Origin of the sequence: Brucella sp. HL-2, assembly GCF_025846885.2 — a bacterium.
Classification (GTDB): Bacteria; Pseudomonadota; Alphaproteobacteria; order Rhizobiales; family Rhizobiaceae; genus Brucella; species Brucella quorumnocens.
In genome coordinates this window covers 1-114802 of record NZ_JAOYTK010000006.1, presented here as the reverse complement: position 1 = coordinate 114802, position 114802 = coordinate 1, and the positions used below count along the sequence as shown (strand labels likewise).

Genomic DNA, 114802 nt, shown 5'->3' with positions numbered 1-114802 from the left:
GTTTTGCCACATCGGACCAAAATGGTGACAATTTCGGCGTTTTTTCCGTAGATTTCGATACAATCGCGTACAGATATTGCTTGGCGGGAATGATATAGCTTCTCGCAAAGCAATAAGAGTAGCGATCATGAGCGTGTCCCCGGCCATCTACCAGCTTCTCCTCGTTTACACGACCTATGTCATTGCCGCCGGCAGTCCCGGCCCAAGCAATATGCGCATTATGGGCGTCGCCATGAATCAGGGTCGAAAGGCGGGACTTATGTTCGCCGCCGGTGTTGTGACCGGCTCGATCTTCTGGGGCTTGATGGCTGCGACTGGCGTTTCGGCGATCCTCACACGCTTCGCGGAAGCACTGATTATTCTTAAAATCTTTGGCGGTCTTTATCTGCTCTATCTGGCCTTCAAGGCCGGACGCGCCGCCATGACATCGGATGCGAAAATCGCGACCCGAGCGCCCAATGGTGAGGCATTTCTCTCAGGCGGCGAACTGTACCGGCGTGGATTGCTGCTGCATCTCTCCAATCCCAAATCCATTTTGTCCTGGATTGCCTTAGTGACACTCGGTCTCGGTACTAACTCGTCATGGTCACATTTGGTTGCTTTTCTTGGCGGTTGTATTGTGCTTAGCATCACAATTTTCTGCGGCTACGCCATTGTGTTTTCAACGGCACCCATGGTGCGTTTGTATCGCAGCGCTCGTCGCTGGATCGAAGGTATATTGGCAGCAGTCTTTGGTCTGGCCGGTATCCGTCTGCTTCTGTCACGCTGAAACTGTTTGAGAAACGAGACGCTATATGGAATTTTTCAAGGGCCTTTCCGCTTTCCCGCTCACACCCATTGATGCAGCAGGCAACCTCATGGAGGAGACGCTGTGGCGTTTCCTTGAGCGCATTCACGCGGCAGGCGCAGATTCAATCGGCCTTCTCGGAAGCACTGGCGGATATGCCTTTCTCACACGCGAACAGCGGCAACACGCGGTTCAGACAGCCGTTAAATGCATCGGTGGCAAAACCCCGATTATCGTTGGCGTGGGCGCACTGCGCACCGATGACGCACAGGCCTTGGCACGTGATGCCGAAAATGCTGGCGCAGACGGGCTTTTGCTTGCTCCGGTATCCTATACGCCACTGACCCCGGAGGAAGTCTTCCAACACTTCCAAGCGGTGGCTGAGACAACCGCGCTGCCGCTTTGCGTCTACAACAATCCCGGGACCACCAAATTCGTGTTCAGTGATGAACTGATCGTGCGACTGGCGCATGTCAAAAATATCAAAGCGATTAAAATGCCGTTGCCCGCCAATGATGATTACGCTGCAGAAATCGCGAAGTTGCGGGCAGTAACGCCCGATGACTTCGCCATCGGTTACAGCGGCGATTGGGGCGCAAAGGCTGCCCTGCTCGCAGGGGCCGACGCTTTCTACAGCGTCGCAGCCGGGCTATTGCCGGTTCAATCGTTGGCGCTGGCACGCGCTTCACAAAGCGGCAATCAAAAAGAAGCAGAGCGTCTCAATGCCGCTTTTGAGCCGCTATGGGAACTGTTCAAAACCTTCGGCAGCTTCCGCGTCATGTATGTGATTACTGACCTTCTTGGCCTTGCGAAGATCGAACCGCCGCGACCCATTCTGCCACTGGCAGCAGAGCCACGTGGGCAAGTGGAAGCTGCACTCAATAAAATCAACGCATTAAACTTTTGACTTTATAACGCCTTCTTCGATCAAAAATTTGATGGCCATAAGGGCTGCCCATCGACTGCTTGATTCAAAAGATATCGTCGCTCCATTCTCGCACAGGTAGCACGCAACTTATCAATCTCCGGCAGAGTACCCATCGAAATAACTTCCTGCTAAAAATATGCAGGATATCACAAAACAAAAGGCGCCCCGACGGGCGCCTTTATTTCTTCAGATCAGGCTATGCTCAACCGAACATCAATGTTGCCGCGGGTTGCGTGCGAATACGGGCAGACGATGTGTGCAGCATTGACCAGCTCTTCGGCCTTGGCCTTGTCAACACCCGGCAGGTCAACCTCAAGAGCAACATCAAGGCCAAAGCCCGTGCCATCTTCACGCGGGCCGATGCCAACAGTTGCGGTCACGGTGCTGTCAGCTGAAATCGAAACCTTCTCCTTGGAAGCCACAAATTTCAGTGCGCCAAGAAAGCAGGCCGCATAACCGGAAGCAAAAAGCTGTTCCGGATTGGTACCCTCACCGCCTGAACCGCCCAGTTCCTTTGGTGTATCAAGAACGACACTAAGACGTCCGTCAGCGGTCTTTGCACTGCCGGTCCGTCCGCCGGTTGCGGTCGACTGTGTGGTATAGAGAATGGACATATGACTTCTCCTGTTTGTGAACTTATCTCCGCCGACAGAGTTGCAAATAATTAAATTGTTCGCAATCTAATTTTGCAAAATTTATTTTCACGATTATGTGACGCGCAATTCAATTGTGCATAGCGTATAGTCGAGATAAGGAAGGTGGATCATGAACAGCGACCGCAAAGATTCCCACTTGCACCTATCAGATATGGTCTGCTTTGCGATCTATTCGACCGCGAACGCACTGACGCGCGCCTATCAGCCAATCCTGAGCAAGCTCGACCTCACCTATCCACAATTTCTGGTCATGCTGGTCCTCTGGGAAAAGGACGATCAGACGGTCTCGGAAATTGGCGGTAAGCTTAATCTTGATTCCGGCACATTGACGCCGCTCCTCAAGCGCCTTGAAACGGCGGGCCGCATCAAGCGCCGCCGCGATCCGCAGGATGAGCGTCAGGTGCGCATCACATTGACAGATGAAGGCCGAGCATTGCGTGAAGCTGCGGAAAGTATCCCTGAACAGATTTTCTGCGCGCTGGGCCAACCATTGGAAGAACTGAAAGATATGCGTGCGCGATTGCTCGATATTCGCGGCAATCTTACGGATAGTGTGCCGCGCTAACAAAAAAGCGCCGGTTTCCCGGCGCTTTTGTTTTCAAATCATAAATGACTGATTACAGCGGTTCCAGTTCATATTGAATCGTTGGAACCGCTGTAACTATTTCTTTTTACGCTTTTCCGAACGCAAAACCGGTTCCCACTTTTGCTGGAAATGCTTTAAGCAGCCAGCGCCTTTGGTGTGATCAAGCCGCGAGCGACCAGAAGTTCTGCAATCTGGATCGTATTGAGAGCAGCACCCTTACGCAGATTGTCAGAAACAATCCACATGGCGAGACCGTTTTCGACAGTGATATCTTCGCGGATACGGCTGATATAGGTGGCGTCTTCGCCTGCCGATTCATAAGGCGTGATGTAACCACCGTCCTCGTGCTTATCAATGACCTGACAACCCGGTGCATCACGCAGAATTTCGCGAGCTTCTTCAGCGCTGATTGGGTTCTCAAACTCGATATTGACCGCTTCAGAGTGCCCAATAAACACCGGAACGCGTACAGCTGTAGCGGTGAGCTTGATCTTCGGATCAAGCATCTTCTTGGTTTCGGCCACCATCTTCCATTCTTCTTTGGTGTAGCCGTCTTCCATGAAGACGTCGATATGCGGGATCACGTTAAACGCGATGCGCTTGGTGAACTTCTGTGCCGTCACAGGATCAGCAACGAACACAGCACGCGATTGCTGGAACAGCTCATCCATGCCTTCCTTGCCAGCACCCGAGACGGACTGGTAGGTCGAAACGACAACGCGCTTGATCGTGGCTGCATCGTGCAAAGGTTTGAGTGCCACAACGAGCTGCGCTGTGGAGCAGTTCGGATTGGCAATGATGTTCTTCTTGCGGAAGCCTTCAATAGCGTCAGGGTTCACTTCCGGAACAATGAGCGGCACATTGGAGTCATAACGCCATGCGGACGAGTTATCGATAACGACGCAACCCTGCGCACCAATCTTTGGCGACCATTCCTTGGAAATATTTCCACCAGCGGACATGAGGCAAATGTCAGTATCGGAGAAGTCGTACTGGTCGAGCGCCTTTACCTTCAGCGTCTTGTCGCCATAGGACACTTCCGTACCCTGGCTGCGACGCGAAGCGAGAGCTACGACTTCATCAGCCGGAAAGCCACGTTCTTCGAGGATATTGAGCATTTCGCGACCGACATTTCCGGTGGCGCCGACGACTGCAATCTTAAAACCCATTTACCTTCTCCTGTCCTCTCCGCTTCCATAAAAACCCGCGACCAGCGGGCCTTTTCCCTGGGCCGGACCCGGGGAGAGAGGGCGAGCAGGCCAAGGGGTCAGACCGTTTTGGTGGTCGTTTTAATGCAAGTGGCCGTGGTAGTTTTGGAAACGGACGCCATGAGGGCACCGATGGCGATGAGGCCATTCAGTCCACACAGGCTATGTGATGCGCAAGAAGCGTTCACGGGATTGTCTCCTTTTCCGATTGCGCTTTTAAGCCCTTTGAAGAAAGAGTCAATGATTTCTCGAAGTGAAGCGCAACAAAACTGCTCAAAAATACAGGAACAATCCCGCTTATTACGTTGCGATATTGAAACGCAAAGGCCCGCGCGGTGAATGCTGCGCGGGCCTTTGATTAAAGCTGATTAAAATCAATAAAGGAGACGCGTCCGCACGGTGCCCGGAATTTCACGCATCGCCTGAAGTACATCTTCGGCATGATCTTCCATCGCGTCGCCTTCGATCACGACGTAACCAACTTCGCCATCGGTTTGCAAAAACTGGCTGACGATATTGATGTTATGCGAGGAGAAAATATTCACGAGGCTGTTGAGAATCCCCGGGCGGTTTTCGTGCACATGCATGAAACGCGTGCCGCTTGGGCGTGCAGGCAGCTGCACCTGTGGGAAATTGACCGCACCAAGCGTCGAGCCCACATCGGAATATTCCACCAGCTTGCGGGTGACTTCAAGACCGATACGTTCCTGCGCTTCCTCGGTTGAGCCGCCAATATGCGGGGTGAGAATGACATTCTCCAGGCCCTGCAATGGTGAAACGAAAGGGTCCTTATTGGAAGCGGGCTCGACCGGAAACACGTCAATCGCGGCACCGGCGAGATGGCCTTCTTTCAGAACCTTCGCTAAGGCTTCCAGATCAACCACGGAACCGCGCGCGTTGTTGATAAGGAAGGCGCCCTTCTTCATCTTGCGCAGCTTCGCTTCGGTAATCATCTTGGCAGTCGACTTGGTCGATGGCACATGCAGGCTGATCACGTCCGAAATTTCGAGCAATTCGTCGAGTGTCTCGGTCGGAATTACGTTGCCGTATTGCAGCTTGTCGGTCATGTCGAAATAACGAACCGTCATGCCGAGGCTTTCGGCGAGGTTACCGACCTGCGAACCGATATTGCCGTAGCCAACGATGCCCAGCGTCTTGCCGCGCACTTCCCGGCTGCCGGTTGCACTCTTGTCCCAGCCACCTGTGTGAGCCGCATTGGAACGCGGCAAAATCCGGCGCATCAGCATGATGATTTCACCAATCACCAGCTCAGCCACAGAGCGCGTGTTGGAGAAAGGTGCATTGAAAACCGGAATGCCGCGCTTGCGTGCAGCCTTGAGATCAACCTGATTGGTGCCAACCGAGTAACAACCGACCGCGATCAGGCGCTGCGCTGCTTCAAACACTTCATCGGTGAGCTGTGTGCGCGAGCGAATGCCGACGATATGCGCCGATGAGATCGCTTCGATCAGATCGGCCTTGTCGAGCGCCTTCGGCATATGAACGACGTTGGTGTAGCCAGTCGATTTGAAATAATCGACAGCAGACTGGTTGATGCCTTCGAGAAGAAGAACATTGATACGCTCACGCGCGAATGAAAGACGTGCAGTCATAGTTGGGGCTTCCAGGCCTAGAACGCAGTGTGTGCTACCGGGCGCACAAAGGACGCTCTAATAATTTAAATTTGCCGCGTAATTCTACCTTAAACCGATCCGGATCTAAGGATTATGCGGCAGGGGCACAGTGCTCTCTCAGCGACATAGATCATTTCTGGATTAATTGGTCCGAAAACCGGCTCCCACTTTTCGGGATGTGCTCCAGATCAATCCACAAATGTCGTCGCCGCGAGATTTTGGGGCATGTTGATGATTTCGCCATATAAGTTTGTCGGCATTTGTCGCGAGAGCGACTTAGCACCCAAAGCCCAAGGAAAAAAGCCAATTCGACGAAAACAGGCTGATTTGCGTCGTATTTGGATAATCATTCCAATTCGTCCGCTAACGAGCAGTGCGGAGTGTCCAAAATGCACCTTACCCCCGGTTCAACAGCCTAGTCTTCGGAGCGACTCATTGTTGTACGGTCGCGATCATATCGGTTCTGGAGGGGAAACGGTGGCAACCAGGACTCACGGCGAATAGTCCAGAGCTCATAGGTCGGGGTAAACTGATCAATGTCATCCAGCGAGCCGAGGTTAATCTCAACCTCATCCCCTGAACGGGAAAAAACAGACGAGCCACAGCGCGGGCAGAAAAACCGCCCTTCATAATCGCGCGTCTCTCCATCCACGGTAACCCCAGCTTCAGGAAAAATCGCCGAGGCATGAAACAGTGCTCCATGTTGCTTGCGGCAATCGAGGCAGTGACAAATGCCTACGCGATAAGGTTCCCCGAAAGCGACGAACCGAACATCGCCACACAGACAACCACCTGTAAAACGGTCCATTTCTTTCTCTCCCAGAATAATGCCCAAGTGAAATGCTACTGCGAACAGCCGTGCCCGTCCAATTTGTCTTGGCGCCGCTGCACATGACCTTTCGGCTTTCAGTTAAGGCCGCGCCTTTCTCATACTAAAAGATAATAAACGGATTAAACGATTCAGTTCATCATGCTCTCGTGGAAAAAGTGCGCGGAAGTTGGAGGAGAACGTCCACGCACGTCAGCAAAAATGCTGTTGGGAGGAACCTTATGTCAGTTCAATCGAGCGCCAAGGTCGGCGCGCAAAAAATGACGCGTGAAGAAAAGAAGGTCATTTTCGCTTCTTCACTCGGCACAGTATTTGAATGGTACGACTTTTATCTCTACGGAACACTGGCTGCCTTTATTGGCGCGGCGTTCTTTAATGAATATCCTGAAACAACCCGTAATATCTTCGTCTTGCTCGCATTCGCAGCAGGCTTTCTCGTGCGCCCGTTCGGCGCGCTCGTCTTCGGACGCATCGGCGATCTCGTCGGTCGTAAATATACCTTCCTTGTGACCATCGTCATCATGGGCGCATCGACCTTTCTCGTCGGTATTTTGCCCGGATCGGCAACTCTTGGTATCGTCGCACCCGCAATCCTGATCATTCTGCGCATGTTGCAGGGTCTGGCGCTCGGCGGTGAATATGGTGGCGCTGCAACTTATGTTGCCGAACACGCACCAAATGGCCGTCGCGGCTTCTATACGTCTTGGATTCAGACAACAGCGACACTGGGCCTGTTCCTTTCGCTGATGGTCATCCTTAGCATTCAGAATGTCATGACCACTGAGTCCTTTGCGGCTTGGGGTTGGCGTATTCCTTTCCTGGTTTCGATTGTTCTTTTGGGTATTTCGGTCTGGATCCGCTTGCAGATGAGCGAATCCCCGGCATTCAAAAAAATGAAGGAAGAAGGAAAAACATCCAAGGCACCACTTACGGAAGCATTCGGTCAGTGGAAAAATGCTAAAATTGCCCTTATCGCTCTGTTCGGTCTTACAATGGGTCAGGCCGTTGTCTGGTATTGCGGTCAGTTTTATGCACTGTTTTTCCTCCAGAACGTGTTGAAAGTCGAAAACCAATCGGCAAACATCATGGTCGCGGCGGCGCTTATTCTCGGCACCGGCTTCTTCGTCGTCTTCGGCTGGCTCTCGGATAAGATTGGCCGCAAGCCTATCATCATGGCGGGCCTGCTTCTTGCAGCAGTCACCTACTTCCCGCTGTTCAAGGCACTGACACAGGCTGCCAATCCTGCACTTGCTCAAGCTGAACAGACGATCCGCGCCACGGTTACTGCGGCACCGGGCGACTGTAACTTCCAGTTCAACGCAACCGGCACATCGAAGTTTACCAGTTCCTGCGATATCGCAACGAGCTTCCTGTCGCGCAGTGCTGTTCCCTATGATGTCGTAACCGGCCCTGCAGGACAGCCCGCAACCATCAAAATCGGCGACTCAACAGTGACGTCCTTCGATGCGATCCAGGCTGGTGCAGAAGCAACTGCCAAGCAGGCTGGCTTGACCCACGACATCAATCTAGCTTTGCAGAAGGCAGGTTGGCCGTTGATTCGTAGCCCGGCAAAAGTTGCAGATTCCAAGCTCGATGCATTCATCGCAGCCAATCCGGAACTGGCACTGAATGCGGAAGCCATTCGTGCGGGCGAAAAAGCAAGCATGTCGAGTGCAGATCTCGTCAAGAACAAGATCATCACGCAGGCAGAAGCCGATGCGGCAGCTCAGCCTGAGCAGGCTGTCTACACCATCCCGAATGCCGGTGCTTTCAAGATGGTTGCGGACCCATCGCAGATCAATTGGGTCATGACGATCGCAATTCTTACTGTCCTCGTGATCTATGTCACGATGGTCTATGGTCCGATCGCAGCTATCCTTGTTGAGATGTTCCCGACCCGTATCCGCTATACAGGCATGTCTTTGCCATATCATATCGGCAACGGTTGGTTCGGTGGTCTTCTGCCAGCAACCGTCTTTGCGATGAGTGCCGCCAAGGGCGATATCTATTACGGTCTTTGGTATCCGATCATCATTGCAACGATCACACTGGTTATTGGCATCCTGTTCGTTAAGGAAACCAAAGATGTCGATCTCAATAAGATCGCTTAATCTGTAAGGTGTTCAAAACACGGAAACGCCGCCTCATGGGCGGCGTTTTCGTTTGTGAAGACGACTGTATAATTTAGCCCGATGGAGCGACCTTGTGTAGCGCCCAATAGAGCGCACGGCGCTCTATCAGCGATATTGCGCTTCGATCTCGATCAGCTTTTGCTTGCGCCAAAGCCCGCCACCATAGCCCGTCAATGATCCGTCTGCGCCAATCACGCGATGACAAGGAATGATGATCGCAATCTGATTGGCACCGTTCGCGCGGGCCACGGCGCGCACTGCAAGCGGTTTGTCTACCACCCTTGCGATCTCGCTATAGCTTCGGGTCTCGCCTGCTCCGATGTTCTGCAATTCGCGCCAGACATCGCGCGTAAACTCGCTACCGTGATAGACCAGCGGAATATCGAATTTAGCAGATCGACCTGCGAAAAATGCTTCAAGCTGCTGCTCAAGCTGATCATGAACGGGATAGCGCCCGATACCGATTGCGCCATGACAAGCCTTGTGCAGCTTTTTAAGCTCTTGCGGCAGAGCTTTGCGGTCGGCAAATTCCAGTAGATGTAGGGACGATTGATCACATACCGCGATCATCGTGCCGAGCGGCGTTCTGATCCAGTCGGCACGCAGCAACCCATCTTTTTGCAACTGCGCAGGCGGCAGTCCCAAAATCCGGGCGAAGGCATTGCGGAAAGCATCGGGCGATTCAAAACCGGCATCCACCTGCGCATCAATGACGCGATCACCTTGAGCCAAAGCCTGAAATCCTTGCCGCAATCGCTCCTGTCGCGCCATCTCCAGAAACGTAATACCGAAATGTCTTCTGAAACTGCGGCGCACCGTGGATGGGTCAAGCCCCATGCCCGCCACATCATCTTCACTCCAACGGCGTTGAGGCTGCGCCTCCAGTGCCTTCAACAAACGTTCCACAGATGCGTCTGCTTCCGCCGCTGGCTGCAACGGATGACATCTTTTGCACGGCCTGAAACCGTCGGCTATGCATTCGGGAATAGAAGCAAAGAACCTGCAATTTTCTTTGAGCGGCTTTCTTGCCGGACAGGTCAACCGGCAGAAAATGCCAGTTGAAAGGACACCAACATACGCTTTGCCCTCATAAGCCGCGTCACGGGCAAGCAATGCGTCATACAAGACGCTCGGATTTGGAAGCGTGTTTAACATACTTACCATTCTTAGTGTCTACGCTGGAAATTGCAGCCGGAAATCGGGCGTTTATTTTCCACTACACAATCAACTGTCATGTACTGACAACCGCTTTACCACAACAGAACAATTCGTTTCATTTTCAATAAACAACGCGCTATTCATCAAGAAACGGTAGTTATTGATCATCGTCGTGAAGCTATAGATACAGGTGGAAATTGCCTTCTGGAGTTGAAACCACCATCAGCGCCGCTGATGCTTTTTCTCATATGAGAATTATCAATGGCATGGGCATCAGCCTGTGCCTGTCACGACTGCTCATCTTCGCGTCCAAATTCGTCCAGCATCCCAACAAGCATAAGATATCCTATATGCATATTGGGTGGGTCGTCGTTGTATTTCTCTGGATCATCCAGTTCTGGTGGGAGTATTTATTCCAAAGCGGAACAAAGAGTTACAATGTCTACACCTATGTGCTTGACCTGCTCTATGTCTTCAGCCTCTTCTTCGTCTGCGTTACACTAACTCCCGACGACATTAAAGAATATGGCGACTACGAGAGCTATTTTCTATCGAGAAAGATATGGCTCTTTTCGCTTTTCATCTTTCTCAACCTGATACAATTCCTGAATGGCACAGGTCCGCAATTCTCAATTGACCACAAAGAGTCCTATCTGGGCGAATTCATCCTGTTTGCGGTTGAAACCGCAGCCATACTCTTCGCCATGCGCTTAAAACGCAAAGGATTTCAGTATTTCTTTATCGCGCTGCTGATCGCTGGCGTCTTTGCAGATTTTACGTTGCAGTTGGATTAGAGCGCAAAACAAAAAAGCCGCCGTGTGGTGTTCACACGACGGCTCGTCAATAATTATTCGACCAGCAATTAAGCCGAAAGCGCTTTGAACTTCGCAAGGATCGCATCGCCCATTTCGACGGTGCCGATCTTGGTCTTGCCTTCCGACCAGATGTCGGCCGTGCGCAGACCATCATCGAGAACACCAGCGATTGCTGCTTCCAGACGATCAGCTTCATCAATCAGATTGAACGAATAGCGCAAGCACATGGCGAGCGACGCAATCATTGCAATCGGATTGGCGCTGCCCTGACCTGCGATGTCGGGAGCGGAGCCATGTACTGGCTCATAAAGCGCCTTGCGCTTACCGGTCTTGGCATCGGCAGCACCGAGCGAAGCAGATGGCAACATACCGAGCGAACCGGTCAGCATTGCTGCAACGTCAGAAAGCATATCGCCGAACAGATTGTCGGTGACAATCACGTCGAACTGCTTAGGCCAGCGGACGAGTTGCATTCCGCCAGCATCAGCCAGCATATGCTCAAGTTCTACATCGGAATGCTTTTCCTTGTGACGCGCCGTAACGACCTGATTCCACAAGACGCCCGACTTCATCACATTGCGCTTTTCCATCGACGTGACTTTGTTGCGGCGGGTGCGCGCAAGTTCAAAAGCCACATCGGCAATGCGTTCGATTTCGTAAGTGTCGTAAACCTGTGTGTCGATACCGCGCTTCTGGCCATTGCCCAGATCGATGATTTCCTTCGGCTCACCGAAATAAACACCGCCGGTCAGTTCGCGCAGGATCAGAATGTCGAGACCTTCGATCACTTCCGGCTTCAGCGACGATGAGTGAGCAAGCGCTGGATAGCAGATTGCCGGGCGCAAATTGGCATAGAGTGCCAAATCCTTGCGCAGACGCAGGAGGCCTGCTTCCGGGCGCACTTCATAAGGCACGCTGTCCCACTTCGGACCACCAACGGCACCGAAAAGCACAGCATCCGCAGCAAGCGCCTTTTCCATATCGGCATCAGAAATAGCTTGTCCATGCGCATCATATGCCGATCCGCCAACCAGACCTTCATCGGTTTCAAAACCGAGATTAAGACCGGAGTTGAGGAAAGCGATAATTTTGCGGACCTCAGCCATTGCTTCAGGACCGATGCCATCACCGGGCAGGAGAAGGAGTTTTCTGGATGCCATAATGCCAAGCCTCTGTTTTTTCTCGCACAATAACGGCAGGGAAATCAGATTCCGAAATCGTGCTTTCAAGTTCCGCGAGGGTTATAGAGCCCCCTCGCGTGGCAAGCAACAACCAGCAACGTGAAATTTATGAAAAAGAACAGAGGATATGTAGAAATTATATAACAGCAGTTGTGAGTCGAGATCAGAGACCGACTAGACCCTATTCCAGCGTACGCGCTTCCGACGGCAACATGATCGGGATGCCACCCCGAACCGGATAGGCAAGCTTGGCTTTCTCGGAAATCAGCTCACTGTTTTCTGCATCATATTTCAGTGATCCTTTGGTCAAAGGGCACACAAGCAATTCAAGCAGCTTGACGTCGATATTGCCGGTGTTTTCATTTTCAGTCATTGGCTTTTCCTAGAGAATTTCCTGTTTAAGCAGAATCGTTAGAAATGCGTCTCACTGTTTGTTTTTACGCACGTCTTTATCCCATCGTAGCGGGGCCAGAAATCAGTCCGGTGGACTGATTTTCCCGCGAAGGCGGTTCCCACTTTTGGGAGACATGCTCTAAGCACTCATGCATTCATTGCAGGCGCGAACCGTAATCATCCTTGACCTTGGCAAGGACCATTTCTGTAATGGCGATTAGCGTCGCTGCGCGTGTTTTCAAATCAGGCGCTTCCAGCAATGCCTGCTTTTCGGCGGGTCCGAAAGGCGACATCATCGACAAAGCATTGACCAATGTGTCGTTGCCCGCACGCGAAATGCTGTCCCAATCAGCTTCCAGACTATGCACTTCAAGATAATCTCGGAAAGCTCGGAGCAGCGCATCACGGTCGATTTCACCCAGATCAGGTGCGTTTTCCAAGTCCGCCAAAAACGGTGCAATCCGGCATTGACGATAAGGCTTGCGGCAGTTGATTTCATCCAGCACCCTGAACCGGCATATGCCCTGTAGCGTAATGAGGACACGCCCATCTCCGGTTTCTGCGTATGTAGTGATACGCCCGAGGCATCCGACCTGGCTCAACTGCGGTCGCGCAGTCTCGTCAAATCTGTCACTGTCGTCCTCGTCATCCTGACCCTCTTCAATACGCGGTTGGATCATGGCGATAATCCGCTTTCCGGCCAGCGCATCTTCCACCATTTCCAGATAGCGAGGCTCGAAAATATTCAGCGGCAGCTGTCCACCGGGCAAAAGCAGCGCGCCTCTCAATGGGAAGATCGACACCAGCTCCGGTATATCAGCGCCCGTCCGGTAACGGGCATTGCCCACTTGCATTACACTCTCCCTTAGAGCGCATTCCGAAGAGGTAGAACTGTTTCGGAGCGCCTCGATAAATGATTGCACCGCGCCTGTTCAGGAGAACAGGAGCGACGAAAGCTTGCGCCGTGCGCCCAGAGTTGCCGGGTCAGTATTGCCCCAAGCCTCAAAGAACTGCAAAAGCTGCTTGCGCGCTCCATCGTCCTCCCAGGTGCGATCGGCTTTCATAATTGCCAGCAATTCATCAGCCGCATCTTCACGTCGCCCTTGCGCATTGCGCACCTGCGCAAGATCAAACCGTGCCTGATAGTCTTTTGGATCGGCCTGCACGCGGCGTTCCAGTTCAATTGGATCGCCGATGAGCTTCACCTGATCTGCAAGCGCAAGGCGGGCCTCGAGCGCGCGTACAGGCGCTGCATCATGTTTGTCTTCGGGCAAGCTTGTCAGAATTTCCCGCGCCTTGTCTGCATCACCTGATTCAAGCAAGCACGTCGCAAGGCCGACTACTGCATCCAAATTATCCGGTGCAACTTGCAGGATCGACGAGAATATCTGCGAAGCCTGAACAAAATCGCCTGCCTCAACCAATTCCTTGGCCGCATTCACCGCTTCGGCAATCGCTGCTTCCTGATCGCTTGGGCCGCCAATCTTGGCGATGAATTCCTTGACCTTGGATTCCGGCAGAGCGCCCATAAAGCCATCTGCTGGCTGGCCATTGACGAAGGCAATGACCGCTGGAATGGACTGAATGCCGAGCTGGCCAGCGATTGACGGATGATCGTCAATATTCATCTTCACCAGCTTGACCGCCCCGCCCGCTTCACGCACGGCTTTTTCGATAATCGGCGTCAACTGCTTGCAAGGGCCGCACCATGGCGCCCAAAAATCAACAAGCACAGGCTGATTGCGCGATTCCGCCAGAACATCCGCCTGAAAGCCCGCAGTCGTGGTGTCCTTGATAAGATCGCCACCACCAACGGCTGTCGTTGTGGTGCCGAACGACACATTGCCGGTCATTTGTCCGCTTGCACTCGAATAAGGATTGTTCTGGCTCGTCATCTGATATTCCTTATGTCTTCCAGCATGCATATAGGACAGCACCAAGCTGGTTTCGATATTTCAGTTCGTATTTACAGCGGCCAATTTCAAGTCGCTTTCACAATCGAGACGTCAAAGCGCAGTCTATACCGATGATGCCGCTTTCGCATCCTCTGATACAGCCAATATGCGCACCTCATGCCCCGTGGCGGCAAGAAATCGGATCAGATCATCGCGTTTGATTGATGTCGTCGCTTCATTGGTCAAAGGATGGCCATTGATGATGCCGTTTTCCATCAACCCAGCATCCAGAATGATCTGAACATTATGGTCGGTATCATTCACCGCACCAAACACCGTCACACCGCCGGGCACGACACCGAGATATTCCATCAGCTTTTCAGGCTTGCCGAACGAAACACGGCTGCTGGCACCAATGATTTGGTGGATCGACTTGAGATCGACAACCGCTTCCTCGTCTACCGTCACCAGAAAGAAATTGTCTTTCTTGTCTTTCAGAAACAGGTTCTTGGTGTGCCCACCGGCGATTTCCCCACGCAGATGCTGTGAATCAGCAACCGTGAACAATGGCGGATGCTCGACTGTTGTAACCTCGATATCGAGGCTTTTCAGATAGTCGTGAAGTTCATGCGATGTCAGAGGCATGCTTAACCCTACTCCCCAAGTAGTCAGACTGTCTCACGCTGTTTCGTGATTTTATACACTCATAATGCACCCAGCTGAACACGCAATATCGTAGACATTTTCAAAGGCCGAAAGGGCGGGTTTCGCTTCGCATGAGTGAATCACTCAGAATCTAGAATCTCTTGCGCTCCAGTGTGGATGTCGCCCAATAGAAAGCGCATAAGCTGCACTCCGTCTACCTGTCGGCACTTGATCAACAACTCCTCAAAGGAAAATAAATATAATAATTTCAATTAATTAGATCGAATTCGGTAGTTTCTTCGCAACAAACAGCATTTTCCGCTAATTTCCCTGTTGCAATCTCAAAGTCGTTAGTCCATATAGCGCCTGCCTGACGGAAATGACTGGCGCGAGCGGGTGTAGCTCAGGGGTAGAGCACAACCTTGCCAAGGTTGGGGTCGAGGGTTCGAATCCCTTCGCCCGCTCCAGTTTTCCGATCAGATCTTTCCAAAAATCATAAAGATAAGCATGATCGAGCAGTTCAGCCTGCACGTGAAGTGCATTTTTATTGATTCCTGATCAGTGGCAATTCAGCTGCAAGATATGTTCTCAGGAAATCCGGCGATTGCGCGCGAGCACCCAGAGAAGATACACGCCGCCCAACAAACCTGTTGTCAGTCCGATCGGCATTTTTACATTGAACGGAAAGTGCTGGCTGACGAGATCGGCTCCCACAAGCAGAACCGCGCCCATCAAAGCGCTGGCAAGCAAAGGCACTGCCGATGAGCGGGTCAAGCGTCGCACAAGTTGCGGAGCAGCAAGTGCGATAAAGGCAATTGGTCCGGCGGCGGCCGTCGCAACCGATGTCAGTCCAACCGCCGCCAGAACCATAATCAGACGGGTGGTTTCGACCCGAACGCCAAGCTGGCTCGCAGCGTCGTCACCCATTTCCAGCAGGTTAATGCGCTGCGCATGATAGATCGCAATCGGTACGACAACGACAAAGCCCAGAATAGCCGGGATCGCATGCGACCACGTTCTCGTATTCAGCGATCCGGCCAGCCAGAGCTGTGCGGAAGCCGCCTGATCCAAATCACCCACCACCAACAAAACCGTATTGATGCCCGAGAGCACCGCTCCGATTCCAATGCCCACCAGAATAAGCCTGTAGCCGCCCGTCGTGCGCCCCTTCATTGACAGCAGAAACACAATAAGCGCTGTGCCTATGCCCGACAAAACTGCGGCCAAGGCCGTCTCAAACGGGCCTGCATTGAACAGGATGATCTGAACGATTGCGCCTGTCGCAGCCCCAGTCGTGAAACCGATAATATCCGGTGATCCGAGGGCGTTGCGCGATATCGACTGAAAAATCGATCCGGCCATTCCCAAAGATGCACCTACAAAAAGTGCGGTCACAAGACGCGGAAGACGCACACGCATGATGATACGGTCGACTGTCGGACTGGCACCTTCACCCACAAGACTTTTGATGATCTCGGCTGGCGTGAAAGACATTGTGCCTGTGCCAATATGCAGGATGCCAAGTACCAGAGCGGTAAGCAGCAGCAGGCCACAGACAATAAGTGCCCTCTTCCGCCACTGAATAGAGAAGCTGCCAATGCGCAAAACAGATTTCTTCACGTCCCTCATAGCTTGGACAACCGGAATCTACGAACGACGAAAATAAAGAACGGTCCACCGATCAGCATTGAAACGATGCCCGCCGCCACTTCTGAAGGGGCTGCAATTACTCGTCCGATGATATCCGCACCAAGCAAAAGAATGGCTGCAAACAACGCCGCGTAAGGCAAAATCCAACGATAGTTCGGTCCAACGATTGCACGTGCGAGATGCGGCGCGACGAGACCGACAAAACCTATCGGCCCGGCTCCAGCAGTGGCAGCACCTGCCAGAAGCATCACAGTCAAGCAGGATAGCAGCCATGTTGAATAGACATTGACGCCAAGTGCGGCCCCCAGCTCCTTGCCCAAAGCGATCGCATTCAGTTTGCCTGCAATGGAAAAGGCAATGATCAATCCAAGCACAACGGAAATGGCCAGGACTGCAATCACATCATAGCCTCTGCCCTCGACCGAACCGGCAGACCAGTGGCGAAACTGATCAAAAACGGCCAATGGCGCATTGATAATGATGATCCCGGTAACGGATGCGAGGACTACGGATACGCCAGCACCCGCAAGAACCAGCCTCACCGGATTGGTGCCGGTTCCGTTGCTTCGCCCCAGAATAAACACGGCAACGCCTGCAAGACCTGCGCCAAGAAACGCAAACCAGACATATTGCACCATCGATGTCAGATTGAAGGCAACAATACCAAGGATGACGGCGACCGCCGCACCCGCATTAATGCCAAGCAGTCCCGGTTCTGCCAAAGGATTGCGCGTGACCGCCTGCATCACCACGCCAGCGACACCCAAGGCAAGGCCCGCGAGGATAGCAACAATTGTGCGCGGGATACGCAACTCGCGAATAATCAGGTGCTGGTCGTTTTGGATATCCGGCGACCACATAGCCTGCAATGTATCGCCAAGAGGTATTGACCTGGAGCCAAGCGCAAGGCTGGCGAGAACCGCTATGCCAAGCACAAGCAGACCGGCACAAAGACCCCACATTCGCCGCTGGCGTAACGAGACGCGCAAAGCCCGGCTTCGATCAGAAAGTGAAGTCGGATCAGACGTCATTTACGAAAATGCGCGGCGACAATATCAATCAGCTGAATCCCTGAATAATAGTCAATCCGAAAAGACGTGGCACCCAATGGGTAAACCTGTTTCTCCTTGACAGCAGGTAGATTTGCCAGAACCGGATCATTCAAAAAGGCTGTTACATCAGCATCGACGCCGCGCAGCAAAAACACGGTTTTGCCGGTGATAGCTGCGGACAAGTTCTCGTGAGAAATGAAATCAAAATCGGAACTGCGCGTCACCTGCTTTGCCAGCGCTTCAGGCAACCCATCGACCTTGAAACCAAGCGCTTCAAGCAATTGCCCCTGCGCACTTGTTGCCTTACCAATCGAATAGCTGTTGCCGATATTATAACCGACAATGCTGACGGGTGCATCGGAGCGAGTTATGGTGGCGGCCGCTTTGGCTGCATAATCATCAAAGCGCGCAACCGCTGCCACAACCTCGTCTTCCAGGCCGGTAGCCTTGCCAAACTCGGCTGCAATATCCTGCCAGCTTTGATTGGAATAATTCACGACCATCGTTGGAATACCCTGCGCTTTCAGCTCAGGATAATGCTGAAGAACACTGTCGGCGCCCGTCGCTGATGCCACGACAAGATCTGGCTCCAGTGCAATAATTGCTTCAATATCGAAATCGAGGTTGGAATAGAGCACCTCAACACCGCGTTCATCCGCGACCTTTGCCCATTGCGAGAAAAAGCCCTTGTCGTCAGTCAACATGCTGGGTGTGGTCGCTGTGCTCGCGATAACCGGCGCATTGATCGCAAGCAGAATTCCGGTGAGGCTTGGAGCGGTCGAGACAATCCGCACAGGCTTTGACTTTAGCATCAGCTCGCCAGAATAGTGCTTGATCGTGCGGGGCCATTGATCATCTTGTGCCAGCGCGGCTTTAAAAGGCAGCACAAAAGCTGCAAGCATAATCAGGAATGAAAAGAGGATTTTCCAGGATTTCACGGCCGACCCTTACCTGAGATCGTTAGTCTGCGGTTCTGGCAAAGTGAAAGCACTCTGCTAAAATATGATTATTACACTCCATATTGCAGAACGCATTCTGCAATGCAATACAGATCACTTGCCGCACACCGACGATTTCCACTGACTTGCCACTGGACCCAAAGCAAATGATGCATCGCCTTCACGCTGATACCGTGACGTTGAAATATGATGAGAGAACAGTCGCGACCGACTTGTCCGTGGCTATTCCTGATGCATCCTTCACGGTTATTGTCGGGCCGAATGCGTGTGGAAAATCAACACTACTCCGGGCTTTATCGCGGCTGTTAAAACCAACGTCCGGGAAGATCATTCTGGATGGTGGTGACATTTCAAGCCTACCCGCGAAGGAAACAGCGCGCCGGCTCGGTCTGCTGCCACAAAGCTCGATTGCACCGGAAGGGATTACGGTTGCCGATCTCGTTGCGCGTGGCCGTTACCCACATCAATCCTTCTTGCGGCAATGGTCCGAAGCGGATGAAGTGGCCGTGGCGCAGGCCATGGAAGCGACCAAGATCACCGAACTTGCAGACCGGCCTGTAGATGAACTTTCAGGCGGACAGCGCCAGCGCGTCTGGATCGCTTTGGTGCTGGCGCAAGACACGCCGATCCTGCTTCTCGATGAACCAACGACCTATCTCGATATCGCGCATCAGATCGAATTGCTTGATCTTCTAGCGCAGCTTAACAAGCAGGGACGAACAGTCGTCGCTGTTTTGCATGAACTCAATCATGCCTGCCGCTATGCCTCGCATCTGATCGCAATGCGCGATGGCGCCTTGATTGCCCAGGGCAGACCTGCCGATATCGTCACGGAAAAACTGGTCGAAGACGTATTTGGCCTTACCTCCATCATCATCCCAGACCCGGTTTCCGGTACGCCACTCATCGTTCCGAAGAGCAGCGCGGCCTAGTGGATTGAATTTGACGTTTGAATCCCAACTGACACATACGCTGCTTCAAACGTCAAATTCGAAAAATCCACTAGATTCATGAACTTGCTAGTGGTCTTCTTGATTCCGACATTTGTCCCATGCCTGTATCCGAGGGATGCAAATGTCGGAATCAGACCACTAGCTTTCCGGCATTTCAAGCTGCGTATCGACAATCAGGCCGCCTGTGGATTGATTGACTATGCAGGCTTCATGAAAAAGCGCTCTGCGTTCTTCATCAGTGCGAAGCTGGCCAAGATCAGCGACCGTCGTCATGACGCAGACGATTTCGCCCTGAGCATCCAGCACAGGCGATGCCTGCCCGGTAACATTCGACAAAAGATGGCTCGTCATCTCCGACCAGCGGTCGCCACGCACCTTATCGAGAAGCGCTTTGGTCGGCGGCGTGCCACGAAAATTGGCAGGCTGAACCTTGCGAACTGCATCAATGCTGCTTTTCGGCAGGAAAGACTGAAAAACCAGACCACAGGCCGTATTATCGACCGGCAGCGTATCGCCAAGCGCCAGTGGGTTTACCGAAAAATAGGCGCTGCGATACCATCGCACCAAAGTTGGACCTCTATCCGTCCAGATCGCCACGCCGCCGCTCATGGCATGACGCTGCGCCAGAGCTTTCATATGCTGCGCTGCGATTTCCACCGCATCGACACGCTTCAGCGCGCCTATGCCGATGCTAAGTGCGGTTGGTCCGAGATCGTAAAATCCGCTGACGGGGTCCTGCTTCGCAAGCCCTTCCTTCACGAGACTTTGCATATAGCGATGCGCTGTCGATCCGCCTGTTCCTGCCCGCTTCGCAACTTCACCCAATGGAAGCTCGTTTTCGGCATTGGCCAGAATTTTCAGAAACCGTGCTGCAATTGATACCGACTGAATCGTGCCGGAGCGTTTATCTCCCGCAGTCTCAGCCTCATCAGCCGGAAACCCATCCTGTTCTTTCAAATGCTCCGCCTCCCGTCAGAATGGTTCCAGATTATAAAAACCATTCGATCATTCTGTTCCGCTTTGAGCGATGTTTAGCGTCAAGCTCACACAAAGTCATGTCTGGCATGAAACCTATTTCCATGAACGGGCGTCACAACTCTGTGCTTCGCGCGCGCCATGCGACCCATGCGTTGCTAATGTGCAACATCGATAGTCAGCTTGCACTCATACTGTATTGCGGTATGCATTCCTTATTGCGGAATTCAAATCATAGCGATAACAGAACATGACTTACACACTCATGTTTGGGGCGACCTATGAATATCCGTTCTACCCGTGGCTTTTTCTATAGTGTTAGCGCGTTGACGCTTGCGGCACTTGCTGGATCTCCTGCCCTTGCGCAGGATGCGCAGCCTTCAGGCGAATCCAAAACATTGGTGCTCGATACGTTGGTCATTACCGGCGAAAAAGTCGCGCGTGATATCAAAAACACCGCATCATCTGTCACCGTGATTACCGCCAAGGAAATTGCTCGGGAAAAAACCGGCGATTCTTCGGTAGCGGAAGTGGTACGCGGAACCCCCAACGTCGTTTACTCCGATACAGTCGGCGCACCCGTTATTCGAGGTCAGGACAGCCAAGGCCCAAACAATGGTGCAACGGCCTTCTTTTCGGGCACCGTCCCCCGCGCGACGATCAATCTCGACGGCCATTATCTGAACTATAATGAGTTCATTTTTGGCTCTGCCCCCATCTGGGACGTCGACAGCATCGAAGTCTTCCGTGGCCCGCAAACCACATCGCAGGGTGCGAATGCAATCGCCGGTGCGATTGTCGTCAACACCAAGGACCCAACATTCGAGCAGGAAGGCGCTTATCAGGTCGAGATTGGCAATTACAATGCCAAGCGCACATCGATCATGCTCAATACCCCGCTTTATAAAGACGAGATTGCTGGCCGTCTCGCGATTGATTATTCCGGTCGCGATACTTTCATCGACTATATCAATCCAGGCTTCTACTCGTCGGGCACTGATCACGATTTCCAGTCGCTGAACATCCGTTCAAAGCTTCTGTGGCAACCTGCCGAAATCCCCGGCCTTGAAGCAAAGCTCACCTACTCTTTCAACAAGAGCAATCGCCCGACCTACGAGGCAGCCACGCCTCTTTATTATGAGCTGGATTATAACGGCCAGAGTATGCCGACATGGGATCAGCGTACCAATACCGGCATTCTGGACGTCAGCTATGATTTCGATAATGGATTTAAGTTTTTTAACCAGACGCAGTTTTCCGACTCCAGCGTCGAACGCTCGACAGGTATTGTAAACGGTGGCGATGCCAATATCGATCAGACCAATATTTCCAATGAAGCTCGCATTACCTATGGCGACCAGGAAGATGTCATCAGCGGCGTAGCAGGCATCTATTACGCTCACACCAAAACGGACGAAGCGCTTTATCTGCTGAATGCGAGCAATAAAACCGCCAATAATTATCTCTCGACATTCGACGACAAGAAGACAAATCTCGGCCTGTTCGGTGAGTTAAGCTGGCGCATGAATGATCAATGGACCCTGACCGGGGGTATGCGCTACCAGCAGGATAACATTCAGCGTGATGGTGTTTCCGTCTATTCGTATGTGCCAGTCAACTTCGACGAAACCTTCTCGGCGTTCCTACCAAAAGTCTCGCTGGCCTACGCTATCACGCCCGATCTGACAGTCGGCGGACTGGTGAGCCGCGGATATAATCCCGGCGGCGTGTCGCTCTATATGAACACGACCAACCCTGCATCGAGCAAGTGGAACAAATTCGACGAAGAAACTTTGTGGAACTATGAGTTGTTCACGCGTGCTGAAGTGCTGGATAACAAGCTCGTTCTGAACGCCAACGTGTTCTACATGGACATGAAAAATGCGCAGTATAACATTCCAGTTGTCCTGCCGAATAACATCGTCCAGTCCTACACCATCAATGCCGAAAAAGCGCACGCCTATGGCCTTGAAATTGGTGCAGACTATCGAGTGCTCGACAATCTGACGCTCAAATCGAGTGCGGGCATTTTGCGCACCAAGATCGATGAGATTTCCAGCAATGCTTCGTATGAAGACAATGAATTCGCAAAGTCTCCCGGCTATATGCTGAGCTTCGGCGCGAGCTGGGATGTGACCGAAAAATTCAATGTTTCTGGCAATGTCCGCCATACAGACGGCTATTATTCAGACGTTGCGAACACGAAGGCTTACTGGGTCGGGGCCTATACGATTGCCGATGCCCGCATGAGCTATGATTTCACTGAGAAGTTCCAGCTCTATGGCTTTGTGAAGAACATCTTCAACGAACGTGCGCCAACGTCTCTGCAAGCAACGCGCGGCATCAGCGGAGCAACGACGCAAGCCAGCATGACCATGCCACGCACTTTCGGCATAGGCATCAAGGGCAGCTTCTGAGTTCTTGCTTTAGAGCGGCTCCAGTGAAGATTGAATCGTTGGAACCGCTTCGCACGTTTGGCGCAAATACTTCAATCAATCAAACCGTGGGCTTTTTGCTCGCGGTTTTTGGCTTAAAAACTGACGGAAATTGATCATGGCTTCTCGCAAAATGCTCCATATCGGCATGTCACTCGCTCCCACCTGGCTAAGTGGTGACGGCTGGCGACATACAAACAGCGATATTGAAGGTGTCTTCGGATCAGACTTTTATCTCGATATTGCCAAACGTGCGGAAGCTGCCAAACTCGACTTCGTGTTTCGACCTGACAGTCTGTTTCTCAACAGTCCGATCATGGAGACAACGCCCGGCTTTGCCAGTCTGGACGCGACTTTGCTGATGGGAACACTTGCCCGCGAAACGTCAAAGATCGGGTTGCTTACGACCATTTCGACCACCTTCATGCCGCCATATGCGGTGGCACGGCAGGTTTCGTCGTTGCATCATCTGAGCAATGGGCGCGCAGGCTGGAACATCGTCACAGCACTTGATGGCAATGTAAATTTCGGCCTTGATGAGATGCCGACATCCGACGAGCGCTATGCGAAAGCGGCAGAATTTACCGAAGTCGTACGCGCCTTGTGGGAAAGCTTTCCCGGTTCGGCCCTCAAGCGCGACCGGGCTAGCGGAAACTATGCAGACACGGCGCGTATTCAGCCGATCAATCACGAGGGCGATTTCTTCAAAGTCAAAGGACCGCTCAACATTCCTTCTATTGAGAATGTGCCAATCCCGCTTGTTCAGGCTGGCGCCTCACCTGCCGGTCGCAGCTTCGCGGCCTCGGTGGCCGATGCAATCTTTTCCGCGACGCCTGACATCGACGTGGCCATCAATCTGCGCAAAGATTTGCGTTCCCTTGCACAATCCCATGGCCGCAATGCAGATGATGTGCGCCTGCTACCCGGCCTCAGCCTCTATCTCGCGCCTACACGCAAGGAAGCTGAAGAGCTGTTTTCCTATACCCATGCGCGTGGCGACCGCACCCGCAAGATTGCCTATATTCGAGATATGACTGGTCTTGATCTCACAGACTGGCCGGAAGATCGATTGATCCGCCCGTCCGACTTACCGCCGCCACCGGAAAAAGTGCGCAGCAAAACCCACGCCGGATTGCTCCAGCGCCTTCTGCAAAAAGAGACGCTCCGCCTTGATGACTTGCTCCGCCGACCGGAAGTTATCAGCGCGGCTCATTGGCAGATCATCGGAACGGTAGATGATGCGGTTGCGCAAATCCGCCAATGGTCTGAAGCTGGAGCGATTGACGGCTTCATCACCGCACCCGGCGGCTCGACATCGTCAATGCATATGGCACTTGACGAGTTGATGCCGAGGTTGAGCGAAGCGGGGCTTCTGCGGTCAGACTATACCGGCAACACGTTCGCTCACCACCTGAGCGAATAGCTATCAGGCAAAGCTGAAGTCGAGACCGATATCGAGGTTGGGCGTGCTGTGTGTCGTCCAGCCAACCGAAATAAGATCGACACCACTTGCGGCCACAGTTGCAACCGTATCCGGGGTGATACCACCTGAGGCTTCAGCAATCGCACGACCGCCGATGATTTTCACCGCTTCGCGCAATTGCGCGGGCGACATATTATCGAGCAGGACTGCATCGACGCCAATTGCCATTGCTTCATACAGTTGTTCGAGTGTATCGACCTCAACTTCAATTTTGACCATATGCCCGGCATTCGCTTTGGCGCGCTGGATGGCTTCACCAACGCCGCCTGCAACTGCGATATGATTGTCTTTGATAAGCACCGCATCATAAAGCGCGAAGCGATGGTTCATGCCACCGCCTGCCCGAACAGCATATTTCTGCAAGGCTCGCAGGCCCGGCATGGTTTTGCGCGTACATACGATTGCAGCTTTCGTGCCCTGAGTGGCTTTGACCAGATTGGCCGTTGCAGTGGCAACACCCGACATATGGCCGAGGAAATTCAGCGCGGTTCGTTCGGCTGCAAGAATGCTGCGCGACGAGCCAGACACGCGAGCGAGCGTCGTGCCTGCTGCCAGAAAATCGCCGTCATTGACCATTCGCTTAAAGGCAACCGAAGGATCAACAAGCCGAAACGCCATTTCGGCAACGTCCAGGCCGGCAATGGCACCGGGCTGACGCAGGCTGAACACCATGGTCGAGTGATGACCTGATGGCACAACCGCATTGCTGGTGATGTCGCCCGCAAGTCCGAGGTCTTCAAGAAGTGTGGCCCGCACCAGCGGTTCGATGAGCAAAGGCGAAAGGCGTGGCAGATCCATCATGCGGTCCTTGATAAAGGTTCAGGCAGAGCAATTTCGTGAGCAAGCGTAAAAGCCTGCTCGAATGTGTAAAAGCTGCGCTCGGATTGCGCGCTTTTCTCAGGATAATCTGTTCGGGCATGACTGCCGCGAGACTCGCGCCGCTCAAATGCTGCGACACTGATAATGAGTGCTACCGCAGCCGCGTCATCCGTCAGTGCGAGCGGCAGAAGTGCTGTAATTGCTGAACGTAAGCCGTCGTCATCGCGCAACAGCCCCAAATGCCGGGAGGCAATTGATCGCACATAAGGCAGACTGAATGTTGCCGGCAGAGCGATTGATGAGAGCGGCAGCGTAGCGGCGGGCGATGCGCTTGCAATGGCGTGGCCTGCTCGAAGGCCCATGACGGCAGCTTCTAAAAGCGAGTTGCTCGCCAGACGATTTGCCCCATGCAATCCAGTGCAGGCGGCTTCACCCACGACCCAAAGCCCTGCAAGGCTGGTGCAGCCATCGCTGTCGGTTGCCACGCCGCCCATATGGTAATGGGTTGCAGGCCGAACCGGCACCAGATCGCAAGAAGGATCGATGCCATATTGCTTGCAAAGCGCATCAATACCCGGAAACCGCTTCGCAAAACCCTTGCCCAATGACGCGCGTGCATCGAGAAACACTTTGCGACCTTGCGCAAGTTGCTGTCCGATTGCCCGCGCAACCACATCGCGCGCCGCCAGTTCCTGCCCCGGAATATCCTGCATGAAGCGTTCGCCGCGATCATTGACAAGTAGCGCCCCTTCACCACGCACAGCCTCACTGATCAAAGGCAAGCGCGATGCAGACACCGCCAAAGCAGTCGGATGAAACTGCACAAACTCCATATCGGCAAGCACGGCACCAGCACGCCCGGCTAGTGCTGCCCCTTGACCGAGATTGCCAAGCGGCGTGGTGGTCGCTTCATAAAGCCCACCGGCTCCGCCTGTTGCGAGCACTACAGCACAGCCCGCAACGGGCCCAAAGCCTTCGAGATCAACACCCGCGATGCGCCCATCTTGCTTGATAAGCCGCAGCGCGCGGGTATTTTCTTTAACTGTTATCGATGGGGTGGCGCCCACTTTAGCGCCAAGCACGCGCATAATGCCTGCGCCCGTCGCATCGCCATCAACATGGACGATGCGTTGTCGGCTGTGCGCTGCCTCAAGGCCAAGCGCATAAGATCCATCCGATTTTCGATCAAAGCGAACGCCATAATGTTCAAGCGCTGCAATCGCTTCGGGAGCAGCGTCAATTATGTCTTTTGCAACTGCGGCGTCGCAAAGACCAGCACCCGCTGCCAGCGTATCCGCCAGATGCAGAGCTGCGCTATCATCGTCACCAAGGCTTGCTGCGATACCGCCTTGCGCCAGAGGGCTTGAGCCATCGAACGCAAAGGTTCCCGCGGTCACCAGCATCACAGGTTGCGGCGCAAGGGTCAGCGCCGTCATCAATCCTGCGAGACCACTGCCGATAACAATCACAGGAGTGGCGCTCATACTGCAAGCATCCGTTCGACCGCGCGGCGTGCAGGCTCGGCAATAGCAGGATCAACTGTCACTTCATGGCGATTTTCTTCAAGCGCCTGCCGAATATTGGCAAGCGTGATCCGCTTCATGTGTGGGCAGAGATTGCAAGGCCGGATGAATTCGACCTCGGGATGATCGACGGCAACATTGTCGCTCATCGAACATTCAGTAAGCAGAACCACACGTTGCGGCTTCTTCTCACCGACAAAGTCAGACATGACAGCCGTTGACCCAGCAAAATCCGCAGCTTCTACCACTTCCGGCGGGCATTCAGGATGCGCCAAAACCATCACGCCGGGATGGTTTTCACGCAACTGTCGGATATCATCAGGGGTGAAGCGCTCATGCACCTCGCAATGGCCGTGCCAAGCGAGAATTTCAACATGGGTTTCACGCGCAATGTTCTGCGCGAGATATTCGTCGGGGATCATCAGCACACGCGGTACGCCAAGCGACTCGACCACTTTTTTCGCATTGCCCGATGTGCAGCAAATATCAGACGCTGCCTTAACCGCAGCCGAGGTATTGACATAGGTGATGATTGGCACGCCCGGATGCGCCTCGCGCAGAAGTGCTACATCTTGCGGTGTGATCGAATCCGCAAGCGAGCAACCCGCAGCCATATCGGGGATCAGCACAGTCTTTTTGGGGTTTAGCAGCTTGGCCGTCTCGGCCATAAAATGGACGCCGGCTAGCACAATCACATCAGCTTCAACATCAATCGCCTTGCGAGCGAGTGCGAGACTGTCTCCAACAATATCCGCGACGCAGTGAAAGATTTCCGGAGTCTGGTAATTGTGCGCGAGAATAACCGCGTTGCGCTTGCGCTTCAGCTCCAGGATCGCCGCGACATCGTCTTCGAAACCCATCCATTCGGCTTTGGGCAGCACCGACGCCACACGATCATAAAGCTTTGATACGGAAACGAATTCATTCATGGCGGCCTCCCGAGCAGCGCATAAAATTCCGCTGTTGCGGAATATCCGATTATACTCAGTATGAGTATTTCATAGATGCGCAGTTATACTCGATTCGAGTATATTGTCAATCACGAGAGATGGGGAGCTTTGTTCCTGCGAGATGGCGCTCAGAAAGCGCGCGTTCCTCAACAATCGAATAGCGGAAACGGAACAGTTTCGCCGGGCGACCGCCGGTTTCGCTGTCGCTTTCACCGGTTTCTTCAACGAGGTCCTGCTGTTCGATCAGACGGCGGAAATTCTGTTTATGCAGCCGCAATCCTGCCAATGCCTCAACGGTGCGCTGCAACTGCAGAAGCGTGAAACTGTCGGGCATCAATTCAAAAACAACGGGGCGATATTTGATCTTGGCCCGCAACCGCGCGATGGCTGTCGCAAGAATGCGGCGATGATCGGCAAACATATGACGACCGTTTTCTTCGTCGCCCTTTCCGGCTTCGCTCACCAGACCTGCTTCATAGAGCAGTTCATAGCGCTGAAGCACAAGATCTTCATTCCAGCGCTCGCCATTCAGTCCAAACGAAAACGCAATGCGCCGCAAGCGCTGCGCCGTCAGATCAGCAGATGCCGCCTGATGTGACCAGACCCGCAGACCATTGCTCAAATGGCCGACAACCTCCGGCACACCCTGTCGATGGTCTTCCCATGGCAGATAGTCATACCAGCCGCGCCAGCTGGCCTGCTGACCAGCCACATCGTCCTCGCGCACGAGGCCAAGATAACTGATCGAAATTGTGCGTTCTCCCTGCCTGTGACGGTCGCGATCGGCAAATGTATAAAGCTGCTCCAGATAACCGACGGGATGTGCGGTTTCCGTCTGCACCCAGGCTCGCAACCCAGCCTGCAATGAACGGTGTTCCGTCTCAAATGGACCGGACGGCAAAGCCTGCCCTTGACGCACAGTCATGACACGCGGCTGCTCACCTGTGACAGCGGTCAAAACAGCGATCAGCTCGGTATGGGCAATATCGTCAGTCAATGCGGCAGCTTCTTTCTTTGCTCAACGCCCAGAGGCATACAGAACCCTTTGAATGGTTGTGCGTTGGATAACAGATAAAATCAATTCAAAAGCTTGGCGTCGTTATAAGCTATCCGCCATAAAAAAACGCCGCCCAATGGGCGGCGTTTCAATCGGACTAAAACTGTCGCGATTACGGCGTTACGTCGAAGCCGAACCACTTTTCGGAAAGCTTCTTGATGGTACCATCAGCCTTGGCTGCTTCGATGGCTTCGTTGAACATTTTCTGAAGTTCAGGTTCGTTCTTACGGATGCCCACGGCAACACCACGTCCAAGAATGCCGCCCTTGAAGTAAGGACCGGTCATGACGATGTCTTCATTGCCTGGCTTCTTGGCTGCATCGCTAAGATAGGCCAACGAAGCAACGATCAGATCGACGCGACCAGACTTGAGGTCAAGGTCATGCTGGTCTGTGGTCTTATATTCGCGGATATCGATTGAATCCTTGAAATACTTGTCGAGAAGCGAAAGGCCGAGCGAAGCGGTCTGAACACCAACAGTGCGGCCCTTGATTTCGGCAGCGATCTCGCCGATTGCCTTCTGGCTCGCTTCTTCATCCTTGGCAAGATAAAGCGTCTCGCCGGTGTGTGGCAGCTTGGCGAACGGGCTATCCTTCAGCGTTGCGAAGGTCTGTGGCGTCAAGCCGTAGGAAACCGTGAAATCGATGGTTTCTTCACGCTTTGGCGTTGCGGTCAGGCCAGCCATAATCGCATCGAACTTGCCAGCGTTGAGTGCCGGAATGATGCCGTCGAATGGCTGTGCAACCATGGTGCACTCGACCTTCATGCGGGTGCAGAGATCCTTGTAGAGATCAACTTCATAACCATCCAGCGTGCCATCTGGCTTGGTGAAGTTATACGGACGGAAAGCACCTTCCGTTGCGATAGTGATCTTGGTCCACTTCTTTTCTTCTGCGTGGGCAGAAGCGGTCGTGAGAACCAGCGCAGAAACGAACAGGGCTTTGAACAATCCCAGGGTCTTCATTTGAATTACCTTACGCAGTTATTTGCTGACGCGCCTTGTGGCACAAATCAGCGGTGTTTGAAATAATCAGGCTGCATTTTCGTGGCTGATAAACTTGCGGAAACGCTCGGATTTCGAATTTCCGAACACTTCTTCAGGCGCGCCGTCTTCTTCGACCAATCCCTGATGCACAAACACCACACGATTGGACACATCACGTGCAAAACCCATTTCATGGGTTACGACCAACATGGTGCGACCTTCTTCAGCCAGACCGCGCATAACGCGCAACACTTCGCCGACCAGTTCCGGGTCGAGCGCCGATGTTGGTTCATCAAAAAGCATGACTTTCGGCTTCATGGCGAGCGCACGCGCAATTGCCGCGCGCTGCTGCTGACCGCCGGAAAGATGTGCAGGGTAGAAGTCACGCTTGTCTGCGATGCCGACCTTGGCCAAAAGCGCTTCCGCTTCTTCCACGCATTCAGCGCGCGAACGGCCCTGAACATAGATCGGCGCTTCGATGATGTTTTCGAGAATGGTCTTGTGGGACCAGAGATTGAAGCTCTGGAACACCATGCCAAGCTCGGATCGAATGCGCGAGACTTGCTTCTTGTCTGTCGGATAGGCTTCGCCCTTTGAATTCTTCGCCATGCGAATAGTCTCGCCGGAGACGGTAACCGTGCCCGATGTCGGGATTTCCAACAGATTGATGCAGCGCAGGAAGGTTGACTTGCCGGAACCGGAAGAGCCGAGGATCGAGATCACTTCGCCTTCACGTGCTTCAAGTGAAATACCCTTGAGCACCTCATTCGCGCCGAAGCTCTTGCGCAGGTTTTCGACCTTCAGAGCCACCGGGGCATTTGGAGATACGACTTTACTCACGATGTTTTTCCTTCGGTGGTGATCTTGACGACGGGCTGACGCAGATATGGCGTCAGCTTGTATTCCGCGAACATCAGTGCGCGCGTCAGAACGAAGTTGATGGCGAGATAGATGGCACCCGCAATGACGAATACCTCAATCGCACGATAGGTTTCCGCGATCAGTTTGGCGGCGATGCCGGTCACTTCCATCAGTGTAATGATGGAGGCCAGCGAGGTTGCCTTGACCATGGAAATCATTTCATTGCCATAACCGGGCAGTGCCTGACGGATCGCCAGTGGCATAACGATACGGCGGAAGCAGGTGAAACGCGACATGCCGCAGGCTTTAGCAGCTTCGATCTGACCGCTTGGTACCGATAGAAGGCCGCCACGAATGATTTCGCTGGCGTAAGCCGCGTTATTCAAAGTCAGCGCAATGATCGCACACCAGTAAGGTTCACGCAGGATCGGCCACAGGAACGAGTAGCGGATGACCGGGAACTGGCTCAGGCCGTAATAGATGATGAAGATTTGTACCAGAAGCGGCGTACCGCGAAACACGAACACGTAGAGACGGGCGATCCAGTCGAGGACAGTGATGCCCGACAGACGCATCATGGCAAAAAGCAGTGCCAGAATTGCGCCAAACACGATCGAACTTGCAGCGAGTTGTAACGTGAGTGGCACGCCACTCAACATCTGCATGAAGGCTTCAGAATAAAATTCGAGGTTCATTTTGCCCTCCTGACGCCACGCGAGAAGTGGCGTTCAGCTCTTTGCAGGATGGTGCCTGAGACCGATGAAATCAGCAGGTACAACGCACCGGCAATGAGATAGAAGTTGAACGGCAGGCCGGTCGAGCCGGCACCGATCTGTGACTGACGCAGAATATCAACCACGCCGACAACAGAGATCAGTGCAGATTCCTTGAGTGCCACCTGCCAGACATTGCCGAGGCCCGGCAAAGCGTGACGCAGTGCCAGGGGTGCAATGATACGGCGAAACTTGAGTGCTTGTCCCATGCCGCAAGCGGAAGCTGCTTCAAGCTCGCCTTTGGAAACCGCTCTGAATGCACCGCGAAACACTTCCGTATGATGCGCGCCACAGGAAATGCCGATTGCCAGCACACCCGCAAGAAATGCCGGAAAGCCGACAAAGCCTTGCGCGCCGAACATCCGGCCTATCGCGGTAACAGCAGCACTGCCACCGAAATAAAACAGATAGATCACCAGCAGATCAGGAATACCGCGGATGATTGTCGTGTAACCATCGGCAATACCGCGCAGCGCGAGACCACCCGAAATCTTCGCCCAGGCTGCAAACACGCCGATGATGGCGCCAAGAAGAAAGCCCAAAACAGCAAGCGACACGCTCACCATTGCGGCCATCATCAGCACATGGCCCCAGCCATCCGGCCCGAAGCTTAAGATATCGAGAAAGGCCTTCATGATACATCAGGCCTTGTGGGGCATAAGGAAATGAACGTCATATTGTTTTCCGGAAATCTCTTTTAGGCTGGTGCTTCACTTCGGGCGCATCTCTATATTTTGATCCAAATCACATCTTATCCGAGAGCCGATTCACTTTTCGGGATGCGCTTTAGCAGAAACAGGCAAGGCAGGCTGAACGCTATCGGGGATAGGATTCACAAAAACAGCACCGCCAAGCTTTTTCTCAAGGTCTTTTTTGGCCTCGATAATCTGCTCCGGGTTCAGGAACAGCTCGATAGCCGTACTTCCCATAATCTTTGCCGCATGTGCCATGCCTTTATGCGCCGCAGGCAGTTTACCCTGCGCCACCATCTGCCATGAATGAAGCGGCGTACCGATTGCACAAGTTGCGCCTCGCATCTGCACAGTCGGAACAACCCAGCTTACACTTCCCACATCCGTCGAACCGACGAGCGAGTTATCGCCCTTATAAAGCTCGTATACGCCTTCGCAAAGTGCAAGTTCTGCCTTGGGTTCAACACCGAACCGGCGGAATGCGTCGGAAATATCTTCTTTTGACAGTGTCGACTGAAACCGTTGCGCAGTTTCGCGGTCCTGCTCATCGAAAATTGGCGGTCCAAGGCGATCAAGCTCACGCTGCATCAGCTGCTCCAGCGGCGCATTTCCAACGAGATTGGCATCACCGCTGACGATCTCGCTCTTGACCGAAGTTTCCGTCATCAAGGCAGCGCCTTCGGCGATCTTTTTAACTCGCTCAAGCAGAACCTGCATCTCTGGCAGGTTTCGCGCGCGGATCAGATAACGCACACTGGCTTTGGCTTGCACTACATTGGGCGCAAAACCACCCGTATCAGTGACAGCATAATGAATGCGTGCCGAAGACGGCATATGCTCCCGCATATAATTGACGCCGACATTCATCAGCTCGACCGCATCAAGCGCACTGCGTCCAAGATGGGGTGCAGCGGCAGCATGGGCGGCCCGTCCGGTAAAGTGGAAATTGATTTCATTGCAGGCCAGTGAAACCGGATCGTTTACGCCTGCAAAAGGTGCCGGGTGCCAGCAGAAAGCAATATCGACATCGTCGAACAGGCCTTCGCGCACCATGAAACCCTTGGCCGATCCGCCTTCTTCGGCAGGACAACCATAATAGCGCACGCGGCCCTTGATGCCGTTGGCAGCAAGGTAATCCTTGACCGCTGCAGCGGCCAGCAAAGACCCCGAACCGAGCAGGTTATGACCACATCCGTGACCATTACCACCGGCTTCAATCGCCCGTTCTTCAGCAACACCGGCAATCTGGCTCAACCCTGGAAGCGCATCGAACTCACCCAGAATAGCGATGACCGGCCCCTCGTCGCCCGCCTCGCCCATTACAGCGGTTGGCAGGCCAGCAATGCCGCGCTCTACGCGAAAACCTTCCGACTGCAACATGGCTGCATGTGCGTCGCTGGATTTATATTCTTCGTAGTTCGTTTCCGGGTTGTCCCAAACCGTATCGCTCAGTTCGAAATAGGCGGCGCTTTTCGCGTCGACGATATCCCAGATGTCGTGGTGGTTTTTCAACTTGGGGTTCACGCTCTCGGCTCAGGTTTTAACATTTTGGACGGGAGAAGCAGATCAAGGACAATAGAGAAGACCTGCATTCTGGCTTCTGCTTTATCGGCTTTTATGGCTGAAACAATCCAATCTGACTGCTGCCACAGAAGAGAGCGCTCCTCCCGAGCTGTACCTAGAGGTACTCTAAACTTGTGGCAACAGATATAAGTGAAATTGCACAAAAGCCTCATTATAATCGACATTATGGCCAGCAAGAGTTGCCGGATTGATAAGCACTTGCGCAAACACGAGTTCTAAACCTCTTGTAAGGGAAGATCGATAAGTCCCCGACTGGAGGCCGCGCCGGTGAGAACCGGCACAGCCTCCGATGGGTAGGCGAGCGCTTTCGAGCTCAGCTTCATCCATGTCTCGCGCGCAAAAATTCAAACATTGAACTGAAAGCCATCAACCGTGAATGCTTGTCCCGTGATGAAACAAGGCTCGGAGGTCGCCAGAAAAGTTACCAGGCGGGCAACATCGTCAGCACAGCCGAGCCGTCCCAACGCAATACCCCTGATAACCTCATCTGCACGTTCAGTGACATTCGTATCAATCTCGGTACGAATGACGCCGGGGCAAATAGCATTTACAGCAATGTTTGGTCCCAGCTCTTTGGCAAGGGAACGAGTCATGCCAAGGATACCGGCCTTTGCCGCTGCATAAGCGAATTTGCTGACTGCAGCCGTCACGCCGCCCGAATAGGCATTCAGTGACGACATCGAAACAATCCGGCCACCGCCCTGCTTCAGCATATGTGGTGCGCTATGCTGAATGTAATTGAAACAGCTTTTCAGATTGATCGCGATGGCGCGGTCGAACTCGTCTTCCGAAATATCAAGAATGCCAACAGGCGCGGAACGCCCGGCATTGTTGAGAAGGAAATCGACGCGACCAAACGCAGCCACCGTTTCGGCGACAACTTCGCCAGCCCGCTTATGGCTTGAGACATCCGCAACACATTGCAGCGCACGCACGCCAAGGCTTTCGATTTCGGCGGCCGTATCCGCCAGTTCCGCCTCCAGCAAATCGACCAGTGTGACGTGATATCCGGCACGTGCCAGATCAAGAGCACAAGCCTTTCCGATGCCTCGTGCGCCTCCGGTGACGATGGCAACCTTGTTTTCAGTGTTCATTTCAAAACGTGCTCCTTTTGTGTTGCCATGTGATGGTATGTCTGTCACATTATTCCACAACAGGAATTTGGTTCACATATATGAACATTGAAAATAGTGGCGAAGTGAAATCCGCGGTCCGGGTTCTCGAAATCCTCGAGTTCCTTGCTCGCGCCCATAAACCGGTGACACTGAAGGCAATCGTTGCGGAGCTGGGTTATCCCAAGAGCAGCACCTTCAATCTGCTCGCAACTCTAGTGGCACGCGCCTATGTCGTTCGCGACGACACTGAATCCTATAGAATTCACGATACTTTCCGAAACGGCCCCGGCTGGTGCAGCGGCAGCGACGCCTATCTGATAGCCACCGCACAGCCGATCATGGACGCCATGCGCGACAGCGAAGGAGAAACGGTGTTTCTCGGTACGCGCCGCAAGGATGGCCGGGTCAAGCTTCTGGCAAAGAGTGCCAGCCATCAGGTTGTGCGTTTTGATTCCGATCTCACGGGCTCGGACCCGGCTTATTGTACGGCGATGGGGCGTATTCTCCTCGCACATTGGCAGCCGGAAAAGACTGCAAGCTATCTCGCAAAAGAGCGCATCATCCCGTTGACCGACAAGACGGTTATCGACCGCGTGCAGATCCGCCGCATCATCGATGCAGCGCGTGAAGCTGGTTACGCCATTTGCGATGAAGAGGCAGTCATTGGCGGCTCGGGCGTTGCTGCGCCGGTCTTTGATGCCAGCGGCGAAGTTATCGCCACACTCAATATGGCGACGATTTCATCGCGCTTCACCGCCTGCCGACAGCGCATGATCGACGCGGTGGTCAAACATGCCGCCGAATTGAGCGCGCGCCTCGGACACAAACCATCCACAACAGACAAGCAGTAAAATGGATATTCATTTCAAAGAAAAAAGAGTCCTGGTCACTGGGGCCGCAAGGGGAATTGGCCGTGCAATATGCGAGGCGTTTGCCGCCGATGGCGCATTTGTAACGGCAACCGATGTTCTTGACGACGAACTTGCAAGCCTTGTGAGCGAAGCGCTTCCTGCACGCGGCGGATCGATCCGGGCAGTTCATCTTGATGTCACCGATGAGGCCGCAATTGCCAAACTGGCAACTGACGCCGAAGCCGAAGGCGGTTTCGACGTTTTCGTGCATGTTGCAGGCGGCGTTCTGGGTCAGAAAAAACGCCCGCTGGAAGACGTTCCGGCAGCAGACTGGGATCGTATTTATGACATCAATGTGCGCGGAGCATTTCTCGTTGCGCGCGCCATTGTTCCAGCGATGAAAAGCCGTGGCGCAGGCAAAATGGTCTTCATTTCAAGTGGTGCCGGCCTGGGCGTAAGCCTGACCGGAATTCAGGCCTATGCCAGCGCCAAGGCGGCTCTCATCAGCCTCGCACGCCAGCTCGGCCATGAACTTGGCCCTTTCGGCATCAATGTGAATGCCGTCGCACCCGGCTTCCTGCGCACAAGCCCAGATTATGAGCGCCAATGGGCGTCTTATGGAGAAGATGGTCAGGCCGCCATGCTCAATGAAATTCCGCTGCGCCGGATCGGGTTGCCGGAAGATATCTCAAATGCCGTGCTGTTCCTCGCTTCCCCCTATGCGAGCTGGATCACCGGCCAGACTTTGTCGGTCAGTGGAGGACCAACATCATGACAACCGAAGCACTCGTTCCAACATGGACATGGCCAGAAGAACGGCTGCAAACCATCATGAATCGCGCCCGCGCTGGTCGCAGCCTGAAGCCATCCGCGTGGCCAGAAGGTGGCAAATGCGCGGTGGGCCTGTCGTTTGATTCTGATCATGATACGTTTGAATTACGCGATGGCGGCAAATCCATTTCAGCGCTTTCGCAAGGCCAGTTTGGACCAAGACAAGGCATTCCACGCATTCGCGAGCTTCTGCGCAACAACAGCATTCCCGCGACATTTTTTGTGCCGGCGGTTTCGGCGATACATTATCCCGAAGAACAGCGCGCGCTGATCGATGAAGGACATGAAGTTGCACTTCATGGTTGGATTCATGAGCGCAATGCTTTGCTTGATGGCGAGACCGAACGCGATCTTCAGCACCGTTCTGCGGACGCTCTGGAAAAGATTACCGGCGTTCGTCCTGTTGGCATCCGGACACCATCCTGGGATTTCAGCGATAACACGCTGCAAATCACAGCCGACATGGGCTTGATTTATGACTCGTCCCTGATGGCCGATGTCGATTGCTACGAGCTATTGCTAAACGGCGAGCCGTGTGGCGTGACCGAACTACCTGTCGAATGGATTCGCGACGATGCCGCTTATCTGGTTATGGATCGTTGGGGGGGCTTGCGTCCGCAAATTGCGCCGCATGATATTCTGCAGATATTCATTCGCGAGTTCGATGCAGCCTATGAAGAAGGCGGGATTTTCCAGCTGACCATGCATCCCGACATCATCGGTCATCGCTCTCGCATATGGATACTCAATGAGTTGATTGGCCACATTCGCCAGCACAAGAATATCTGGTTCGCAACCCATGCCGACATTGCGCGTTATGCGACGCTAAATAGCTGATAAGAATAGTATTTTCTCGTCACAGTTTTGCACCTGGTTCGGGATTCGGACCGGGTGTTTCTGTGTTGCCTTACAGCATGAATTCGCGAATAAAATCAGAATGTAATTCATATATGTGAACAAAATTCCGCTTTTCATCGCCAGATTGCAGGTCCACACTGATTGGTGAGAGGGGTGCGAAAATTAGTTCTCAGAAGAAGAGCGCATCCCAAAATGGGTAAGGCATTTCCAGCAAAAGTGCGGAGCGCTTTTGCGTCGGATGATGCGTAAAAACAAATATTGAGACGCGGTTTCCAAGGATTCAATCTCAACAAGAACCGCGCCCAGAACGAGGGAACTATGTTCAAAAAAATCACAGCTATCAGCCTGTGCACACTGTCCGTTCTTTACAGCGGCAGCGTACTTGCTAAGGAATGGAAATCCGTGACCGTTGGCGTCGAAGGTGCTTTTCCGCCCTTCAACCTCACCACACCCAGTGGCGAACTTCAGGGACTTGATCTTGATGTTGTCAAGGAAGTCTGCAAGCGCGCCGAACTCGATTGCACGATCGTGGCACAAGACTGGGACGGCCAAATCCCGTCGCTTCTTGCTGGCAAATTCGATGTGGTCCTGACAATGGGCCCTAATCCAGAGCGCCGTAAGGTTATCGACTTCTCCGACCCTTATGTGATCACGCCCAATACATTCCTCGTGCCCGCTGAAGGTCCACTTGCCAATCTCCCGCATTCCGGCGAGAGCCTTAACACCGATACCGAAGAAGGCAAAAAAGCCCTCGCGGACCTTAAGGAAGCGGTAAAAGGCACGACACTCGGCGCGTCGCTTTCAACCAGCCAGCTGCAATTTGTCGAGCAGAATTTCGGCGATGTCGCTCAGGTCCGCTCATACAAAGGCTCCGAACAGGTCAAGCTTGATCTGCAATCCGGTCGCCTCGACGGTCAATATGACAACGTCGTCTTTGCGCGGGATCGTGCGGAGAAAAGCAATGGCGCGCTCAAGATCACCGGTCCGCTGCTTGTCGGTGGCATTCAGGCGACAAATGTTTGCATTGGGCTGCGTAAGGATGAACCGGAACTTAAAGCCAAGCTCAATAAGGCACTTGGCGAGATGCAAGCCGACGGCACGCTCTCGAAAATGTCTGAAAAATGGTTCTCTATGGATCTAAGCCCAAAGGGCTGATCTCTTAATAAAATCGCAAATATTAAAGCGCGCTGTTTTACCAGCGCGCTTTTTTATAAATTAGAAATTCCAATCTTCGTCTTCGGTCGCGACAGCTTTGCCGATGACGTAAGACGAACCAGAGCCTGAGAAGAAGTCATGGTTTTCGTCAGCGTTTGGTGACAGTGCTGAGAGGATCGCCGGATTGACCTTGCAGGCCTCTGCCGGAAACAGCGCTTCGTAGCCCAGATTCATCAATGCCTTGTTCGCATTATAATGCAGGAACTTTTTCACGTCCTCGGTCAGGCCAACGCCATCATAAAGTGCCTCGGTGTAACGCACTTCATTGTCGTAGAGCTCCAGCAAAAGATCGAAGGAAAAATCCTTAATTTCCTGCTTCTTTTCTTCGCTGAGTGTCTCAATGGCGCGCTGGAACTTATAGCCGATATAATAACCATGCACGGCCTCATCACGGATGATGAGACGGATGAGATCGGCCGTATTGGTAAGCTTGGCACGGCTCGACCAATACATCGGCAGATAAAAGCCCGAATAAAACAGGAAGCTTTCCAGAAACACGCTGGCGATCTTCTTCTTCAGCGGATCGTCAGAGCGATAATTATCGAGAATGAGCTGCGACTTCTTCTGCAGGAACTCGTTTTCTTCCGACCAGCGATAAGCGTCATCAACGTCTGGCGTCAGACACAGTGTCGAGAAGATCGACGAATAGGAACGCGCATGAACCGCTTCCATGAAAGAGATGTTCGACAGAACGGCCTCTTCATGTGGCGTTGCGGCATCATCCATAAGCTTCACCGAGCCGACGGCATTCTGGATCGTGTCAAGAAGGGTCAGGCCGGTGAAAACGCGGATAGTGAGCTGCTGCTCTTCCGGCTTCAACGTTTCCCACGACTGGATGTCGTTCGACAGCGGCACTTTTTCCGGCAACCAGAAATTGCCGGTCAGACGGTTCCAGACCTCAAGGTCCTTATCGTCATCGATGCGGTTCCAGTTGATAGCGCGCACGAGACCAGGCTTTTTGGAAGGGTTGGATTTGAATTGCATATTCATTGGTTTCACCTTGGTCATAGGGCGCAGGATACGCAGCCTTCAACCTGCGTCCCTTCTAGCGCCATCTGGCGCAAGCGGATGTAATAAATGGTCTTGATGCCCTTCTTCCAGGCATAGATCTGTGCCTTGTTGATATCGCGCGTGGTGGCGGTATCACGGAAGAACAGCGTCAGCGACAAGCCCTGATCGACGTGCTGGGTAGCCGCAGCATAGGTATCGATGATCTTTTCCGGTCCGATCTCGTATGCGTCCTGATAATATTCCAGATTATCATTCGTCATGAAAGCAGCCGGGTAGTAAACGCGGCCAATCTTGCCTTCCTTACGAATTTCGATCTTGGAAACGATCGGATGGATCGAAGAGGTCGAATGATTGATGTAGGAGATCGAGCCTGTCGGCGGTACGGCTTGCAGGTTCTGGTTATAAAGTCCGCCTTCCATGACGGCCTTCTTCAGTTCCTGCCAATCTTCCTGCGTCGGGATGGCAATACCTGCATCTTCAAAGAGCTGGCGCACCTTGTCGGTCGCAGGCTCCCAAACCTGATCGGTATATTTGTCGAAATATTCGCCAGAGGCGTATTTTGACTTCTCAAAGCCCTTGAACGAGCTGCCCTGTTCGATGGCAAGGCGGTTAGAAGCGCGGATAGCGTGATAAGCCACCGTATAGAAGTAGATATTGGTGAAATCGACGCCTTCATCCGAACCGTAATAAATACGCTCCCGAGCGAGATAGCCGTGCAGGTTCATCTGACCAAGGCCAATGGCATGGCTCTCGTCATTGCCGCGTGCAATAGATGGAACTGAACCGATGTGGCTCATGTCGGCAACAGCCGTCAGCGCGCGGATTGAGGTTTCAATCGTCTTGCCAAAATCGGGGCTATCCATGGCTGCTGCGATATTGAGCGAGCCGAGATTGCAGGAAATATCCTTGCCCAGATATTCATAAGACAGATCGTCATTAAAGACGCTGGCTTCACTGACCTGAAGAATTTCCGAGCAGAGATTGCTCATGGTAATACGGCCATCGATCGGGTTGGCGCGGTTCACCGTGTCTTCGAACATGATGTAAGGATAGCCGGACTCGAACTGAATTTCCGCCAGAACTTGGAAGAAGTCACGTGCATTGATCTTCTTCTTGCGAATACGGCCATCATTGACCATTTCGCGATATTTTTCGGTGACGGAGATTTCCGTCATCGGCACGCCATAGACGCGTTCAACGTCATACGGCGAGAAGAGATACATATCCTCATCGTTCTTGGCGAGTTCAAAGGTGATATCCGGGATTACCACGCCAAGCGACAGCGTCTTGATGCGGATTTTCTCATCCGCATTTTCACGCTTGGTATCGAGGAAGCGCATGATGTCGGGGTGATGTGCGTTCAGATAAACGGCGCCTGCACCCTGACGTGCACCAAGCTGGTTTGCATAAGAGAAACTGTCTTCCAGCAGCTTCATCACAGGGATGATGCCCGACGACTGGTTCTGGATCTGCTTGATTGGCGCACCGGCTTCACGGATATTGGTCAGGCTCAGTGCCACGCCACCGCCGCGCTTGGAAAGCTGCAAGGCGGAGTTGATCGAGCGGCCAATCGATTCCATGTTATCTTCAACACGCAGAAGGAAGCACGAGACGAGTTCGCCACGCTGCTTTTTACCTGCATTGAGAAAGGTCGGCGTCGCTGGCTGATAACGGCCCGCAATGATTTCATCGACCATTTCACGCGCATGTTGTTCATTGCCGCGCGCAAGCGCAAGCGCAACCATGCAGACACGGTCTTCATAGCGCTCAAGATAGCGCTGACCATCAAAGGTCTTCAGCGTGTAGCTGGTGTAATATTTGAACGCGCCAAGGAAAGTCGGAAAGCGGAACTTCTTGTCATAGGCATGATCGAAGAGATCGCGCACGAAATTGAAGGAATACTGGTCCAGCACTTCGCGCTCGTAATAGCCTTCGGTGACCAGATAATCGAGTTTTTCACGCAGATTGTGAAAGAACACCGTGTTCTGGTTGACGTGCTGAAGGAAATACTGCTGCGCGGCCTGACGGTCGCGTTCAAGCTGGATTTTGCCTTCATCGTCATAAAGGTTCAGCATCGCATTGAGCGCGTGATAATCGAGCCCGGTTTCAGGCAGCTTTGCTGCCTTGCTTGCTGCCGACGCCGATGGCTCCTGCTTTTCCGATGAGGCGACCGTCTCGCGCTCACGGGTCAAGGTTGTGTCTGCCGTGTCCAAAATCGTTCCATCCCGTCTCTAACATTGCCAAGGTCTTCGTCAGTTCCCAAAAGCTCGAAACGATAGAGGTAGGGAACCTGACACTTGGTAGAAATGATCTTACCGGCGAGGCCGAAGGCTTCACCGAAATTGCTGTTTCCTGCGGCGATGACACCGCGAATGAGGGATCGGTTATCGGCATCATTGAGAAACCGAATGACCGGCTTGGGAACAGCGCCTTTCGCACCGCCGCCGCCATAGGTGGGGGTTACGAGCACAAACGGCTCATTGACCCGTAACAAGCCAGCATCGTCTTCATAGCTTTCCAGCGGAATGCGTTTTGAGCGCATTTCCAGACGCATCACAAAACGATGCGTGTTCTCTGAACGACTGGAAAAATAAACGATCTGGCCCATTGCGAAATCCCGACAGCGATTGGGCTTTATGCGAGCGAGCTGATCATATCCGGACGGAAACCAGCCCAATGGGTTTCACCCACAACAACAACCGGCACCTGACGGTAGCCGAGACCCTGAACGAGATCGTACGCATCGGCATTGGCGGAAATGTCGATGACATCATATTCAATGCCCTGACGGTCGAGTGCGCGAGTGGTGGCGGTGCACTGGACGCAGGCGGGCTTGCTATAGACGGTGACGTTCATTTTTTCCTCACTGGGGATCGGTTGTATCGGTTGCGACTTACTGGGATGAAGACGCAAAATAACGCTCACGCATTATGGAATGCGTGCAGAAAGACTCGGAAACTGGAGAAATGCGGCTCGCCCGAATGGCAAACCAAAAGCACTAGCCCGTAAAGGGCGGACCGGAACTGGTTGGTCTCAAATTACTCGACATGCTTGTCACCCCGAAGCTTTGGAGGGGATATTCGGGGGCAGCAACAGACATGGCAAAACGCTGCCACATTCCATTACGCACCAACCGGACACCCCGCCCGTGGACGTTCACGTTCAAGGCAGGTCTCCTGGCTCACGACTCACCGCTTTTGTCCGCCTTCCCGGTTTTAACCAGTGGCATATGGACTTAAAGCTCATCGCTTACAGTTGCGGGGGCAGCTACGGCATAACCACATCCATCATGGATGCAACGCACCGTATTCCCATCTTCGCTTTTTGATTCTCACGAATCGCAAGAACCTTGAACACAAGATATAGTATCCGAAGTTAAAAAGTCGTCAATGGATAGACAGTTCAAAAAAATTAAATATGGGCTTTAATGAAGGACGCCTGTGAATAGCAGGGATATCTATCAGCGTTCACTCCTTTGGTCCGATGGGCTTTGGCCGGAACTCAGCTTTTATGGCCTTCAATGCCATCCGATCCACCAGATGTGGTGCAATCAGCTTCAGCCAGCGACCGAATCGCATCTGCCGTGTCATCAACACCTCGCGCTTGCGACGACTGATTCCCTCAAGCATCATCTCAACCGCCTGCTGGACGGACATCATATCATCTTCGCGAACACCGCTGATACCCAGCGCATCGCCACTCGCGCCATATCCGACTTTACGAATGTCAGTTTTCACCACACCTGGATAGACAATTGTCACCGATATGCCGCTCGGCTCAAGCTCCGAGCGCAGCGCCTCACAAAACCCGGAGAGCGCAAACTTGGTGCCGCTATAGGCCGTTCGCCCTGGAACGCCGATGAGCCCTGCGACAGAAGAAACAGCAACAATGCGGCCTTTTGTTTTCGCTAAATATGGTAGCGCCGCATGGATAGGCCAGACACTGCCCCAATAATTCAGCTCCATCAAATCGTGCATCCATTGTAGATTTTCCGGCTTGATTTCGGCGAAGTTGGCGTGTGCCGACATGCCTGCATTGACGATCAGCGTATCAATTTGTCCGAATGCGGCAGCAGTCTTCTCGATAAGCTCAATACAAGCATCACGATCAGTTACATCGGTAGGCACAGCAAGGACTTTACTGCCCGCTTGCTGCAACTCTATGGCAAGCAATTGTAATTTATCCAAATTTCGTGCCGCCAGCACCATCGCCGCCTTGCTGCCGTCCCGCGAAGCGATCTGGCGCGCTGTCTCTGCACCTATGCCATCCGATGCACCCGTTATGATTGTTACTTCCACGACAACCCTCCCAAGCTGATACGCACGAACGTTATAAGCTAGTTTACAAGCCACAGCCTAAAACCGTCCACCTTCCATTTCTGGATCAAGACCAAGTGTCTTGGTCGAAGGGATAAATTGACAGCCAGGCTTCATATCCTGTATCGATCTATAAAATCCTGAACATTGTTCAATATAATGAACAATTAGGAAGAGATCCTCCCAAGCGTCTCTTCAAACGACCGGTGCATCGGCTGCACCGGGAAACTGTCGGACTGGCTTTCCCTCGTGCGAAAGCCAGTCCGCTCATAAACCCAGTGCCTGTGTGCCGGCGAGGAATGAGAGACCTCAGCTCTGGGGAACTTTGAATAAGGGTGGAAATTATGACTGTAGGGATCAAGCCATTTTCGTTCGACACGGTCGGCTCGATGCTTGTCGAGTGGGGAGCTGCAAAGCGCCTCGGCCAAGTTCTGGGCGAACGGTTCTCCGAACGCAAAATCCTCATTGTAACCGACAAGGGCCTGTACAAGGCTGGTGTTCTCAACGAAGCACTTACTTCGCTTGAAAAGGTAGGCTTCGGCATCAGCATTTTTGATGCCGTCGTTGCTGACCCACCGGAATCAGTTCTGTTTGACTGTGTCGATCAGGCCAAGGCGGTTGGCTGCGATATCGTGCTGGGCCTCGGCGGCGGCTCTTCCATGGATATCGCCAAACTTGCTGCCGTGCTGATTGTCTCCGAGCAGAAACTGTCGGAGCTTTATGGCATTGGCAAAGTGCAGGGCACGCGTCTGCCGCTGATCCAGATCCCAACCACAGCAGGTACCGGCTCGGAAGTGACCAACATCACGATCCTGACCACCGGCGAAACCACCAAGATGGGAGTCGTTTCCCGCCAACTATATGCAGATTTCGTCATTCTGGATGCAGAATTGACCTGCGGTCTGCCAGCGCTCCACACAGCGGCCACCGGCATCGACGCCATGGTTCACGCCATTGAAGCCTATACCAGCCGCCTCAAGAAAAACCCGCTATCCGACGCTTTTGCGCGTGAAGCGCTGAAGCTCTTGTCAGCCAATCTGGTTGCAGCCTGCGAGAACGGCAAAGACCGTCATGCCCGCGAAGCCATGCTGCTTGGGGCAAACTATGCAGGTCAGGCTTTCTCCAACTCGCCGGTTGGTGCCGTTCATGCGCTGGCTTACCCGCTTGGTGGCCACTATCACGTGCCGCACGGCCTCTCCAATGCCCTGATGCTTGGCCCCGTCCTTCGCTTCAACATGGCAGGTGCTGCAAATCTCTATGCAGAACTGGCAGACCTGTTGCTCGGCACGTCGGACGGCACGACAGAAGAGCGTTCGGCTGCTTTTGTGGATTACATGGAAGACCTGATGAACCGCTCTGGTGCACCGCGTCGTCTGCGCGATGTTGATGTGACAGAAGAAAGCCTCGAAATGTTAGCACGCGATGCGATGCTTCAGACACGTCTGCTGGGTAACAATCCAGTCGATGTTACCGAAGCGGATGCCCTCGCGCTTTATCGCGAAGCATTCTGAACCAACAACCATTTTTAAGAGCATATCCCGGAAGAGCAGGCTTGATTAACCGCTCTTCCAAAGCTCTGTTTCGTCCTTTCGGAGTAAAATCGTGAGCACTGAACGCATCGACGGTCAGGAGCAGCCATATTGGCCTGCCGGACCGTTCAAAATCCGTCTGCCTTTCGTTCATTATAAATTCGAGTGGCCTGATTATTGTCAGGGCCTTCTGATGTGCGCTGTCGATCTTTCAGCCATCCCGCTGATGGCTGAACTGCTGGGCATGCCTTTTGAAGTTGCTCTTGCTGTGGTCGTTCTCAACGGCCTGTTTTACCTCACGCATCACCTGCTCGGCGATCCGGTCGTTCCGGGCTGGATTACACCTGCCGTTCCGCTGATCATGGCTTATTGCGCCACCTTCCCTGAAGGTCCAGAGCGTGTGCATGCCCTTGTCTCCTTCCAGATGACCTTGGGGCTGCTATCGATATTGATAGGTGCGACGGGCATCGCCAATCGCGTCATCACGGCAATTCCACAGGCCATCAAATCCGGCATTATCATCGGTGCTGGCTTTGCAGCAGTCATTTCCGTGTTCAAGGTTGGCGGCAACTTTGACATTTTCCCGTTCACCATCGCTATCTCGATCGGCCTTTGCTTCTATCTGATGTTCTCGCCGCAGTTCGCTCGCCTTTCGCGCAATGGCGGCATTTTCGGCCTGATCGGGAAACTGGGCGTTTTGCCATGCATTCTGCTTGCCGTTATCGTTGCTCCGCTGTTTGGTGAAGCCAAATGGCCCGAATTCCAATGGACGATTTCGTCTCCTGATTTCAGCACGCTCTGGCGTGAATACACGATCTTCGGACTTGGCCTGCCGCCGCTTTCGATGTTCCTAACGGCCCTGCCAACAGTTCTCGCGACTTACATCGTTCTCTTCGGCGACGTGCTGAAAACCAAGTCGATCTTAGGTGAAGCCCAGCTTCAGCGTCCTGATGAAAAGATCGATTACAATGCCGACCGCGCACATCTTGTTTTCGGTATGCGCAACACCGGCATGTCGGTGCTTGGTCCCGATGTCACCATGTGTGGCCCGGTCTGGGCAGCTATGCAGGTCGTTATCTGCGAGCGCTTCTCCAAGGGCAAAAAATCCATGCACTCCATCTTCGGTGGTGCAGGATCTTTCCGCTGGGGCACCAATACCGGTCTGTTCCTGATGCCGATTGTTACATTGGTGCAGCCAATTCTCGGTGTTGCGCTGACCCTGACTTTGCTCATCCAAGGCTACGTCTCGGTACGCATCGGTGTGATGGAAGCTCGCTCACAACGCGATCTTGGCATTGCCGGTGTTACAGGTGCTGTTCTTGCAACGCGTGGTGCAGGCTGGGCCTTCGCTACCGGCGTTGTTCTCTGCCTCATCATTTATGGTCGTGACTTCTTCAAAGGTGAAACCGATAGTACCTTCGTCAAGGACCAACGGTCGCAGTAATTCTGTCGAAAGCCTCCCGGAAAATTGCCGGGAGGCCTTTGCTCGCAATAATTTAAACCGAGGCCGATTTGCCTCTACCTGAATATTCCTATAGATTTCGGCTGCAGCTCGGCAATCGCTTTTCTCCTCCTGACGTCTATTGCCGCACGCTGCGTGTCAATTCGGAGTAAAAATTGCGTAGTGAACAATCTATTCTTCAAATATCCATAGCAGTTACTATTTTTGTTGCAGGTTTTGGTGTCGTATTTGGCCTTTTGTCTGGCTCATTTTCTATTGTCTTTGACGGTGTTTACATGCTTGCCGACGCTGCAATGAGCGGCCTCGCACTTGTTGTTGCCCGACTAATTGCATTGTCAGCCTTAGCGGAACCGCCGCGCGGAAAGCTCCGTGATCGTTTCACCATGGGCTTCTGGCATCTTGAACCGATGGTGTTAGGCCTCAACGGTATCATGCTGACCGGTGTTGCAATCTATGCGCTTATCAATGCCATCGGCAGTCTGATGGATGGCGGGCGTGATCTCGAATTCAGCTATGCGATCTTCTATGCGGTCGTCGCTCTTATCGCCTGTCTCGGAATGGCTTGGCTTGAAACACGTGCCAACCGTAGGCTCAAATCCGATTTTATCGCACTTGATGCCAAAGCGTGGATCATGTCTGGTGGTATTACAGCAGCACTCCTCATCGCTTTTTCGGTGGGCTATGTGATTCAGGGAACCGAGCTTGATTGGTTAACGCCCTATATCGATCCTGCAGTGCTTGCGCTGGTCTGTATCGTCATCATTCCCATGCCGCTCGGGACCATCAAACAGGCACTTTCCGATATGTTGCTGGTGACGCCCATCGATCTCAAACAACATGTGGATCGGGTCGCAAAACAGGTCGTTGAACGCAACGGGTTCAAGTCTTATCGCGCCTATGTCGCCAAGGTTGGACGTGGCAAGCAGATTGAGCTTTATTTCATCGTACCGACTGATCAGCCTGCCAAGAAACTCGAAGAGTGGGATGCCTTGCGCGATGAGATCGGCGATGCGCTTGGGGGCGAAGGTCCCGATCGTTGGCTGACGATTGCTTTCACAACCGATGTGGAATGGGCCGTTTAACGGCCCATTCCACAAGTGCTATTCCGCACGTTGACGACGTTTGGTCATCAGCATGGGTGCATATTCGAGAACATACAGGCCGAAAGCCAGCATCCACAAAAGTGCCGATGCTGCTAGGAAGGTATGAAAGAAATTCGGCGTCATTTCCGCAAATGGGCGGATCAGAGCTGACAGGATCAGACAGAGATAGGCAATCTGGGTCGTGGGCGAAGCCACCAGTTCACGGCCCGTATGCCCACGGGTGGCACGGGTCATGACTGCCAGCATCATGCAGCCAATGACCCCAACTGTCATCACATGCAGAGCTGAAAAAGGGTTGAGCTGTTCAAGTGCTGCCAGCGCTATGGCGACAAAACCTGCAGGCACGAAAAGATAGGCAATGTGCAGGATGAGCACGAGCCTGTCTTTTGCCACACTCCATCCACGCCAACGATAAAGCCGCACAAGATGCAGGACCGCTGCAATGATTGCGATGATGGCCGTCAATGAATGTTCAGGTGCAGCAATCCAGCTCACGCATGCGATAGCACCGACAAGAATGGTAAGGCCATCATAACGATTGAAAGGAACAGGAAAGCGCGTTGCACCCATACGATTAAGCCAATTGCGTGTGAAGCTCGGTATAATCCGTCCACCGATCAGCATCACCAATAAAACATAAGCGCTGACCCCGGCGCGATTGGCAGCGGCAATATCGCCGTTCGTGATCGCCAGACAATGGAAACAAAAGTTGGCGAGCATGACGATGGAGACGCCGATCAGGACCTTGAGGTTCTTCCACTGGTGACCAGCAATTATTTCGCGTGAGGCAATAAACAGAAGCAAAGGTAGAAAGAGACTCTCGATGCCGATTGCGACATAGAGATTAATCAGATCAGGAACCAGAAAAAACAGTCGCCCGGCCAACCATACACCGAAAAGCATGGCAAGCGGCGTTCCTGAAACGGGCAGACGGCCAGTCCAGTTCGGGACGGCGGTCAGAAGAAATCCAGCAAGAATTGCTGATGAGAATCCAAACACCATCTCATGTGCATGCCAGTTGAGCGCGCCATAAGCGCCACCGACCGACAGGCCGAATGTGAGGGAGAGTATCCAGAGCAGCATGGCCAGAACAGCCCATATGGCACCGCCCAGAAAGAATGGGCGAAATCCATAACTGAAGATTGCCGGGCCAGTCGTTTTAAAACCGCGAGCTATCGCGCCACGGCGTTCGGAGGGCATTGCTGCGGGAGTGGCAAGCAGGCCTGCCTGTGTTGTCATGGCATCCTCATCATGGAACCACAGCCAAAGCGCAATTTATCTGCGCTCTGGGGATAAAGCGTTATGCAGTATGGCCACATATTTGAAACCTATCATTTCGCGCTGGCGATTGCCTTTTCCAAGCGCGCCTGAACGGGCTTTGGCTTCTTGGCAGCAACGATCTCTTCGAGATTGGCCGGATTGTCGCCAACAACGATCAGGGCAACCATGCCCATGGCGTAATGCGGCGTGCATTTCACGAAATATGCACCCGGTTCAGTGACGGACAGGACGTAGTTTTCGTTTATCTTGCTTTTAAACTTTTCCGCAGCTGCAGGGATCATATCCTTGATCGACTCGACATTGTGTCCCTTATCGACCGGAATGAAGGTAATCGTGTCACCGGGATTGGCCTTGATATAGGCCGGCTCAAAAACCATTGCACCTTCAGCGCCCTTGTTGAGCATGTGAACTTCAATATTCTCGGCCAAAGCGGGAGCAGCCATCGCAAAGCAAAGTCCGAATGCTGCGAACGGGATTGCAAACTTACGCATTTAATCTCATCTCCATGGGCCGGTTTCTGCAGCATCACGATGGTGCCCGAAAAACCGTGCTAATGGAGATTTAGCCTGACTTGCTTTCCAACTCTTTGATTGGGATCAAACATATTCAATATAGTTGATTATGACAGTCAGATATCGCGAGAGGCCGGACAAGCGCTCAACCTCCGTTCACGAAATCCAGCTGAGTTGCGCTGCTTCGTAAAATGCTGCTTCGGCAAATTCGCAAGATTGCACGCCAAAATTGGTGTGACCCGCCCGCCACACCAAGCGCAAGACCCGGATTTCACACAAATTCGTCGTTCTCATTAGCGCAATGATTTCAGCTCCTTGCAATGTGTTTCAAAACGCGCCCGCAAATGTGATCGCCATTTGTGTTGACTATTAACACTTCGTTAACCACAGTTTGTTGCAATCTGTTACAAAGCGTTACAATCGCTATGGCAGGTCCTATCGATACGAGGTGCATATTGGAAAAAACACGGCAGATAGATCAGCGGTCCTTGCAGCCAAGGAACAGCTCTGCCGTGTCTCAGATGACATCTTTCTGGGGCCTTATGCGCGCCTATTGGGTATCGGAGCGCTGGAAGGAAGCCTGGGGCCTTACGATTGCGATCTTCATCTTCACGGCCTTCATCAGCAAGACCACCGTTTGGGTGGCTGAAGCTTCCGGCCTGCTGATGAATTCGATCGTCAATGTTAAAAGCGCACCAGTTCAAAATCCGCTCATGGCAATCGCCATGAATGCTGGCCTTTTGATCCTGCTGATGCTGGCCAAGGATGTGATGCTGGTTGGATTTCGCCACCTCCTGTCCACGACATTGCATCGCAAGTGGCGCAAGTGGCTCAATGACAGCTTTTCCAACGCCCTGCTTGATAGCAATCACACCCATTTTCATCTGCAGCAAGGGAAAGGCGCAAACCTTCCCGACAATGTCGATCAGCGCCTGCAGGAATCCATTAAGGGCATGACGGGCGGGGCCATTGGCCTTGTCATGGGTGTTGTCGGCGTAGTGCTTTCCGCATTCTTCGTGGGCCAGAAGCTGCTCGAAATCTCGACCGAAGTAACCGGACTGGAATTCCTTGGCTCCTATGGAGGTGCCATTCTCGCCTTCGCGGCAATCATTATTTATGTGCCGATTGGTACACTGATCGCGATCAAGATCGGCCGCCAGCTGGAACGCCTCAACCTCGGCATGCAGAAAGCAGAAGGCTCCTATCGTGGCGAGTGGACGACACTTCTGCGTCGCAGCTTCCAGATTTCAGCGTCAGAAGGCGAAGCTGTGCAGCGTTCCGTCAACAAGCGTCTTTACAAGGATGTTGATGGCACCTGGAACAAGCTCAACCGTTTCGATGCTGCCTATCTGGCCTTCTCGCAGGCCTATGGCTTCATGTCGAACCGCATCATCGCCTATATTCCGGGTCTCGTCCCCTATATGAGCGGTGCAGTCAGTTTCCGCAATTATGTTACAGGCGCCGAACTTGTGGCAGCCATGATCAATGACTGCTCGTGGTTTATTCAGGTCATGCCAGCGATTGCCAATCTGCGGGCCAACGCCGGTCGTGTTACGGGCCTGGCGCAAGCTATCGACAATGTTCAGGAACCGAGCGAGTTTTATGCAAGCTCTGGCGTCAACCGCTTCACCTTCTCCAAGCAGCATCCTCGTTTTGGTCTTTCTGTTCGTAACCTCACGCTGATGCAGGGGCCTGAAAGTGAAGCACCTTTCCTGCGTTCCGGTGTGATCAATATCCGCAGCGGTGACTGGGTCTATATGCGTGGTGAATCGGGTTCTGGTAAAACCTCTTTCATCAAAGCGCTCAACGGGCTTTGGGCCTATGGCACAGGCGATATCATCTATCCGCAGAAGGCCAAGTCGGTTTATGCGCCGCAGGAAGCCAAGTTCCCGTCCGTGTCGCTCAAGCAGCTTGTCTGCCTCCCGGATGACGCGAGCGACTTCAACGATCTGTCTATCGCTGTAGTTCTTCATGAAGCAGGGCTTGGTGAATTTATCGAGCGCATGAACAATCCAGATGCCGACGGCTCTCCATGGGACATGGTGCTCTCTGGCGGACAGAAGCAGAAGCTGGTGCTGGCGCGTATCCTGCTCCACAAGCCTGCGATCATCTTCCTTGATGAAGCCACAGGCGCGCTCGACCCTGCATCCAAGCTGCGTTTCCACACAGCACTCAAGACACGTTGCCCTGACGCGATTGTTATCAGCATCATGCATGAAGAAAAGCTGCCGACACTGGAAAATGGCGAAAGCGTCTATTCGCATGTTCTTGAAATCCGCAATGGCTATGTCTCGCTACGTCCAACCCATTTCACGATCGACACGGGCGTTGCCATGGTGGCCGCAGAATAGCGGCCATCGGAAGTTTTGAGAAAACAAAGCTAAAAACGGTCTGCCTTTGAGAAGCGAATTTCTTGTTCAGCTAAATCAGCCGGGTCATCATGGTGGGATGGATTACACAAGCTATGTTTATATCGCGATAGCCTTGCTTCCCTTCATTGTCTGGGGATCGATCATTGTTGCCCTGTCCAATGAAAGCCAAGCGAGACAACAAAGCCGGTCCGGGACCTATAATGGCCCCGAACAAGAACCTGCGACGGAAATCTCCATCATCCCCTATGGGCTGATATTTCCGCTTCATTACAGCTACCCATCCGACAGGCGCAACTTCGGCTAGAACGTGTCGCGTTTAATCGCACCCATGGTGCTCGCTCTAGATACTTTTAATTGTCGCATGTTCGCGAACGTTAAATGAATCCATTTAACTGCGACATGCTTTAGCGCATCGGCACTAAAATCGTTTCGCACTTTCCGGGATACAGTCTAATGCTCTATTATCACAATAGGGCACCCGCAAAAGCGCGAAGCAATCAATGTCGAATTCAAGCCTTGATCTTGTCCGGCAATATCCAATCGTGCGCGCCAGCACGCTTGCCATTCTATTTTACGGTTTCGCGGGTGCTGCCACCACGCCTTACCAGCCGCTGGTCGGCATTCGCGTTATCGGCCTGAGCGATTTCACCTATTCACTTATCGCGTTCTGTGCGGTGATAGCCAATCTGGTGGCGAGCATCGGGATCGGCCTCATCTCGGATCGGGTCGGTCGGTATCGCGCACCGATGCTCGTCGTCACATCGCTCGGTATCTTGGGTTTTGGTGTTGTCTGGCTGTTTCCCTCTTCATGGATTTTCGCGCTGGTAACGATTGGACCCATTGCACTTTTCAATGTCATCAGCACGCTTCTCTTTGCCAATATCCGCAATCATTCAAACGGTATGACGCCATTGGAACTAGGTGACTCGATCACCATCGTTCGCATGGCAATGTCAATTGCCTGGATTCTTGTCCCTGGCCTTGTCGGATTGATCCTGTCCGGAACTGGGTCGCCGCTAACCGCATATGCCTTTGCGACATTGCTCTCGCTCTGCTGCTTCATCTCGATCGTCTATATGATGCCGCACGATCGCAAAGTGAGCATCGAGAGCAGCGGCACAAAACCATCAAGTCTCGCAGACCTGCGACGTCTGGCTTCGCATGATGTCATCGCCCGACTTATCGGTACGGCGCTCATCACATCCGTCCTCCACCTCAACGCCATAGCGCTACCGCTTATCGTTACCGGTCAAGGCGGCGGAACGATTAAAGACGTTGGTATGGTCATGGGCTTTGTCGCAGCGCTTGAAGCTGTGCTGATGCTGGTCTGGGCCCGCATTGGGCGCACAACCAGCCAGATCCGCATTTTCTTCGTGGCATCGTTGCTTTACGCAATCTATCTGGTCTGGCTCGCATTCCTGACCACCCGATGGGAAATTTACGCAGCATCGGCCATTGGCGGCATCGGAGCTGCGGCAATCGTAAGCCAGCCGATCAGCTATCTGCTTGGCATCATTCACGACCGGCCCGGTCTGTCGGCTTCCCTGATCGCGATCAACATGTTCATCGCCGGTGGCATTGGCACAGCACTTTTTGCAATCGGCACGAGCTTTGCCGGATATGGGACTGTAACCATCATGGGTGCGATTGTAGGCTTGGCTGGTGTAGCGGTTCTGGCTAAGGTCGAGCACAAAAGAAACTGACAAAGTGAGAATGCGCTTGAACAGAATATTGCTGGAAGTCTGTGTCGATGATGCAGAGGGCTTGGCCGCTGCAATCGAAGGCGGCGCCGATCGTATCGAGCTCTGCTCGGCGCTTGCCATTGGCGGACTGACACCATCCATTGGCCTCATGCAGCTCTCCGCAAAAGCTTCCATCCCAGTCATGGCGATGATACGCCCGCGCGCGGGAAGCTTCATCTGGAGTGAAGATGAATTGCAGATCATGGAAGCCGAAGTTGCAATAACACGCGCCCTTGGTCTCGCCGGTGTGGTGATCGGTGCCAATCTACCCGATGGCAGGCTCGACCAGCCCGCGCTCCAACGACTGGTGAAAGCGGCAGATGGCCTTGATATAGCCCTGCATCGCTCAATCGATCTGACGCCAGATGTCGTGGAAGCTGTTGAGATTGCCAAACAGCTTGGAATCAACCGCATTCTGTCTTCCGGCGGCGCTCAGAAGGCCGTATCTGGCCTGGAAAGATTAGCGATAATGCAGAAAGCAGCCGGGAACGAGATCGTCATCATGCCGGGTTCTGGCGTTAATATCGACACGCTATCCACAATCCTTGTGGCTCTGCCGGATATCACCGAAATTCACGCGTCATGCAGCGCGCCGCTGATTGCCGATCAGACACTCTTGCATTTCGGCTTTGCCGCTGCCGGTTCCACTCGAACAGCAGCAAACAAAGTCGCTGAATTGCGCGCGGCACTTGAGTGCAGCTAATATGAATTGTGTTCGAATAAACATTCAACACATAATATTTGTGTTGAAGTAACATTTTCTTTCGAATAGAAAATCCTGACGCTGAAGCATATCGCCCGAAAATGGGACCCAGTTTTGAAAAGGGATAAGTTGCAACAGACCGAAGATCTCTATCAGACTGTGCAGGCAGCGGCGGCGGAGCTTACTCCGAAGCTACGCGGCATATGTCAGTTGATCGAAAGCGATCCGGTTGGCTTTATACGCTCCACTGCGCGCGAATTGTGCGGCCAACTCGGCACTTCGGAGCCAACGCTTATCCGTTTCTGTCAGCGCTTTGGCTATGCCGGTCTTGCCGATTTTCGTATCGATCTTGCTTTATCACTGGCCCAAAAACCTGCCCTCACCCCGTTTGGTGTTGAATCCAATCCGGTTGATCGACGCGCCGTTAACTTCGACGCAAAGGATACAATCGGGCGCAAGGCAGCCCACCTCCTTGAAGGTGATACGGCTGTGCTCTTCGACAATGGTTCCAGCACTGAGCGTCTTGCAGCGCATCTTGGCAATCTTGCGCCGCTTGTCATCATGACCCGCAGCCTCGATGTGGCGCGGACCGTGCTCGGCCACAAACAGCATCAGGTGATGCTGACCGGCGGCAACATTCGTCGTGAAACCATGTCCGTGACCGGACGCCTGGTTGATTCAGCTCTATCCGAAATGCGCTTCGACACCTTCTTCATGGGGGCCGACAGCATCGACCCGGAAACCGGCGTCAGCACATTTCTCGAAGACGAGGCCCATCAGAACCGCGCGATGATTGAAGCTTCTGGCCGGGTTATCGTGCTGGCCGACAAAACGAAATTCAGCAAACCACGACTGCATCGTATTTGCGCAATGGATCGGATTTCAGCAATCGTGACCGATCTTGAGCCAACCCATGAAATAGCCAACCGCATCCGCGAACGTGGCGTGCGTTTCATCAGTACTCAAGAGGACATTAATGACTAAGCTGGAAACGAGCCACACCTGGCAGGAAATTCACGCACAGCCCGGCATCTGGCTAGCATGGGCCGAGCCGCTTGCCGCGCAATCGGCTGAAATCCGCGAATGGATTGCCGCCAAAGGTATCAAGCGTATCGTGTTCAGTGGTGCCGGCACCTCGGCCTTCATCGGTCAGGCCCTGGCCTCAACCAAGACTGGCGCGATTTCGCTGGCATCTATTGCAACCACCGACATCGTTTCCAATCCGTCTGAAACATTGATCAATGACGCAGAACTCCTCGTCGTGCAGTTTGGCCGCAGCGGCAACAGCTCGGAAACCATCGCAACGCTCGATCTGCTGGATGAGCATTTCCCCAAGGTCCATCGTCTCAACATCACCTGCAACGGTGAAAGCGCATTGGCAGTCCGCCCGGCAAAGGGGCCTGGCGAACAACGCGTGATTGTGTTGCCTGAAGCAACCCATGATCGCGCCTTTGCCATGACTTCGAGTTATACGACGATGCTTCTATCGGCGCTCGCCTGCATCGACCCTACGGCTGACGTGGCGGCAAAGCTTGGCAATCTTTCGGTTGCGGCTGCGAAGGCAATCGCCCAGCTTGACGCCACCCCTGCACCGCATCCTGAACGTGCCATTTTTCTTGGTGCTGGCGCATTGACCGGCGTCGCGCGCGAAAGCGCACTCAAGGTGCTGGAACTGACCGCAGGCCAGGTCATGACCAATTGGGACAGCACACTCGGTTTTCGTCATGGTCCGAAGGCTTCAGTCGTTGGCAATACCCGCGTCGTGGTCTTCATCCATCCAGACCAGCATACCGCGCGCTATGATCTCGATATCGCACGCGAAATCGCACAACAATTTCCGCTCGCAACCGTCACAACCGTTGGCGGCGAAGGCTGTGACCTTGCGCTTCAATTGACTGCTGCCAATCATCAAGGTGACAGCCGCTGGGATGCTGTGCTTTATGTGCTTCTGGCGCAAATCTGGTCTGCCCGCTGGTCTGCAGAACTCGATCTCAACATCGACAATCCATTTATCGATCACGGCAACCTGACACGCGTCGTTTCCGGGGTTAAGATTTACCCCTTTAAAGCATGAAGCATGAGGTCAGCATGATCTGCGGCGCCATTGATCTGGGCGGCACCAAAATTGAGGGCCGCCTGTTCGACGCAAATATGGAAACCGTTCTGACGCGGCGGATTCCAACTCCCGTGAACAGTTTCGAGGATTTCATCGAAGGGCTGGCGGCACAGATTGAATGGCTGAGCGAAACATCCGGCAGTCCGAAATTGCCCGTTGGCATCAGCCTTCCCGGCTGGATCGACCCGGCCAATGGCCACGGCTTTGCTTCCAACATTCCCATCACCGGACGTGATGTGGGTGCAGCACTTGTGGCGCGTTTCGGACGCAGTTTCCCATTGATGAACGATTGTATGGCTTTCGCTTATTCGGAAGTTCACGGCGGTGCAGGCGAAGGCGGCGACGTCGTGATCGGCCTCATTGTCGGCACTGGCATGGGTGCAGGTCTTGTGATCAATGGCGATATTCCCCCACGCTATAATGGTCTGGCGCTGGAAGTCGGCCATACGGGCATGCCAGCACGTATTTTAAGCCAGCAGAACCTGCCCTTGATCCCTTGCGGTTGCGGCAAGACCGGTTGCATGGAACGCTATGTTTCCGGCACAGGCCTTGCCGATATTTCAAAGATCAAGCTTGGTGAAACAATTTCCAATCAGGAGCTGACACTACGCGCATCCAATGGTGATGCGGCGGCAGAACAAGTTCTCAATGACTGGGCAGAACTGATGGCGGAATCGCTCCTGACGATGCAGCTCGTCGTCGATCCCGATTGCATTGTGCTGGGCGGAGGACTTTCCAACATGGACGGGGTTGCCGAACGTGTATCGAAAGCATTCGAAAAACAAAAGCTCGGGCCAACCCGCATACCAGCGATCAGAACAGCCCGTTTCGGCGACAGTTCCGGCGCGCGCGGCGTTGCACTTTACGCACTTAGAGCGCATTTGAACCAGCTTGAATCAGATTCAAATACACTCTAACTATTTGTTTTAACGCGCATCTTATCCGAAAGTCGTTTCACAGTTTTCGGGATGCGCTCTAATAAAGCAGGAGAAACCCGATGAGCCGTCTTGTCGCCCCAGACTTTGTATTCCTCAATGGGCGGCTTCAGACTGGTCTCGTGGCCGAGATCGGGGCTAGGGGCATTGATCGCCTGCGCCCGCGTAAATCAGATGAGACCCCGGACCTCACCCCGCATATCCTGATGCCTGCCTGTATTGATCTGCAGGTCAATGGCGCGGGCGGCGTCATGCTCAATTCTGACACCAGCGCCAAGGGTATCGCGCATATCATTTCGACACAGCGCAAACTCGGCACTGGCTGGGTTCTGCCAACGCTGATCACCTGCGAGCCGGAGCGTATCATTCAGGCGGCTCACGCCGCCGTCGAATGCAAGGGCATGGACGGCTTCTTCGGCCTGCATATCGAAGGCCCGCATTTGAACCCTGCACGCAAGGGCACGCATCGCGTCGAATTTATCCGCCCTATGGATGCCTCCACGCTCGAAGCGCTAAAAATTCTGCGCAAGGCGGATGTGCCGGTGATGCTTACACTCGCGCCAGAAATGGTGCCCGGCGACACCATTCGCCAGATCGTCGATATGGGCGTCGTGGTTTCCGCCGGTCATACCAATGGCACGACCGATGAGGCAAAAGCGGGGCTTGAAGCTGGGATCAGCTGCTTCACCCATCTTTACAATGCCATGCCGCCAATGACCTCACGTGAGCCGGGCGTGGTTGGCACAGCAATTGGCAGCGATGCATTCGTCGGCATCATCGTCGACGGACATCATGTGACGTGGGAAATGGTTGGCATTGCATGGCGCGCGCGCGCAAGGCGTGATCGCATGTTTCTTGTGTCTGACGCTATGTCCACCATTGGTGGGCCGGATCATTTCGAGCTTTACGGCGAACGGATCGAAGTGCGCGATGGTGCCCTCGTCAATGCCGCCGGTTCACTTGCTGGTGCCCATATCGATATGGTCGGCTGTCTCGCCAATCTGGTTCAACAAGTCGGCGTGCCGCTTGAAGAAGCCATCCGCGCCGCCTGTGTCGTGCCTGCCGATGTGATGGGATGTGCTGCACCAAACCTCGGCTCCGGAACGCCCCTGCCTGAGCTTCTCGCTCTCGACAAGGATTTGAAGCGAATTTCCCTCTGACATTCACTCTTGCGAGTCACGTCGTGAGCAGCACGAAAACCTTGAGCAACATTCCCGCGCACTCTAAAAAAGGGGCGCGGGGAATACCGCGCCTCTCATTGAATGCTAGACTTTGAGGCTGTCCTTAGCCAAATTATGGAAGAAGGACACGCCGCGCTCCAGAATTTCATCGTTGAAATTATACTTTGACGTATGCAAGCCTGAGCTTTCACCATTTCCGATCAGCAGATAAGCACCGGAAGCCTTTTCCAGCATGAAGGAAAAATCTTCGCTGCCCATCAGCGGCTTGTCCATCTCTTCAAATGCGTCTTCGCCGTAATGCTGAACCACTGTTGCCTTTGCCTGCTCAAAAGCTGTCGCATCATTGATGGTTGCGGGATAGCCGGTCATCCATTCAAAGCTCACATCTGCGCCATAGCTTGCGGCCTGCATCTTGGCCACTTGCTCGAGCTTATCGCGCAATGTCTTGCGGATAACCGGATCGGTTGCACGCATCGAGATTTCAAGCTTGGCGGTATCGGGAATAACGTTGCAAACCGCACCGGAATTAAACGCGCCGACCGTAATCACACTTGGCTGATGCGGCGAAACATTACGCGCGACGATCGTTTGCAACGCCATGACGATACTTGAAGCGACCACAATCGGATCAATCGTCTTCTCAGGCTCTGCACCGTGCCCGCCGCTGCCCCTTACCGTGAGCGTCAACGCATCGATGGACGCCGCAATTGGTCCAGCCTTCGAGGCAAACTTGCCGGCTTGAAGACCCGGCCAGTTATGCAGAGCAAAAACTTGATCGCAGGGGAAGCGCTCAAACAGGCCTTCTTCGATCATGATCTGCGCACCACCGAAGTTTTCTTCGGCGGGCTGAAAGATGAAATGAACGGTTCCAGAAAAGTCAGGATCCTGCGCAAGCGACCACGCAGCACCCAGCAGCATTGCCGTATGGCCATCATGGCCACAAGCATGCATCTTGCCAGCGTTCTTGCTCGCATAAGGCAGGCCAGTTTCTTCCAGAATTGGCAGTGCATCGAAATCAGCGCGGAAACCGATGGAACGGTTTGAATTGCCGCGACGCAGAGAGGCAACGATGCCAGTCTTCGCAAGACCACGGCTGAGTTCATAACCCCATTTTTCAAGCGTCGAGGCGATATAGTCGGAAGTCTCAACTTCCTCCAGGCCCAACTCAGGAATGCTGTGCAGATGCCTGCGGATAGCTCTCAGTTCATCGCCGAATGTACCCAGTTTATTGTCCGTCATGATCTCCCCCTCAACTCATATGCAGGAACTGGCGCAAACGCGGTGACTGCGGATTACGCATCACGATATCAGGCGAACCGCGCTCTTCAACCAGTCCCTGATGCAGAAAGATGACTTCGCTCGAAATTTCGCGAGCGAGTGCCATTTCATGCGTCACCATCACCATTGTCCGGCCTTCTCTAGCGAGCTTTTTGATAACCTGCAGCACTTCTGTCACAAGTTCCGGATCGAGTGCTGAGGTCGGCTCATCGAACAGCATAACCTCGGGCTTCATTGCGAGCGCGCGCGCAATCGCGGCACGTTGCTGCTGACCACCGGAAAGCTGGCTCGGATACTGATCGCGCTTGGGCGTAATACCCACCTTTTCCATCAGAACCTCAGCCTCGGCCAGCGCCTCCGCCTTCGACATGCCCAGAACGTGGATCGGTCCTTCGATGATGTTCTCGAGGATGGTGCGATGGGACCAGAGATTAAAGCTCTGGAAGACCATACCAAGACGGGTGCGGATATGCTCAAGCTGGCGCGGGTCGGCGGCATGCGATTTTCCATCGCGCCCAACTTTCGTGCGGATCACCTCGCCTGCAACGGAAATCTCTCCCTCGTCAGGCGTTTCCAGATAGTTGATGCAGCGAAGCAATGTGCTCTTACCGGAGCCACTGCTGCCTATCAGCGATATGACATCGCCTTTCTTCGCTTCAAAGGAGATGCCTTTGAGAACTTCGACGCCTGCGAAGCTCTTGTGAATATTTTTGACGGCCAGTGCCATGGAAGTCATTTTGAATTGCTCCTGAAACAGATCAGACCATCGAGGCGCGTGAGCCACTCATGCGCCGTTCGATCACATTCATGATCCGGGTGAGGATGAACACAACTGTGAAATAGAGGATGCCTGCCGCAATCAACGGCTCGAATATCGACAAGGAACTGCGTTGCAACGCGCGTGCGGTTCCCATCACTTCCATGATCGTAATTGTGGAAGCAAGCGAAGTGGATTTCAGCAGGATGATAAGATCACTGGTCAGGACCGGCATACAATGACGGAAGGCCAGCGGCAGGGTGATACGGCGCAAAATCTTGAACCGGCTCATACCGATAGAAAGTGCTGCTTCGATCTGTCCGCGTGGGATCGATTTGATAGCGCCGCGAATAACCTCGGCATTGTAAGCACCCTGATTGAGGCTCAGCGCAAACACCGCATACCACAGACCATCACGCATATATGGCCACAGGAAGCTGTGTCTGACCCATGTGCCTGGCAGGATCTGCCCGAGCCCGTAATAGATCAGATAAAGCTGCACCAGAAGCGGCGTGCCTCGGAAAATGAAGGTGTAGATAAAAGCCGGCCATTTCAGAATGCGGCTGTTTGAAAGCCGTGCCAGCGCGCTAAGCGTACCGAAAATCAGGCCAATAACACCCGCCGTAGCCGTCAATAGCAGTGTGAGCGGCATTGCCTTGATGAGAGGCGGTAGGAACTCAACGATTTTTGTGATCGATTCCATTATCCATGCCCCCGGCTCAGGCGCTTTTCAAGCTGCGCAATCACAATGACCGAGACCAGCGTGATGGCCAGAAACAGGAATGCCGTGAGGCCATAAAAGAAGATGTACTGCTTGGTGGAGGCAGCTGCACGATAGCCGGTGTAAAGCAGTTCATGGAACGAACCCAACACCGATATGATCGCGCTTTCCTTGGTGATCGATAACCACAGATTGCCGATGCCGGGCACTGCATGACGCATCATTTGCGGGAAGGTGACGCGGGTGAATATCTGACGTCTGCGCATTCCGATGGAAAGAGCAGCTTCGATCTGACCGCGTGGAATGGCAAGATAGGAAGCTCGCAGCACTTCCGTCATGAACGCACCATTGACGAAAGCCAGCGCGATGATCGCAGCCCAGAAGGCGCTAAACTGGAAATCGTTTCCGACAAGGCCTGTTGCTTTCAGAAGGCGTTCGGCACCCGTCGCAACGGAAAAATACAACAGCAGAATAACGAGCAGTTCAGGCAGCGCGCGAACCACCGTCGTATAAAAATCTGCGATCGCTTTTATGTAGCGATTACGCGAAAGCTTACCGGAGGCGCCAGTGAGCCCGAAAAGAAACGAGACTGCGAATGCTACGGCCGAGACCTGCAAGGTCATCATAAGCCCATGCGCGAACTCGTCTCCCCAGCCCTCACTTCCCCAGGCCAACAGTTGCCAATAAGAATCCATGCAGATTAATCCGATCATAAAAGCCCAGCGCTTTATAGAACGACTGCTCGGTACAACTCTTATGAGCTGCGGTCTGCTACCGTTCCACTTTATGAAAAGCGCAAAGCATTTTGTGAAATGTGGAGGTCACAGCACCTCGATGAGCGAACGCCGCTGGCGGCGTTCGCATTGGATCGAGTTACTTCTTCTCAAAAATCCACTTGTCGACCAGCGACTTGAGAGTGCCGTCCTTGTCGAGTTCAGCAAGTGCTGCATCGACTTTTTCAAGCGTTGCTGTGTCGCCCTTACGAACTGCATAGGCGACGCCTTCGCCCAGTACGACGCTCTTAGGCGTCACAAGCTTGACCTCGTAGTCTTCGCCCTGCGACGTCTTCAGGAAGTTCTGAACGAAAAGATCTGGTGCCAGAACATAATCGACGCGACCTGCTACAAGATCGGCAACCGAATTGTCAGCAGTGTCGTAGCTCTTGATCGAAACGTCAGGAAGATATTTCGTCATATAGGCCGACTGGACGCTCGATGTCTGGACACCGACGATCTTGCCCGAGAGGGCCGCCTGATCAACGACTTCACCGGAACCGTCGCTTGCTGCGACTGTGCCGATTTTGTCTTCATCAGACTTGGCGCCAGCGACGACCGTACCTTCAGTGTAGTACGGCGTGCTGAAATCGACGACCTTGCGGCGTTCATCCGTCACGGAGAATGCACCGATAATGAAATCGACCTTGTTTTCGGTGAGCGATGGAATGAGGCCATCCCACGCCATCGACTTGAACTCGCACTTGTCCGCAAGCTTCTCGCAAAGGGCGCGTGAAAGGTCTGCTTCCAGCCCTTCCCATTCACCCGCCGCGTTGACCTGCGTGAAAGGCATATATGGCTCTGGCGTCATGCCAAGACGAAGTTTTCCGTCAGCTTGAGCAGCACCACTGGCCAAGACAGCAAGCGCAATCGCACCAGCAATTTTCCCTTTAAAACCCACCATGTTCCCGTTCTCCTTATATTTTTGTTGGCTTGCCTGTGATGATAGCAAGCACGGGGAATGCGCATACAAAAACAGCTCAGGAGCGGATGCCCCTGAGCCGTCAGAATTACTTGCGATACCAGCGAAGCGACATGCAGGAAAGGCCAGCGTCGATCTTGCCGATCTCCGTGGTCTTGAGCGGAACCACGTTATAGCCGCTCTTCTCCAGCAACTCGATGGTGCGCGGGAAATCCGAGCCGACCATCACGACGTCATTGACGCGCAGCGCATTGGCAGCAGCTTCTTCGCCTTCTGGAACGATCAGCTGGCGAAGACCAGAGAATACGCCCGACTTTGCGAGACGGCTCGTCGAAAGAACGGTTTCTTCATCGACCAGCGAGCAATCGGTTTTGAAATGAAGGACGCCTTCAGGGGTCGAGACAACTTCACCCTTGCGACCGATCTTATCGAGGCTGGCGATCAGGGCCGCTGCACCCGCTTTGTCGGTACGGGCGGAAAGGCCGATCATCACGCTCTTCTGCGTGGTCAGAACGTCGCCGCCATCAGCAAAACCTGGTTCCGGCAGTTCAACAACCGTATCAAACATCTGACGCAGCGTCGGTTCGATGACAGCTGTTTCGCCAACGCGCGAAAGCGCGCCTGGACGCAGCAAAATTGCACCTTCGGTAAAGACGAGCGCTGGATCTTCGACGAAAATGGAATCTGGGAAATCTTCAAGTGCTGGAAGGATCGTAACCTCGACACCTGCAGCGCGCATGGCAGCGATATAAGCATCGTGCTCAGCCTTTACGCCTTCATAGGTCGGGTTGCCGGTATCCAGCGCGCGAAGACCATTTACCACCGAGCGCGAAGGCTCACGGACGATGATCGAATTGAACTCATAAACGGGTCTGTTAGAAGACATGGAAGGTTACCCTCAATTTAGCTGGAGCCTATCTACCCGGCTCTTGTTGTTGCGTAAAGCAAATGTGTACCGTTTGTTGTGCGGCGTGAGAGATGAATGCCTGCGAGCATGCAGCGTACCGATCCACCTGCCAGCTCAATCGTTGGCACGGCGAAAGGCAAAAGCTTTGCAGTCTGCTCGATTGTCTCGATCTGAGCTTTGCTTAAAGCAGCGAAAGCGCGGGCAGAAAGGGCCAGAACGCGACCGTCTCGGCCTTCAAGCTCAATGGCATTACCGGCAAATTCACCGATCTGTTCCGCGGTGAGATGAATGACTGTGCGGCCAGTTTCCTGCAGGCGGTCAACGATCTCCTGACGACGGGCCGGATCGGTAATCATCTCGGTGCCGACCAGCGCGTAATCGGTGCCAATGCACATCAGAACATTGGTGTGATAAATCGGCTTGCCTGACGAATCGAGCGCATCAAACACCATCGGTTCGAAATTGAAATGCGTGCAGAAGCGTTCAAGCGCTACCTCATTGGTGCGGTTGGAGCGAGCTGCATAAGCGACGCGTCCAATATGGTCGAGCACCATGGCCCCTGTGCCTTCGAGATAGAAGTGATCGCGCTCCAGACCTGAATAATCGATGACATCCTGAACGCGATAATCGCACTTCAGCATTTCGATAACGTCGGGACGGCGTTCCTTCTGACGGCTTTCCGAGAACATCGGATAAATGGCGACGTGTCCGCCCGAATGGGTGGAAAACCAGTTATTGGGAAAAACGGAATCGGGCAAGGCATGGGTTTCATCTTCAAAGAGATGAACCGTTACGCCCGCATCGGCCAGTCCCTCGGCCATTCTCGTCACTTCGTCGAAGGCTGCTTTTGCAACCATCTCAGCGGAACGGCGCTCATCGACCGATTGAAACGCATTGTCCTTTGCGGTCTGCGCATTGGGGGTGAAATGGTGTGGTCGGATCATAACGACCGATTTTGGGCTCTGGACAGACGGCCTGCTCATTCTCAGACTATTCTCACTGCTAAAACATGTCGCGAAAGACATGCGTAAAAACAAAGATTTAAAACGCTTATCGCGTTACCAAGGGAACCGAATTCAACGCGAACTGCGCCATGAACTGCGCAATGAACTTCGGTTGCGCGATCAGGTCGCTTTGACAGCTCTCAGACATTCTCACACGCTCCTCCAGCAGCACTCCGAGAAACAGAGTAGGAGGGCATAAAGTCAGTTAAAATTGTAAAACTGCTGGGTGAACTGTAAAAATTCTAGCAATTTGCACAATCCAACTGTAAAAACTGCTATGCATATTTTCGACGAACTGGATCATAAGCTGATTGCCATTTTGCGGGAGGACGGACGTGCGCCACTCTCGAAACTCGCAACAATCCTTGGCGTTTCACGCGGCACCGTTCAGGCGCGTCTCGACCGCCTGCTCGAAACAGGTGCAGCTCTTGGCTTCACGATCCGAGTTCGGCAAGATTACGATGATGGGGTTGTACACGCGATCATGCTGATCGAAGTGCAAGGCCGATCAACGACAAAAGTCATCAAGCTGTTGCGGGGATTGCCGCAGATACGCACTCTGCATACGACCAATGGGTCATGGGATCTCGTGGCCGAAATCCATGCGGAAAGCCTGCACGAATTCGACCGCGTTCTGCGCGAAGTGCGAACAATCGAAGGCGTGTTGAACAGCGAAACCAGCATCCTGCTCAGTAGTGTATAAAAAAAAGCCGGTGGCTCTCACCACCGGCCTTCCTATTTCCATTAGAGCGCGTTTCGATCTGATTGGATCAGATCGGCGCTCTAACTTATTATATCTAAAGCATAATCTTATCGATCCTCGTTTCACTCCGGTCGGATTATGCTCTATGCTGCTTTTTTGAGCGCTTTTTCGCAGCGGAGCAGCATTCCGTAAAGATCGCGCGGCTCATCGGGATCAGCCAGCATGTCCAGTTCGACATAAAGCCCCGTTTCTTTCAGCTTGCTGCGAACATAACGCAGCGCAGAGAAATCTTCGATTGCGAAACCGACGCTGTCAAACAAAGTGATCGCGCGATCTGACGAGCGGCCAGCAATAGCTCCGGTGATAACTTCCCAGAGTTCCTTGACCGGATAATCGGCGTCAAGCTGCTGGATTTCGCCTTCAATACGGGTCTGCGGCGGGTATTCGACAAAAATGTCAGAGCGCAGCAGGATATCCTTGTTAAGCTCGGTCTTGCCGGGGCAATCGCCGCCAACGGCGTTGATATGCACGCCAGGGCCAACCATGTTGTCGCTTAGAATGGTCGCGTATTGCTTATCAGCTGTGACCGTCGTGATGATGTCGGCACCTTCAACGGCTTCCTGCGAGGTGGCGTGGATCGTAATCGAAAGACCGTTATCGCTCAGATTGCGTGCGCAACGCTCGCTGGCAGAGCGATCAATGTCGAACAGACGCAAATTTTCGATGCCCAGAATGGCTTTGAAAGCCAAAGCCTGAAACTCGCTCTGCGCGCCATTACCGATGATAGTCATGGTCTTTGAATCTGGTCGGGCAAGATGTTTTGCGGCAACTGCCGACATGGCTGCCGTGCGCAATGCCGTCAGGATCGTCATTTCGGTCAGCAACATCGGGTAGCCATTGCCGACATCAGCCAGAACGCCAAAAGCAGTAACGGTCTGGCGACCTTCCTTGGTATTTTTCGGATGGCCGTTCACATATTTGAAGCCATAAAGCGTACCGTCACTCGTTGGCATCAACTCGATGACGCCTTCGTCAGAATGCGAGGCGACGCGTGGCGTCTTGTCGAACTGCTCCCAGCGGCGGAAATCTTCCTCGATCACGTCAGCCAGTTCCTTGAGGAAGGTTTCGACACCCACCGTAAGCACAAGCTTCATCATGTGATCGACGCTGACGAAGGGAACGATGTTCAGCTTTTCATTGGTCATGATTGTAATCCTTTATCGGATGGACTCGCGCTGAACTTCAGGCACGCTTCGACAAAAACTCTTCGGCAATCATCGAAACAATCTGCGGCAGCACTTCAAAGGCGTAAGGCGCGTGTACGCGCTCCAGCTTCTGATGAAACTCACGACCCCAAGGGCCGATATTGACGACCGGAAAACGCAACGCGTCACCGGCTGGATGATCAACAAGGCGCGCAACCGGCGTATTGTTCGAAACGATGTCCTGACCAAGCGTAGCCTGCCCCAAGAAGCTCATATCCGAGATGCCCTGGAAATGCGGCTTCCACACAAGCGATTGATCCGGGAAGGCCGCAAATGTCTGCATCGTTGTGTCGATGGCCTGTTTGAAAGCCCGATCATTGGCCTGAGCATCGTCGAGATGGCTTGCTGGATAATGCAGCCCTGCAAAACCAACCACAACGGCGGGACCCGACAGATGTGCAACGCCGACAAGCCACTCGGTCAACTGACGACTGACCGATAGCGGATTGTCGATATCGGCAAGGCGCTTTTCCTGCGCGCTGTAAAGCGCTTCGAATTTCTCACCGGCAACATCGGCAGCCATCGCCCGCAGCTGCTCGAATGTGATGAGCTTAGGAGCAGCCGGAATTGCGCCTGCACGTTTGCCAATCAACTGGCCAAAAGCTTCGGATTGTGCGGCAAAGCGCTCAACGGCCTCTGTCGCACCAGCCAGAACTTCGTCCTTAAAACGACTGAACAGCTCTTCCGCCGTCATGGCATGATAAAGCCAGTTAAGCGCGATCCAGAAACGCTCTGGTGTCGTCACTTCATATCCGTCACGCAGGTCTTTTGCTTCAAGGCAGATTGGTGGCGGCGAGATATCATTCTCATCGCGGTCAGCAAGCGCTGCATTGCCTTCAAAGCGTGCAAGAATGCTGGCGGCCATCGCCTGTGCGCTCACGCCTTCATATGGATAGCTCGCATGTGAGCTCAATCCGATAACCAGCGCAAAAGGCAGCAGCTTTCCAATCGTCCCAGCATAGACCGCACGGCCTTCTTTTCCGTCGCCCTGATCAGATGTCACATCGAGATTGATCGCAGCCGAGATTTCAATGTCAAAATCCCGGGCAATAGTCGGCATCGCATTGCGCATTGAGCGCATGCCACGACTTTCACGTTCTTCGTCCGGCGTAAAAACCAGCAGCAGATTTCCACTGCGATCCGGGTCAGCCGCAAATTTTTCAGCACACGCAATACCCACGGCAAGGCCGCTTTTCATATCAAGCAGGCCACGTCCCGGGAGAAAATCGCCGCTCAGCAAATCTTCAAGCGCGCGTTCTTCCTGAGCGGAACGGGCGCGCTTCGACAAATCCTTGATAAGCGCGTCTTTGAGGTTGCAGCTGTCGCAAGCAAGCGACTTCAGCTCGTGATAATTATCAGTTGCAACCGTATCGAAATGACCTGCAAGTGCGAGCGTGCGTTTGCCGTTACCGCGGACCAGCGCCACCACATTATGCGTCAGCGGATCGCCATGGCTTGCAACAGTACGAATATTGTCCGGATTTTGCTGGAAATAGGGGATTTCCTTCAACAATCCAACGAGACGTTCGGAAAATTCGGCTTCACCGGGGGTGCCGGTTTCGCTGCTCCAACCGACCATGCGCAGGGCCAGCTCTTCGACTTGCTGCGCATTAATATGGTTGTGCGCCGTCGTTACGGCGTTTTGCGCGCCGTTTGAAACATTCGCAGTCATGGACTCTAGTCTCCGTCGATTAGAGCGTATTCCGAGACGATAGAAATACGCTGCAGAATATAAGTTTTAAGACGCTGATCGCTGTAGACCGGCTGTAACTATTTGTTTTTACGCATGTCTTTACCCCAAAAATTGATTCCAATTTTTGGGCCGATGCACTAGTGCGAAAGATGCTTACGCAGGAATGCCCGCGTCCGCTCTTCCGTGGGATCAGACAGAACTTGCTGCGGCAGACCTTGTTCGACCACCACACCGCCGTCCATGAACATCACATGGTCAGAAACTTCCGCCGCAAAGCGCATTTCGTGTGTCACGATCAACATGGTCATGTGCTCATTTGCGAGCTGCTTCATGACCTGATTGACTTCTTCAACCAGCTCCGGATCGAGCGCGGAGGTTGCTTCATCGAAAAGCATGACTTTCGGCTGCATCGCCAGAGCACGGGCAATCGCAACACGCTGTTTCTGACCACCCGAAAGACGTGCCGGATAGGCATTGCCCTTGTCGACAAGACCGACCTTGGCCAGCAGGTTGTTCGCACGTTCCAGTGCATCGCTGCGCGAAAGCCCTTTGAGGCGCATAGGGCCAATCATGATGTTCTGTAGCACGGTCAGATGCGGAAACAGGTTAAACTGCTGGAAAACCATCCCCATTTCCTGACGGATATGGTTGATGTGCTTTTCAAAAGCGCGACCTTTGAGCGGGCGATTGACCTGATTGCCATCAAGCCAGATTTCACCGCTTGACGTTTCTTCCAGCATATTGATCGAGCGCAGCAGTGTGCTTTTTCCCGATCCGCTGGGGCCAATGATGGAAACGATCTTGCCTCGTGCGACAGTCAGGTCGATGCCTTTCAGCACCTCATGTTCGCCATAGGATTTCCTGATCTGACGCAATTCGATCATGGGAGTCTGTGTGTTCATCGGATAGCTTCCGCTTTCTTGGCCGCTTTGCTCAAACCCCATTCCATCAAGAGATTGACGAGGTAATAGAGCACGGCTGCAACGAAGTAGAACTCAAAGGGGCGATAGGTTTCGCTGATGGCGCGTTGCGCATTCAGTACCAGTTCTGTGATGCCGAGCACGGAGAGAACGGCTGTGTCCTTGAGCAGAATGATGCTGTTATTGCCAACCTGCGGCAGAGCCGTGAGGATCGCCTGTGGGATGATGAAATAGCGAAGCGACGATCCGTGGCTAAAACCAAGCGACCGGGCGGCTTCCATCTGTCCTTCATCGACGGTCTCAAGCGATGCGCGGAAAATATCGGCATTATAGGCCGCATAATGCATGCCAAGCCCAAACACGCCGGTCCAGAACGCTGGCACCATGATGCCGATCTGCGAAAGGCCATAATAGAGCAGATAGAGTTGCAACAGCAGAGGCGTTCCCATGAAAAGGAAAACAATACCGCGCACAGGCAGGCTGATTATTTTAGGCGCATGAAGCGTGATGATTGCGATCAGAATACCGAGCACAATGCTGATCACACCCGCAAGAACAGTGATCATAACGGTCCAGAGCAGACCGATCAGCATCAATTCCAGATAAGATGGAACAACGGTGAAATCCAGGCTCATGCTTCCGCCCTCCTGTCAGCATTGAAAAAGATCTCAAAGCCGCGGATGATCAGTGAAATGATAGCGATGATGACGATGTAAGCTGCACCGGCAATCGCAAAAACCTCAAATGGCTTGTATGTCGAAGTGACAAAGCGCTGGGCGGTATAGGTCAGCTCCACCACGCCAATTGTTGAAACGAGCGCGGTACTCTTGGTCAAGATGACCGTATTGACACCAAGCGAACGGATCATGAGTGGAGCCGCCTGAGGCAGGATGAAAAGCCGCATGGTTCCGGCCCTGCCAAAGCCCAGAGAACGCGCCGCTTCGTTCTGGCCTTTATCGACCGCCAGAATTGCTCCGCGCATCCCTTCAGACATATAGGCGCCGATGTTGAAGCCCATCGTGATGACACCCGCTACAAACGGCGTAAACTCAAAACCAAATTGCGGGCCACCAAAGAACACAAGGAACAGCTGCACCAGAAGCGGTGTACCGCGCATGATGCTGATATAGCCGATGGCGATCCAGCGAATAGGCGCATAGCGCGAAAAGCGCGCCATGACGAGAAGGCTGGCAACAACGAGACCAATCAGCAGCGATACGATAGTCAGTTGGACTGTGACCCAGGCCGACTCAACAATGAAGGGAAAAATCCGCCCGATAAGTGCGATATCCATCCTTCAACCTTTCTGCTCCATCAGGAAAATATCTCCTATGGTGCACATGTCTCTCAGCCACAGGGCTGGCGAGAAGCTGTAAAGCTGAGTTTAGGGACTATTAATCGGAAGTGGGGCAGCTCACTTTGCTGCCCACACCCGAAACAGTTCGAATTAGCGGATATCCGCACCAATCCATTTTTCGGAAATGGCCTTATAGGTGCCATCAGCCATCATATCGTCGAGCGCCTTCTGCATTGCAGCCTGAAGCTCCGGATTGTTCTTACGAACCGCAATACCGATATCGTAACGCGGCAGCTGATCGTCCTTCACCTGTTCAATCGGCGCATTGCTCTTGCCTATGGCGACAAGCACAGGAACGTCATCGGCGACAACTGCATCGATACGACCCGAGCCAAGGTCGAGAAGCATTTCAGGCAGGCCCTTATAGGTGCGGACTTCATATTTGCCCTGCTCACGAACCCATTTTTCGGAGGTTTCGCCTAGCGTCACACCGATTGTCTTGCCTTCCAGTTCGTTGAGCGACTTGACCGTATCACCCTTGCGAATGAACAGGGCCAGGCCCGAACGATAGTAAGGTCCGACGAAGTTGATTGCCTTCTTGCGTTCTTCAGTGATGCCCATCGAACCAACGATCGTGTCGTAACGACCGGTCACGAGACCTGCAATGATGCCGTCCCAGGCCGTGGTAACGATTTCAGGTTCTGCCTTCAGGCGACGTGCGATTTCCGAGCCGATATCGACGTCAAAGCCGACAACCTTGTTGCTCTCATCGACAAAGCTGAATGGTGGGAACACACCCGAAAGGGCAATCGTCATCTTGCCTTTGTTCTGAATCTTTTCCAGATCGTCGGCTTTTGCTGTGTTCAAGGAAACACAGATGCCTAGCGCCACAAGGGCGGTAGAAAAAAGTTTGGCAAATTTCATGTTGAAGGTTCCCCTACGAGAGCCCCGTTCTGGAGCTACATTTTAACGCTATCTTCGCGACCTTGTATCCGGCCTGAACAGGGATTTGCGCAACGCTCCTATCACTTCGTTCGTATTAGAAGCTGCTATTGCATTCCCCTTGGCAAAATCATTATCTGCAATCAGATTGACAAAAAAGAATATAAAGTGATTATTTTTATAAAATAGTGACGATATCGTCAGTCATACTTACTTTAAAGGAAGTCACTGCCATGGATGAGCTGGACAAGAGACTGGTCACTGAGCTTCGCATCAACGGTCGCGCGTCTGTTCCACAGCTTGCGGAACTCTTAGGCGTTGCACGAGCCACAGCGCAAAAGCGTCTCGACCGGCTGATTGCCAATGGCGACATTAAAGGCTTCACGGTCCGCGTTCGCGATGACATTGGCAAGGATCAGATACGTGCCTTCATGCTAATCGAAATGTCAGGCTCATCACTAAAAGCAACAATCAGCGCAATCAAGCGTGTCCCGGGCCTGACCGGTGTCTTCAACACCAATGGCATCTGGGATGTGATCGCAGAGCTGGAGGTTTCGACCATTTCCGAACTCAATGAGGTGATTTCGACAATCCGCTCGCTTCAGGGCGTCAGCAAAAGCGAAACTTTCATCATGCTCGGCCCGGCATAACATAATCTGCCGCCTTCTTTGCCGACTATTTATAAGCCTTATCGGAACCAAAACAGACGCCAACTCGTTACCCGCTCAAATCGACTGAACGAAGAAGCGGCCAATGCATGTTCTATGATGCAGGGCCGCTGTTCTGTTGCGTGAGATACGATAACAAAACGCATAAAGGCGGTGGCGAATGGCGCAAAGCGATGCTGCAAGCAGCTCATCTCAGGCTACACCATTACAAATTCACGACATTAAGGTCATCGACAACACCAAACTCAAAAAAGCTATTACCGCAGCTGCCCTCGGCAATGCGATGGAATGGTTCGATTTCGGCGTCTACGGCTTCGTAGCCTATGCTTTGGGGCAAGTATTCTTTCCCAATGCAGCACCCGGCATTCAAACCATTGCAGCTCTTGCGACATTCTCTGTGCCATTTCTGGTGCGCCCTCTCGGCGGTCTATTCTTTGGCGTCATGGGCGACCGCTTCGGGCGACAAAAGGTTTTGTCGCTCACAATCATCATCATGGCTGCCAGCACTTTCTGTATCGGCCTTATCCCCTCCTATGCCACCATCGGCATCTGGGCACCAATCCTTCTGCTGCTTTGCAAGCTGGCGCAGGGTTTTTCTGTAGGCGGCGAATATACAGGCGCTGCGATCTTTGTTGCAGAATATGCGCCAGACCGCCGTCGTGGCTTTCTCGGTAGCTGGCTGGATTTCGGCTCCATTGCCGGATTTGTGCTTGGTGCCGGTCTTGTCGTTTTCCTCAGCACCATGGTCGGAGAACAAGACTTTCTCGATTGGGGCTGGCGCATTCCGTTCTATCTTGCCGCCCCGCTCGGCTTGATCGGGCTTTATCTTCGCCATGCCGCAGAGGAAACACCCGCGTTCACACAGCAGCTTGAAGCGCTGGAAAAAGAAGACCGCGATGCCATCGAAGATCGTCCGATGGTGTCCTTTAAAGAGATCATCAACAAATATTGGCGTGCACTGAGTGTCTGTATCGGCATGGTTCTGGTGACCAACGTCACCTATTACATGCTGCTCACCTATATGCCGACCTATCTCTCCCAGAGCCTCGGCTATTCTGAGGATCACGGGGTTCTCATCATCATCGTGGTGATGATCGGGATGCTGTTCGTGCAGCCCGTTGTCGGATTTCTCAGTGACCGTTTTGGCCGCAGGCCATTTCTGATCATCGGCAGCCTCGGCTTGCTATTGTTTGCCCTGCCAGCTTTCCATCTTGTGGCCAGCGGCCACATTGCGACGATTTTTGCCGGCTTGCTGATATTGGCGATATTGCTCAACTGCCTGACCGGCATCATGGCATCAACACTGCCTGCATTGTTTCCGGCACGCATTCGCTACAGCGCGCTTGCGGCGGCCTTCAATATTTCGATCATTGTTGCGGGCCTGACACCAACAGTTGCCGCGTGGCTCGTCGAGTCAACGGATAATATCTATTTGCCTGCCTACTATCTCATGTGTGCAGCCGTCGTGGGTCTCATCACAGCGTTCTTCCTGCCCGAAACGGCCAACAAACCGTTGCGTGGCGACACACCAAGCGCCTCCAACAAGACGGAAGCCAAACTGCTGCTCAAAGAAGCTTATTCCCACATCGAGGAACGCGTCGATAAGCTTGATGACGAAATCCTCTCGCTGGAACAGCAGATCGAAGAGCTGCAGCAACGCCGCCAGGCGCTCGTTGACCGGCATCCGAAACTAAACTGAGCCGCTCCAGCTTTCGGCCTGTTGCTCACCAATCCCCATCAGATCAATGGCTCGCGCTGCGATCTGATGGGCAATATCATCCACCGTCTGCGGGTGCAGATAAAAGGCAGGTACTGGCGGCATCACGATTGCGCCCATCTCGGTGACCGTACACATATTGCGCAAATGGACCATATGCAGCGGTGCTTCGCGGGTGATCAGCAGCAGCTTGCGCCGCTCTTTGAGCTGCACATCGGCAGCACGCGTTAGCAGACTGTCGCCGAAACCGTGAGCGATCGACGCAAGTGTACGCATAGAACAAGGCGCAACAATCATACCGGCTGTCGGCACCGATCCACTCGCAATCGCGGCTCCAACATCCTCAATCGAATAGGTCTTTTCTGCCAGCCGGTTCAGCATTGAATAGCCATTCGGACCAAGCTCATAGCGCAACGTCCGCTCAGCGGCTTGCGATATGACAAGATGCGTTTCAACGGACTGCATCCTGTTCAAGCACTCAAGTATTTTCAGGGAAATCAGCGACCCGGACGCGCCTGAAACTCCCACGACAATCCGCTTCACTGTCTGCTCTCCCGGTCGATTCCCAATTCGCCCCACATTGCGTCCACCCGCGCAATGGTCTCTGCATTCATGGAAAGAACATTGCCCCATTCGCGATCAGTTTCCGCGCCGATCTTATTGGTCGCATCAAGCCCGAGCTTGCCGCCAAGCCCCGAACGCGGCGAAGCGAAATCGAGATAATCAACCGGCGTATGATCGAGCGTCACCAGATCACGGCTCGCATCAAAGCGTGTGGAAAGTGCCCAGAGCACATCATCCCAATTGCGCACATCGATGTCAGGATCGACGGCGATGATAAGCTTGGTGTAGCTGAATTGCGGCAACATCGACCAAAGCCCCATCATGACCCTGCGGGCTTGCCCCGGATATCGCTTGTCGATTGCCACCACCATTGCACGATAAGAACATGCGGCCGGTGGCAGCCAGAGATCGGTGATCTCGGGGAACTGCTTGCGCACGACCGGCACAAACAGCTGGTTCATCACCTCGCCGAGCTTTGAAGGTTCATCAGGCGGTCGCCCGGTATAAGTTGAAAGATAGAGCGGGTTCTTGCGCATGGTGATTGCGCTAATACGGATAACAGGAAATTCTTCGACGCTGTTATAATAGCCGGTGTGATCACCATAAGGCCCTTCCCGCGCGGTTTCGCTCACGGATACGAAGCCTTCAAGCACAATTTCTGCGTTGGCCGGGACAGTGAGAGGGACGGTGTGCGCCTCTACGATTGCAGGCCTTCGCCCCGACAAAAGGCCCGAAAAAGCTAGTTCACTCATGCCTTCCGGCAAAGGCATGACGGCTGCCAGAATTGTTGCGGGGTCTGCTCCGATTGCAACTGCAACCGGCATATCCATCCCTGCCTTCTGCCACATACGATGATGTCGCGCACCCCCGCGATGCGCCAGCCAACGCATGATCAGCCTGTCTGGTCCAAGCTTTTGCATTCGGTAAATGCCGACATTGATGTCATAAGGATCATCTGGCGCACAGGTGATCACCAAAGGCCAAGTCACGAGCGGCGCCGGCTCTCCCGGCCAGCACCATTGTATCGGCAACGCGCCCAGATCAATCGCCCCTCCCTCACGCACGATTTCATGCACCGGCGCACGGCTGACACGACGTGGTCGCATTGCCAGGGCTGCTTTTGCCAGAGGCAGCTTGCTCCATATTTCACCTGCTGAACGCGGCGGCGTTGGTGCTCGTAGCTCGGCCAAAAAATTGGCCAAAGCAGGGAACTCTTCAGGTGTGCGGCCAAGCCCCCAGGCAATCCGCCGCTCAGCGCCAAAAAGATTGGCAAGAAGCGGAATGGACTGCACTTTGCCCTCGGCATCAACCGGCTTTTCAAATAGCAAGGCCGGGCCGTCGGCTGCCAGAACACGCTTATGAATTTCGGTGATCTCATGCACGAGCGAAACCGGGCGCTGTATACGGACAAGATCGCCGCGTCTTTCAAGCTCCGACACGAAACTCTGTAGATCGTCAAAAGAGGAAGGCAGTGAGGAGGCATTTTTCATGTCTCACTTTGAATACGCAATTCTTCTGCCGTCTTTGATCCAGATCAAACTCTTACAGGCTTGAATCGCCTAGTCCTTGTGCAGACCTCGCAAAGCTGGTGTGCATAGAAATGCCTGGAGCAAAATCATGATGAAAATTCCGCCCGCCGTGGTTGCCCCAGTTCGGTTTGTTCCGCCATTTTTGCTCAACCCGTTCATTTCTCATGTGTTCTATCAGGTTATCCGCGCACATCCGGGACTGTTTGAAAGGCTGGGCGAGCACGTCAACAAGCGGTTTGGGTTCAGGCCGTCCGATTTGCCTTTCGCTTTTCTGGTTGAACCCGGCGCCCCACGCATTTCAGTGCTGCGCAGCAGCACTGAATTTGTGACCGATGCCGCTATCGAAGGCCCCCTCGTCATGCTGCTTGCCCTTCTCGAAGGAAAGCTCGATGGCGATGCCTTGTTCTTTTCACGCGACATCACAGTGACTGGCGATATGGAAGCCATGCTTGCCCTGCGCAATGCGCTGGATGATTGCAATGTTGATCTGCCGGCAGACCTTGGAAAAGGCGCAGGGCCATTCGCGCCGGTCGTGGAAGCCATCGCAGGTTTTGTGCGCGACAAAGCGCTCGCCGCCGACACAAAGGAGGACGCCCGTTCATGGAACTGATCTGTCCTGCCGGAACACCCTCCGCATTTCGCGAAGCCGTGCAAGCCGGAGCTGATGCGGTCTATTGCGGCTTCCGCGATGAAACCAACGCACGCAATTTTCCCGGTCTCAATTTCAGTCGCGAGGAGTTGCGGGAAGCGATCAATTTCGCCCATGCGCGGCGCACGCAGGTCTTCGTCGCCATCAACACCTTCATGCGCGCGGGCGATGAGCAACTCTGGTACAAGGCCGTTGATGACGCCTCGGCGCTTGGTGCCGATGCAGTGATCCTCGCCGATTTCGGCTTGATGGCCTACACTGCAGAGCGCCATCCGCAACAGCGGCTGCATGTTTCGGTGCAGGCGTCTGCCTCCAATGCCGATGCGATCAGCTTTCTGATCGATGCCTTCAAAGCCAAGCGCGTGGTGTTGCCGCGCGTGCTGACGATCCCCGATATCGCAAAGCTCGGACGCAAGATTGCTTGCGAAATGGAAGTCTTCGTCTTTGGCGGCTTGTGCGTCATGGCCGAAGGACGCTGCTCGCTCTCGTCCTACGCCACCGGCCGCTCACCGAATATGAACGGTGTCTGCTCGCCTGCAAGCCATGTGCGTTATCGGAACGAAGGTTCCGAGCTCGTTTCGGAACTCGGAGATTACACCATCAACCGTTTTCCGGCTGGCGAAGCCGCAGGCTATCCGACCCTTTGCAAAGGGCGTTTCAATATCGGCGATGAAGAAGGCTATGCCTTTGAAGATCCGGTTTCTCTTGATGTGATGAACCACATGGACGAACTCCGTGCAGCCGGTGTTTCGGCCTTGAAAATCGAAGGGCGACAGCGCGGCAAAGCCTATGTCGCGGAAGTGGTTTCGACACTTCGTCAAACGCTTGCCGCCGGACCCGAAAAGCGGGCCGCTCTGCTTTCACGACTGCGCACATTGAGTGAAGGTCAGCAGACCACATCGGGCGCCTATGAAAAACGCTGGAGATAGCCATGTCGGATTCACGCTTTAATCCCAGCCTTAGCCTCGGGCCTGTTCTCTTTCTCTGGGATGGCCCGAAATGGCGCGATTTCTATTTCCGCATTGCCGATGAAGCTCCGGTCGATCACGTCACACTCGGTGAAATAGTCTGCTCGAAGCGGTTCCATTTCATTGATCCCTACATGGCTGATGTAATCGAGCGGCTGGAACAGGCAGGCAAGACCATCAGCCTTGGTTCGCTTGCCCTCGTGATGCTTGAACGCGAAGCAAAGCATGTGCGGCAGACCGCCGAACAATCGCTTTTTCCGGTCGAAGCCAATGATCTCTCCGCACTGGGCCTGCTGGCTGGCAAGCCGCATATGGTTGGCCCACTGGTCAATGTTTACAACGCCGCCACCGCCAAGGTTTTGGCTCAGCGCGGCGCACAATCCATCTGCCTGCCGCCGGAACTTCCGTTGGCTTCAATTCGTGAAATCATCAGGGGAGCGCCAGATGTTGCCTTCGAAATCTTCACTTTTGGTAGGGTACCACTCGCCATTTCAGCCCGTTGCGCCCATGCACGCTCTAAAGGACACATCAAAGACAATTGTCAGTTTGTTTGTGCCGAGGAGCCGGACGGTCTGCCAGTCAAAACACTCGATAGCCAGTCGTTCCTTGCCCTGAATGGGGTGCAGACACTGTCGCACACGTGTCAGGCACTGATTGAAGACATGCCCGACCTGAAAGCCGCAGGCGTTGCCCGGTTCAGGCTGTCGCCGCAGGATTGCGACATGGTTGCTATCGCAAAAGTGCATGGCGAAGTGCTGCAGGAACGTATTGATACCGAAGAAGGCCTTGCCCGATTGCAGGCAATCTATCCAGCCGTCCCGCTTTCCAACGGCTTTTTGCACGGCGGCGTTGGCGCAGCCTGGGTGAGCCGACATAAAACCGCATCTGTCATGCATAGCTAAGGAAAGTTAGCTGGCAGCTGATAGCACTTTGAGCGAGACAACGCTTTCAAGCCATGCGGCAAGAGCCGCCTCGTCGGGCGACAGCAACATACCGCAATCGCTCGCAAAGTCGCGCCAGTCGCCCACATAAGCATCACGCACAACGGTCAGCACAGGAATCTGCTTTGAATAAGCTGATTCAATGATCGCGCGAAAGCCATGACCTTCGGCCTCACTTTTGCCGAAGCGATTGAGGATAAGTAAATCGACGCCTGCATCGATCTCGGCAAGCAAGGGACCAGCGACATCTGCAAGTGCTGCCGGATCAAGGCGGCAGCCGCGCGATCCTGAACCGAGCGGCTGAGAGATGAGATGCCTGACGCCGGTGCCGATCCGTTCAATGACAATTTCACGGCAGCAATCGTCTGCATCAGAACTGCGGTGCTGTAAGAAGCCCGCGACCTTCAATCCACACGCCTCACCCTGCGCAACAACTTCTGCCAAAAGCAAATCAACGGATACGTCTTTGTCGGCAAGAACTGCTGCGAGGATCGGCTGTATAGTCATTTTCTTATTTCTCATCGTCACAATGATCGATGCCGGAAGCTTCCGGCATAGTGATTTTGCTGAAAACTATCCCGCAAGCATTCGATAGATCGCGGGCAAAGCAACTGGCAATTTCGCAAGTTTTGCAACCATTGCAAAGCCACCATGTCCGAAAAGTGCAGGCAGATAAGCATTGGCCTCGCGGTCAACCGTCACTGCAAAGACGTTAACGCCCTTGGCGCGCGCTTCACTCACAGCCCGGCGTGTATCTTCCAGTGCAAAGCGCCCCTCATAATGATCGACATCATTCGGTTTGCCATCGGTTAAAAGCAGCAGAAGCTTTTTTCGGCTGTGCTGTTCGCTGAGTTTTGCCGTTGCATGGCGCATGGCAGCACCCATGCGGGTATAAAAGCCCGGCTTCAGCGCTGCAATGCGATGCTCAACCGTTGGGCTGAAAACCTCATCGAAATCCTTCACTGTTTCAACCCGCACCCAGGAGCGTCGCCGCGATGTGAAAGTCACGATCGAACAGCGATCGCCACAGGCAGCAATGCCATTGGCGAGAACCAGCAACGCCTCTTTCTCCACATCAAGCACCCGACGGTTATCCACCCATGCATCGGTTGAAAGCGAAACATCGACCAGAATCGTTACCGCCAGATCATTGGCCTGCGGACGGCTCATCAGATGCACCCGCTCACTACCTTGCCCGCCAGCCGCAAAATCGCAACGTGACCGTACCACAGCGTCGAGATCAAGATCATTACCATCAAGCTGTGCGCGCATCATTTCGCGACCGGGCCGCAGGATTTCAAACTGGCGTCGCACTCGCCGTACAAGACTTCGCGCTTCATCATCAAGTTGCAGCGCCTCTTCACGCTCCTGCACCGGCGCTGCCAGAACGCTACAATGATCTTGCAAATAGGTCGCTTTGCGATAATCCCATTCCGGATAGGCGAGCTTGGCAGTCAGCAGGCTGCGATCAACCGCTTCCGGCGGCAGATCAAGATCGAAGCGGAAGCGAGCAGCAGGCCTGCCCTTACGCTCGCCCAATGTCAGATCATCGAGTTCATCAGCGGATTTTGCATTCTGTTCGTCACTGTCATCCGACGGTCGGTCAACGCTGACCATCTCGGCCATGGCGAGGATTTTCTCGAAACGGTTGAGAATGAACGGGCTCCTGTCGGTAAGCCGCGGGTCCTGCTTCTCGCGCTGCGCTATCTGGCGGCAGGTTTCGGCAGCTTCAGCCTGAGAGTTGCGCACGGGCTCGTCTTCCGCCGCGCGGATTGCTGTTTCATCGCGCCGGATAAGCCCCGGCCAGAGCGGAACGGGAAGGATCGGCAGATAGCCCGCCGGAGCACGATGCGGGAAAATGGCTGGAAGACTGAAATCCGGCAGACCAGCGCCGTCCTTCAATAGCGAAAGAACACGTTCTTCAACAAGCTGCTCGAGTCGGTTGAGCCGCCGATTTGGTCGCGCCTCCAGCACGGCGTCGCAAAGCCGGGCATAGCGATCTTCCAGCCCGGGAAACAATTCACAGGCTTTGGCTACGATTTCTGCCGCCATATCGAGAGCCGCAAGATCGCGGCGTAACGGATCATCAGGCATGGCTTCCAGTTCAGTTGGCATGATCGCCATAAAGCCTGCAAGCCAGACATAGAGATCGTAATTCAGCACGCGATCCGGAAAGAGCGCAATCTCCGGCGGCAACATCAGCGTTGCTTCATCGCGCAGGGGCTGGGCGATTTTTTCCTCACCCAGAGCCATACGCTGCCGCAAGCCCAGCCGATGGCCGGAGGTTCGGGCACGAGCGGGTGCAATCTGCACAGTGACGTCACCACCAAAACCACGGAAGCAGATTGCAAGCCTCTGGCGAATATCGGCAAGCTTCACGGCCTGATCGGGATATTGCGGCCATGATCCGGTCTTGCCGATAAGCCGGTGCCAGGCGCGGCCAACTGTTTCTTCGAGCTCTAGAAAATCCAGCATGGTGTACCCGCCTATTTCAACATCGCATCGGCGACTTCAAGCAGCGCTGCCTTCACATCCGGCTCATCGGTCAACGGCTCAATCATCGCCGCACGCGCGGCCTCGCGCTGCGACATGCCAGCATCAATCAACGATGCGCAGTAAACCAGCAAACGCGTTGAAACGCCTTCTTCCAGATCGTGCCCTTTTAGCCCACGCAAACGATGAGCAAGCGCCACAAGCGGCGCGACCTTATGCGCGTCAAGGCCGCTTTCGGCACTCACAACTGCAATTTCCTGTTCTTTGGGCAGGAAATCGAATTCGATAGCCACAAAACGCTGACGTGTGCTCGGTTTCAATGACTTGAGCAGGTTCTGATAGCCGGGATTATATGACACAACGATCATGAAGCGATCCGGCGCTTCAAGCAATTCGCCGGTGCGTTCCAGCGGCAGAATGCGGCGGTCGTCAGTCAGCGGATGCAGCACCACGGCCACGTCCTTGCGTGCCTCAACAATCTCGTCGAGATAGCAGATGCCGCCCTCGCGCACCGCTCGGGTTAAAGGTCCGTCCACCCAATGAGTGTCTCCGCCTTTAAGCAGATAGCGTCCGGTCAGATCGGCAGCCGCAAGATCGTCATGACAGGAAACAGTCGAGAGAGACAGGCCGAGCCTTGCTGCCATGTGACTGACGAAACGTGTCTTTCCGCACCCCGTCGGACCTTTGAGAAGCAATGGCAGCTTGCGCTTCCATGCCAGTTCAAACAAGGCGCATTCGTTGCCGGATGGGCTGTAAGCAGGGATGGATGCATTGATTGTTTCAATATTCTTGAGAACGCTGTTCATGGCAGTTTTCCTATTTTTTTACGAAAAAAGCCCCACCTTCCGGCAGGGCTTTTGCGTCGATTATTCAGCAGGCTGCACGAAACCAGAGGTGTTTTCGCGGCGCTCCTTGCCCGGAACCAGAACGGCCCAGATGAACATGAAGGCCGAAATTACAACCACGATGCCAGAGCCAAGACGCATCCAGTAAAACAGCGCCAGCTGGTCCTGCACGACCATGAAGCTTTCACCCAGAACACGCTGCAGATGGGTCTGCACCACGCCTGCAAAAGTGAGCGCAAAGGTCATGACGGACATTGCCGTGCACATCGCCCAGAAGCTCACCATGGAGAGCATCTGATTATAAGGCGCACGTCCGCGCAGTTCAGGAATCGCGTAGGCCATAACCGCAAGGTTGAGCATGACATAGGCGCCAAAGAAGGCGAGATGGCCATGGGCCGCTGTCAGCTGCGTGCCGTGGGTGTAATAGTTGACCGAGGACAGCGTGTGCAGAAAGCCCCATACACCTGCGCCAAAGAAAGCCATCACCGAGCAACCGATTGACCAGAGAAGGGCAGCGCGGTTTGGATGTTTGCGACCGGCCTTCCATGTCATCACAAATGTAAAGATGACCATGGTAAAAAATGGAGCTACTTCCAGCGTCGAGAACAGCGAACCGATCCACTGCCAGTACCCCGGTGCGCCGATCCAGTAATAGTGGTGACCTGTTCCCAAAATACCCGAGAACAGGGCCAACCCGACAATGACGTAGAGCCACTTTTCAACGACTTCGCGGTCAATACCATTGAGCTTGATCATCAGGAAAGCGAGGATCGACGCCATGATCAGTTCCCACACACCTTCAACCCACAGATGGATCACATACCACCAGTAGAGCTTATCGATGGCGAGGTTGACCGGGTTATAGAAGGCAAAGAGGAAGAACAGCGCCAGCCCCCAGAGACCAAACAGCAAAATGTTGGTAACTGTCGTCTTGCGGCCCTTCAATGCTGTCAGCGTGATGTTGAATAGGAATATCAGGCAGACGACGAGTATACCGACCTTGATGATGAATGGCTGCTCGAGAAACTCGCGGCCTTCATGGATCTTGAAGAGATAGCCCACCACGGCAATGCCAGCCGCAACAAAGAATAGCCAGAACTGGATGACGGCAAGCTTGGTACTGTAGAGTTCGGTCTCTGTCTCTTCAGGCAGCAGATAATAGGTCGACCCCATGAAACCCATCAGCAGCCAGACGACCAGCGCATTGGTGTGGATCATGCGAACGATGTTGAAGGGCAGCAGCTCGGAGAGCGTGTTGGGCAAGACATAGATCGTCCCGGCAAGAACACCGAACGCAACCTGGGCTACGAACAGGACGAGCGCTCCATAGAAATAGAGCATCGCGACCTTTTGGCTTTCATATTTCATATCATAAAACTCCGTTCATCCCGCGCCTCAGCCAGCCTCATTGGGCGGCCAGTTCTGCGTCTTGATGCGGCTTGTCCATTCAAGGAAATCCGCCAGATCGTTGAGTTCCTTTTCGCTCAGGTTGAACTGTGGCATCTGACGACGCCCCTCAATTCCCGTGGGCTGCGCTTGCATCCAGGCCTTCATCGTCTCGCGTGCACCTTCGGGGTCATCCTCGCCGCCGTAACGCTTCCAGACATTGCCGAGCTCAGGTGCGAAATAGGCCCCCTCGCCCAAAAGCGTGTGGCAATTGATGCAGGAGTTTTTCTCCCAGATGTGCTTTCCACGTGCGACCGCTTCGGTCAGCGTCGATTCATCTGTGGACGTGGTTTTCATGTAGTAATGGCTGTGCGCCGTCAGCCCCACGAAGATCGCGAAAAAGAAAATAGAACCGCCGTAGAAGACGTTTCGGGCGCCGGTCTTGGTTAGGCGTTCTGCCATCCCCTTCGTCCTTTCACTGGCCGAAGGCGGAGCCCCGGCATCTCATCCCCCGTCGATGGTGCGGCTGGTCAATCCCCTCGCCAGCATCACGGGACTGCACCCTTCTATCGAGCGGTGAAAAGACATCTTTGCGTTTTGGCAAAGACTGGAGCGTTTACAGCGGTTCCAGCTAATATTGAATCGTTGGGCCACTGTAACTATTTGTTTTTACGCATTTCCGAACGCAAACCGGTTCCCACTTTTCTGGAAATGCTTTAGAGCGCATCCCGAAAAGTGTGAAACGGTTTTCGGACAAAGCTGCGCGTTAAAACAGATAATTAGAGTGCCGATCTGATCCAATCAGATCGAAACGCACTCTAAGCAAAAACTGCGCAAAACAATGAGATTGTATGGTTGTTCAAAGAAGGAAGCGGACTGCTACAGAGCGCATGAGGGCGAGTATAAGCAGCGCAGCCGGCCAAGCCAGCAAGGCAGGCTTCAACGCGCCTCTGGTGGCGCGCATTTCCATGAAATCGAGAACGACGAACCAGCCTTTTGCAAAGGCAAGAGTCAGAACAGCGATGATTGCGGCAAGCATGCTGGCGCTCAAACTGGCAATCAGCGCACCACTCATTGCAAGCGCCAGCAAAATGAGAAGTGTGCGGTTGAGGGCCCTGTACTCTCCGTTTTTCATTTCGTCACCTCACGCAAGATAAAGAACCGGGAACATAACCAGCCAGACAAGGTCAATCGCGTGCCAGAGCGTGCTGATAAGCAGAACATTGGAAGCGGACGGACGCCACGCCACCAGCGCCAAAATGATTGAGCCAAACAGTACATGCATGAGATGAAAGCCGGTGAGGAGAAAGTAGAGCTCGAAAAACGCCCCCACAGCTTCGTCGCCCACAAACTGGATTTCGTGCGAGTATTCGACGAATTTGAAGGCCACGAATACAAGACCAAAAAACGCTGCCCCCAACAGCGGGCGTCTTGCTTTCTTTGCATTATGTCGTTGCCGCACAGCGATTGCAGCCTGCCAGCCGCTTATCAGCAGCACGATCGTGTTGATTGCAGCAAGACCGGGGCTGAGATGCGCCCGCAATTGCGCCACACCGTCTGAATTGATGATCGACATCACCATGAAGGCGATCAGCAAAATTGCAAAAGTGACAAGTTCGCTCCAGACGAGAATCCAGAGCAGAAGATTGTCCTCCGGTTCATCGTCTGAAATCGTTGCCGCGAAGGCTGTGTCTTCCGTTTCAAGCATGGGGCATGCCTAGCCCGCTCATCCCCCATCTTCTTTGCGTTTTGACAAAGAAAAATCATGTGCGTGGAGGCATCGTTCCTTTTCAAAGCAAGGAATCTTTCAATGACGGATGCACAGATCGGACTCATGGTTGCCACGCCTGCAATCATCGCCTTTTCGCTGGTTCTCTATCGAATGGGGGCCTTGCAGGGCGCGGGCACACTTTCAGCGGTTGCAGCATCTATCGTGATTGCTGTCATCCTGTTCTTTGGTCAATAAAGCACTTCCAGTTTATGATGAATCATAGGAAATGCATCTCACTGTTTATTTCTACGTATGTCTTTATCCCAAAAATGCTTCGCACTTTTCGGGATGCGCTTTAGTAGCGGGGCCAAAATTGATCCAGAACAAGGCAGCTCTGTCAGAAAGCCATTACAGTGGCTCCAGTTACAGCGGTTCTAGTTAATATTGAATCGTTGGAACCGCTGTAACTGGAAATGCTGTAATTCTTTGTCTTGTTTGAGATGCATCAAAGCAGCATCGCATCGATCAGTTTACAAAAGCTGTCATGGTGACGCTGGCTGTCGTCATCATCTTTCGGCAGTGACGGCCTTGGAAAACTATAATGTCAATCGAACCTGTTTCGGTAAATCCTGTCATCGACGTGCGCACCATTCCGCCCATCACACGACATGCGACCATTTTTTCCATGATTGATGCGCTTGAACCGGGCGATGCGCTGGAGATCGTCAACGATCATGACCCAGTGCCATTGCGCCGCCAGCTCGAGGCCCGCAATCCTGGCGATTTTTCCTGGGTCTATAAGGAGACCGGTCCTGTCTGGCGTGTCGAAATTGCACGGCGCAAGCTTCATGGTTCAGACCATGAGTGCACTTGCGGCAATCACTAACCTATTCATGAAGGGTTGGAGATGATCGGTGCCGCGCTTTCCCGCTGGACTCTGTCCTATTTTGCAGCCTCTCTCGTCTTCCTCATAGCTGGGGTCGGATTGATGGCAGGCGGCTTTGGCTATCCGTTTCATGGAATTCGGGCACCGGAAACTCTCATCCTCGTCCATATCATCGCTATCGGCTGGCTGGCATTGCTGATGAGTGGCGCATTGTTGCAGTTCGTGCCGGTCCTGGTTGCAAAGCCCCTTTGGGGAAGTTCCGCACAGCTGCCAGCACTTTTGCTGTTGCTCACAGGAATGACCGGACTGCTTTTCAGTTTTGCAGGCATGTCTGGATTGCTCGACAATTCGGTTTGGCTGCTTCCCATGTCGGGTCTGCTTTTAATCGCAGGCTTTTCGCTGATCGTTCTGATGCTTGGGATGACAATCTGGAAAGCGCGCCCCATTACGTTGCCCACACGCTTCGTCGCCATTGGTATCGGCTGCCTACTGATAGTCGCCTGTCTTGGAGGGCTTTATACCTTCGTTCTTTCAGGGATGACCGAGCAGGTTATCGCTCTTGATATCGCCGGATCGACCATATCCATTCATGCGGCGCTGGCACTTGGCGGCTGGATGACTTTTACAGCCATGGGCGTGAGCTATCGATTGCTCACCATGTTCATGCTTTCGCCGGACAGCAACACGAAGCGCACCAGGCTTTCATGGTGGTTGGGTCTTGCTGCATTGATAATCCTTGGCCTCGGCATCGCACTTGTTGCTTTCGGTGCCAGTCAACCTGAAATCACACAATCGATCGCGCTCGTTCCGGGTATCGTCTGCATTTCTCTTTACATTCTCGACGTGCGCGCAATTTATCAGCGGCGCAAACGCAGGACGATTGAATTGAACAGTGCCGCCAGCATTTCTGCATTTGCAGCTTTGCTGATTTCGATGGTGCTTGCGCTGACAATGCTCTTTACCGGCATGACCGATAAGATGGTTGCCGCACTCGTTTATCTGTTTGTCTTCGGTTGGCTTTCAGGCCTGAGCCTCGCACAGCTTTACAAAATCGTTCCGTTTCTCACCTGGCTCGAATGCTATGGACCCGTCATGGGCCGCGTGCAGACGCCACGTGTGCAGGACATGGTGCGTGAGCGACATGCCCGCCACTGGTTCATCCTTTATTATGGGAGCGTTGGGTTCAGCACCTTGGCCCTGATCGCCGACTATCCAATCATCTTCAGGCTGTCATCTTCACTTACCCTTATTACCATTCTGGCTTTGAGCATTCACTTTTTCCGCGCCCGGCGGCTTCTGGACGTACCGACCAGTTTGCGCCTGCCCAATGGCGTGGCCCTACCCAACCTTATCCATGCCGGTACGCCCGTGCTTAAAGCGCGTCGCGTTTTATCGCAGCGTGACCACACGCTTTAAGTCTTTGTTTTTACGCATGTCGATATCGGAAATCCGGTTCCCACTTTTCCGCGACATGCTTTAGGAGGTCGAAATGACATTATCCATTCAGGAAATCGCTCATCGTGAGTTGGATGTGCGCCCCTTGCTCAAAAGGGGTGTGGAACCCTTTCAGGCAATCATGGATGCCACGGAAACTCTGCTGCCCGGCCAGAGTCTCCTGCTTGTAACACCCTTCAAACCGGTTCCGCTTTTTGCCGTGATGGAACGCAAAGGGTTTCGTGCAGAGCCGCAACCGATCGGTGACGGCGACTGGCAAACGCTGTTTTCTCCAACGCAAGACGCGGTGCCGGAAATCCAGCTGTCGAACAATGTAAGTTCGCCCGATATCTGGCCTGAACCTTCGCATTATCTCGATTGCTCAGACATGCAACCACCTGAGCCAATGGTTCATATACTGGCAGAACTCGAACGCATGACAGACGGCGAGGTCTTGTTCGCTCTGCTTCACCGCGAACCACTCTTCTTGTTTCCAGAGCTTGAAAGACGCGGCCATGAATGGGTCGGCAACTTCGATGAAACCGGCAGTGCCTACCGTATCATGATCCGCGTTGGCCAAGAGCGACAAGAGTGAGGACAAAGCCATGCAAAGCGAAAATGATGTCCAACTCGAATATGCTATCCTCAAGGCACTGCGGCTGATACTTGATCCGGAGCTGGGCGTTAATCTGGTTGATCTGGGCATGATCTACCACATTGAGGTCACAGGCGACGGAACGGTCAATGTGGAGATGACAACGACCACACCCGGTTGCCCCGCCGCAGGATTTCTCACGCAAGCCGTGCAAACATGCGTGGAAGCTGTCGACGGCGTTTCACGCGCCAATGTCGAACTGACATATGAACCGGCATGGATGCCGGAGATGGCACTGCCGGAAGTTCAATCCCGTTTCACAGGCCTCTCTTTATAACAGGCACCATAAGAGACATGACCCCCAACCGTCTCACGAAAACCCGCGATTGAAATTAAAGCATTTCCAGCAAAAGTGGGAACCGGTTTTGCGTTCGGAAATGCGTAAGAACAAATAGTTACAGCGGTTCCAACAGTTCAATATTAACTGGAACCGCTGTAATCAATCTTTGGTTTTACTTTTGACAACACGCGTCAGCTGCAATCGTCCTTTGTGCTATCGCAAATAAGCGCTTGGAAACTTAGCGGGCACGATCCAACTTATTGTAATTAAACGATAATTAATTCCACAATTTATGATCTATGTTGATTGCGGTCAAGGAAGCAACCCAGCCGATCTCCTATACATAAAACGACAGAGCAAAGAGCGCTCGGTCCTATCGTATAGGAGAGAACCGATGGTAGACCAGATGCAGATCAACCGCCGCACGATACTTGCAGGAGCAGCACTCGCTGGTGCGCTTGCGCCGGTGTTTGCGACAACATCCGCCTGGGGCAATGGCGCAATACGGAAGGCCAGTGCAGCGGAAATTGCAGCGCTTCCCCGGCAGAAAGTGGAGCTGGTGGACCCACCATTCGTCCACGCTCACAGCCAGGTCGCAGAAGGTGGGCCGAAGGTCATCGAATTTACGATGGTGATCGAGGAAAAGAAGATCGTTATCGACGATGCGGGGACCGAAGTTCACGCAATGGCTTTCAATGGCACCGTTCCCGGTCCGCTGATGGTGGTGCATCAGGACGACTATGTTGAGCTGACGCTCATCAATCCTGAAACCAACACGCTCATGCACAATATCGATTTCCATGCAGCAACCGGTGCATTGGGTGGCGGTGGGCTCACCGAGATCAACCCCGGTGAAAAGACGATCCTGCGCTTCAAGGCTACCAAGCCCGGCGTCTTCGTCTATCACTGCGCACCTCCCGGAATGGTTCCCTGGCACGTTGTCTCGGGCATGAATGGGGCGATCATGGTATTGCCACGCGATGGACTGCACGACGGCAAGGGCAACAAGCTCTCTTACGACAAAGTCTATTATGTCGGTGAGCAGGACTTCTATGTGCCGCGCGATGAGGCTGGTCAGTACAAGAAATACGATGCACCGGGCGATGCCTACGAAGACACCGTGAAGGTGATGCGTACCCTGACCCCGACACACGTTGTCTTTAACGGTGCTGTGGGTGCATTGACGGGCGACAAGGCAATGACCGCCAAAGTTGGTGAGAAGGTGCTGATCGTTCACTCGCAGGCCAATCGCGATACCAGGCCACATCTTATTGGCGGACATGGCGACTATGTGTGGTCAACAGGCAAGTTCAACACGCCGCCAGATCTTGATCAGGAAACCTGGTTCATTCCGGGCGGGGCCGCGGCAGCAGCCTTCTACACATTCCAGCAGCCGGGCATCTACGCCTATGTGAACCACAATCTGATCGAAGCCTTTGAACTGGGTGCGGCTGCGCACTTCAAAGTCACCGGCGAATGGAATGATGATCTGATGACGTCGATCCTGGCGCCGTCCGGCATGTAACGAAAAGACTGAAACTTCTTTGGTGATTGTCGAATGAAGAAAGGCTTGGGGCCGTATCTGCAAAAGGAAACGGCCTCTCGATACCAAATGACCAAAGGTTGCAAGAGAAAACCCCTGCGCGAATTGGCCGTGGCTGTGCCCGCTGTCTTGCTGGCGGTGGTTGCGGGTTTGTTTGTGGTCGATGCCGCAGGACGCGCAGAGCGCAGCTCTCGGGATACCCAATTTGAGCGCCCGCAGACCATTGTCGTTGCACCGCGCAGCATGACCTATCGCGCTGATGGCGACTTTCAAAAAAACAATTATCCGGTGGATGCGCCGCTGACGACACGCAAACTCGCGCGGTCTTTTGAGATCATGAAATATCAGGTCAGCGCATCCGATTATGAGCGTTGCATTGCCGATGGCGACTGCCAACCGGCAGAAGCGTTACCGCATAATCGAAACGGTTTAGACACAGACGCACCGATTGTCGGTGTGAGCTACGATGATGCCGAAAACTATGCGAAATGGCTCTCGCAAAAGACCGGCGAAGTCTGGCATCTGCCCACGGACGAGCAATGGGCTTTTGCTGCCGGCTCTCGCTTCACCGATACCGCACTCGGCATTGAGGAAAATGCAGCCAATCCGGCTTTACGCTGGCTCAAGGACTATGAGCAGCAAAGCGCACGCAAGCTTGAGCGCAGCCCCGAAGTCCGTTCTGCCGGTGCATTTGGCGAGAACGAACTGGGCATCGCGGACGTTGCGGGCAATGTGTGGGAATGGACACAGACCTGCCATCGTCGGGTGAATATCGATGCCTATGGCAAGGTCGTTGCGGAGACGCCCGTCTGCGGGGTCTATGTGGTCAATGGCAAGCATCGCGCCGCCATGAGTTCATTCATTCGAAACCCAAAGACGGGTGGCTGCAGTGTCGGTGTGCCACCCGACAATCTGGGCTTTCGTCTGGTTCGCGATGATCGTTGGTATGCGGTTGTACTGAAGCGGCTGAAGGAATTTTCCATATGACGGTTTTTGCTTGAATGCCCTATTTTATACCCCCGAGACTATCCCTTATTCCTCTAGCTGTGCTAAAGCGACGATGGGGATTTTTAGTAGGGGATGCGTGATGGCCACGATAGATCGCGGGCTTGTCAGAAAACTATCGTTGTTCGCAAAGATGAGCGATGACGAGCTGGACAAGCTTGTGTCTTACGCCTCAACGCGGCGTGTTGTTCCGGGTGAAACCATTTTTGAACAGGGCGACGAAGCCGTCCTGTTCTTTTTGCTGCTTCACGGTCGCCTCAAGGTCAATCAGGTGACGCCAGACGGACAGCAGATCATTGTTCGCATGGTGCATCCCGGTGATCTGTTTGGCTTCGCCAAAGCTCTCCAACGCAGCGACTATCCCGGCACCGCAATGGCTGTTGCTGAAAGCATCGTTCTGGCCTGGCCGACCGAGCTTTGGGACTATTTTGTCGAGCAGAACCCCGGTCTCGCCATGAATGCGATCCAGACGATCGGCAAGCGACTTGAAGAAGCGCACACCCGCATTCGCGAAATGTCGACCGAGGAAGTGGAGCGCCGCGTTGCACATGCTGTTCTCCGCCTTGCCCGTCAAGCGGGTAAGAAGGAAGAAGACGGCATCCGCATCGATTTTCCGATCACCCGTCAGGATATTGCCGAAATGACCGGAACAACCCTTCACACGGTCTCCCGCATTCTGAGCAGCTGGGAGACAAAAGGCTTCGTTCGCGGCGGACGTCAAAAGCTCACGGTCATCAATATGTCCGGCATCAAACGGCTTGCCGACGGCGATTCTTAGCCCGCTTCGCACTTTTGCGGAAATGCTTTAAGGCACGATATCCGTCTTGGCCGTCCGTATGCTTTGTTCTTCAGGCTTCATGAAAAACGCCCTGTCGCCGCCAACATCAAACATCAAGGTCCGTTCAATGGCCGCGATATAATCCGACGAAGATGAGGCCGTCGCGATAACGTTCCCACCTCTCCCGACAAAGTCATTTTGTACGGCAATGATGTTGGTGGTCGCTGCGGACGGTCGGATAATATCAACGATATCGCCAGCAGATATGTTCACTATTCTTCTGTTAGAACCCCAGGGAGCAGCTTTCAATTCGGCTAAAGCCGCATCTATCAAATGCGAAAACGATCTCCTCTCATGAGAGAGATCACTATCAGAACGACCATAATCATTCAGCGCAATTGCTCTGGCGGCTGCATCGGCATCCGTTTCGCTGCAAATTTGCGACCATGGCAGAACGACATCTTCCTTTTGCGTCCTGGACCATTCGCGATAGGTGACTGCAACACACTGGTTCGGACCGCTGGTCATGACATCGTGCAAAGACCGTAATGCTGCGACGTGTCCAGCACGGACCATCTGCACAGTGTCAGAATCCAGGAGGGATGACCGATCGACCGCAAAGACAATAGCAACATCGACACGATCCGAACGCTCCATCTTCTCTGCCGCAGCCCGTCCGCTCCCAAATGACAACGATCCAAGCAGCATTGCAGCAACTGAGATCAGAACTGACCGACTAAAATCACCAAAATTTGCGTGTTTGCGAAACATGGTTGCCGCCCCAATCACCATCGCCGACGACCCGTCAGCGGATTGAGCGAGACCATAATCCCCTGATGCAACTGCTAAAATACGACATGTGCCGTATTTCATCCTATCAGGCCACTTGATAGCTTTCGATCAGGAGCGAAAACACTTCCATTCGAGCGAGCTATCGTGCATCCCGAAAAGTGTGAAACGGTTTTCGGATAAGATGCGCGTCCAAACAAGGCGCTTGAATAGCGGCTCTGGCAGTTAGGGTGGCTACTGCCAGAGCCGCAGTTATCAATGATTATGCGGAGGGCAATCCGAGGCGCACTGCATAGGCTGTCAACTCGGCGCTGCTATGAAGATTGAGTTTGCGCATAAGGTTTTCGCGGTGCTTGCGCGCAGTAAAAACACTTATTCCGAGCCGCTCTGCGATTTCTCTTGTTTTAGCGCCTTGCGGAATCAGAGCCAGAAATTGCAGTTCTCGTCTGGTGAGAGGAACCGGAGACTGGATGCCGATATTGGGTTCCGGCTCGTGACCGTTTGGTCGACTGAGCGCGATAGCCTGGTGTGCGGCACCATTATCGTTTCCGTTTTGAAGATTGGTAACAGTCGTCAGCAATTCGCCCGGATCGCCGTCTTTGGTGAGATAAGCATCCGCACCCGAGGCAAGCGCTGCTCTGATGGATCGAGACTCGCTGTTAGCCGACAGAATGACGATCTTCAGTTTTGGATAGGTTGTCCGCAATTGCTCTATAAACTGGAAACTATGAAATCCCGGCATTCCAAGATCAAGCAAGACCATATCGCAAGGTGTTTGCGCCAGAACGGCCAGTAAAGAAGAACAATCTCCGACTTCTCCAACCACAACTGTTTCGCTTATAGTCGAAAGAAGCAGTTTAAGTCCTTCGCGGACGATACTGTGATCGTCGGCCAAGATAATCCGGTAATTTACCCTCATCGAAAAGATGCCCCTCAAAACCACAAGCGAATACAGGATAGCATTATGGTCGCATTAGCGCTCTCTGAAAAAGACGAAAAATCTACGAGCGTTAATCCTGTCGATGAAGCGCGCATCAGGCAAGCGCTGGTCAATATCCTTTACAATCATTCGGCCGGGGTGTTGCTGACCAATATCTTCGTACCAATACCCTCGCTTCTGCTCTTCTGGGGTAAAGTTCCCAATGCATGGCTCATTGCCTGGTGCCTTTCGGTTTACCTGCTTACAATCACCCGTGTCATCGTCACACGCAGCTTTTTTCGCCGATCCAAGACGCCGGACTCCTATTCAAAATGGGCGTGGACTGCTGCCGGATTTTCGTGGTTATCGGGCTTGAACTGGGGCCTACTCGGGTTGATCGGTTTCGTATCTAACGAGCCGCATCTGCTGACCTTTGCGATGATCGTCATGACAGGGTTGACATGCGGTTCCGTGCCCACCTCATCTGCATTTCTGCCGGTCCTTGTCGGTTCGCTGTTTACCACAGTGCTGCCGAGCACGATCTATTGCATTCTGGCACAGGGCGAAGTCTACAATGCCTATCTCTTCCTCGTTGCCTGCCTCGTCATCATCAACTTCCATCACGGTCGAGTAACCCACCGGGACCTGGCTGAAACAATACGGCTGCGGTTTGAAAACGAAACGCTTGTCGATCAGCTCAAGAGTGAACGAGACAGGGTGGCGGCAGCGGACCGTGCCAAAACACGCTTTCTCGCAGCCGCCAGCCATGATTTACGCCAGCCTGTCCATGCGCTTGGCCTTTTCAATTCGACACTGGCCGCACTGGCGAGCAGAGGAAATGTCAATGCGACAGACGCTGGCAACATCGCCGGAAAGATCAGAAAGGTCGTTGGTAATCTCAGCTATCTGCTGAATGCGCTGCTCGATGTTTCACGTCTCGACGCACAGATTGTAACGCCCAACCGGGAAATCGTTTCAATCAACGATCTGTTCGACAACCTCAAGAACGAGTTCGCAGGCCTTGCTGAAAGCAAAGGCTTGGAATGGCGGATGGTGAAATGCTCCTATCATACCGACAGCGATCCGATGATGCTGCGGCAAATATTGGCCAATCTGATCACGAACGCCATTCGCTATACCGAAAGCGGGCGGATCGTTTTTGGCTGCCGCCGCAGAGGCGATAACGTCGAGATACAGGTATTCGATACCGGCCTGGGAATTCCGGTAAGCCAACACGTCACAGTTTTCGAAGAGTTCGTGCAGCTTCATAATCCTGAACGTGATCGCGACAAGGGTTTGGGTCTTGGCTTGTCCATCGTGAAGCGAACAGCAGAACTGCTCGGTCATCCAGTTCGTCTGGTGTCTCAGCCGGACAAGGGGTCGATGTTTTCGATCATGGTTCCGCTCGTCACCGACCAGCGCCAATCTGAAAAGACAATACAGAACATCCCTCAAACTGGTGGAAACATATTCATCGTCGATGACGAAAGCACCGTATTGGATGCGCTGTCCGGTCTCGTGGATGTTTGGGGATATCGCGCCTATGCGGGGCGCAATGCGGACGAAACATTTGTCGCTTGGCAGACTGATGAAACCGCAGCACAGTCTGCTGCAGATCTCATCATCGTCGACTACCGCCTTGAAGGCGGGATGATCGGAACGGAAGCAGCCAGCAGATTGTTCAAACATCTTGGGCGCAAACTGCCGGTGATTATCCTCACCGGCGACACCTCGCCCGAACGGCTGCGCGAAGCTTCCGCAAGCGGTTATATGCTGCTTCACAAACCGATTGATCCGAGTGAGTTGCTCCAAGCTATTCAGCAGCCAACACAGACCACGGTCTTGACCCGCTAGAAGAAAATTTCCAAGCCCGGCTTGAAACTCAGATCTCGCTTACTAACTGTTGGAGAGTGGACCGGGCCCCTCTGGCGGTTTTTTCAAACCGTGATGTCGGACCACTTCGAGCGCGCTCGAGGTCAGCCCGGAAATCCCCAGCCGACCTTGTGATATTTTGAACAGAGGTCGGATATGGAACTTTTTACATCACTTTTTATGGGAACACCTGTCTGGATGTGGCTGGTGTTTATCGGCATTGTTCTGGCTTTGCTGGTGCTCGATCTTGGCGTCTTCAACAAGGAAGACCATGAGATCGAGATCGGTGAAAGCCTGAAAATGTCGGCTTTCTACATCACACTCGGACTGGCTTTCTCCGGCTTCGTCTGGTGGCAGATGAGCAGCGAGGCAACGGCGCAGTATCTTACCGCCTTCGTGGTCGAAAAGACGCTGGCGCTCGACAATATCTTTGTCATCGCGCTGATTTTCAGCTTCTTCGCTATTCCTCGAAAATACCAGCATCGGGTCCTTTTCTGGGGCATTCTCGGTGTTATCGTGCTGCGTGGCATCATGATCGGTCTTGGTGCCACAATCGTCGCGAACTATCACTGGGTTCTCTATCTCTTCGCGGTGTTCCTCATCATCACCGGCATCAAGATGCTGTTTTCGGGTGAAGATGATGAGCCGGATATGAGCCGCAATCCGCTGCTGCGCTTTGCCCGCAAACACATGCGCGTCACGGATGAGCTGCACGGCAATGCCTTCTTCGTTCGATTGAAAGACAGCAAGACCGGCAAGACGGTGCGCTTTGCAACACCATTGTTTCTGGCGCTCATCATGATCGAAGTTGCGGATCTGATCTTTGCTGTCGATTCTGTCCCGGCAGTGTTCACCATCACCACCGATCCCTTCATCGTTTACACGTCGAATATTTTCGCAATTCTTGGTCTCAGAGCTCTGTTCTTTGCGCTCTCTGCCATCCTGCACCGCTTCGCCTATCTTAAATATGCGCTGTCGATCCTGCTGATCTTCATCGGCTCGAAAATGTTCATTGCCGATCTCATGGGGTGGGAAAAATTCCCGCCTGCCTGGTCGCTGGGTATCACCTTCGTCATTCTTGGCACGGGCGTCATCGTCTCGCTTGTGAAGACCAAAGATGCAGGAAAGCCGGTGGGCCATCATTAAAGCCAATGCAGGAAAAGCGGGAACCGGATTTCCGTTCGTAATTGCTTAAAAATAAAGAGTTAGATCTGCCCGGACCTTCATGGGTCCGGGCAGTCCACCTCACCCAACATTTTGGGTAGAACTGTCAGGATGCCGATCCGCACAAATTTCTCTAAAGGTGCTTTTTAAGGGTGATGTTCGTCGCGAAATAGAGGCTCCTTAACGTGAAGGAATGGAGAGAGATGCTCTTCCCCGAAACGAAAAATTTCGAATGTCACTATGATTTTGTGCGCACTTTAATTTACATAAACTCTAAAAAACATACGTACTTTGTCCGCTTACATTATAAGTACACCAATAATATGCGGCAATCTTTGATATAAATTCCGTAAGACTTATATTTCATGGGTTTTTACTGTTTTAAAATGAATAACATTATTTGTTTTACAATTTCTATTTAGAAATTATGATTTGGAGTTATTGAAATGAGCGAACATATTGAAAAATTGAAAAATGATTTCATTGCAGCGGCTCGCACTAGTAACGCAGCAGCTGACAGCACCGCTTACGGAAACGGCAGCGTAGCAAATGGCTATTTCAGCGCTGCATATGGCTCCAGCAGCACGGCAGCAGATGGTGGTACCGCGATAGGTTCCAATAGCGTTGCAACAACAGACAGCTTGGCGACAGGCGTCTTTAGCAAAGCCATAGGCGCCTGGAGTATAGTGACAGGTGCCTACAGTGAGGCTTCAGGGGACTTCAGCACTGTTTGTGGTAATTTCACCAGAGCGAAAGCTTCCTCTAGTACGGCGATAGGCATATTCAGTGAAGCATTCGGTGAAGAGAGTATAGCTGGCGGCGCGAACAGCAAAGCACATGGTATTAAAAGCACATGGATCGGTTCTGGAAGCCATGCAATTGGTGATAAAAGCACTGCAATCGGCGCAGAAAGCAATGCTGTCTATGAGAGCACTATTGCGATCGGTTATGGCAGTATAGCATCTGCCCAACAAAGCATATCTATAGGCCTTTCGAGCGAAGCATCTGGACCGGACGGCAGTGTTTCGATAGGCGGCAACTCCAAATCTCAGGGAGAGTCAAGCATCGCGATAGGTTATCTCGCTCAAGCTTTGGGGGAAGCAGGGACCGCTATAGGTACCGAAAGCTACGCATTCGATCAATTTAGTGTCGCAATAGGTTCGCTCAGCGTAACTGATCCGGTCGTTTCCACACCGACTATAACAATTTCCGGTCATGCATATAGGGTTGCGGGGGAACGCCCTAGAGCAGCATTCAGTATTGGATCGAGCGGCACGGGAGGAGATATCAGCGGCACTTTCTATCGAACGCTTACTAATCTTGCCGCCGGCAGAGTAGATGGTAGTTCAACAGACGCGATCAATGGAAGTCAATTAAGCGCTGTCATCGAAGCCATCAATGCTATTAACGCACGCTTGACCAGCGCCGGACTGTAAATTCGAAACTCAAGCCCTCCGACGCATAACCTTTCAACTAAGCCCTTTCACGCACGAAAGGGCTTAGCTTGTTTTGAAATGTGGTGCGCCCTAAGATTCCGCTTCGCTTTGTAAGCAAACGGCAGGCAGTACTGCGTTTGATACCCATCGAATAAAATTAATGGATTATCTCTACGCCTGCCCGCTCTAACGCTGCATAAACTGCACTTGGCGGCGGCTGGTCTGTAATAACAAGATCAATGCTTGAGGTTGGCAGGATTGAAAACTTATCCGAGCGTTGCAGCGCTGTATGGCTGGCAAGCACGACGAATTTTCTCGTTTGACGCCGTACAACCTGCGCCAATTGCAAATGGCGATCTGACGGCCCCAACAAACCACGTTCCACATCGAAGCCGCTTGCGCCCATGAAGGCTATATCGAAAACGCGCCGTGAAATAATCTCCATCGCTTCAAAGCCGAACGAAGCACGGGAATGCTTGTCGAACTGACCGCCACAAAGTGTGAGGTCCGTCTGTCCGCCCATCGCAAGCACGATCATGATATCGACCATCAAAGAGGTCGCGATGATTGGCGGTTCATGACGCGCTTCCCAAGCGGTCGCCAATGCGGTGGAACCGCCGCTGAAGAACACTGACATTCCCGGTCTAAGCAGGCCATGAGCAAGACGCGCGATGCGCTCTTTGGCTTCCCGATCCGCCCCGATGCGCAAGTCGATATGTGGCAGCCCCTTCGCCGTTACCGCACGTGCTCCGCCATGGACGCGCATCGCCTGACCCTTCTCCTCCAGTGAGGCGAGATCGCGCCTTATCGTTTCTTCTGAAACTGAAAACATACCGGCCAGTTCTGCACATGTTGCATCACCAAGTCTGATGAGACGATCGCGAATGCGGTCCTGCCGGTCGGAGGGGCGGATCGGTCTTTGTGCCATTGTGCGGCCCTGTAATTATTAAGCTGCGACTGGCCTACAGGGCTTATCTCACAGGAATACGACAAAGTTTCACGCAAACAGTCATTAAACGGGCAATTATCGCAAAGACTGGTCGAAACCGACAATTCGCGTGTCATTCATGCCCGATAGTTTGTGCCCAAATCGGACACAGGAGTGACGGACATGGTCGAACTTTCAAGACGTAGTTTTCTGACAGCCTCAGCGGCACTGGCAGCCACAAGCACCTTCGGCATCTCTTCGGCTTTTTCTGCCGACGCCAAGATTGAAATCTCCAGCATCTGGGGACCAGACAAGCCGTTCCAGAAAGTCGTTGATGCTTTCAATGCGCTGAAGACCGGCGTTACAGTCACCAACCGTTTCGATGGCGATTACGAAACAGCGACCGCCAAGGCACTCGCCGGTATTGCTGCGGGCAAGCCACCAGCAATCATGGTGACGGGCTGGAAGTTCGGATATTTCGCACGCCGCACCCTTGGCGCACGCGATCTCACCGAAATCGATGCGACAAAAGCGAAGGCAATCATCGCGAACTTCGTTCCTTCGCTGATGCCGCTGGTCACAATCGATGATGCGGTGATCGGCCTGCCATGGGCCATGTCCACACCAATCACTTTCATCAATAGCGCACTTTGGGCTGAAGCCGAGCTGGATCCGAACCTGCCGGAATATCCGGATACCGACTGGCTTTATAATGCCGCGCGCACGCTCGATGAAAAGCTCAAGGGCAAACACGCGACCTATCGTTCAGCACTCGCTCTTTCCAACAATGAATGGACAAGCCAGTCCTTCATACAGAATGCTGGTGGATACATCATCGATCCTTCAGGCAAGCTCGCTCTGAACAGCGATGAGGCCGCAAAAGGCATGGAGCTATTCTGCCAACCAGCCCATCAGGGTCTCTGGACACCCGTCAGCGGCAAGGAACAGGATGCCGCTTTTGAAGCTGGCGCGCTTGCGATCTGCACCACAAGCTCGACACGCGCTGCCAGCTTCCCGTTTGGTAACGCCAAGGCGATCACCGCACGCTTCCCGGGCGTTCCGGGCCATGCCCGCAATATGAACAGTGGCGGAAATTTCCTCGCCGTCTATGCAAAGAACGACGAACAGGCCAAGGCTTCACTTGCGTTCCTCGAATTCTGCGCCTCGCCGGAAGGTCAGAAAATCTGGTCGGAAGTCGGCTATCTCAACACATCCGTTCACGATATTCCGCTGATCAACGACTTCATGAAACCAGCAGCAGGACAGTTGCAAGACGGTTTGACTGCCGAAACCATCTGGCCGGGCAAGCGTGGTCTCGAAGGCCAGAACATCTGGCGCAAGTGGGTTTCGCGCATGTTGACGAAAGAGACCGACATCAAAACCGGTCTCAAATCGGCTCACGACGAACTTGCAACTGTGCTGGTGGATGCCTGACGCGAAATGTCGAAACCTCTGTTTACAAAACTGGCCCCGTGGATATTCGCGGGGCCAGCCGTCCTTTCAGTCATCATTTTCCTGTATGGTCCGATCGTAGCCTCGGCGGTTCTGTCGGTTGTCGACTGGAACCTGCTTTCAACCGATGTCAGCTTCGTTGGGTTCGACAATTATAAAAGCATCTTTGCCGATGCCGATTTCCGGCTCGCGGCCTGGAACACCGTGCTTTATTGCGTCATTCTTGTTCCGGCCCAGATCATTCTGCCGCTCATCATCGCAGTGATGATCCATGCAGTGCAGGGCTCGAAGCTGGAGCGCGTCTATCGCGGGGCTTTCTTCCTGCCCACCATATTGGCCTATTCGGTCGCTGGCGTGACATGGTCGTGGCTGCTTAATCCGGTCAATGGTCTCTTCAACGAGGTGCTCGTCTGGTTCGGCCTACCCACGTCGATGTGGCACATGGACCCTAGTCTGGCGCTTTTATCTGTATCAGTCGTCACCTTCTGGAAGAGCTTTGGTCTCAACATGCTGCTGTGGATTGCAGCACTTGCCAACGTCCCCCAATCCTTGCGCGAGGCATCGCGACTGGATGGTGCTGGCGCATGGCGACGCTTCTTCACCATCGAGCTGCCGCTGATCACGCCGACTGCGTTCTTCATTTCCGTCACGACCGTATTTTCGGTGCTCGACGATATTGTCGGCGTCGTTGACGTGCTGACAAATGGCGGGCCAGCGGGCCGTAGCTCAAATCTTCTCTACTTCCTCTGGCAACAGGGTTTGCAGTTCTTCCAGTTTGGCAGAGCAAGTGCCGTCGCCATGGTCATCATTGTTGCGGTTCTTCTCATCACATGGGCGCAGTTCCGCTTCGGCGAAACGCGGGTGCATTACCAATGACCGCCAATTCTTTCAGCGCCACGCTGCAGCGTGGCACACTTCACATTCTACTCATTGTGCTGTCGCTCATCACGCTGTTTCCATTGCTATGGATGGTGACATCTGCGTTCACACCCAATGCACTGATTGCCCAGAAAGCTTTGCGGTTCTGGCCTGAGCAGATGACTTTGTCGAATTTCCAGCTTGCGGCGGATCGCTATCCGATCTGGTGGTGGCTGTTTAATTCGGTCATCACCTCGGGGGCTATCACGCTGGGCAAGCTCATCATCAGTCTGCCAGCAGGCTATGCCTTTGCCCGAATGGAGTTTCGCGGCAAACATTTCCTGTTTTGGGTGGTGATTGCCACCATGTCCTTTCCGACCGTTCTCGCAATCATTCCCACCTATATCGCAGTCGTTAAGATACAGGCCTTCGATACCTATTCGGCCATGATCATCCCTTCGATCCCCTATATCGGCTTCTATGTCTTCTATTTCCGGCAGTCGTTCCGTTCGCTACCCGACGAAATGTTCGAAGCAGCGCGCATCGACGGGTGCGGAATCTGGAAGCAATTCAAGGATGTGGCCATTCCCAACGTGTTACCGGCGATTGCCGCCCTTTCCGTAATTTCCTTTATGGGCGCCTGGAACATCTATCTTTGGGGCCAACTTGTTCTTGAAGATACGGGACGAAAGACCCTTACCACCGGTATTGCGATGTTTGCCGATGTCGATGGCGCGGAAACACCATGGGGACCGTTGATGGCGACCAGCCTTCTATCCGTACTACCGGTGCTCGGCATGTTTCTTCTGGCGCAACGCTACATCGTTGAAGCATTCTCTGCCGGAACAGGAGAGAAATAATGGCGCGTATTCTGGTTATCGCTCATCTCAACCATGACCGCATCTGGGAACTGACGGGGCCTCTTCAATCAGGTGCACGCATTTCGTGGCGCAACCGCGAGGTTACACTTGGTGGCGGCGGATACTTCACCGGCTTACCTTTTCTCAAATTGAAGCATGACGTGGCGCTGGTCAGCTCGCTTGGCAATGACGCACTGGGAAGCGAAGCGCGGCAGTTTCTTGCGACCATTGGTTTCGACATGCGGCATGTCATGTCGCGCGACGCCGCGACCCACCTCACCGAGATTTTTCTGGAGCCATCGGGCGAACGCACGATCCTAACGGCGCATGACGGTCCTATGCGACAGTTCATGCTCGACGGGGAAGCGGACGCGGACGCCGCTTATATCAACTGTTTCAACCCTGATGCGAAGATCATCAGCGCTTTGAATTCCATTGCATTGGTTGCGTCGCAATTTCCCCTTTCGGAAACATCCGCGCCTCGCCCCGCTGATCTCATGATTGGTTCGCGCGGCGACTTTCCCGGTCTCGACGACAATGCACTCTGGCAAAAAGCGTCCGTCTTATGCTGCGCAAGATTGAAACATCTCGTCATGACGGACGGTGCGCGCTCCATCACTATCTATGACGGCAAGGAAGCCCAAACCGTTCAACCCATGCGACATGCGCGGGTGAAAAGCACAATCGGCGCAGGCGATCATTTTTCAGCCAGTCTTATCTCCGCAATGTTGGAGGGAATGACGGTGGAAAATGCGGCCCGTGCAGCAAGTGAAGCGACCACCGAATGGCTTGAACAGCGTGACCAGCAATCGCTGGAAGCTATCTGATTAGCAATTGTGATTGAGCAGATATGGCAAGCGCGAACAATATCCCGCAGCTTGCCAGGAATGGAGAAAAATGGCCGGGATTATTCTGAAAGACATTAAGAAGGTCTATGCGGGTGGCGTGGAGGCCGTAAAAGGCGTTTCCATCGATATCCGTGCAGGCGAATTCATCGTTCTGGTCGGGCCGTCAGGCTGCGGAAAATCCACGCTTCTGCGGATGGTCGCTGGTCTTGAAACCATTTCAGGCGGAGAAGTCAGCATTGGCGGTCGCGTGGTCAATGAGGTTGAACCTGCAGATCGCGACATCGCGATGGTGTTCCAGAACTATGCGCTTTATCCGCATATGAGCGTCTATAACAATATGGCCTATGGCTTGCGTAACCGCAGAACGCCAAAAGCCGAAATCGAGACGCGGGTTGCAGAAGCAGCGCGTATGCTTGAAATTGAACCCTATCTTGATCGCAAGCCAAAGGCCTTGTCCGGTGGTCAGCGCCAGCGCGTTGCCATGGGGCGCGCAATCGTGCGCAAGCCTTCCGTCTTCCTTTTTGACGAACCACTATCCAATCTCGATGCCAAACTGCGCGTAACAATGCGCGGAGAAATCAAGCATCTGCAAAGACGGCTCGGCACAACCTCGCTTTACGTGACGCATGATCAGCTTGAAGCCATGACACTCGCGCATCGGCTGGTCGTGTTGAACAAAGGAAGCATCGAGCAGATTGGAACCCCGCTTGAGGTCTATCACAATCCGGCCTCCACATTTGTCGCAAGCTTTATCGGCTCGCCTGCCATGAACTTGCTCAATGCCCATCGTGAAGGCGACCGACTGATGATCGGTGAGGCGGTCTTGCAGCTTTCAGGAACTCTGCCGGCATCTGGTCCGGTGACGGTCGGTATCCGGGCGGAAGATCTTGTTCCTGCGCAGGACGGCGCGAATGCCATCAGCTTCAACCTTGATCATATCGAAGAACTTGGCGCCCAGCGGCTTGTGCATGGCATGGTTGGAGAGCAGCGCATAACTGCAGCCTTCCCGCCTCACCTCGCGATTAGCGATCATATGCAATTAACCGCGGCTGCCGATAAATTGCATTTCTTTTGCGCGAATACAGGCAAACGGCTGGTTGCAGGCGTCCGAAAGGCAATTGCGCAAACCACATCAAACCTGTCCCTTGTCTGAAGGTGAGATGCGCGATCTTTTCTGTTTTTACGCACATCTTGTTCCGAAAACCGGTGCCACTTTTCGGGATGTGCCCTAGCTGGATTTTTTCAAGAGCCACGATGTGGCGCTGTGGGAGCAATTCATTTATGTATCGCTAACGCCAACTAACATCCCTGGAGTTCGAAAGTGATCAACATTAAGAAATGGTCTTGCGGAATTGCGTTTGGTCTAAGCTTGGTATCCCTGCTTTTTTCTCAAGCTCTGGCCGCGTCATCGAACTCGGGAGATCTGTCTGCCAAAGAGCGTACTGAACTGCAGCAGTCCGCCGGTATCAGTTGCGATGCAAAAAATAATGATGATTGCACTGCCGGCAATATTGAAAGCGGCGATTATTACAACGTGCGGATCTATAGCGACTGCGCAATTGCAGCTTACTTTGGTCGGATAAACGAGAAGCCTGTGTCTCTGCGGAAAGATGTCGCGACAACAGGTACGGAAGGTAAAACAGAGGGGGCGTTGGCACCCGAACAATTGGTTTGCATCAAGGCGGCGGCACAAGTGAACGCCACAGATAAAGAGTATTACGTCATGGCGCTCCCAATGGACCATGGTCCAGAGTGTAAAGGCGAAGAGCTGTGCAAGAAGCCCCGGTCACTTCCTGAAAACTATCAAAAGACGATGGGTAACTGCCAGATGGATAGCCAGAATAACTATCGCGGTTGTCCACAGGGATGGGTTTTTGCAACTGAAATGGAAGCCTATTCGAATGGGCTACCGGGTGCACAATAACTAATTGCACCGCAGCGAACCTCGCCAACCGCTTTTCTAAATCACGAACGCAAAGCTGATGCCGCACTCATGCGGAGCGTCATCAGTGCGGGGACCAGCGAAACCAGCGCCGCAACTATGATAAAGCCCACCGCAAGCCAGACATCGCTCATCGCGAATTCCACTGGCATTTTAACCGCCGTGGTTGCCGTGAGCCATGATGTGATGGCATTTGCGACGGCATAGCCGAGTGCCAGTCCCAGGCCGATTCCAAGCAGTAGCAGTAAGAACAGCTCGCCCCAGACGATCGCCATGATAGAGCGAACCGGCGCGCCCAGTGCCCGCAACGCGCCAATCTGGCGTTTGCGCGCGCCGATATGCATGACCGCAACCAGCAACAAGGCGAATACCACAATGCCTTGCGTGCCGACCGCTATCCCCAGCAGCAGACTGCGGGCATCGCCCAGCGTTGAATAAAGCCTTGTGAGAACCTCTGCCGGAAAGATCGCCAATGTACGGTCAGAGCGATATTCCTGCCGCAGCCGATAAGCATCAGCAATTGTCTTCGGCTTGACAAGAATAGCTGGAACGCCGGGGCTATCGGCATCGAAAACCTCGTCAAGCGGTGCATTGATGTCGATCTCGTGATCATGATCGTGCGGCTTTTCATTGACCAGAACGCCAAATCCGTTGCCTGACTTTTCAGTATGATCAGCATGGTCGTGCTCTTCATGCGCTTCCATGCCATGCAGCTGCCAGACCGTGCGAATTGGCACAAGAATGGCACGATCCCACGCCGTTCCAGTCGGCGCCATTTTTCCAGCTACTTGATAGCTGACTTCACTATGCGCGTGTCCGCCGGTTTCGACAGTGCCGTGCATTGGGTTGACCCTGGCACCAACAGGCAAATCAACTGCGGAACCGATCACCGCCTCGCCCAAACGCGTGAACTGCGCACCTTCGGCGAGCTTTGGCGACAAGGCAGAAATGAGCGCGGTTGTTGTCCCCACAATCGGAAAGCCCATGGCGCTGTCGCCAAAGCCGATAGGTGCCGCGAAAGCCACGCGGTTGTCATTGGCGAGCTTGCCCAGCATCGCGCCAGACATCAGAGGCAAGGGCGACGGCTGCAGAAAGACCGACGAAAGTGTAAGCTGCGTGTCGCTTCCTGCCGCACCGATCACCAAATCGAATTTATCCGACGCACGCGCCGTGCCAAGCCGCACAGCCCGTTCCTGCAAGGTTACGACCGAACTTAAAGCAACCGACAAAGCCAGCAGAACGATGATGGCGACGGCACCACTCCAGAAGCGGCGCAGATCGGCAAGAATGAATGCGATCATGACAATTCCATCTCCGTGCTGTCACTTGCAATCTTTCCGCCTTCAAGGCGAATGCGGCGCTGCAAATATTGCATCAGCTGCGGATCATGCGTGACGACAACCAATGTCGCCTTTTCTTCGGTCGCAAGCCGCACCAGAAGCTCGGCAACATCGGCACCGGTTTTCTGATCCAGACTTGCAGTCGGCTCATCGGCCACGATAACACCGGGCTTTGAGAGAAGCGCGCGCGCAATGGCCACACGCTGCATCTCGCCACGCGACAGGGTTTCGATATGTTGTGCGGGACGCGCAATGCCAACTGTTTCAAGCAAGTTGAGCGCCCGCTCGCGATCAGCGGTTTTCACGCCACGGCTTAGTTTGAGCGGCAAAAGTACATTGGCGAGTGCTGACAGGCCGGGAAACAGATGAAAATCCTGCATCACCAGCCCGATGTTCCGCGCACGAAACGCATCGCGCTTGAAGGCAGACAAGCTGCTGATTTCCGTTTCGCCCCACACGACTTTCCCGGTCTTCACAGGCTCAAGGCCGGTTATGGCATTGACCAGCGTGCTTTTGCCCGAGCCGGATGCTCCAGTGATCGCCAGATGACCGCCAGTAATCAGGTTGAATTTTTCAATGGAAAGGACAGGCAAAGCCAGCCCCGGAAATCGCACTTCCAGATTGGCAATATCGAGCGAAAGCCCGGAAGGCTTGGCGAGCATCATCATCAGACCGTTTTGAAAGAAGCGTTACGCAGGCGAAGCTGACTGACAAAGCCGGTTTCAGGATCAGTCCACGAGCCATATTCAAGCGTACCGCGCGTCAGGATAGGCGCATTGAACTGCACAAATGTCTGTTTGGACGCCAGATAAACCACCATGATATTATCCGGCCAATCGGAATCCGACGAGCAGAACGGGCAGATCGACATCGGAATTTCGGTCAGAACGAAGAAATTCGCTTCGGCTTTGAGTGGCGGCGCCATAAATCCGCTGATCGCCACTTCCTTGCCGGAAGCGCTTTTGACCTGATCGGAAAACTCAAGACCCAGCACGCCAAAGCTCTTATAGAGATTATCGAAACCAAGCTGCTCTGCGGCATGTGCCCTGTTTGCGATGCACATCAAGGGCGCGGTTGCCAATGCACCAAGCATCAGTTGCCTGCGATTGAAATGCGGTCCTGTGCGCATCTTGTCCTCCTGAAGAGAAGTGGACAGGCGGATTGCCCGCCTGCCCTCGTTCAAACGATGATTACTCGGACTTTGCCTTGCCGAGCGCGAAGGTGTCGGCCAGCACACGGTAAACGTCGCTCTGTTCCATGTAGCCGCGCAGGCCTTCGGAACCCGGACCCGTTGCCTGCAAAACAACGTCATCGACAGCGTGAACGCCGGTGTCATCTTCTTTCGGGATATTGCCCTGAACGAAAACCGCACCCGGAACGTCCTTGTAGGCCTCGTTGGCTACATATTCGCCCTTTTCATTCTTCACGGCCGGTACGAAAGCGCCATCCATTTTCGGGCGGAAGGTTTCGTAATGATCCGGGCCGTTATTGGCCGAAAGGAACAGACGACGCGATACATCCACACGATCCGGATATCCGTCACCATTGGTGTCTTCGTAGTTCGGGAAACCGGCATTGTCATAAGTGCCGACTTTTTCGCGCATTTCATCGCCCGGCTTTTCATCATCGACCGTACCAATGATCGCAACACCATGGGTATGATCGCCGGTGACAATGATCAGCGTATCCGGGTTCTTTTCAGCGAATTCACGAGCAACCCCCACCGCCTTGTCGAACTCGATTGTTTCGACCAGCGCACGGTCCCAATCAAGCGGATGGCTCATCTTGTCGACCGATGCGCCTTCAACCATCAGGAAGAAGCCTTCTGGATTCTTAGAGAGCTTTTCCAAGGCCGTCTTGGTCATTTCGACCAGACCCGGCTGGTTCGGAAACTTGTCGACGGTGCCTTTTTTGAGGAACTCGCGATCAAGCGTCACGTCCATATTGCCGGTGTGGAAAAGACCAAGCAGCTTGTCCTGATTGGACGTAGCTGATGAAGCAAGCTCGTCCTTGCTTGTGACCAGCGCGTAACCTGCATCCTTGAACAGCTGAATGTAATCCTTGTCGTCCTTGCGCTTGGAACCCGGAACGTCCTTGGCAAGGAAGTAAGCCGAACCACCACCCAAAAGCACGTCTGGCTTCACGTCATACATCATGCTGACGATATCGGCCTTGTCGGAACGCTTGCGTGTGTGTGCGACCAGCGCAGCGGGAGTTGCGTCCTGAAGCTCCGAGGTCGAAACGATACCAATCGATTTGCCGGTTTCGCGACGCATTGCTTCTGCAATGGTTTCGACCTTTGGATCGTCCTGGCTATCCGGCGTGCGGTCGGCATAGACGCCAAGTGCATTCACGCGCGACTTATGCCCCGTCATGTAAGCCGACATGGTGTTGGCACTGTCGGTTGCTATCGAATGGGTCGACGAAGTGCCGATGAAAGCGACTGGCGGAATATCGTCCATGTTCAGACGGCCATTCGCCTTACCCTCAGTCATGCCCTTCGACATGATGCGGGCACCCGTGCGGTGAGCGACCGAAAGACCATCGGCAATCAGGAAGATGATATTCTTGGCCTTGGCTTCATTGCCGGTCGAATAAACATCCCAGTTGACGGACTTGGTTTCATCACCAGCAGAGACTTCAACCTTGTAATCGCCAGCCTTGCCGATTTTCAGGCCGCGCAAAATCAGAGCGGAGCCCAGAACCTTGTCTTCAGCGCCTTTTTCTTCAGCGGTAAACTCGGACTTGCTGCCAAATACAGCCTCATAGTCCTGACCATTGACCGTGACCTTCACGTCTTCCGGCTTGACGACCTTATCGAACTCAACCTTGAAATCGAATGGCGAATTGACAAGAATTGTCGCCCGGTCAATCGGATAGACGGTTGCAGCACCAGCCGCAGTCGTCAGCATGGTTGCCGAAGCGAGAGCAAGAAGCAGTTTGCGCATATCAGAAATCCCCACTGTTTAATGCGTGTGGGGGTTCAAATAAGAAAGCTAGATGACACTGGTATAACAGCCAGCCGATTTATTCATAAAACTTAGTTTGCCGGCTATTCCGAATGACGGGCGGTTTTGAATAGGCGCTTCATTCCTCTGTTTCATCCGTTTGTAAAAAACATGAACTAGTTGTCTGCGGATCAATCAGACAGGTGACAAATAATGCGCAAAACATTTTCGATCATTTCATTGGCAGCACTTTTGCTCAGCACGGCCATGCCCGGCTTTGCACAAGATAAGGCCCCTGCTCTGATTGGCGAATTTGTTCTGCCGACTGGTCTGAAACTCAATGGCCTGGAATTTGGCGGCATTTCCGGCCTCGATTACGATCCAGCACAAAATGTCTATTATGCGATCTCTGATGATCGGTCGGAAAAGGCCCCTGCCCGTTTCTATAAGCTCAAGCTCGATATTGATGCATCCGGCATTCACGCATTGGATATTCTGGAAACAACCACCCTGCTTGATGCCGAAAATAAGCCTTTCAGCATCAAGGATGTCGATGCGGAAAGCATTCGCTTTAATCCAGCAAGCCAGACGCTCTACTGGTCCAGCGAAGGCGACCGCAAAGGCAAGCCCTCTGTCCGTGAAATGAAACTCGACGGCACTTTTGTTCGCGAATTCACACTGCCGGACGTCTATCTGCCAGATGAAAACAAAACACGCGGCACGCGTAACAATCTGGCTTTTGAAAGTCTCGCCATTTCTGCCGACGGCAAGACGCTTCTGGCTGGCACAGAAAATGCGCTGGCTCAGGACGGCGACATCGCAACACTCGAACATGGCAGCAAATCGCGCATTATCTCGTTCGACATTGCATCGGGCGATGTGACCGCAGAACACGTCTATGAAACTGATCCGATTTTTGCAAAAGCGACACTGCCGCCTTTTTGGAACGACAATGGATTGAGCGAATTTGTAACCGACGGTGCGGATCTTCTCACGGTTGAAAGATCTTACGCCCACGGTGTCGGCAACCGCATCAGCATCTATCGCGCATCGTTCGATGGCGCCACCGATGTCACCGGCAAAGCATCCTTACAAGGTCTCACTGCGACACCGCTCAAGAAGGAACTGCTTCTGCGTCTGGATGAAGGAACATTCGGCCTCGACATCGACAATATCGAATCCATCACATGGGGGCCGGAAATCGATGGTGCCAGAACACTCGTCATTGCCTCCGATAATAACTTCAATGCCGGTCAGTTCACGCAGTTCGTGGCAATCAGACTGCCATAGGACCGACGCGGTGACATGAAATGGATTTCACAGTAAAGCACATTAAAACAAAGGCTTAGCGTGATAATGAAGGATAAAATTCAACAGGATATGTTTTAAGCTCTGTCATCAAACCTTTATCGTGATGATAACCACACGTCACAGGGTGCCTTTAAGGACCATTGCGTTTGTTTTCGCAATTTAGGGGGTTCCTATGCGCCTTGGTTATCTTCTCGCTTCCATTGCTACGATCGCTATGACGTCTTCAGCGATGGCTGAAGAGGCATTTACCGCTAAACTGGCAGGTCACGCTTACCTGCCAGCGCTGACGCTGATCACACCGCCTGCCGATGCCCCCCGTGATGCGTGGGTTTCCGGCAAGTTCACCGGCAAGACCCGCAACGACAAGCCAATGAGTGTCATGGGTGACGTTGGCAAAGCCTATGGCAGCCACACCACCGGCATCTCCCTTCCCTTCATCGGCCAGCCTGTGCAGGGCATGTCGGGCTTTGCAATGAATCGCGCGGCCGACGGCAGCATTTTCACGCTGACCGACAATGGTTTTGGCACCAAGGCAAACAGCCCCGACGCGCTTTTGTTTTTCCACCGCATGAAGCCAGATTTCGAAACCGGCAAGGTTGAGCGCGTGGAATCGGTGTTCCTCAGCGATCCCGATAAGAAAGTGCCATTCCGTATTGCTTATGAAGGCACAGACAGCCGTTATCTGACCGGTGCTGATTTTGATCCGGAAAGCATTCAGTATCTCAATGATGAAATCTGGATCGGTGACGAATTCGGTCCTTACATCATTCGCGCTGGTCTTGATGGCCGTGTGAAAGCCGTCTACCCCACCCTGCTCGATGGCAAGCAGCTGATGGGTTCGGATACTCCGGGCGTGGTTGTGCCTGCAGTTGCCGGCAAGGATTTCCGTGTTCAGCGTTCGGGTGGCTATGAAGGCATGGCGCTGCAGCCAAAGACCAACCAGCTCTGGGCCATGCTCGAAAAGCCGCTTTTTGACGAAAACGGCAAGCCGGAAGGCGATTTCCTGCGTGTGATGACTTTCGACACCGACAAGGGTGAATGGACCGGCAACAGCTATCGTTTCCGTCTGGCTGAAGGCGCAACCGCTATCGGCGATTTCAACTTTATCGACGACACCCGCGCGCTGGTCATCGAGCGTGACAATGGCGAAGGCGATCCAAGCCTTGAATGCAAGACCGACGATCTTTCGGCCTGCTACCCGCTGCCAGCCAAGGTCAAGAACATCGTTCTCGTCGATACATCGAAGATCGACGCAGACGGCTACATCCATCGTATCGGTCATATCAATCTGATGGACATTCAAGACCCTGACAACAAGGCAATCCTGAAGACCGCAGCAGCACGCGACCTCAAGAGCAAGTTCACCTTCCCGTTCTTCACTATTGAAGACGTGATGCGCGTTGACGATACGCATATCCTGATCGGCAATGACAACAACCTGCCATTCTCGGGCGGTCGTCAGATCGGCGAAGCCGCGAACAACGAGTTCATTCTGCTCGAAGTCGCAGACTTTCTGGCCGCTAAGTAAAATCCAGCCCCTACATTTCGCTGTATCACAAACTGAAACCACGGGCGGGCATTGCATATTGCAGTGCCCGCTTGCACATTCTGCGAATTAGAGCCTGCCTCCCAAAAGCTGGAACCGCCTTCGTAGGGAAATCAGTCCACCGGACTGATTTCTGATCCCGCTACGATGGGATAAAGACATGCGTTAAAACAAATAATGAGACGCATTTCTAACCATTCATATCCAATAAGAAATGCTCTAAAGACATTGCTCATTCAAATGGCCGACGGACCGCAAAGAGTAGAGAAGCAGAATGAGCGTGAGAGAGATCGTCAAATATCCGGATGCTGGTTTAAAAGCTATTGCCGCGCCCGTCACGGTCTTTGATAATGATCTACGCATGCTTGCACAGGACCTGCTCGATACGGTGCGTGCCGCTCCCGGTATTGGTATCACTGCCCCGCATATCGGTGTTCTGACACGCGTGGTGGTGCTCGAGCTTTCAGGCCCCGGCAGCGCCAAGACCTACATTAATCCTGAAATCATTTGGGCTTCCAATCAGAAGATCCGCCATCAGGAAGGCAGCGTTTCGATGCCAGGCGTGGTGGACGATGTGGAAAGACATGCCCGCATCCGTATTCGCTATCAGGATCTGGACGGCAATGAGCACACGGAAGAATCCGACGGTTTGCTTGCGGTCTGTCATCAACACGAGATTGATCAGCTCGACGGCATTTTCTGGATACAGCGTCTGTCAAAGCTCAAGCGCGACCGGCTCATCAAGCGTTATCAGAAGCTCAGTAAGTAAGCGTTCGGGAATCGCGCAAATAGCGCCTCGTTGAGCCGCTCTCTGATCGTTATGCGTACTCGGGGCATATTTGTTGGCGAGGATTTTTTTTGAGTCAAGAAAAGGCTCGGTCGACCTTAGCACGCATATGTGTCTTCATTTCAGGATTAAGAGTCAAGCGCATCCAGCGTGTCTCGGGCGGTTGTAACCAGTTTTGTACTTTTGTGTCCAATTGCCAGTCACGATCGTTAGAGTGAGCAAACATAAGCATGTTGATATTGACATCATTTGGTGCTATTTATGACGCCTAAGCAAGGAGTCAGATTATGCGCTCAACTATCAACCTTGATGACAATCTTTTAGAAAAAGCCAGATTGTTGACCGGAACGAAAGAGACAGCCGCTTTAGTCCGACAAGCGCTAGAAACACTTGTACGACTAGAGACTGGTAAACGCCTTATCGCCCTTGGAGGCACGATGCCGGACGTTGAAGCAGCTCCTCGCCGCCGGAGCTCAGTGACGAAGTGATATTGGCAGACACTTCAATTTGGATTGACCATTTCCGCGGCGGAGATAATGAGCTCATTAAGATTATCGGTGATGATCTTTTGCTTTGCCATCCAGCGATTATTGGCGAACTTGCGTTGGGCAGCCTCCGAGACAGGACAAGTGTCTTGGCTTTTTTGAATGAGCAGCGTGAAGCTCAAGTCGCAACACATGACGAAGTCATCACCATGATTGAAAAGCACTGCATTTTTAGCATGGGTATTGGCTATACTGATGCCCAACTGCTGGCGTCAGTTCTTCTCGACCGGCGAACATCACTATGGACCCGAGACAAGCGTTTAAAGGTTGCGGCTGAAAAAGCCGGCGCACGACTTTACGAGCCGCTTCACAATTAATAATGAAACGACGCTATCCATTTCACGGTTGGTATTGAGAATGAATATTGCGATCAACGATGAAAATGATCGATCCAATCATCTGATTGCCAGTCAAGAACATAGATCACACCGATCAATTTTAATCAGCAGCAATGGTAGCGTGCCGTTGCATTCATTATCGGGATGGTGATCTTCAAAATGACGGCTTGGTCAGCATCAGCCATATGATGGCCAAAACTGCTGCAAATGCAGGAAAGCCAAAAGCAAACCAGCAGCGATAGAGACGATGATAGGCCGCCGGCAGGGCTTTTCCCTCTGCAGCGGCCCGACGAGCCATATCCCGCAACCGGATTTGCATCCACACAACTGGTAACCAGAATACTCCAACAAAGATGTAGAGCGCCAACGACAGTCCAATCCAACCGGACAAGACGGGCCATCCAACTGCACGTGCAAGCAAATAGCCGGTGACTGGCTGGAAAATGGCAGCAGTTGCGGTGAAAACCGTATCAGCCAACACGACGATGCCACCGACATGAGCAATCAACCGCGGGTCTGCCGATCGATTTGAGATAACCATGAAAAACGCGATACCCGCGCCGGTGCCAAGTAGCACCGTTGCACCGATCACATGCAGAAAACGCAAAATATCATAGGTCATCGCGCCTCCAGCATCATCGCAACGATAGCCGCCAAAACAATAGCTGGAACCACTTTGACCATCGGTCCAAGAGGATCAAGCCACAGATCTGGCGCAACCACCAGACAGCCGAACAGATAGCAGGCCGAAAGCGCTATCATTCCAACCGCTGCCAGGCGCGTTGCGGAACGCCAAAGGATCCCCAGGCCCAATGCGATATCTGCAAATGCGCCACCATACACTGTAATACCCGCCAACCACGCCGGAACGTGATGTCCTTCGAGAATAGCCATAGCGCGCATCGGCGAGATTAATGCGAATAGCCCCGACACGCACCAAAACAGCGCAAGCGT

The 114802-nt window shown here is 53.4% G+C and carries 112 protein-coding genes, 1 tRNA gene and 1 riboswitch; of the genes, 51 read left to right on the top strand and 62 right to left on the bottom strand.

Annotation, left to right across the window (positions count from 1 at the left end; genetic code table 11):
- Positions 1 to 127 precede the first annotated feature (127 nt).
- Together OIV19_RS10565 and OIV19_RS10560 are read left to right on the top strand one after the other, a co-directional pair.
- Complete coding sequence (locus OIV19_RS10565) at positions 128 to 769, top strand: LysE family translocator (RefSeq protein WP_264231604.1); 642 nt, start codon at positions 128 to 130, stop codon at positions 767 to 769.
- A 25-nt stretch (positions 770 to 794) separates the two neighbouring features.
- A complete protein-coding gene (locus tag OIV19_RS10560; RefSeq protein ID WP_264231603.1) occupies positions 795 to 1694 on the top strand; it encodes a dihydrodipicolinate synthase family protein in 900 nt (299 codons plus the stop codon).
- 212 nt (positions 1695 to 1906) lie between these two features.
- On the opposite strand, the gene OIV19_RS10555 is transcribed toward OIV19_RS10560, so the two are convergent.
- Positions 1907 to 2329: an organic hydroperoxide resistance protein gene (locus OIV19_RS10555; RefSeq protein WP_264231602.1), complete on the bottom strand. Its 423-nt coding sequence runs from the start codon at positions 2327 to 2329 to the stop codon at positions 1907 to 1909.
- A gap of 151 nt (positions 2330 to 2480) precedes the next feature.
- Here OIV19_RS10555 and ohrR point away from each other — a divergent pair, with 151 nt between their 5' ends.
- The gene (gene ohrR / locus OIV19_RS10550) at positions 2481 to 2936 is read left to right on the top strand and encodes a transcriptional regulator OhrR (protein ID WP_151091114.1); all 456 of its coding nucleotides are present in this window, start codon (positions 2481 to 2483) and stop codon (positions 2934 to 2936) included.
- Positions 2937 to 3091: 155 nt separating this feature from the next.
- Here the strand turns inward: ohrR and OIV19_RS10545 are convergent, their stop codons facing one another.
- The 3 genes from OIV19_RS10545 to OIV19_RS10535 all read right to left on the bottom strand — a co-directional run bounded on the left by OIV19_RS10545 (position 3092) and on the right by OIV19_RS10535 (position 6607).
- Positions 3092 to 4126, bottom strand: a complete 1035-nt coding sequence (locus OIV19_RS10545; protein ID WP_151091115.1) for an aspartate-semialdehyde dehydrogenase — start codon at positions 4124 to 4126, stop codon at positions 3092 to 3094.
- Positions 4127 to 4539: 413 nt separating this feature from the next.
- Positions 4540 to 5778 (bottom strand): phosphoglycerate dehydrogenase, encoded by a 1239-nt coding sequence (gene serA / locus OIV19_RS10540; RefSeq protein WP_151091116.1) that lies wholly within the window; start codon positions 5776 to 5778, stop codon positions 4540 to 4542.
- A gap of 436 nt (positions 5779 to 6214) precedes the next feature.
- Positions 6215 to 6607: a GFA family protein gene (locus OIV19_RS10535; protein ID WP_191793357.1), complete on the bottom strand. Its 393-nt coding sequence runs from the start codon at positions 6605 to 6607 to the stop codon at positions 6215 to 6217.
- Positions 6608 to 6849: 242 nt separating this feature from the next.
- Here OIV19_RS10535 and OIV19_RS10530 point away from each other — a divergent pair, with 242 nt between their 5' ends.
- Positions 6850 to 8739 (top strand): MFS transporter, encoded by a 1890-nt coding sequence (locus tag OIV19_RS10530; RefSeq protein WP_264231601.1) that lies wholly within the window; start codon positions 6850 to 6852, stop codon positions 8737 to 8739.
- 126 nt (positions 8740 to 8865) lie between these two features.
- Here the strand turns inward: OIV19_RS10530 and OIV19_RS10525 are convergent, their stop codons facing one another.
- On the bottom strand, positions 8866 to 9915 hold the full coding sequence (locus tag OIV19_RS10525) for a trifunctional transcriptional activator/DNA repair protein Ada/methylated-DNA--[protein]-cysteine S-methyltransferase (protein WP_264231634.1): 1050 nt from the start codon (positions 9913 to 9915) through the stop codon (positions 8866 to 8868).
- A gap of 200 nt (positions 9916 to 10115) precedes the next feature.
- Between OIV19_RS10525 and OIV19_RS10520 the strand changes: the two genes are divergently transcribed.
- Positions 10116 to 10712 carry a hypothetical protein gene (locus OIV19_RS10520; protein ID WP_264231600.1) on the top strand — a complete coding sequence of 199 codons (597 nt, stop codon included), beginning with the start codon at positions 10116 to 10118 and terminating at the stop codon, positions 10710 to 10712.
- A gap of 68 nt (positions 10713 to 10780) precedes the next feature.
- Here OIV19_RS10520 and leuB read toward each other — a convergent pair whose 3' ends face one another.
- The 5 genes from leuB to OIV19_RS10495 all read right to left on the bottom strand — a co-directional run bounded on the left by leuB (position 10781) and on the right by OIV19_RS10495 (position 14847).
- Positions 10781 to 11893 carry a 3-isopropylmalate dehydrogenase gene (leuB, locus tag OIV19_RS10515; protein WP_024897614.1) on the bottom strand — a complete coding sequence of 371 codons (1113 nt, stop codon included), beginning with the start codon at positions 11891 to 11893 and terminating at the stop codon, positions 10781 to 10783.
- A gap of 202 nt (positions 11894 to 12095) precedes the next feature.
- Positions 12096 to 12287: a Trm112 family protein gene (locus OIV19_RS10510; RefSeq protein ID WP_264231599.1), complete on the bottom strand. Its 192-nt coding sequence runs from the start codon at positions 12285 to 12287 to the stop codon at positions 12096 to 12098.
- A gap of 175 nt (positions 12288 to 12462) precedes the next feature.
- Complete coding sequence (locus OIV19_RS10505; protein ID WP_264231598.1) at positions 12463 to 13161, bottom strand: LON peptidase substrate-binding domain-containing protein; 699 nt, start codon at positions 13159 to 13161, stop codon at positions 12463 to 12465.
- Positions 13162 to 13239: 78 nt separating this feature from the next.
- On the bottom strand, positions 13240 to 14202 hold the full coding sequence (trxA, locus tag OIV19_RS10500; RefSeq protein WP_264231597.1) for a thioredoxin: 963 nt from the start codon (positions 14200 to 14202) through the stop codon (positions 13240 to 13242).
- A 123-nt stretch (positions 14203 to 14325) separates the two neighbouring features.
- A complete protein-coding gene (locus OIV19_RS10495; protein ID WP_151091124.1) occupies positions 14326 to 14847 on the bottom strand; it encodes a prolyl-tRNA synthetase associated domain-containing protein in 522 nt (173 codons plus the stop codon).
- A 392-nt stretch (positions 14848 to 15239) separates the two neighbouring features.
- Here OIV19_RS10495 and OIV19_RS10490 point away from each other — a divergent pair.
- A tRNA-Gly gene (locus OIV19_RS10490) sits at positions 15240 to 15314 on the top strand.
- Between the two features lie 121 nt (positions 15315 to 15435).
- On the opposite strand, the gene OIV19_RS10485 is transcribed toward OIV19_RS10490, so the two are convergent.
- The 3 genes from OIV19_RS10485 to fepB form a co-directional block, all read right to left on the bottom strand.
- Entirely contained in the window at positions 15436 to 16476 is a 1041-nt protein-coding gene (locus OIV19_RS10485) for a FecCD family ABC transporter permease (RefSeq protein ID WP_151091125.1), read from the bottom strand.
- Positions 16473 to 17459 carry an iron ABC transporter permease gene (locus OIV19_RS10480; protein ID WP_264231633.1) on the bottom strand — a complete coding sequence of 329 codons (987 nt, stop codon included), beginning with the start codon at positions 17457 to 17459 and terminating at the stop codon, positions 16473 to 16475. The genes OIV19_RS10485 and OIV19_RS10480 overlap by 4 nt, the downstream gene beginning before the upstream one ends.
- Positions 17460 to 17524: 65 nt before the next feature.
- Positions 17525 to 18487: a Fe2+-enterobactin ABC transporter substrate-binding protein gene (gene fepB, locus OIV19_RS10475; protein ID WP_264231596.1), complete on the bottom strand. Its 963-nt coding sequence runs from the start codon at positions 18485 to 18487 to the stop codon at positions 17525 to 17527.
- A 167-nt stretch (positions 18488 to 18654) separates the two neighbouring features.
- Here fepB and OIV19_RS10470 point away from each other — a divergent pair, with 167 nt between their 5' ends.
- Positions 18655 to 19440 (top strand): ABC transporter ATP-binding protein, encoded by a 786-nt coding sequence (locus OIV19_RS10470; RefSeq protein WP_095445727.1) that lies wholly within the window; start codon positions 18655 to 18657, stop codon positions 19438 to 19440.
- 159 nt (positions 19441 to 19599) lie between these two features.
- Here OIV19_RS10470 and OIV19_RS10465 read toward each other — a convergent pair whose 3' ends face one another.
- Entirely contained in the window at positions 19600 to 20418 is an 819-nt protein-coding gene (locus OIV19_RS10465; protein WP_134156276.1) for an IclR family transcriptional regulator, read from the bottom strand.
- 299 nt (positions 20419 to 20717) lie between these two features.
- Between OIV19_RS10465 and OIV19_RS10460 the strand changes: the two genes are divergently transcribed.
- Entirely contained in the window at positions 20718 to 22853 is a 2136-nt protein-coding gene (locus tag OIV19_RS10460; protein WP_264231595.1) for a TonB-dependent receptor, read from the top strand.
- Positions 22854 to 22989: 136 nt separating this feature from the next.
- Complete coding sequence (locus OIV19_RS10455) at positions 22990 to 24294, top strand: NtaA/DmoA family FMN-dependent monooxygenase (protein ID WP_264231594.1); 1305 nt, start codon at positions 22990 to 22992, stop codon at positions 24292 to 24294.
- Between the two features lie 3 nt (positions 24295 to 24297).
- Here the strand turns inward: OIV19_RS10455 and nadC are convergent, their stop codons facing one another.
- The 10 genes from nadC to OIV19_RS10405 form a co-directional block, all read right to left on the bottom strand.
- Positions 24298 to 25152: a carboxylating nicotinate-nucleotide diphosphorylase gene (gene nadC / locus OIV19_RS10450; RefSeq protein ID WP_264231632.1), complete on the bottom strand. Its 855-nt coding sequence runs from the start codon at positions 25150 to 25152 to the stop codon at positions 24298 to 24300.
- Positions 25152 to 26657, bottom strand: coding sequence for an L-aspartate oxidase (locus tag OIV19_RS10445; RefSeq protein WP_264231593.1), 1506 nt, complete (start codon positions 26655 to 26657; stop codon positions 25152 to 25154). Before OIV19_RS10445 ends, nadC begins: the two co-directional genes overlap by 1 nt.
- Positions 26654 to 27625 (bottom strand): quinolinate synthase NadA, encoded by a 972-nt coding sequence (nadA, locus tag OIV19_RS10440; protein WP_095445058.1) that lies wholly within the window; start codon positions 27623 to 27625, stop codon positions 26654 to 26656. The genes OIV19_RS10445 and nadA overlap by 4 nt, the downstream gene beginning before the upstream one ends.
- A gap of 106 nt (positions 27626 to 27731) precedes the next feature.
- Positions 27732 to 28643 carry an NUDIX hydrolase gene (locus tag OIV19_RS10435; protein ID WP_264231592.1) on the bottom strand — a complete coding sequence of 304 codons (912 nt, stop codon included), beginning with the start codon at positions 28641 to 28643 and terminating at the stop codon, positions 27732 to 27734.
- A gap of 172 nt (positions 28644 to 28815) precedes the next feature.
- On the bottom strand, positions 28816 to 29667 hold the full coding sequence (locus tag OIV19_RS10430) for a transporter substrate-binding domain-containing protein (RefSeq protein ID WP_264231591.1): 852 nt from the start codon (positions 29665 to 29667) through the stop codon (positions 28816 to 28818).
- A gap of 66 nt (positions 29668 to 29733) precedes the next feature.
- Positions 29734 to 30528, bottom strand: coding sequence for an ABC transporter ATP-binding protein (locus tag OIV19_RS10425; RefSeq protein ID WP_151091133.1), 795 nt, complete (start codon positions 30526 to 30528; stop codon positions 29734 to 29736).
- Positions 30525 to 31244 (bottom strand): ABC transporter permease, encoded by a 720-nt coding sequence (locus OIV19_RS10420; protein WP_151091134.1) that lies wholly within the window; start codon positions 31242 to 31244, stop codon positions 30525 to 30527. The genes OIV19_RS10425 and OIV19_RS10420 overlap by 4 nt, the downstream gene beginning before the upstream one ends.
- Positions 31241 to 31957 carry an ABC transporter permease gene (locus OIV19_RS10415; RefSeq protein WP_151091135.1) on the bottom strand — a complete coding sequence of 239 codons (717 nt, stop codon included), beginning with the start codon at positions 31955 to 31957 and terminating at the stop codon, positions 31241 to 31243. Before OIV19_RS10415 ends, OIV19_RS10420 begins: the two co-directional genes overlap by 4 nt.
- 132 nt (positions 31958 to 32089) lie before the next feature.
- Positions 32090 to 33538, bottom strand: coding sequence for a M20 family metallopeptidase (locus OIV19_RS10410; RefSeq protein WP_151091136.1), 1449 nt, complete (start codon positions 33536 to 33538; stop codon positions 32090 to 32092).
- 404 nt (positions 33539 to 33942) lie between these two features.
- Positions 33943 to 34692 carry an SDR family NAD(P)-dependent oxidoreductase gene (locus OIV19_RS10405; protein WP_095445066.1) on the bottom strand — a complete coding sequence of 250 codons (750 nt, stop codon included), beginning with the start codon at positions 34690 to 34692 and terminating at the stop codon, positions 33943 to 33945.
- An 80-nt stretch (positions 34693 to 34772) separates the two neighbouring features.
- Between OIV19_RS10405 and OIV19_RS10400 the strand changes: the two genes are divergently transcribed.
- The 4 genes from OIV19_RS10400 (at position 34773) to OIV19_RS10385 (ending at position 38408) form a co-directional block, all read left to right on the top strand.
- A complete protein-coding gene (locus OIV19_RS10400; protein WP_264231590.1) occupies positions 34773 to 35564 on the top strand; it encodes an IclR family transcriptional regulator in 792 nt (263 codons plus the stop codon).
- A gap of 1 nt (position 35565) precedes the next feature.
- On the top strand, positions 35566 to 36339 hold the full coding sequence (locus OIV19_RS10395) for an SDR family NAD(P)-dependent oxidoreductase (protein WP_151091138.1): 774 nt from the start codon (positions 35566 to 35568) through the stop codon (positions 36337 to 36339).
- Complete coding sequence (locus tag OIV19_RS10390) at positions 36336 to 37232, top strand: polysaccharide deacetylase family protein (RefSeq protein WP_264231589.1); 897 nt, start codon at positions 36336 to 36338, stop codon at positions 37230 to 37232. Before OIV19_RS10395 ends, OIV19_RS10390 begins: the two co-directional genes overlap by 4 nt.
- A gap of 339 nt (positions 37233 to 37571) precedes the next feature.
- Positions 37572 to 38408 carry a transporter substrate-binding domain-containing protein gene (locus OIV19_RS10385; RefSeq protein WP_264231588.1) on the top strand — a complete coding sequence of 279 codons (837 nt, stop codon included), beginning with the start codon at positions 37572 to 37574 and terminating at the stop codon, positions 38406 to 38408.
- A gap of 60 nt (positions 38409 to 38468) precedes the next feature.
- Here the strand turns inward: OIV19_RS10385 and nrdF are convergent, their stop codons facing one another.
- The 5 genes from nrdF to OIV19_RS10360 all read right to left on the bottom strand — a co-directional run bounded on the left by nrdF (position 38469) and on the right by OIV19_RS10360 (position 43777).
- Complete coding sequence (nrdF, locus tag OIV19_RS10380; protein ID WP_095445729.1) at positions 38469 to 39458, bottom strand: class 1b ribonucleoside-diphosphate reductase subunit beta; 990 nt, start codon at positions 39456 to 39458, stop codon at positions 38469 to 38471.
- 14 nt (positions 39459 to 39472) lie between these two features.
- Positions 39473 to 41692 carry a class 1b ribonucleoside-diphosphate reductase subunit alpha gene (nrdE, locus tag OIV19_RS10375; RefSeq protein ID WP_208636261.1) on the bottom strand — a complete coding sequence of 740 codons (2220 nt, stop codon included), beginning with the start codon at positions 41690 to 41692 and terminating at the stop codon, positions 39473 to 39475.
- On the bottom strand, positions 41668 to 42087 hold the full coding sequence (gene nrdI, locus OIV19_RS10370) for a class Ib ribonucleoside-diphosphate reductase assembly flavoprotein NrdI (RefSeq protein ID WP_264231587.1): 420 nt from the start codon (positions 42085 to 42087) through the stop codon (positions 41668 to 41670). Before nrdI ends, nrdE begins: the two co-directional genes overlap by 25 nt.
- Before the next feature lie 26 nt (positions 42088 to 42113).
- Entirely contained in the window at positions 42114 to 42335 is a 222-nt protein-coding gene (nrdH, locus tag OIV19_RS10365) for a glutaredoxin-like protein NrdH (RefSeq protein ID WP_095445071.1), read from the bottom strand.
- Positions 42336 to 42628: 293 nt separating this feature from the next.
- Positions 42629 to 42846: riboswitch (cobalamin riboswitch) on the bottom strand.
- A gap of 100 nt (positions 42847 to 42946) precedes the next feature.
- Positions 42947 to 43777, bottom strand: a complete 831-nt coding sequence (locus OIV19_RS10360) for an SDR family oxidoreductase (RefSeq protein WP_264231586.1) — start codon at positions 43775 to 43777, stop codon at positions 42947 to 42949.
- Between the two features lie 362 nt (positions 43778 to 44139).
- Here OIV19_RS10360 and OIV19_RS10355 point away from each other — a divergent pair, with 362 nt between their 5' ends.
- The 3 genes from OIV19_RS10355 to OIV19_RS10345 all read left to right on the top strand — a co-directional run bounded on the left by OIV19_RS10355 (position 44140) and on the right by OIV19_RS10345 (position 47868).
- Complete coding sequence (locus OIV19_RS10355; protein ID WP_264231585.1) at positions 44140 to 45306, top strand: iron-containing alcohol dehydrogenase; 1167 nt, start codon at positions 44140 to 44142, stop codon at positions 45304 to 45306.
- A gap of 91 nt (positions 45307 to 45397) precedes the next feature.
- Positions 45398 to 46768 carry a hypothetical protein gene (locus tag OIV19_RS10350; RefSeq protein ID WP_151091143.1) on the top strand — a complete coding sequence of 457 codons (1371 nt, stop codon included), beginning with the start codon at positions 45398 to 45400 and terminating at the stop codon, positions 46766 to 46768.
- Between the two features lie 173 nt (positions 46769 to 46941).
- Positions 46942 to 47868 (top strand): cation diffusion facilitator family transporter, encoded by a 927-nt coding sequence (locus OIV19_RS10345; protein ID WP_151091144.1) that lies wholly within the window; start codon positions 46942 to 46944, stop codon positions 47866 to 47868.
- Between the two features lie 18 nt (positions 47869 to 47886).
- Here OIV19_RS10345 and OIV19_RS10340 read toward each other — a convergent pair whose 3' ends face one another.
- Both OIV19_RS10340 and OIV19_RS10335 read right to left on the bottom strand, forming a co-directional pair.
- Positions 47887 to 49128 carry an NnrS family protein gene (locus OIV19_RS10340; RefSeq protein WP_264231584.1) on the bottom strand — a complete coding sequence of 414 codons (1242 nt, stop codon included), beginning with the start codon at positions 49126 to 49128 and terminating at the stop codon, positions 47887 to 47889.
- A 92-nt stretch (positions 49129 to 49220) separates the two neighbouring features.
- Positions 49221 to 49661, bottom strand: a complete 441-nt coding sequence (locus OIV19_RS10335) for a pseudoazurin (RefSeq protein WP_095445076.1) — start codon at positions 49659 to 49661, stop codon at positions 49221 to 49223.
- Positions 49662 to 50194: 533 nt separating this feature from the next.
- On the opposite strand from OIV19_RS10335, the gene OIV19_RS10330 reads away from it, so the two are divergent.
- The 7 genes from OIV19_RS10330 (at position 50195) to nagA (ending at position 58710) form a co-directional block, all read left to right on the top strand.
- Positions 50195 to 52033, top strand: coding sequence for an ABC transporter ATP-binding protein/permease (locus OIV19_RS10330; RefSeq protein ID WP_264231583.1), 1839 nt, complete (start codon positions 50195 to 50197; stop codon positions 52031 to 52033).
- 521 nt (positions 52034 to 52554) lie between these two features.
- Positions 52555 to 53757, top strand: a complete 1203-nt coding sequence (locus tag OIV19_RS10325; protein ID WP_264231582.1) for an MFS transporter — start codon at positions 52555 to 52557, stop codon at positions 53755 to 53757.
- A gap of 16 nt (positions 53758 to 53773) precedes the next feature.
- On the top strand, positions 53774 to 54499 hold the full coding sequence (locus OIV19_RS10320) for a copper homeostasis protein CutC (protein WP_264231581.1): 726 nt from the start codon (positions 53774 to 53776) through the stop codon (positions 54497 to 54499).
- 129 nt (positions 54500 to 54628) lie between these two features.
- Complete coding sequence (locus tag OIV19_RS10315) at positions 54629 to 55483, top strand: transcriptional regulator (RefSeq protein ID WP_264231580.1); 855 nt, start codon at positions 54629 to 54631, stop codon at positions 55481 to 55483.
- On the top strand, positions 55476 to 56573 hold the full coding sequence (locus OIV19_RS10310) for an SIS domain-containing protein (RefSeq protein ID WP_264231579.1): 1098 nt from the start codon (positions 55476 to 55478) through the stop codon (positions 56571 to 56573). Before OIV19_RS10315 ends, OIV19_RS10310 begins: the two co-directional genes overlap by 8 nt.
- A gap of 14 nt (positions 56574 to 56587) precedes the next feature.
- Entirely contained in the window at positions 56588 to 57532 is a 945-nt protein-coding gene (locus OIV19_RS10305; RefSeq protein WP_264231578.1) for an ROK family protein, read from the top strand.
- Between the two features lie 80 nt (positions 57533 to 57612).
- Positions 57613 to 58710, top strand: coding sequence for an N-acetylglucosamine-6-phosphate deacetylase (nagA, locus tag OIV19_RS10300; protein ID WP_264231577.1), 1098 nt, complete (start codon positions 57613 to 57615; stop codon positions 58708 to 58710).
- A 105-nt stretch (positions 58711 to 58815) separates the two neighbouring features.
- On the opposite strand, the gene OIV19_RS10295 is transcribed toward nagA, so the two are convergent.
- The 7 genes from OIV19_RS10295 to ctlX all read right to left on the bottom strand — a co-directional run bounded on the left by OIV19_RS10295 (position 58816) and on the right by ctlX (position 65072).
- Positions 58816 to 59970 carry a M20 aminoacylase family protein gene (locus OIV19_RS10295; protein WP_151091153.1) on the bottom strand — a complete coding sequence of 385 codons (1155 nt, stop codon included), beginning with the start codon at positions 59968 to 59970 and terminating at the stop codon, positions 58816 to 58818.
- Positions 59971 to 59980: 10 nt separating this feature from the next.
- Positions 59981 to 60745, bottom strand: coding sequence for an ABC transporter ATP-binding protein (locus tag OIV19_RS10290; RefSeq protein WP_151091154.1), 765 nt, complete (start codon positions 60743 to 60745; stop codon positions 59981 to 59983).
- A 22-nt stretch (positions 60746 to 60767) separates the two neighbouring features.
- Positions 60768 to 61469: an ABC transporter permease gene (locus tag OIV19_RS10285; RefSeq protein ID WP_151091155.1), complete on the bottom strand. Its 702-nt coding sequence runs from the start codon at positions 61467 to 61469 to the stop codon at positions 60768 to 60770.
- Positions 61469 to 62182, bottom strand: coding sequence for an ABC transporter permease (locus OIV19_RS10280; RefSeq protein ID WP_095445088.1), 714 nt, complete (start codon positions 62180 to 62182; stop codon positions 61469 to 61471). The genes OIV19_RS10285 and OIV19_RS10280 overlap by 1 nt, the downstream gene beginning before the upstream one ends.
- A gap of 178 nt (positions 62183 to 62360) precedes the next feature.
- Positions 62361 to 63164 (bottom strand): transporter substrate-binding domain-containing protein, encoded by an 804-nt coding sequence (locus OIV19_RS10275; protein WP_191793342.1) that lies wholly within the window; start codon positions 63162 to 63164, stop codon positions 62361 to 62363.
- Between the two features lie 106 nt (positions 63165 to 63270).
- Positions 63271 to 64068: a dimethylarginine dimethylaminohydrolase family protein gene (locus tag OIV19_RS10270; RefSeq protein WP_151091158.1), complete on the bottom strand. Its 798-nt coding sequence runs from the start codon at positions 64066 to 64068 to the stop codon at positions 63271 to 63273.
- 32 nt (positions 64069 to 64100) lie between these two features.
- Positions 64101 to 65072 carry a citrulline utilization hydrolase CtlX gene (gene ctlX / locus OIV19_RS10265; protein WP_264231576.1) on the bottom strand — a complete coding sequence of 324 codons (972 nt, stop codon included), beginning with the start codon at positions 65070 to 65072 and terminating at the stop codon, positions 64101 to 64103.
- A gap of 298 nt (positions 65073 to 65370) precedes the next feature.
- On the opposite strand from ctlX, the gene OIV19_RS10260 reads away from it, so the two are divergent.
- Positions 65371 to 65796: an Lrp/AsnC family transcriptional regulator gene (locus tag OIV19_RS10260; RefSeq protein ID WP_095445092.1), complete on the top strand. Its 426-nt coding sequence runs from the start codon at positions 65371 to 65373 to the stop codon at positions 65794 to 65796.
- 143 nt (positions 65797 to 65939) lie between these two features.
- On the opposite strand, the gene ocd is transcribed toward OIV19_RS10260, so the two are convergent.
- The 6 genes from ocd to OIV19_RS10230 all read right to left on the bottom strand — a co-directional run bounded on the left by ocd (position 65940) and on the right by OIV19_RS10230 (position 71895).
- On the bottom strand, positions 65940 to 67001 hold the full coding sequence (gene ocd, locus OIV19_RS10255; protein ID WP_151091161.1) for an ornithine cyclodeaminase: 1062 nt from the start codon (positions 66999 to 67001) through the stop codon (positions 65940 to 65942).
- Positions 67002 to 67038: 37 nt separating this feature from the next.
- Positions 67039 to 68640 (bottom strand): M20/M25/M40 family metallo-hydrolase, encoded by a 1602-nt coding sequence (locus OIV19_RS10250; protein ID WP_498831042.1) that lies wholly within the window; start codon positions 68638 to 68640, stop codon positions 67039 to 67041.
- Positions 68641 to 68891: 251 nt separating this feature from the next.
- Positions 68892 to 69656, bottom strand: a complete 765-nt coding sequence (locus OIV19_RS10245; RefSeq protein ID WP_318579601.1) for an amino acid ABC transporter ATP-binding protein — start codon at positions 69654 to 69656, stop codon at positions 68892 to 68894.
- Positions 69653 to 70309 carry an amino acid ABC transporter permease gene (locus OIV19_RS10240; RefSeq protein WP_151091164.1) on the bottom strand — a complete coding sequence of 219 codons (657 nt, stop codon included), beginning with the start codon at positions 70307 to 70309 and terminating at the stop codon, positions 69653 to 69655. Before OIV19_RS10240 ends, OIV19_RS10245 begins: the two co-directional genes overlap by 4 nt.
- Positions 70306 to 70968: an amino acid ABC transporter permease gene (locus OIV19_RS10235; RefSeq protein ID WP_095445097.1), complete on the bottom strand. Its 663-nt coding sequence runs from the start codon at positions 70966 to 70968 to the stop codon at positions 70306 to 70308. The genes OIV19_RS10240 and OIV19_RS10235 overlap by 4 nt, the downstream gene beginning before the upstream one ends.
- A 153-nt stretch (positions 70969 to 71121) precedes the next feature.
- Positions 71122 to 71895, bottom strand: a complete 774-nt coding sequence (locus OIV19_RS10230; RefSeq protein ID WP_151091165.1) for an ABC transporter substrate-binding protein — start codon at positions 71893 to 71895, stop codon at positions 71122 to 71124.
- 251 nt (positions 71896 to 72146) lie between these two features.
- Between OIV19_RS10230 and OIV19_RS10225 the strand changes: the two genes are divergently transcribed.
- Both OIV19_RS10225 and proP read left to right on the top strand, forming a co-directional pair.
- Entirely contained in the window at positions 72147 to 72563 is a 417-nt protein-coding gene (locus OIV19_RS10225; protein WP_100557622.1) for an Lrp/AsnC family transcriptional regulator, read from the top strand.
- A gap of 178 nt (positions 72564 to 72741) precedes the next feature.
- Positions 72742 to 74280 carry a glycine betaine/L-proline transporter ProP gene (gene proP / locus OIV19_RS10220; RefSeq protein ID WP_151091166.1) on the top strand — a complete coding sequence of 513 codons (1539 nt, stop codon included), beginning with the start codon at positions 72742 to 72744 and terminating at the stop codon, positions 74278 to 74280.
- Here the strand turns inward: proP and OIV19_RS10215 are convergent.
- Both OIV19_RS10215 and OIV19_RS10210 read right to left on the bottom strand, forming a co-directional pair.
- Positions 74272 to 74841: a UbiX family flavin prenyltransferase gene (locus tag OIV19_RS10215; protein ID WP_264231574.1), complete on the bottom strand. Its 570-nt coding sequence runs from the start codon at positions 74839 to 74841 to the stop codon at positions 74272 to 74274. The two genes, proP and OIV19_RS10215, sit on opposite strands and share 9 nt — an antisense overlap.
- Positions 74838 to 76352: a UbiD family decarboxylase gene (locus tag OIV19_RS10210; RefSeq protein ID WP_264231573.1), complete on the bottom strand. Its 1515-nt coding sequence runs from the start codon at positions 76350 to 76352 to the stop codon at positions 74838 to 74840. The genes OIV19_RS10215 and OIV19_RS10210 overlap by 4 nt, the downstream gene beginning before the upstream one ends.
- Positions 76353 to 76479: 127 nt before the next feature.
- Here OIV19_RS10210 and ubiT point away from each other — a divergent pair, with 127 nt between their 5' ends.
- Genes ubiT through ubiV form a run of 3 tightly spaced genes read left to right on the top strand, consistent with a single transcriptional unit; the run spans position 76480 to position 78910 of the window.
- Positions 76480 to 77001 carry a ubiquinone anaerobic biosynthesis accessory factor UbiT gene (gene ubiT, locus OIV19_RS10205; protein WP_151091169.1) on the top strand — a complete coding sequence of 174 codons (522 nt, stop codon included), beginning with the start codon at positions 76480 to 76482 and terminating at the stop codon, positions 76999 to 77001.
- Entirely contained in the window at positions 76992 to 77969 is a 978-nt protein-coding gene (gene ubiU, locus OIV19_RS10200) for a ubiquinone anaerobic biosynthesis protein UbiU (RefSeq protein ID WP_264231572.1), read from the top strand. The genes ubiT and ubiU overlap by 10 nt, the downstream gene beginning before the upstream one ends.
- A 2-nt stretch (positions 77970 to 77971) precedes the next feature.
- A complete protein-coding gene (ubiV, locus tag OIV19_RS10195) occupies positions 77972 to 78910 on the top strand; it encodes a ubiquinone anaerobic biosynthesis protein UbiV (protein WP_264231571.1) in 939 nt (312 codons plus the stop codon).
- Positions 78911 to 78916: 6 nt separating this feature from the next.
- On the opposite strand, the gene OIV19_RS10190 is transcribed toward ubiV, so the two are convergent.
- The 7 genes from OIV19_RS10190 to OIV19_RS10160 all read right to left on the bottom strand — a co-directional run bounded on the left by OIV19_RS10190 (position 78917) and on the right by OIV19_RS10160 (position 85381).
- Positions 78917 to 79456 carry a DUF2478 domain-containing protein gene (locus OIV19_RS10190; RefSeq protein ID WP_264231570.1) on the bottom strand — a complete coding sequence of 180 codons (540 nt, stop codon included), beginning with the start codon at positions 79454 to 79456 and terminating at the stop codon, positions 78917 to 78919.
- Between the two features lie 66 nt (positions 79457 to 79522).
- A complete protein-coding gene (locus OIV19_RS10185; RefSeq protein ID WP_264231569.1) occupies positions 79523 to 81424 on the bottom strand; it encodes a nitric oxide reductase activation protein NorD in 1902 nt (633 codons plus the stop codon).
- A gap of 11 nt (positions 81425 to 81435) precedes the next feature.
- Complete coding sequence (locus tag OIV19_RS10180; protein WP_264231568.1) at positions 81436 to 82248, bottom strand: CbbQ/NirQ/NorQ/GpvN family protein; 813 nt, start codon at positions 82246 to 82248, stop codon at positions 81436 to 81438.
- A gap of 60 nt (positions 82249 to 82308) precedes the next feature.
- Positions 82309 to 83655, bottom strand: a complete 1347-nt coding sequence (locus OIV19_RS10175; protein ID WP_151091175.1) for a nitric-oxide reductase large subunit — start codon at positions 83653 to 83655, stop codon at positions 82309 to 82311.
- A gap of 27 nt (positions 83656 to 83682) precedes the next feature.
- A complete protein-coding gene (locus OIV19_RS10170) occupies positions 83683 to 84135 on the bottom strand; it encodes a c-type cytochrome (RefSeq protein WP_264231567.1) in 453 nt (150 codons plus the stop codon).
- A gap of 397 nt (positions 84136 to 84532) precedes the next feature.
- Positions 84533 to 84808 (bottom strand): cytochrome C oxidase subunit IV family protein, encoded by a 276-nt coding sequence (locus OIV19_RS10165; RefSeq protein WP_264231566.1) that lies wholly within the window; start codon positions 84806 to 84808, stop codon positions 84533 to 84535.
- Positions 84809 to 84817: 9 nt separating this feature from the next.
- Positions 84818 to 85381 (bottom strand): cytochrome c oxidase subunit 3, encoded by a 564-nt coding sequence (locus tag OIV19_RS10160; protein WP_151091177.1) that lies wholly within the window; start codon positions 85379 to 85381, stop codon positions 84818 to 84820.
- A gap of 102 nt (positions 85382 to 85483) precedes the next feature.
- Between OIV19_RS10160 and OIV19_RS10155 the strand changes: the two genes are divergently transcribed.
- The 8 genes from OIV19_RS10155 to OIV19_RS10120 all read left to right on the top strand — a co-directional run bounded on the left by OIV19_RS10155 (position 85484) and on the right by OIV19_RS10120 (position 91965).
- Entirely contained in the window at positions 85484 to 85639 is a 156-nt protein-coding gene (locus OIV19_RS10155; RefSeq protein WP_264231565.1) for a hypothetical protein, read from the top strand.
- Positions 85640 to 85985: 346 nt separating this feature from the next.
- Entirely contained in the window at positions 85986 to 86270 is a 285-nt protein-coding gene (locus tag OIV19_RS10150) for a DUF2249 domain-containing protein (protein ID WP_264231564.1), read from the top strand.
- A 21-nt stretch (positions 86271 to 86291) separates the two neighbouring features.
- Entirely contained in the window at positions 86292 to 87686 is a 1395-nt protein-coding gene (locus tag OIV19_RS10145; RefSeq protein WP_264231563.1) for a hypothetical protein, read from the top strand.
- A gap of 73 nt (positions 87687 to 87759) precedes the next feature.
- On the top strand, positions 87760 to 88299 hold the full coding sequence (locus tag OIV19_RS10140; protein WP_264231562.1) for a DUF2249 domain-containing protein: 540 nt from the start codon (positions 87760 to 87762) through the stop codon (positions 88297 to 88299).
- A 10-nt stretch (positions 88300 to 88309) separates the two neighbouring features.
- Positions 88310 to 88636, top strand: coding sequence for a metal-sulfur cluster assembly factor (locus OIV19_RS10135; RefSeq protein WP_264231561.1), 327 nt, complete (start codon positions 88310 to 88312; stop codon positions 88634 to 88636).
- Between the two features lie 397 nt (positions 88637 to 89033).
- Entirely contained in the window at positions 89034 to 90164 is a 1131-nt protein-coding gene (gene nirK / locus OIV19_RS10130; protein WP_151091182.1) for a copper-containing nitrite reductase, read from the top strand.
- An 87-nt stretch (positions 90165 to 90251) separates the two neighbouring features.
- Positions 90252 to 91169 carry a formylglycine-generating enzyme family protein gene (locus tag OIV19_RS10125; protein WP_264231560.1) on the top strand — a complete coding sequence of 306 codons (918 nt, stop codon included), beginning with the start codon at positions 90252 to 90254 and terminating at the stop codon, positions 91167 to 91169.
- A 100-nt stretch (positions 91170 to 91269) separates the two neighbouring features.
- The gene (locus tag OIV19_RS10120; RefSeq protein ID WP_095445123.1) at positions 91270 to 91965 is read left to right on the top strand and encodes a Crp/Fnr family transcriptional regulator; all 696 of its coding nucleotides are present in this window, start codon (positions 91270 to 91272) and stop codon (positions 91963 to 91965) included.
- A gap of 27 nt (positions 91966 to 91992) precedes the next feature.
- Here the strand turns inward: OIV19_RS10120 and OIV19_RS10115 are convergent, their stop codons facing one another.
- Both OIV19_RS10115 and OIV19_RS10110 read right to left on the bottom strand, forming a co-directional pair.
- Complete coding sequence (locus OIV19_RS10115; protein WP_264231559.1) at positions 91993 to 92736, bottom strand: DUF1194 domain-containing protein; 744 nt, start codon at positions 92734 to 92736, stop codon at positions 91993 to 91995.
- 280 nt (positions 92737 to 93016) lie between these two features.
- Positions 93017 to 93673 carry a response regulator gene (locus tag OIV19_RS10110; RefSeq protein WP_095445125.1) on the bottom strand — a complete coding sequence of 219 codons (657 nt, stop codon included), beginning with the start codon at positions 93671 to 93673 and terminating at the stop codon, positions 93017 to 93019.
- Between the two features lie 45 nt (positions 93674 to 93718).
- Here OIV19_RS10110 and OIV19_RS10105 point away from each other — a divergent pair, with 45 nt between their 5' ends.
- From OIV19_RS10105 to OIV19_RS10095, 3 genes are all read left to right on the top strand, one after another.
- A complete protein-coding gene (locus tag OIV19_RS10105) occupies positions 93719 to 95527 on the top strand; it encodes an ATP-binding response regulator (protein WP_151091185.1) in 1809 nt (602 codons plus the stop codon).
- A 174-nt stretch (positions 95528 to 95701) separates the two neighbouring features.
- A complete protein-coding gene (locus OIV19_RS10100; RefSeq protein ID WP_264231558.1) occupies positions 95702 to 96691 on the top strand; it encodes a TerC family protein in 990 nt (329 codons plus the stop codon).
- Positions 96692 to 97155: 464 nt separating this feature from the next.
- Positions 97156 to 98145 carry a hypothetical protein gene (locus OIV19_RS10095; protein WP_264231557.1) on the top strand — a complete coding sequence of 330 codons (990 nt, stop codon included), beginning with the start codon at positions 97156 to 97158 and terminating at the stop codon, positions 98143 to 98145.
- 157 nt (positions 98146 to 98302) lie between these two features.
- Here the strand turns inward: OIV19_RS10095 and OIV19_RS10090 are convergent, their stop codons facing one another.
- Positions 98303 to 99073, bottom strand: coding sequence for a DeoR/GlpR family DNA-binding transcription regulator (locus OIV19_RS10090; RefSeq protein WP_264231556.1), 771 nt, complete (start codon positions 99071 to 99073; stop codon positions 98303 to 98305).
- A gap of 183 nt (positions 99074 to 99256) precedes the next feature.
- Between OIV19_RS10090 and OIV19_RS10085 the strand changes: the two genes are divergently transcribed.
- The 6 genes from OIV19_RS10085 (at position 99257) to OIV19_RS10060 (ending at position 105015) form a co-directional block, all read left to right on the top strand.
- Positions 99257 to 100507 carry an extracellular solute-binding protein gene (locus OIV19_RS10085; protein ID WP_264231555.1) on the top strand — a complete coding sequence of 417 codons (1251 nt, stop codon included), beginning with the start codon at positions 99257 to 99259 and terminating at the stop codon, positions 100505 to 100507.
- Between the two features lie 6 nt (positions 100508 to 100513).
- Positions 100514 to 101401, top strand: coding sequence for a carbohydrate ABC transporter permease (locus tag OIV19_RS10080; protein WP_264231554.1), 888 nt, complete (start codon positions 100514 to 100516; stop codon positions 101399 to 101401).
- On the top strand, positions 101398 to 102243 hold the full coding sequence (locus tag OIV19_RS10075) for a carbohydrate ABC transporter permease (protein ID WP_264231553.1): 846 nt from the start codon (positions 101398 to 101400) through the stop codon (positions 102241 to 102243). Before OIV19_RS10080 ends, OIV19_RS10075 begins: the two co-directional genes overlap by 4 nt.
- Positions 102243 to 103070: a PfkB family carbohydrate kinase gene (locus OIV19_RS10070; protein ID WP_264231552.1), complete on the top strand. Its 828-nt coding sequence runs from the start codon at positions 102243 to 102245 to the stop codon at positions 103068 to 103070. The genes OIV19_RS10075 and OIV19_RS10070 overlap by 1 nt, the downstream gene beginning before the upstream one ends.
- Positions 103071 to 103140: 70 nt before the next feature.
- On the top strand, positions 103141 to 104244 hold the full coding sequence (locus OIV19_RS10065; RefSeq protein WP_264231551.1) for a sn-glycerol-3-phosphate import ATP-binding protein UgpC: 1104 nt from the start codon (positions 103141 to 103143) through the stop codon (positions 104242 to 104244).
- A gap of 168 nt (positions 104245 to 104412) precedes the next feature.
- Positions 104413 to 105015, top strand: coding sequence for a hypothetical protein (locus tag OIV19_RS10060; protein WP_264231550.1), 603 nt, complete (start codon positions 104413 to 104415; stop codon positions 105013 to 105015).
- Between the two features lie 41 nt (positions 105016 to 105056).
- Here the strand turns inward: OIV19_RS10060 and OIV19_RS10055 are convergent, their stop codons facing one another.
- From OIV19_RS10055 to OIV19_RS10040, 4 genes are all read right to left on the bottom strand, one after another.
- On the bottom strand, positions 105057 to 106334 hold the full coding sequence (locus tag OIV19_RS10055; protein ID WP_264231549.1) for an ABC transporter permease: 1278 nt from the start codon (positions 106332 to 106334) through the stop codon (positions 105057 to 105059).
- A complete protein-coding gene (locus tag OIV19_RS10050; RefSeq protein WP_264231548.1) occupies positions 106331 to 107041 on the bottom strand; it encodes an ABC transporter ATP-binding protein in 711 nt (236 codons plus the stop codon). The genes OIV19_RS10055 and OIV19_RS10050 overlap by 4 nt, the downstream gene beginning before the upstream one ends.
- On the bottom strand, positions 107041 to 107502 hold the full coding sequence (locus OIV19_RS10045; protein ID WP_264231547.1) for a hypothetical protein: 462 nt from the start codon (positions 107500 to 107502) through the stop codon (positions 107041 to 107043). Before OIV19_RS10045 ends, OIV19_RS10050 begins: the two co-directional genes overlap by 1 nt.
- A 61-nt stretch (positions 107503 to 107563) precedes the next feature.
- Positions 107564 to 109321, bottom strand: coding sequence for an alkaline phosphatase (locus OIV19_RS10040; protein ID WP_264231546.1), 1758 nt, complete (start codon positions 109319 to 109321; stop codon positions 107564 to 107566).
- A 213-nt stretch (positions 109322 to 109534) separates the two neighbouring features.
- Between OIV19_RS10040 and OIV19_RS10035 the strand changes: the two genes are divergently transcribed.
- The 5 genes from OIV19_RS10035 (at position 109535) to OIV19_RS10015 (ending at position 113827) form a co-directional block, all read left to right on the top strand.
- Positions 109535 to 110611: an esterase-like activity of phytase family protein gene (locus OIV19_RS10035; protein WP_264231545.1), complete on the top strand. Its 1077-nt coding sequence runs from the start codon at positions 109535 to 109537 to the stop codon at positions 110609 to 110611.
- 193 nt (positions 110612 to 110804) lie between these two features.
- On the top strand, positions 110805 to 112160 hold the full coding sequence (locus tag OIV19_RS10030; protein ID WP_264231544.1) for an esterase-like activity of phytase family protein: 1356 nt from the start codon (positions 110805 to 110807) through the stop codon (positions 112158 to 112160).
- A gap of 292 nt (positions 112161 to 112452) precedes the next feature.
- On the top strand, positions 112453 to 112947 hold the full coding sequence (locus tag OIV19_RS10025) for a peptide deformylase (RefSeq protein ID WP_264231543.1): 495 nt from the start codon (positions 112453 to 112455) through the stop codon (positions 112945 to 112947).
- 305 nt (positions 112948 to 113252) lie between these two features.
- Positions 113253 to 113453 (top strand): type II toxin-antitoxin system VapB family antitoxin, encoded by a 201-nt coding sequence (locus OIV19_RS10020; protein ID WP_264231542.1) that lies wholly within the window; start codon positions 113253 to 113255, stop codon positions 113451 to 113453.
- A complete protein-coding gene (locus OIV19_RS10015) occupies positions 113450 to 113827 on the top strand; it encodes a type II toxin-antitoxin system VapC family toxin (protein ID WP_264231541.1) in 378 nt (125 codons plus the stop codon). The genes OIV19_RS10020 and OIV19_RS10015 overlap by 4 nt, the downstream gene beginning before the upstream one ends.
- Positions 113828 to 114002: 175 nt before the next feature.
- On the opposite strand, the gene OIV19_RS10010 is transcribed toward OIV19_RS10015, so the two are convergent.
- A complete protein-coding gene (locus tag OIV19_RS10010; RefSeq protein WP_264231540.1) occupies positions 114003 to 114470 on the bottom strand; it encodes a DUF2269 domain-containing protein in 468 nt (155 codons plus the stop codon).
- A partial coding sequence (locus OIV19_RS10005) for a DoxX-like family protein (protein WP_264231539.1) occupies positions 114467 to 114802 on the bottom strand: 336 nt, incomplete at its 5' end. The genes OIV19_RS10010 and OIV19_RS10005, both read right to left, overlap by 4 nt.

What these genes read in the sequence shown, in the direction of transcription:
- OIV19_RS10480 (WP_264231633.1), bottom strand. Translation starts at nt 17,459, where the DNA reads ATGTGGGGTCTTTGTGCCGGTCTGCTTGTGCTTGGCATAGCGGTTCTC.
- OIV19_RS10335 (WP_095445076.1), bottom strand. Translation starts at nt 49,661, where the DNA reads ATGCGTAAGTTTGCAATCCCGTTCGCAGCATTCGGACTTTGCTTTGCG.
- OIV19_RS10445 (WP_264231593.1), bottom strand. Translation starts at nt 26,657, where the DNA reads ATGAGCGCCACTCCTGTGATTGTTATCGGCAGTGGTCTCGCAGGATTG.
- OIV19_RS10035 (WP_264231545.1), top strand. Translation starts at nt 109,535, where the DNA reads ATGCGCAAAACATTTTCGATCATTTCATTGGCAGCACTTTTGCTCAGC.
- OIV19_RS10275 (WP_191793342.1), bottom strand. Translation starts at nt 63,164, where the DNA reads ATGGTGGGTTTTAAAGGGAAAATTGCTGGTGCGATTGCGCTTGCTGTC.
- OIV19_RS10460 (WP_264231595.1), top strand. Translation starts at nt 20,718, where the DNA reads ATGAATATCCGTTCTACCCGTGGCTTTTTCTATAGTGTTAGCGCGTTG.
- OIV19_RS10505 (WP_264231598.1), bottom strand. Translation starts at nt 13,161, where the DNA reads ATGCAAGTGGGCAATGCCCGTTACCGGACGGGCGCTGATATACCGGAG.
- OIV19_RS10295 (WP_151091153.1), bottom strand. Translation starts at nt 59,970, where the DNA reads ATGACGGACAATAAACTGGGTACATTCGGCGATGAACTGAGAGCTATC.
- OIV19_RS10530 (WP_264231601.1), top strand. Translation starts at nt 6,850, where the DNA reads ATGTCAGTTCAATCGAGCGCCAAGGTCGGCGCGCAAAAAATGACGCGT.
- OIV19_RS10385 (WP_264231588.1), top strand. Translation starts at nt 37,572, where the DNA reads ATGTTCAAAAAAATCACAGCTATCAGCCTGTGCACACTGTCCGTTCTT.
- OIV19_RS10185 (WP_264231569.1), bottom strand. Translation starts at nt 81,424, where the DNA reads ATGCTGGATTTTCTAGAGCTCGAAGAAACAGTTGGCCGCGCCTGGCAC.
- ubiV (WP_264231571.1), top strand. Translation starts at nt 77,972, where the DNA reads ATGTCGGATTCACGCTTTAATCCCAGCCTTAGCCTCGGGCCTGTTCTC.
- OIV19_RS10210 (WP_264231573.1), bottom strand. Translation starts at nt 76,352, where the DNA reads ATGAAAAATGCCTCCTCACTGCCTTCCTCTTTTGACGATCTACAGAGT.
- OIV19_RS10080 (WP_264231554.1), top strand. Translation starts at nt 100,514, where the DNA reads ATGTCGAAACCTCTGTTTACAAAACTGGCCCCGTGGATATTCGCGGGG.
- serA (WP_151091116.1), bottom strand. Translation starts at nt 5,778, where the DNA reads ATGACTGCACGTCTTTCATTCGCGCGTGAGCGTATCAATGTTCTTCTT.
- OIV19_RS10340 (WP_264231584.1), bottom strand. Translation starts at nt 49,128, where the DNA reads ATGACAACACAGGCAGGCCTGCTTGCCACTCCCGCAGCAATGCCCTCC.
- OIV19_RS10455 (WP_264231594.1), top strand. Translation starts at nt 22,990, where the DNA reads ATGGCTTCTCGCAAAATGCTCCATATCGGCATGTCACTCGCTCCCACC.
- OIV19_RS10100 (WP_264231558.1), top strand. Translation starts at nt 95,702, where the DNA reads ATGGAACTTTTTACATCACTTTTTATGGGAACACCTGTCTGGATGTGG.
- OIV19_RS10495 (WP_151091124.1), bottom strand. Translation starts at nt 14,847, where the DNA reads ATGCCTCTGACATCGCATGAACTTCACGACTATCTGAAAAGCCTCGAT.
- OIV19_RS10120 (WP_095445123.1), top strand. Translation starts at nt 91,270, where the DNA reads ATGGCCACGATAGATCGCGGGCTTGTCAGAAAACTATCGTTGTTCGCA.
- OIV19_RS10285 (WP_151091155.1), bottom strand. Translation starts at nt 61,469, where the DNA reads ATGGAATCGATCACAAAAATCGTTGAGTTCCTACCGCCTCTCATCAAG.
- OIV19_RS10010 (WP_264231540.1), bottom strand. Translation starts at nt 114,470, where the DNA reads ATGACCTATGATATTTTGCGTTTTCTGCATGTGATCGGTGCAACGGTG.
- OIV19_RS10470 (WP_095445727.1), top strand. Translation starts at nt 18,655, where the DNA reads ATGATGCATCGCCTTCACGCTGATACCGTGACGTTGAAATATGATGAG.
- OIV19_RS10135 (WP_264231561.1), top strand. Translation starts at nt 88,310, where the DNA reads ATGCAAAGCGAAAATGATGTCCAACTCGAATATGCTATCCTCAAGGCA.
- trxA (WP_264231597.1), bottom strand. Translation starts at nt 14,202, where the DNA reads ATGACGAGCCAGAACAATCCTTATTCGAGTGCAAGCGGACAAATGACC.
- OIV19_RS10090 (WP_264231556.1), bottom strand. Translation starts at nt 99,073, where the DNA reads ATGGCACAAAGACCGATCCGCCCCTCCGACCGGCAGGACCGCATTCGC.
- OIV19_RS10430 (WP_264231591.1), bottom strand. Translation starts at nt 29,667, where the DNA reads ATGAAGACCCTGGGATTGTTCAAAGCCCTGTTCGTTTCTGCGCTGGTT.
- ubiU (WP_264231572.1), top strand. Translation starts at nt 76,992, where the DNA reads ATGGAACTGATCTGTCCTGCCGGAACACCCTCCGCATTTCGCGAAGCC.
- OIV19_RS10565 (WP_264231604.1), top strand. Translation starts at nt 128, where the DNA reads ATGAGCGTGTCCCCGGCCATCTACCAGCTTCTCCTCGTTTACACGACC.
- OIV19_RS10535 (WP_191793357.1), bottom strand. Translation starts at nt 6,607, where the DNA reads ATGGACCGTTTTACAGGTGGTTGTCTGTGTGGCGATGTTCGGTTCGTC.
- nrdI (WP_264231587.1), bottom strand. Translation starts at nt 42,087, where the DNA reads ATGGGCCAGATCGTTTATTTTTCCAGTCGTTCAGAGAACACGCATCGT.
- OIV19_RS10115 (WP_264231559.1), bottom strand. Translation starts at nt 92,736, where the DNA reads ATGTTTCGCAAACACGCAAATTTTGGTGATTTTAGTCGGTCAGTTCTG.
- OIV19_RS10175 (WP_151091175.1), bottom strand. Translation starts at nt 83,655, where the DNA reads ATGAAATATGAAAGCCAAAAGGTCGCGATGCTCTATTTCTATGGAGCG.
- nadC (WP_264231632.1), bottom strand. Translation starts at nt 25,152, where the DNA reads ATGGATCTGCCACGCCTTTCGCCTTTGCTCATCGAACCGCTGGTGCGG.
- OIV19_RS10415 (WP_151091135.1), bottom strand. Translation starts at nt 31,957, where the DNA reads ATGAAGGCCTTTCTCGATATCTTAAGCTTCGGGCCGGATGGCTGGGGC.
- nadA (WP_095445058.1), bottom strand. Translation starts at nt 27,625, where the DNA reads ATGAATGAATTCGTTTCCGTATCAAAGCTTTATGATCGTGTGGCGTCG.
- OIV19_RS10355 (WP_264231585.1), top strand. Translation starts at nt 44,140, where the DNA reads ATGACTGTAGGGATCAAGCCATTTTCGTTCGACACGGTCGGCTCGATG.
- OIV19_RS10140 (WP_264231562.1), top strand. Translation starts at nt 87,760, where the DNA reads ATGACATTATCCATTCAGGAAATCGCTCATCGTGAGTTGGATGTGCGC.
- nirK (WP_151091182.1), top strand. Translation starts at nt 89,034, where the DNA reads ATGGTAGACCAGATGCAGATCAACCGCCGCACGATACTTGCAGGAGCA.
- leuB (WP_024897614.1), bottom strand. Translation starts at nt 11,893, where the DNA reads ATGGCATCCAGAAAACTCCTTCTCCTGCCCGGTGATGGCATCGGTCCT.
- OIV19_RS10180 (WP_264231568.1), bottom strand. Translation starts at nt 82,248, where the DNA reads ATGAACAGCGTTCTCAAGAATATTGAAACAATCAATGCATCCATCCCT.
- OIV19_RS10250 (WP_498831042.1), bottom strand. Translation starts at nt 68,640, where the DNA reads ATGGTCGGTTGGAGCAGCGAAACCGGCACCCCCGGTGAAGCCGAATTT.
- OIV19_RS10270 (WP_151091158.1), bottom strand. Translation starts at nt 64,068, where the DNA reads ATGTCTTCTAACAGACCCGTTTATGAGTTCAATTCGATCATCGTCCGT.
- nrdF (WP_095445729.1), bottom strand. Translation starts at nt 39,458, where the DNA reads ATGAATATGCAATTCAAATCCAACCCTTCCAAAAAGCCTGGTCTCGTG.
- OIV19_RS10070 (WP_264231552.1), top strand. Translation starts at nt 102,243, where the DNA reads ATGGCGCGTATTCTGGTTATCGCTCATCTCAACCATGACCGCATCTGG.
- OIV19_RS10055 (WP_264231549.1), bottom strand. Translation starts at nt 106,334, where the DNA reads ATGATCGCATTCATTCTTGCCGATCTGCGCCGCTTCTGGAGTGGTGCC.
- OIV19_RS10390 (WP_264231589.1), top strand. Translation starts at nt 36,336, where the DNA reads ATGACAACCGAAGCACTCGTTCCAACATGGACATGGCCAGAAGAACGG.
- OIV19_RS10555 (WP_264231602.1), bottom strand. Translation starts at nt 2,329, where the DNA reads ATGTCCATTCTCTATACCACACAGTCGACCGCAACCGGCGGACGGACC.
- OIV19_RS10145 (WP_264231563.1), top strand. Translation starts at nt 86,292, where the DNA reads ATGATCGGTGCCGCGCTTTCCCGCTGGACTCTGTCCTATTTTGCAGCC.
- OIV19_RS10420 (WP_151091134.1), bottom strand. Translation starts at nt 31,244, where the DNA reads ATGAACCTCGAATTTTATTCTGAAGCCTTCATGCAGATGTTGAGTGGC.
- OIV19_RS10225 (WP_100557622.1), top strand. Translation starts at nt 72,147, where the DNA reads ATGGATGAGCTGGACAAGAGACTGGTCACTGAGCTTCGCATCAACGGT.
- OIV19_RS10020 (WP_264231542.1), top strand. Translation starts at nt 113,253, where the DNA reads ATGCGCTCAACTATCAACCTTGATGACAATCTTTTAGAAAAAGCCAGA.
- OIV19_RS10165 (WP_264231566.1), bottom strand. Translation starts at nt 84,808, where the DNA reads ATGAAAAACGGAGAGTACAGGGCCCTCAACCGCACACTTCTCATTTTG.
- OIV19_RS10190 (WP_264231570.1), bottom strand. Translation starts at nt 79,456, where the DNA reads ATGACTATACAGCCGATCCTCGCAGCAGTTCTTGCCGACAAAGACGTA.
- OIV19_RS10325 (WP_264231582.1), top strand. Translation starts at nt 52,555, where the DNA reads ATGTCGAATTCAAGCCTTGATCTTGTCCGGCAATATCCAATCGTGCGC.
- OIV19_RS10030 (WP_264231544.1), top strand. Translation starts at nt 110,805, where the DNA reads ATGCGCCTTGGTTATCTTCTCGCTTCCATTGCTACGATCGCTATGACG.
- OIV19_RS10485 (WP_151091125.1), bottom strand. Translation starts at nt 16,476, where the DNA reads ATGAGGGACGTGAAGAAATCTGTTTTGCGCATTGGCAGCTTCTCTATT.
- OIV19_RS10150 (WP_264231564.1), top strand. Translation starts at nt 85,986, where the DNA reads ATGTCAATCGAACCTGTTTCGGTAAATCCTGTCATCGACGTGCGCACC.
- OIV19_RS10095 (WP_264231557.1), top strand. Translation starts at nt 97,156, where the DNA reads ATGAGCGAACATATTGAAAAATTGAAAAATGATTTCATTGCAGCGGCT.
- OIV19_RS10240 (WP_151091164.1), bottom strand. Translation starts at nt 70,309, where the DNA reads ATGAGCCTGGATTTCACCGTTGTTCCATCTTATCTGGAATTGATGCTG.
- OIV19_RS10230 (WP_151091165.1), bottom strand. Translation starts at nt 71,895, where the DNA reads ATGAAATTTGCCAAACTTTTTTCTACCGCCCTTGTGGCGCTAGGCATC.
- OIV19_RS10245 (WP_318579601.1), bottom strand. Translation starts at nt 69,656, where the DNA reads ATGAACACACAGACTCCCATGATCGAATTGCGTCAGATCAGGAAATCC.
- OIV19_RS10560 (WP_264231603.1), top strand. Translation starts at nt 795, where the DNA reads ATGGAATTTTTCAAGGGCCTTTCCGCTTTCCCGCTCACACCCATTGAT.
- OIV19_RS10400 (WP_264231590.1), top strand. Translation starts at nt 34,773, where the DNA reads ATGAACATTGAAAATAGTGGCGAAGTGAAATCCGCGGTCCGGGTTCTC.
- ubiT (WP_151091169.1), top strand. Translation starts at nt 76,480, where the DNA reads ATGATGAAAATTCCGCCCGCCGTGGTTGCCCCAGTTCGGTTTGTTCCG.
- OIV19_RS10075 (WP_264231553.1), top strand. Translation starts at nt 101,398, where the DNA reads ATGACCGCCAATTCTTTCAGCGCCACGCTGCAGCGTGGCACACTTCAC.
- ohrR (WP_151091114.1), top strand. Translation starts at nt 2,481, where the DNA reads ATGAACAGCGACCGCAAAGATTCCCACTTGCACCTATCAGATATGGTC.
- OIV19_RS10395 (WP_151091138.1), top strand. Translation starts at nt 35,566, where the DNA reads ATGGATATTCATTTCAAAGAAAAAAGAGTCCTGGTCACTGGGGCCGCA.
- OIV19_RS10405 (WP_095445066.1), bottom strand. Translation starts at nt 34,692, where the DNA reads ATGAACACTGAAAACAAGGTTGCCATCGTCACCGGAGGCGCACGAGGC.
- ocd (WP_151091161.1), bottom strand. Translation starts at nt 67,001, where the DNA reads ATGACCAATGAAAAGCTGAACATCGTTCCCTTCGTCAGCGTCGATCAC.
- OIV19_RS10050 (WP_264231548.1), bottom strand. Translation starts at nt 107,041, where the DNA reads ATGATGATGCTCGCCAAGCCTTCCGGGCTTTCGCTCGATATTGCCAAT.
- OIV19_RS10045 (WP_264231547.1), bottom strand. Translation starts at nt 107,502, where the DNA reads ATGCGCACAGGACCGCATTTCAATCGCAGGCAACTGATGCTTGGTGCA.
- OIV19_RS10085 (WP_264231555.1), top strand. Translation starts at nt 99,257, where the DNA reads ATGGTCGAACTTTCAAGACGTAGTTTTCTGACAGCCTCAGCGGCACTG.
- OIV19_RS10160 (WP_151091177.1), bottom strand. Translation starts at nt 85,381, where the DNA reads ATGCTTGAAACGGAAGACACAGCCTTCGCGGCAACGATTTCAGACGAT.
- ctlX (WP_264231576.1), bottom strand. Translation starts at nt 65,072, where the DNA reads ATGAGCAGGCCGTCTGTCCAGAGCCCAAAATCGGTCGTTATGATCCGA.
- OIV19_RS10105 (WP_151091185.1), top strand. Translation starts at nt 93,719, where the DNA reads ATGGTCGCATTAGCGCTCTCTGAAAAAGACGAAAAATCTACGAGCGTT.
- OIV19_RS10310 (WP_264231579.1), top strand. Translation starts at nt 55,476, where the DNA reads ATGACTAAGCTGGAAACGAGCCACACCTGGCAGGAAATTCACGCACAG.
- OIV19_RS10155 (WP_264231565.1), top strand. Translation starts at nt 85,484, where the DNA reads ATGACGGATGCACAGATCGGACTCATGGTTGCCACGCCTGCAATCATC.
- OIV19_RS10170 (WP_264231567.1), bottom strand. Translation starts at nt 84,135, where the DNA reads ATGGCAGAACGCCTAACCAAGACCGGCGCCCGAAACGTCTTCTACGGC.
- OIV19_RS10510 (WP_264231599.1), bottom strand. Translation starts at nt 12,287, where the DNA reads ATGACTGAAAATGAAAACACCGGCAATATCGACGTCAAGCTGCTTGAA.
- proP (WP_151091166.1), top strand. Translation starts at nt 72,742, where the DNA reads ATGGCGCAAAGCGATGCTGCAAGCAGCTCATCTCAGGCTACACCATTA.
- OIV19_RS10125 (WP_264231560.1), top strand. Translation starts at nt 90,252, where the DNA reads ATGACCAAAGGTTGCAAGAGAAAACCCCTGCGCGAATTGGCCGTGGCT.
- OIV19_RS10305 (WP_264231578.1), top strand. Translation starts at nt 56,588, where the DNA reads ATGATCTGCGGCGCCATTGATCTGGGCGGCACCAAAATTGAGGGCCGC.
- OIV19_RS10235 (WP_095445097.1), bottom strand. Translation starts at nt 70,968, where the DNA reads ATGGATATCGCACTTATCGGGCGGATTTTTCCCTTCATTGTTGAGTCG.
- OIV19_RS10545 (WP_151091115.1), bottom strand. Translation starts at nt 4,126, where the DNA reads ATGGGTTTTAAGATTGCAGTCGTCGGCGCCACCGGAAATGTCGGTCGC.
- OIV19_RS10260 (WP_095445092.1), top strand. Translation starts at nt 65,371, where the DNA reads ATGCATATTTTCGACGAACTGGATCATAAGCTGATTGCCATTTTGCGG.
- OIV19_RS10280 (WP_095445088.1), bottom strand. Translation starts at nt 62,182, where the DNA reads ATGGATTCTTATTGGCAACTGTTGGCCTGGGGAAGTGAGGGCTGGGGA.
- nrdH (WP_095445071.1), bottom strand. Translation starts at nt 42,335, where the DNA reads ATGAACGTCACCGTCTATAGCAAGCCCGCCTGCGTCCAGTGCACCGCC.
- OIV19_RS10110 (WP_095445125.1), bottom strand. Translation starts at nt 93,673, where the DNA reads ATGAGGGTAAATTACCGGATTATCTTGGCCGACGATCACAGTATCGTC.
- OIV19_RS10290 (WP_151091154.1), bottom strand. Translation starts at nt 60,745, where the DNA reads ATGACTTCCATGGCACTGGCCGTCAAAAATATTCACAAGAGCTTCGCA.
- nagA (WP_264231577.1), top strand. Translation starts at nt 57,613, where the DNA reads ATGAGCCGTCTTGTCGCCCCAGACTTTGTATTCCTCAATGGGCGGCTT.
- OIV19_RS10040 (WP_264231546.1), bottom strand. Translation starts at nt 109,321, where the DNA reads ATGCGCAAACTGCTTCTTGCTCTCGCTTCGGCAACCATGCTGACGACT.
- OIV19_RS10065 (WP_264231551.1), top strand. Translation starts at nt 103,141, where the DNA reads ATGGCCGGGATTATTCTGAAAGACATTAAGAAGGTCTATGCGGGTGGC.
- OIV19_RS10025 (WP_264231543.1), top strand. Translation starts at nt 112,453, where the DNA reads ATGAGCGTGAGAGAGATCGTCAAATATCCGGATGCTGGTTTAAAAGCT.
- OIV19_RS10525 (WP_264231634.1), bottom strand. Translation starts at nt 9,915, where the DNA reads ATGTTAAACACGCTTCCAAATCCGAGCGTCTTGTATGACGCATTGCTT.